The following is a 113806-nucleotide window of genomic DNA, read 5'->3' on the forward strand; positions in this document are numbered from 1 at the left end:
GATGTTCCAAGGACGCCAGTGAGACCTCGTCCGCGGTGGGATAGCGGAACGTCACCCGCTCGAACTCGATGTCCGGCGGCACGTCTTTCGCGAGCGCGACCGCATCGGGGCTCTCCTGGATCAACGGCTTCAGGTCGAGCAGTTCGAAGACCCGGGAGAAGCTCACCACGATGGCCTGCGCGATCTGCTGCATCCCGGACAGCTGGGTGATCGGCCCGAACAGTCGCTGGAGCAGGGTGGCGAGGGCGATCAGCGTGCCGAGCTGGAACGCCCCGGCGAGCACGAGCCCGCCACCGACCCCGTAGACGAGCGCCGTGGCGAGCGAGGCCATCAGCGTCATCATGACGAAGGCGCCCCGGCCCCAGACGGAGAGGTTCACCCCGATCGTGCGGATCTTCTTGGCACGATCCGCGAATTCGGCCATCTCCTCGTCCGGACGGCCGAAAAGCTTGGAGAGCATCGCCCCTTGTACGTTGAACCGCTCCTGGAGCCGTCCGCCGAGGCCGGCGTTCTCGTCCATCTGCCGTCGGGTGCGCCGCTGTATCTGCCGTCCCACGTGTACCCAGGGCACGATGAACAGCGGAACAAGGGCCAGTGTGATGAGGCCGACGAGCCACGACAGGTAGAACAGCTCGGCCAGCACCACCAGGGCCATGACCGCACTGGTGGCCGCCATCAACAAGCCGGTGAACTGCTGCTGCACCATGACCAGTTCGGTGTGCAGCCGACCGACCAGCACCCCCGTCTGGGTGCGGGTGAAGAACGCGAGCGGCTGCCGCCGGACGTGGTCGAGCGCCTGTACCCGGAGGTCGTGGGTGACCCCCTGCCCGATCCGCCCGGAGATGTAGGCGGACACCAGCGACAGCACCGCGCCCAGCACGGCGAGCCCCGCGGTCAGGCATGCCGTCGAGATGACGACCCCGCGGTCGTTCTTGACGATGCCGTTGTCGACGAGCTCCCTCAATAACAAAGGAGTGGTGGCGACGGCGAACGCCTCCAATGCGGCGACAGCGATGAAGAGCGCCACCGTGCGCAGGTGCGGGCGAAAGTAGGCGAGGACTCTGCGCACCGTCCCCGGGTGTATGTCGGTCTGCCAGGGATCGGGGTCTTCAGCACTCTTCTTCATGCCCTGGAAGCGCAACACCATCTCCACGCAGGTGCCCCTCTCATACAACGCGACGCACGAAGTCAGCGAATCCCAATCGTGCTGAATCACGTCGATGTCCACGAGTGAGTCCAACTGAGAACTTCGGGCACTTGGACACGGTTGCCGGCGTCTGTGCCGCACGGGCCAGGGCTCGTCTGCTTGCCGCCCGGTCGGGCCTCACTTCTTCGCGACGACGCAACTGGCCACGGGATAGTCCGGGTGGTATGTGCTCAATTCCAGGGCGTCGAGTTCCTCGGCCGCGATACCCATGAGCGACGCGACGACAGTCATCGGGTTGCCGTACTGATACACGGTCTGTTTGGACCAGGCGCCGAACATCGCCCGCAACGCCGCCGGGAGTGGCCGCCAGTAGTCCTCGGGCGCGCCGTGCAGTCGTTGGGCGCTGGGAACCATGCAGTACGCCTGTCCGCCCTTGCGCAGCCATTGCCGCATGTTGTCGACCACCTGCCAAGGGCGCGGGGTGTGCTCCAGAACGTTGAAGGCGATGATGGCGTCCAGGGAGTCCGCCGGGATGATTCCTGGGTCCGCCGCGTCACCGACCAGAGAGACTCCCGGGCCCTCTTTGATGTCCAGACCGCGGTATCCGGACGTGCGGGTGAAACCGTAGACGTCCTTGTTTCCGTCATTCCCGCCGATCTCGACAACGTCTCCTTGCACGAGATCACGGATGTCGGCGATGAACTGGTTCAGGTAGTGACGGTCGATGGGGGTGCCCCGGGATATTCCGAAATCCGGGCAGATCGGTGTCAGCCTGCGCAGCTGGCCCCAGTCGATCTCACCGACTGACGGTACCAGGAGGCCACGTTCCCGCAGTTCGGCGAAGAGCCCGCGAAAATCCGGGGTTTTGAGATCGTGGCTCAGGTTTCGCCGCATTCCCAGCGCCCGCAGCACCTGCCGGGTCGAACGGCTCTGTGCGGTCAGGTCCGCCGCCGGGGCCATCTTCCGGTCGTCGCGCACGATCACAGATCCACGCCGGGCCTGTATCGAGCAGGTGTTCCCGCTGTAGCTGAGCTCCTCTACGGCGGCTTGCGCGTCGGCCGCCAGCGGTGCCCTCCGCACCGCGGTGAACTGGGCTTCCGCCGCTGCTACATCATGCTCGTGGAGCATGATGTCCAGGATGAGCAGCATATCCAGGGAGAGTGGAAAGCCTTCTTCCCGGTTGGCCGCACCCGCTTTTACGCACATCCGGTCGGGCTGGGCGGACAGTGTCACGGTGGAGGTGAACAGCCCGTTCTCTGGCATAGTGCATCCGCTCCTTGCTGTTTGTCCGTGCGTCGGACGACGCACCAGGTCGATGTCCGCGAGTGAGTCCAACTGAAGAATTCCGCCACTTGGACGCGGTCGGCCCGCGGTCTTTTTTCCTTCACCCGAGGGTGTGGGCCGCCATGCCGGCGGTGAGCGTGGCGCCGTCGGCCGGGTCTATGAGGATGAACGATCCGGTGCGGCGGGAAGCGGCGTAGTCGTCGACCGGTACCGGCTCCGCGGTGCGCAGCACCACCGCACCGATGTCATTGACCACGAGTCGCCCGGGGTCCGGCTGCTGGGACAGGTCGGCCAGGGTGAGCCGGGAGCCGATGGCCTTGACCTTGGCGGTGACCGTACGCGTGCCGTGTCGCAGCAGTACCCGGTCGCCCGCGGTGAGCGGGGTGTCCGCGAGGTGGCACACCGTTGCGGTGATCTCGTCGGTCAGCGTGGGCGGCCGGTCGGACGGGGCGATCACGTCGCCGCGGGAGACGTCCAGATCGTCCGCGAGGCGCATCGTGATCGACTGCGGAGCCCAGGCGGTCTCGGCCGCCTCGCCAAGGACGTCGATCGCGGCGATCGTGGTGGTACGTCCCGAGGGCAGAACGGTGACCTGCTGTCCGACGTGGAAGAGGCCGGACGCGATCTTTCCGGCGTAGCCGCGGTAGTCCGGGTGCTCCGCGGTCTGCGGCCGGATGACGTACTGCACGGGGAAACGGGCCACTCGAGGGCGCGGGTCGTGGTCGATGTGCACGGACTCCAGGTGCTCCAGCACGGTGGGGCCGGCGAACCAGCTCATCCGGGCGCTGGGCTCGACGACGTTGTCGCCGTGGAGTGCGGAGACGGGGATGGCCGTCACCGCGGGCACCCCCAGGCGGGCGGCGTAGTCGGCGAAGTCCGCGGCGACCGCGGCGAAGACGTCCTCGTCGTACGCGACCAGGTCCATCTTGTTGACGGCGAGGACCACGTGCGGGACACGCAGGAGGCCGGCGATGGCGGCGTGCCGGCGGGTCTGCTCCACCACGCCTGTACGGGCGTCGATCAGGATGACCGCGAGTTCGGCCGTGGAGGCGCCGGTGACCATGTTGCGGGTGTACTGCACGTGGCCGGGGGTGTCGGCGAGGATGAAGCGCCGGGCAGCGGTGGCGAAGTAGCGGTAGGCGACATCAATGGTGATGCCCTGTTCGCGCTCGGCACGCAGGCCGTCCGTGAGCAGCGCCAGGTCCAGGCCCTCCTTGCCGCGGCTCCTCGACGCGCGCTCGATGGAGCTGAGTTGGTCGGCGAGGACCGACTTGGAATCGTGCAGCAGCCGGCCGACCAGCGTGGACTTGCCGTCGTCCACGCTTCCGGCGGTGGCCAGGCGCAGAAGTGAGATGCCGTTCATGGTCAGAAGTAGCCTTCGCGCTTGCGGTCTTCCATCGCGGTCTCCGAAAGGCGATCGTCGGCGCGGGTGGCTCCGCGCTCGGTCAGCCGGGAGGCGGCGATCTCGGTCACGATCTTTTCGACGGTGTCGGCACGGGAGTCGACGGCGCCGGTGCAGGACATGTCGCCGACAGTGCGGTAGCGGACGAGGCGGGTCTCGGCGGATTCGCCTCGTCTCGGGCCGCCCCAGTCGCCGGCGGCCAGCCACATTCCGTCGCGGCGGAACACCTCACGCTTGTGCGCGTAGTAGATCGACGGGAGTTCGATCCTCTCGCGGGCGATGTACTGCCAGATGTCCAGCTCGGTGAAGTTGGACAGCGGGAAGACGCGGACATGTTCGCCGGGGGCGTGGCGGCCGTTGTACAGGTGCCACAGCTCGGGACGCTGCCGGCGCGGGTCCCAGCCGCCGAACTCGTCCCGCAGGCTGAACACCCGTTCCTTCGCGCGGGCCTTCTCCTCGTCCCGTCGTCCACCGCCGAAGACGGCGTCGTACCGCGCGGTCTCGATGGCGTGCAGAAGCGGCATCGTCTGCAGCGGGTTGCGGCTGCCGTCCGGGCGCTCGCGCAGTCGGCCGCTGTCGATGAACTGCTGCACCGAGGCCACGTCCAGGCGGAGGTTGTGCTCCGCCACCACTCGGTCGCGATATCTCAGCACCTCCGGGAAGTTGTGCCCGGTGTCGACGTGCAGGAGCGCGAACGGCAGCGGGGCCGGGGCCATGGCCTTGAGTGCCAGGTGCAGCATGACGATGGAGTCCTTGCCGCCGGAGAACAGCAGCACCGGCCGTTCGAACTCCCCCGCCACTTCCCGGAATATGTGTACCGCTTCCGACTCCAGGACATCGAGGTGCTCCAGGTTGAACTCACCGTGGTCCAGCGCGGCGGTGCGGATTCGTCGTTCGGTATCGGACATGAAGACTCCCAGCCGTACGGTTCCGGGCGTATACGCCGGCCCTCGAAGCGCGAACAGAGCATATCCACGGCCGCCTCCTGGAGCTTCTTGTCCAGCGGAGCCGTACATTTCGTCGGCATATCGAAAACTGGATACGGGCTGACAACATCGCGCCCGCTCAACTGGAGGCATGAATGAATCACACATCATCCCGCTCGGGCCCCGTGACCGGCTGTTCGCCGTACTTGCCGTGGTACTCGCCGTACTCCTGCTGCCCGTCGCGTTCGTCCGCCATCCCGGCCGCGCCCGCGAATGGGCCTGCCATTGGGCATTGGGGATCCGGTTTCCGGCCGAGGACCTCACCGGGCTCACCGACGGCGCCAGGGCGGCGTTCAGCGCCGCACGCGCCGAGGCGCTCTGGCGCCACGGGCAGCTCATCGGCCTCACCTCGGGATACCGCGACCCCCTCGTCCAGCAACGGCTGTTCGACGAGGAGGTGCGCCGCGCCGGCTCACCGGCCGCGGCCCGGATGCTCGTGCTGCCACCGGAGGAATCCAGGCACGTCAAGGGCACCGCGCTGGATGTGCGCCCTTACGAAGGCGCGTGCTGGCTTGAGGAACACGGTGCCCGCTACGGCCTCTATCGCGTCTACGACAACGAGTGGTGGCACTTCGAGTACCACCCGGAGGCCGGCTCGCAGTCCACGGAGGAGGTCAGCGCTGCTCTCCCGAATCCGTACTCGGCATCGAGGTGCTGAACAGCGCCGTAAGACGCGCTTATTCCGCGGCCAGACTGGTCGCCCAGTTCGCCAGGCATTCCGCGAACCCGGTCCAGACCCGCGCGTTTTCTCTGGCGAACTCGGCGATCACGTTGTACAAGTGCGGCGGGACGCGGTGCAGAATTCTCTCCCACTCCTGCCCGTCGATGGAGTGCATGGCGAGCATGCGCAACAGAGTGCGGCCGGTCTCGCTCAGCCGCAACGCCGGATCGGCCTTGAGGCGCTCCAGCGTCACGAGGCGGTCTCGATCCACGCCGCGGCCGAAGCCCGTCTCCGTGCGCTGCAGTGGAGGCGACTCGGTTCGTAATTTCAGGCTTCCGTCCGGGACCGGGCTCTCACCGCGCTCCAGTCGGCCTCGCACGTCCCGGACCGTCTCCGGGGAGATGCCGACCTGATGGGCGACCTGCCGGAGCGAGAGGCCGGGGTCGCTGCGGATGAGCTCGGCAGCGTGTCTCCTGCGCCCCGAACCGTCGGCCGGACGGATGCGTCCATCCCTGCCGATCCTTGCCTCGGTTCCCGTGTCGCCGCCGCGTCTGCGCAGGTCGGCCACGGTGCCGGCGGAGATGCCGGTCGCCGAGGCCACCCGCCGGTCGGACCACTGCGGATGCGTCCCAATGATGTGCACAGCAGCACGCTTGCGATCAGCGAGCGAGAGCGGCAGACCGTGCCGTATGTTCGCCTCGACGGCCAGGACGAAGGCGTCCGCTTCGGTGCCGTCGACAAGCCTTGCCATGATCTTTGTATCGCCTCTGAGTCGCGCCACCTTCAACCGGTGCAGGCCGTCGACCACCCGCATCGTCGGCCGGTGGACGAGAATGGGCGGAAGCGCTACCTCTGCCGACAGCAATGTCTCGACGTGCTCCGGATCCTCTCCGGAGGTTCTGGGCGAGGATACGGAAGACAGCCGGGACAGCTCGATTTCGACGACAGGGAGAGCGACCATGTCAACGCTTGTCGGATCCACCTGAACTCTCCCTTTCGGGGTTTCATCTTCGGCGACGTTGCGGTGCGGTACGGAATGCGCCATTGCCACTACTTGGTCCGGGCCGAAGCGCGAGGGCGCGGCCGGACGGGCTGCCGGGCTGAAGCGGAGCGAGGCGTCCAGTGATGTGGGTGTCAACGCGCCTTCAGCGCCCCAGGAACGCTGGTGACAGTAACAACCCCGCGCGACGGAAGTCAACAGATATACAACTGTCAACTCCCTCTACTCTTACGTGAGTTGATGGCCCCTATGGCCGGTCCATCGATGCGGCGACGATCGGTGAACGCGCGAAGGCCCGGGCGATCTGTGACAGCCAAACTGCCTCGCTGACCAGATCGTCACCCCCGTACAGTGCGAAGGGGACGGGATGGTCGGCACCGGCGCCCGAAGCCGGCACGGGGACTCCGTTCATCTTGGCCCTGAGCGCTGCCTTCAGCTGGGCCGCCTCGACCACCGCCCGGAGGTCGTTGCCGGTGAGGCCGGCCGCTTCGCCCAGTTCCGCTGTCCGCACCGCTGTTTCAGGACTCATGTAGGGGCGCAGCGCGATCTGTCCGTCACGGATCTCGATGGTCCGGCGGTACAGCCGGTAGTTCAGATTGGCCATGACCGAAGCCGGGGAATGCAATACGATCTCGGGCAGTTCTTGATGCATCGCCAGCCACAGGGGGAAAAGGCTGCGGTAGGTGCGGTAGTTGTTCCACCAGGTGTTCAGGGGCGGCAGGCGGGGCCCCCAGGACGGCATGGTGAAACCACCGACGATGAGTGGTATGCCGATCCCTGCACCCAGCACCGTCACCAGCTCCCACTCCAGCGGGTGGAGGCCGAATTGCACACTGACCACGGCCGACGCTCGGCTGACGAAATTGACCGAATAGATCACTGCGCCCACAGCGGTCAGGCGCAGGCCGCGGCGCAGCCACGGCTCTCCCGCGACCTCGGCATATTTCCAGCACAGGCGGGCGATCTCGACGAGTGCCACCAGCAGGGCGCCCACGTAGATGAGCGAGTAGGCAGCTACCACGGGCCGGTGGATGTTCTGCAGAAGAAAGTGCGCCGAGCGTTCCTGTGACTCGGCCGAGGCCATGATCCACAGCGACAGCATGGCCAGCATCAGGATCGCGGCGATACCGAGTCGCCATTGAGCCTTCGGCCATGCCTGCTCGGGTGGGTGTGCCCAGAACAGGAGGACAACGAGCAGTGCGGCGCTGAAGGCCACGCCACCGAGGACGTGTATGCCCAGCGCCGCCACGTCGGATATGCCCAGATGCTCGTCGACGGCCTGGGAGACCGCGGGGGTCGCGAGCGCGAAGGCCGACCCCTTCAGGAAGAGAGCGGCCAGTAACGCGAGCAGCCCTGGGTCACACCGACCCGATCTCAGGGAGTGGCACTTGTAGAAGAACGCGGCCCAGCACAGTAAGGCAAGTAAGGGATATATGACACTCTTGGCTCCGGTCACAGCGACTCCGAGGCAGATAAATGAGCGACAGGTCGCCTTCAGTCCACCAACAAGCGTTGCACCCTTCGCACGGCGTCGTCGACCTCCGGCACGGCCCGGTTCGGTCCCGATGGCGACCGGTCGACACCCTGAAGAATCAGTGAGGCGATCATTTCGGCCTCCTTTTCTTCCGGGGTGTTGTAATAGGAGCGCTGCAGCACTCGCTCGATCATATGGGGGCTCAAGGTCGGCATGAGCAGGCGCGTTATATCGTTGTTCACATCATTGGGGCGGACATGGCCGCACAGGAGATGGCCGAGCTCGTGGACAATGATGTGCTCCTGGTGGAGCGGACTGGCCTGTTTCTCATAGAAGATGTAGTCGGTGCCGGCCGTGGACACCCACAGGCCACAGGGACTGCCTGCCGGCATCGCGAGGGCCATCAACTGAATGGGACGGCCCTGCCGTTGTGCGACGCTTTGAATCAGCGTGTGCACGTCGAACGGGCTCGGTATCTCCAAGTTGCGGATGAGAGCCTTGCACCGCCGCCGTAAGCCGCCCGGTTTCACGCACCCTCTCCGTTTCTCTCGTCAGGCACTGTGCCACCAGGCAACGCCCCGCCCCGGTGGCCTTGTTCCGCCGAGCGGTGATCCGGCGCGTCCTGCTGCAGGCCTTCCAGTTCACGGACCCGCTCGATCACCTCGCTGATCGAGCGCAGACTCTTGGACGACAAGCCGGCCGCTCTGAGCGCGACGCTCTGCACGCCTGCGTCCTTGAGTGCGACGAGCAGCCCCAGGTCCGCGTCGACGTCCGCTGCCACCTGGTCGTCGAAGAAGTACGCGGCAGGCACTCCGAAGAAATCCGCGATCGCCTGCAGATGCCGGATGGTGGGGTTGTCGCGCTGGCCTTTGCGCAGCAGCCAGACATAGCTGCCGGAGATGGACACCCCGCTTGCCGTGATGGCCTGGGCCACTTCCTCCGTGCCGTAAGGCTCACGTCCGGGTGGGACGACCGTCCGGAACAGGTGCTCCAGTTTGTCGGCGAGCGTGCGCCCCGCCTGACCACGCTCGCTGTCCATGGCCGTCTCCATTCTGCCCGCACCGCCGATCCTCAACTAGGGTAGGGGGAGCCGCCTTTGTGGTCCATCGTGAGTCGAACGAGCCCGGGCGGGCCGGGAGAGTCGGCGTAGCCCCGCCGAACTACGCGAGCGCGGCGGCGACCTCGTTGAGGCACGCCCCGCGGGAGGCCTTGACGAGTAGCACGTCGCCGGTGTCGAGGTGACCGCGCAGCCAGTCGACGGCCGCGTCGTTGCCGGCCAGCACCACTGACCGTTCGCCCGCGCCGTCGGCGATCGGCCGGGCGGCTTCGCCGACCGCGACCACCATGTCGGCCCGGGCGGCGGCGTACGCCCCGATGGCGCGGTGCTCCGCCTCGCTGTCGTCGCCGAGTTCGAGCATCTCGCCGAGGACGGCGATACGGCGCCCGCCCTCGATCGCCTCCAGCGCGTCCAGGGCGGCGCGGGTCGAGTCGGGGTTGGCGTTGTAGGAGTCGTTGAGCAGCGTCGCCCCGCAGGCAAGGTCGCGCAACTCCATCCGCCACCTCGACAGCGAGACCGTGCCCAGGGCCGCCACGGCCACCTCCAGCGGTACGCCGGCCGCGAGCCCCGCCGCCGCGGCGGCCGACGCGTTGAGTGCCTGGTGCGCGCCCACGAGTGGCAGCGCGACGCGCGCCGAGGCGTCGGTGGTGTGCAGGGTGAAGGACGGCCGGCCGAGCCGGTCAAGGGTCAGGTCGAGCACGCGTACGTCGGCGTGCTCGGCCCGCCCGAAGGTGAGCACCGGGCCGTCGGTGAGGGCGCGCATCGCGACCACCCGGGGATCGTCGGCGTTGAGGACGGCGGTGCCGCCGGGCGCCAGCCCCCGCACCAGTTCGCTCTTGGCCTCGGCGATGGCGGCGCGCGAGCCGAACTCGCCGAGGTGGGCCACTCCGACGTTGAGGACGACAGCGATATCGGGCGCGACGAGGCCGGTGAGGGCGGCGATGTCGCCGACATGACGGGCTCCCATCTCAAGGACGAGGAACTGGGTGCCCATCTCGGTGCGCACCATGGTGAGCGGCACACCGAGTTCGTTGTTGAGCGAGCCCGCTGTGGCAACGGTCGGCGCGGTGCTCGACAGCACGGCCGTCAGCAGGTCCTTGGTGCTGGTCTTGCCCTGCGAGCCGGTCACCCCGGCGACGGTCAGTCCGTTGCGCAGGCGGGCCACGATGTGGGCGGCGAGCCTTTGCAGCGCGGTCTGGACGTCCTCGACGATGACGGTGGGCAGCGGCGTGGGCTGGGAGCCGAGCACGGCCACCGCTCCGGCCCGGCCGGCCTGGGCGGCGTAGTCGTGGCCGTCGGCATGCTGCCCGGCCATGGCGACGAAGAGGCCGCCCGGCTCGGCCTGCCGGCCGTCGAGCACGGCCGGCGCGGTCACCGTCACGGCGCCGTCGCCGTCGCCCACGACCGTGCCGCCGACGACCGCGGCGATCTCGCTGAGGCTGAGCGGGACCATGCCCACCCGGCGCGGGAGCCCGCGGGCTGGAGCGAGGCCGGCGAGGTAGAGGTAGGAGGAGGCAGGTTCGCTGTAGGTCACACCTCCCAGTCAAGGCGGCGTCATGTTGCGGGCACGTATGCGGGTTTGGATACGCCGACGATATGTTACCCAGCGGTCACATATCGTCGGCGTATCCAAAACCGCATACGTTGTGGCAACGCCGTGCCGCCTTGACTGAAAGGCATGACCTACAGCGCATCAAGGCACGCGGCGACCCGCGAGAAAACAGCAGCCGGCATGGACAAGCTGAACGTCGGAATCCTGTTCGGGGGCTGTTCCGAAGAGCACCCGGTCTCCATCAAATCTGTGCAAGAGGTCGCCAAGAGCATCGATCTCACCAAGTACGAGCCCTTCTACATCGGGATCACGAAGAGCGGCGCCTGGAAGCTGTGTGACAGCCCCGGCCCGGACTGGGAGAGCGGCAACTGCCGTACGGCGCTGCTGTCGCCGGACAGAAGCGTAGGCGGATTGCTCGTTCTGGAGCAGGGGCGGTACAGCACGGTCGGGCTGGACGTCGTATTGCCCATCCTGCACGGAAAACTCGGCGAGGACGGCGCGATGCAGGGCCTGCTGGAGGTCGCCGGCATCCCCTACGCGGGCTGTGATGTGCAGAGTTCCGCTCTGTGCATGGACAAGTCCCTGACCTATCAGATCGTCAGGGGGGCAGGGATCGCCACACCGAACTTCTGGACGGTGGCGGCGGACGAGAATATCGATCCGGCGAAGCTGACGTATCCCGTCTTCACGAAGCCGGCCCGTTCGGGGTCGTCCTTCGGCGTGACCAAGGTGTCCCGGGAGGAGGAACTGCTGCCCGCGGTGGAGACCGCGCGACAGTACGACTCGAAGGTGCTGGTCGAAGAGGCGGTCGTCGGCAGCGAAGTCGGCTGCTCCCTCCTGGGCAACGAACTGGACCTGATCACCGGCGAGGTGGACCGAGTCGCCCTGTCGCACGGGTTCTTCAAGATCCATCAGGAGAAAAACCCGGAGAGCGGGTCCGAGAACTCGACGTTCATCGTTCCCGCTGACATTTCAGCAGAAGCGCGCTCGCTCGTTCAGGAGACGGCGAAGGTCATCTATCGCGCCCTGGGCTGCAGCGGTCTGGCACGGGTGGACCTGTTCCTGAAGGAGGACGGAAGTGTGGTCCTCAACGAGGTCAACACATTGCCGGGCCTGACCTCCTACAGCCGTTACCCGAGGATGATGGCGGCTGCGGGGTTGCCGCTGACCGAAGTGATCGACCGCATGGTGACGCTGGCACTGACGGGGAAAATCCGATGAAGGACGACTTCGTCTTCCTGGACGAAGGCGCACCCGGAATACGTTGGGATGCCAAGTACGCCACCTGGGACAACTTCACCGGCAAACCCGTGGACGGCTATCTGGCCAATCGAATCGTCGGCACCACATCTTTGTGTTCGGCTCTGGAAAGGGCGCGAGAAAAGGCCCGGTCCCATGGCTTCGGCCTGCTCATCTGGGACGGGTACCGCCCCCAGCGCGCCGTGGACTGCTTCGTGCGCTGGTCGAAGCAGCCGGAGGACGGCCGGACGAAGCAGCGGCACTATCCGAACATCGACAGAGCCGACATGTTCGAGATGGGCTATGTCGCCGAAAAGTCCGGTCACAGCCGGGGCAGCACCGTGGACCTGACGCTCTACCACCTGGCCACCGGAGAGCTGGCCGCCATGGGTGGTGGCCACGACTTGATGGATCCGATCTCACATCACGGAGCACACGGAGTCACACAGTCCGAGGCGAAGAACCGGCAGTACCTCCGCTCCATCATGGAGACATGTGGTTTCAGCGCCTACGCGTGCGAGTGGTGGCACTACACCCTGAAGGACGAGCCGTACCCGGACACGTATTTCGACTTTCCGGTCACGTGACTGGACCGGGCCCGGGACGTCGGAGCCGCCGAAGCGCGCGCGACGCACGCGAGAAAGAGAAGGTATGTCACAGCGCCATCCCGACTGGTGCCTGCGGTGCGGGTGCAACCATCACCGCGGACCGGCGGGGGATCTGAGCCGGGCGATCCCGCTGTTCGAGCGGACGCTGTCGAACTCCGCACGGGTGCTCGGAGCTGACCACCCCGACACCCTGACCGCCCGCAACAACCTCGCCTGCGCGTATCAGTCGGCCGGCGATCTGGACCGGGCCGTCCCGCTGTTCGAGCAGACCCAGGCGGACACGGCACGGGTGCTCGGAGCTGACCACCCCGACACCCTGACCGCCCGCAACAACCTCGCCTACGCGTATCAGTCGGCCGGCGATCTGGACCGGGCCGTCCCACTGCTCGAGCAGACCCTGTCGGACACCGCACGGGTGCTCGGAGCTGACCACCCCGACACCCTGACCGCCCGCAACAACCTCGCCAGTGCCTATGAGTCGGCCGGCGATCTGGACCGGGCCGTCCCGCTGCTCGAGCAGACCCTGTCGGACACCGCACAGGCGCTCGGTGAGGACCACCCCGACACCCTGACCGCCCGCAACAACCTCGCCTACGCCTACCAGTCGGCCGGCGACCTGGACCGCGCCATCCCACTGTTCGAGCAGACTGCGGACGCCCGGGTCCTGCTCCTTGGTGAGACCCACCCCTCCACCCTGGCCACCCGCAACAACCTCGCCTACGCCTACCAGTCGGCCGGGGACCTGGACCGCGCCATCCCGCTGCTCGAGCAGATCCTGTCCGACTCCGTACGGGCGCTCAGTGACAGCCATCCACTGACACAAGCAGTCCGCCGGGCTCACCTCGCGGCCTGCGCCCAGAGGACTGTCGAGGGCCCCAGGACGTTGTGAGCGCCCGCCTCGCCCCTCGGACGAGGCGGGCGCTCAGCCCCGGGTGTTCCGGCTTTCGAATGTCAGGCAGTTGGTGAGGGAGTTCTCCACGATGTCGCGCAATGCGTGGTCCGTGTAGTAGGCGGTGTGCGGGCTGATGAGGACATTGGGCAGCTCCTGCAGTCGCAACATCCCCTTGACCTCTATGGCTTTGCTTCGGCAGTCGGCGTAGAAGATGCCTTCCTCGCCTTCGACGACATCCAGCGCCGCGCCGCTCAGCCTGCCGCTCTCCAACCGCTGCACCAGTGCCTCGGTGTCGATGAGCGCACCCCGTGCGGTGTTGACGATCAGCGCGCCGTCCTTCATCTGTGCAAGGCGCTGCCGGTTCAGCAAATGGTGCGTCTGCGCGGTGAGCGGCACATGCAGCGTGACCAGGTCGCTGCGCCGCAGCAACTCATCGAGCGGAACGAGCTCGGCAGCGGCACCGGGACGGGCCGCGGGACGGTGGTCATGGGCCAGGACGCGGCAGCCGAAACCCCGCAGCCGGTCCATGACCGCCGCGCCGATACGTCCCGTCCCGACCACTCCGACGGTCAGGTCGCGCAATTCCCTCCCGCGCTCCTCGCTGAGCCGGTAATCGTGCATGTCGGTGCGGCGGATGATGGCCTTCGCGTCCCGCACCGCCATCAACATGAGCATCAGCGTGTAGTCGGCCACGCTGTCCGGCGAGTAGGAGACGTTCTCCACAACGATGCCGATGCTGTCCGCGTATGCCACATCGATGTGGTTGTAGCCGATGCTCCGCGTGGAGATGTACCCCACGCCGGCCCGGCCGAGCGCACGCAAAGCGGCGTGGGTGATGTGCGTCTTGTGGCTGACGCTGACGCACCGGCTGCCCGCGGCCAGTTCGGCATTGGCTTCGGACACCGGTGCGTCGGTGACGACCGGCCGCACACGGAGGCCGGGCGCCAGTTCGCGGAACAGAATGGCTTCGTCCGGGCCGCACCCGTACATGGTGATGCGGGTCGTTTCGCTAAGGGGCATACCTGCAGTCAAGACGGCGTGCTGTTGCCGGAACGTATGTGGTTTTCGATATGCCCGCGATACGTCGCGGGCGGGGCGATGCCCGGCCGCAGCGGCAGGTCCCACTCGCCGACGTACCGCACCGCCTGGCCGCCGGTGCCGGCCTTGAACCGGACGAGGCCGACGTGCGGATCCTGCGCCTCCAGCGTCGGCGTGATACCGCGCAGGTCATAGACGTCACAGCCGGCCGCAAGCACGTCGCGGATCATGGCCCACTGGCAGGCGTGGGAACCGCGCACCTCGCGCTTCTCGGTGGCGGAGGCACCGTAGGCGCACCACGCGTGGGCGCCGACGCGGACCAGGATGGTGGCGGCGACCAGATCGCCCTGGTGACGCGCCCCGTAGAGCCGGATCCGCTCGGGATCCTCGGCCCGCATCTCCGCGAACATGGTCTCGAAGCAGCGCAGCGGCCGGGGTGTGAAGCGGTCGCGTTCGGCGGTGTGGAGGGAGAGGTCGTGGAACGCCTTCAGGTCTTCGGGGTCCCCGTCGCCGGCCGTGACCACGACGCCCGCTCTGTCGGCCTTCTCGATGTCGCGGCGCCATTGCTGGTTCATGCCTCTGAGTACGTCGTCCTCGGCTCTGCCCGCCAGCGGAATCTCGTACCCGGCCTGCGGATGCCCCATCCCGAAACCGTCCCCGGGACTCCGCGGAAGCCAGCCGGCGGCGCTCAGCCGGGCGGCCACATGGGCGCCGACCGGGTCGGTCCACCGGCCGGACACCTCGGTGAGCCGCCTGCCGCCCGCGTCTGCGAGGCCGTCCTCGACCTGGGCGGTGCTCCAGGTGTCCGTACGCACCGGCGGGCCGAGCCGGATCGCGGCGGCGCCATGTCCCTCGAGATGCGCCACCAGCGGATCGAGCCACGCTTCGATCTCGCCGGTCCAGTCGATGACCGGCCCCTCGGGCAGGTAGGCCAGCGTGCAGCGGTCGAGCCGCGGCACGGGCGATGGAGCACGAGACCGGCCCCGACCAGCCGCCCGCCGTCGAACCAGCCGAGGGACTCACCGCCCCACTCACTGTCCACGCGGCCCCACGCCGGGGTCTGCAGAAAGCCGACCGACCGCTGGGCCCGCACGAACGCCACATGATCGGCGACGCTGATCAGCCTGACGACCGGACGCACGGATGCTGCTCGTACTGGTTCGCTGGAGGACATGCCGTCCCGTGAAGGCGCGCAGTGTCGCCCGGGCCAATGCACATCTCGATACGCCGACGACATGTCCCCGCCCCGCGGTGGGAGCGGCCTTCACCAGCTGATTCCGGCCGCCACCGGCCGGTGGTCACTGCTCGTGGCCGGCAACAGCCACGCGCTCCTCGGCTCCACACCGCGGACCAGGATCTGGTCGATCCGCGCCACCGGGAACTTCGCCGGCCAGGTGAAGCCGAAGCCGTCCCCTGCTACGTCCTGGACCGAGCGCAGCTGCGAGGAGAGGCCGTCGAGCGCACGGTCGTCCACGGTGCCGTTGAAGTCGCCCAGCACCAGTACCCGCTCGCTGCGCTCGGCGGCGACCGCCTCGGCGAGCTTCGTCGCGCCGGCGTCGCGCGAGTCCGTCCAGAAACCGCCTCTGGGCATCACCCGCACCGAACCCAGATGCGCCACGTACACCGCCAGCGGTCCCTGCCCGGTGGTCACCGTGGTGCGCAGCGCCCGGGGTGTGCCCACCGGGATGTCCTCGGGCCGCAGCTTCTCGGCCAGGGGCCCGGCCATGCCCCGCAGGACATCGACCGGCCGGGTGCCGGACAGCGGCAGCTTGCTCCACAGCCCGACCGTGCCCTGCACGGTGTGGTGCGGGTACGCCTCCGCGAGCTCCTTCTCGTACGTGCCCCTGGCCTGGTCGGTCAACTCCTCGAGCGCCAGCAGATCCGCGCCGGAGGCGGCCAGGTCACGGGCGGTGCCGACCGGATCGCGGTTCTCGGCGGCGACGTTGTGACTGACGACGGTGAGGTCGCTGCCCGTGTGGGACTTGTCGCCGAGCAGCCCGCCGAAGAGGCTCACCCACGCCACGGCCGGAAGCACCAGCGCGGTGACCGCGGAGGCGGAACGGCGCCAGAGCGCTGCGGCGAGCAGCACCGGGACGAACAGACCGAACCACGGCAGGAAGGTCTCCACCAGACTGCCCAGCCCGGCCCGGTCCGTGAGCGTCCCGTGCAGCAGCAGAAGCAGGCCGAGCAGCAGCGCGCACACCGTGGGCAGCGGGCCGCGCTTCCACGGGCCCGGCCGGGGGCCGTCCGCGGGCATCGCGGGTGGGACGGCTGCGGGTGGGACGGCCGTCGGGCCGACGGCCGGCAACCAGCGGACCCGGCGGGTCGTCGTTGCTCGTGCTGATGCTGGAGTTCGAGACATGCCGCCACTGAACGCGCTGCCGTGTTGCCAGCACGTATGTGGTTTTTGTTACGCCGACGATATGTGCCGACTCGTAGTCTTCAGAACATGCGTGTCTTGATCGTCGAGGACGAGCCCTACATGGCTGAAGCGATCCGCGATGGCCTGCGCCTGGAAGCGATTGCGGCCGACATCGCCGGTGACGGCAACACCGCCCTGGAGCTGCTGAGTATCAACACCTACGACATCGCCGTCCTTGACCGTGACATCCCCGGTCCTTCCGGCGACGAGATCGCCAAACGCATCGTCGCCTCCGGCAGCGGCATACCCGTTCTGATGCTCACCGCGGCCGACCGGCTCGACGACAAGGCGTCCGGATTCGAACTCGGCGCCGACGACTACCTCACCAAACCCTTCGAACTCCTGGAACTCGTGCTCAGGCTCAGGGCCCTCGACCGCAGGCGCGCCCACAACCGGCCGCCGGTACGGGAGATCGCGGGGCTGCGCCTCGATCCGTTCCGCCGCGAGGTCTACCGCGACGACCGCTACATCGCGCTCACCCGCAAACAGTTCGCGGTCCTCGAAGTCCTCGTCGCCGCCGAAGGCGGTGTCGTCAGCGCCGAAAAACTCCTGGAACGCGCGTGGGACGAGAACGCCGACCCGTTCACCAACGCCGTCCGCATCACGGTCTCCGCCCTGCGCAAACGCCTCGGCGAGCCATGGCTCATCGCCACCGTGCCGGGCGTCGGCTACCGCATCGACACGACGCGCGACGCCGGGCGTGAGGGGGGCGGTGGTCGTGGATAGGCAGCCCGGATGGAGCGTGCGCCTCAAACTCACCCTCAGCTACGCCGGCTTCCTCATGCTGGCCGGCGTCCTGCTGCTCGCGGCGGTGTGGGCGTACCTCCTGCGTACCTACCCCTCGGACATGCTGATCCGTTCCGTCCTCCTGCGGGGCTTCGGCCCGGCAGTCGCCGCCGTACTGGTATCCCTGCTGATTTTCGGTCTCCTGGGAGGCTGGATCCTCGCCGGACGCATGCTCGCCCCCCTGGACCGCATCACCCACGCCACGCGTACGGCCGCGGCCGGCTCGCTGTCCCACCGGATCCGGCTGCCGGGCCGCGAGGACGAGTTCCGCGAACTCGCCGACGCCTTCGACACGATGCTCGCGCAGCTCGAAGCACACGTCGCGGAACAGCAGAGATTCGCCGCCAACGCCTCCCATGAGCTGCGTACGCCGCTGGCGATCTCGAAGACGCTCATCGACGTCGCCCGCGCCGATCCGAACCACGACAGCGCCGAACTCGTCGACCGCCTCCACACCATCAACACCCGGGCCATCGACCTCACCGAGGCACTGCTCCTGCTCAGCCGCGCCAACCAGCGGTCCTTCACCCGAGAACACGTCGACCTGTCCCTCATCGCGGAGGAAGCAGCCGAAACGCTTCACCCGCTCGCGGAGAAGTACGGCGTCACCCTCGAAACCAGCGGCGACATCGCCCCCACGACCGGTTCGCCCGCGCTCCTGCTGCAGCTCACCACGAACCTCGTACACAACGCGATCGTCCACAACCTGCCGCGACAGGGCACCGTCCGGGTTCATACCCGCCTCCACTCCAAAACCGTGGTGCTCAGCGTCGAGAACACCGGCGAGCAGCTCACCCCGCAGACGGCCGCGACCCTCACCGAACCCTTCCAGCGCGGCACCGAGCGCATCCACAACGACCAGGCAGGCGTCGGCCTGGGCCTGGCCATCGTCAAGACCATCACCAAGGCACACGACGGCACCCTCACGCTCACCCCACGCCCTGCGGGCGGGCTTCGCATCACTGTGGAATTGCCCGAGGCATCACAAAAGTGAGCCCCGCACCACCACTTCACACCCGAACGGGACATCCGCGAACTGCGCGATCTCACCCACCGCCGCACCCAGCTCATCACAGCCCGCGAGATGGAAGCCCAGCCCCTGAAGGAGAAACACCTCGCCGCCATGGTCGACCGGTCGGATGTGCAGATCACCGCACTCTGACACCCGCCTGGAACCCCTGCCGTCAGTCCTGCGGCCGCTCAAATGACCATCGTCGAGACCGGCGGCGACATGGCTCAGTCCGCCACCGCCGGGCACCATGCGCGGCCGCACCCGCCCAGGCAACAGCAACCTCAAACGGCTGCCGGAGAACACCGCGATGTCAGTGAGCCACAGCAAGGACGGCGGCCTCACCATGCACTTCGAACTCATCACCGCGACCGCCTGACCAGTACTGACTCAACCTTTCGCATCTGCATCCGGAAATCCTGCATGAGCCAGGGCCCGCAGCCGACGTCAATCGCCCTGGCCGTCCACACCCTCAAGCAGCGACGCTGAAGGAGCTCAATCACCGAAATACCGCCGACTGACGCTCCGAGGCAGTCGTACACTGCCCGAACGCCGAGCTGGCCCCGCAGCGCGGCGGCGCGTCCATCTTCGTGCCCGGACATGTGCACGCGATGGCCCCCAAGCGGGGCAGGCGGCGCATCGCGTTCGGATATTCGCACAGTCCTCATGACACAACCAGACACAGGAGTACCACGTGCGCCAGCTCGCCCACGGGGACATCAAGGCCGCCGCCGACCGGATCGCCGGAAAGGTCCGCCCAGTCGTCCTGTCGTCGCTCGACGCCGGATTTATTGCCAGCGCTTGGCGCGACCCGCTCGACGACCGGCCCGAACAGGACTGTCAGGTATGGCTCGCGCTGGAGTTCATGCAGCACACCGGTAGCTTCGAGGCCCGCGGCGCGCAGAACCTCATCGCCGCCCACCGTGAGAACGGCAGCCTTCCCGTTACAGGAATCACCACGGCCTCGGGCGGCAACGCCGGGTTGGCATGTGCCTGGGCTGCACGGCAGCAAGGCATCACCGCCACCGTCTTCCTCCCCACCACCGCCCCCGCGACCGAAGTGGCCAAGCTCCGCGGTTACAACGCGGACGTGCGACTGGTAGGGGCCCACTACACCGACGCCCTCAAGGCGTGCCAGGACTTCGCCACCACTACAGGGGCGCTGCTCCCACAATCCCACGCCGACCCACTCATCAGCGCGGGCGCAGGCACGTTACTAGAAGAAATCCACAAGCAGATCCCCAGCCTGGACACCATCGTGCTCACAGCCGGCAGCAATGGGTTGCTCACCGGTATCACCGCCGCCGCCCAACATCACGGAATCACCACCGTCACAGTCGAACCCGAACATCACCATGCACTGAACGGCGCCAGCCACGGCGGAAGTTTCTTCCCGAGTGACTTCGTCGGAGCGGCCGGCTCTCGCGTCGATGGCCGAGGAGGGGCAGTTACGCCGGAGGGCGGTGGGCGCTGGGGGGGCGGGTCTCGCGCGCCTGCACCGGTACGGCCGGCGTGGCCACACGCCGGCCTGTCCGCGGATGCGGCAGAAAGCCGTCGCCCCCCCGCCTCGCTGCTCCCGTAGAGTGCGCGGGTTGTCGTGACGCGGAGGCGGTTCGGGGCGTGGAATCCAGGGGCGTGGAATCCAGGGCAGTGGCGCGGGAGCGGTTGGCGGGTGCGGCGCGGGCCGCGCTGGGGCGCGGGCGCCGGCCGGAGGCGGTTGAGCGGGTCGCCGGCGGCAGCCGGAAGGGCGTGTACCGCCTGGTGATGGACGACGCGACGACGGCGATCGCCTATCTGTGGGACGACGCCGAGAACTACTGGCCGCAGGCCGAGGGCGACAACGACCTCACCGACCCGCTCTCCCCCGGCCGTGGGCTCGACCTGTTCCAGGCCGCGCACGCCCGGCTGGACGCGCTCGGCGTCCGAGTCCCGGCGATCCGTCTCGTCGACCGCGGGGGCGAGAGCGACGCGGCCGGTCTCGCGATCGTCGAGGACCTGCCCGGCGAGAACCTTCAGCAGCTGCTCGCGCGCGACCCGAGCGCCGCCGCCCCCGTCATGGCCCGGCTCAGAGAGGCGCTGGAGGCGATGCGGGGCCATCGGGCTTGCGCGTACGGCAAAGTGGCCGTGGTCGACGCGGGCGGCACATCGCGCCAGACCTCGTGCGAGGGGGTCGTCCTGGACCGCGCGCTGCGGGCCCTCGCCGAAGCGGCGTCACGTGATCCGCGGATCGCGCGAGCCCGCGACCGGCTGGAGGAACGGCTGCTGGCTCTGGCGGCGGCGGTGCGGCCGCGCGCGCAGTACACGGTCGTGCACGGCGAGCTGGGACCCGATCATGTGCTGGTGGACACGGACGGGAACCCCGTGCCGATCGACATCGAGGACTTGATGTACTGCGACGTCGAGTGGGAGCACGTCTTTCTGCGGATCCGCCTGCACGACGCCTACCGGCCGCTTCAGGTGGCCGGACTGGACGAGGACCGCCTGGCGTTCTACCTGCTCGCGCAGCGGCTGTCGCTGACGGCGGGCCCACTGCGGCTGCTCGACGGCGACTTCCCCGACCGGGCGTTCATGGCGGCCGTCGCCGAGTACAACCTGAACCAGGCGCTCGCTCTCGTCCGCGCCTGAACGCCCCGGCGGAGGTCACGGCCGGGGCTTGTGCGCTGCGGCGAAGGCGTCGGCTGCGGGCAGGTCGAAGTCTGCGTGGTCACTGCCCAGGCCCTGGGCCACCAACGCCGCAGCCGCGCAGCCGAGGACGGCGGACTCGTACGGGGTGCGGCCCAGACCCATGCCGCGTACGAAGCCCGCGGAGAACGCGTCGCCGCAGCCGGTCGTGTCCACCACGTCGATCTCGAAGGCGGGTACCTTCTGCGTGCCCTCCGAGGTCACCAGCAGCGCGCCGTCACCGCCGCGGGTGACCGCGACCAGGCCGGCACCGGCGGCCAGCAGCTTGTTCGCGCCCGCCACCAGGTCCTCCTCGCCGGTGAACCCGAGGACCTGGTCCTCGTTGGGCAGCATGTGGTCGACGTACGGCAGTGCCGACGCTATCTGCTCGAAACTCCCCAGCACACCGGGGGCGAGCAGGTCCACCGAGGTGACCACACCGTGCTCCTTGGCGTACGACAGGATGCGCGCGGCCGCCTCGACCCCGATCAGCTCGGGCCCGCCCAGGTGGAGATGGGTGGCTTCGGCGATCGCGTCCCAGGGGACGTCGTCGGGGCCGTACGTGATGTTGGCGCCGAGCAGGTGGAGTGAGGGGCGGTCGCCGTTCGGGCGGATGGGCAGGACGCTCGCAGAGGTGGGCGTGTCGGTGCGGCGGACGAGGTACCGGGTGTCGATGCCTGCCGCGCCCAGCAACTGGACCAGCATGTCGCCGGTGGGGTCGGCTCCGATCGCCCCGGCGCTGCGGACCGAGGCGCCGAGCTTGGCGAGGGTCAGGGCGGTCCCGCCGGCCGTCCCGGCGGCCGTCATCCTGATGTCCTCCACGAGCGTCGCGCCCTGGCCCTCGGGTATCGCCTCCACCGGCCGCACCAGCACGTCCAGCACATGTACGCCCATCGTGACGACCTTCATCGGCTTTCCTCCTGCGCTGGCGGTACGGGGTGGGTGGTGCCGTAGTTCCGGGCCAGGGCGGCTTCGATCACCGCGAGCTGCTGGTGTTCGTCGAGGACGCGGGGCGTACCGAGGGCGGCCGCGTGCTGGTAGACGCCGCACGCCCACTCCAGCAGCAGCGCGTGCTCGACCGCCTTGCCGAGCGTCGGCGCGTGCGTCAGCGCGCCGTGACTGGCCATCAGCGCGGCGCTGCGGCCCTCCAACGCCGTCAGGACGGACTCGGCGAGCGCCGACGTGCCGAAGGTGGCGTACGGGGCCACGCGTACCGAGCCGCCCAGAGCCAGCAACTGGTAGTGGATGCAGGGCAGTTCATCGAGCACGCAGGACAGGGCCGTCGCCATCGGCGCGTGGGTGTGCACGACCGCTCCGGCGCCGTAGCGACGGTAGACACCCAGATGCAGATCGAGTTCCGAGGTGGGCTCGAACCCCCCGGCCACGACCTTGCCGTCGAGGTCGACCACGCTCACCTGGTCTGCCGTCAGTTCGGCGAGCACCGCACCGGTCGCCGTGATCGCGACCCGGTCCCGCACCCGCATGCTCACATTGCCGGCCGTGCCGATCAGCAGCCCCTGCGCCCCCAGACGACGGCACGCTTCGGCCACCGCGGCACGCTCCTGACCCAGCACCGCGCTTGAGTCGGTCATGTACGCGACGCTAACCTAAACCTGAAACAAAGTCACGTTCAGGTTCGGAGGCCGCACATGGGGGATGCGACGCCCCACATGGGGGATGCGAAAACCCCGGATACCGGCGGCACCCGGCACGTCCCCCTGCGCCGCACGCCCCAGCAGGCGCGCAGCAAGGCCCGTCTGGCCCGTGTCCTCCAGGCCGCCGAACGCGTCCTGGTCGGCGAAGGCGTCCAGGCGCTGACCACGACCCGTATCGCGGCGGAGGCGAAGGTCTCGGTCGGTTCGCTCTACCAGTACCTGCCCGACCGCGACGCGATCATCGACGCCCTCGCGGCCGGCTACTTCGCCCGGCTCGAGACGGCCATGGGCGACCTCGTCCGCGCCGCGGCCGACGAGCGGTGGGACGACCCCGTCGGCGAGCTCATCGACGCCTACGCCGCCATCTACCGCACCGAACACGGCTTCAGGGCCCTGTGGTTCGGCAGCAGCCTCACCGAGCGGACCCGTGCCGCGGACCGCGCGCACAAGCACCGGATGGCGGACGGCGTCCGGCGCGTCCTGCTGGCCCTCGGCGTCACCCCGGACGGCGAGGCACTCGCCCGCGCCTGCCACGCCGCCGTCCTCGCCGCCGACGCACTCGCCCAGGAAGCCTTCCGCCGTGACCCCGACGGTGATCCGGGCCTCCTCGACGAAGCCAAGATCATGCTGCGCGGATACCTCACCGCGATCACCACGCGCCATGAGGGACATGAGGGACATCAGATGACGAGCTGACGGACGGGGACTGGCACGGCTTCCGGCGCCGGATCAAGGCTCTGTCATCCTGACGTCGTGCCGAAACCCACCCCCGTCACCCCGGACGCTCCCGCTCCGATACCCACGCCCCTGCTCACCCAGCAGTGGCTCGACCTCGCCTTCATCCACTGGGCCGTCGAGCCGGACGCCGTGGCGGGGCTCTTGCCGAAGGGGACCGTTCCGGACACGCACGACGGGGTCACCTACATCGGGCTCGTCGCCTTCCGGATGCACCGGGTCGGCTGGCTGCGGCTGCCCGGCGTGCCATATCTGGGGACCTTCCCCGAGACCAACGTGCGCCTGTACTCCGTCGACGCGCACGGACGGCGCGGTGTCGTGTTCCGGTCGATGGACGCCGCGCGGCTGATCCCGGTCGTGATGGGGCGCGTGGGCTTCCGGCTGCCGTACCTGTGGTCCCGTATGAGCGTCCGCGCGGTCGGCGACACCGTCACCTACACCAGCTCCCGCCGCTGGCCGGGCCCGCGCGGCGCGTCCAGCCGCATCACCCTACGCACCGGTGGACGCATCGAGGAGCCCACCGAGCTGGAGCACTTCCTCACCGCCCGCTGGGGCATGCACAACGCCTTCTTCGGCGGGCCCGAGCCGCTGGCGTACCTGCCCAACCACCACCCCCGATGGCCGCTGTACCGCGGCGAGCTGATCACCTGTGAGGAGAACCTCGTCACCGCGGCCGGACTGCCCGCCCCCACCACCGCCCCGGCCAGCGTCCTGTACTCCCCCGGCGTCCCCGTCCGGCTCGGCCGCCCGGCACGCCCGGCCGGCATCCCCACACCGTGACCGGTGCGCCCGCCACGTCAGAACGCCAGGGGCCCGGACCGGGATGACCGGTCCGAGCCCCGAGGGAACCTGCCGGCGTCAAGCGCCGTTACGGGCCCTTGCCGTCATCCGGCGCGGCGGCGCGTACGCATGAGCAGCAGGAAACCGGCCATGAGGAGCACGGCGCCGGCCGCGGCCGGCCACAGGGTGGTGCCGGTCTCCGCGAGTCCTCCGACCGCCTGCGGCTGCGTTCCGCCGCCGTCCCCGGACTCCTCGCCGGCCGCGGCGGGCTGCGTCTGCGCGGGGGTGCTGCCCGCGTCGGCGCCGCTCTCCGCCGAGCCGCCCTGGGCCGGTGCGGTGGCGTCCTGCGTGGGCGACGGAGTTCCGTAGGACTTGGGCGCCACCGTGCTCGACATGGTGGGCTTGTCGTCGTTCGCCGGTTCCGTCCCGGGCGCCTCGGTGGCCGGTTCGTCGGTCGCGGGCGGCTGCTTCGCGGGCTCCTCGGTCGCCGGCGCCTCGGTCGGCTCGCCGTCGCCGTCGCCGGGCTCCGGCTCCTCGCCGCCGCCGGGCGGAGTGCCGGCAGACTGGGTCGGCTGCGGCTGCTGCGTCGGCTCCTCCTCGCCCGGGTCGCCGCCCTGGCCGGCTCCGGCGCCGCACTCGCGGCCCTCGTTGATGCAGTCGACCATCTGACCCATCAGATCCTCGGAGAAGACATTGATGAAGTCTCCGTGGTCGGTGACCGGCTTGTGCAGCTGCTCGGGGAAGGTGTCCAGCGCGAACAGCGGCGTCGTACGGCCGCCGTCCTGAAGACTCGGCGCATCGATGTCGTACACGATCCGCTGCACCAACTGCGGAATGGCCTTGAAGCCCGCCGGGCAGCTGCCGTCGGCGGCCGCGAACGCCACGTGGGTGCGGTGGTTGGCGGAGTCGATGTTCTGTCCGTCCCAGCAGCTCTGGAACTTGAAGGTGCGCACCACGTCGCTGCCCTGCGGGCACAGCGGGTACTTGTCCTTCAGCTGCCGGTCCTCGAAGCCCGTGCAGCTCCAGGAGGCGTTGGCGTTGGCGGTGCCGTTCACGAAGGCCTTCGCGTCGCCGGTGATGATGCGCAGCAGGCGCGGCATCCCGGTGACCTTGCCGCGCGGGCTGCCCACGAACGTCAGCGTCACTTCCTTGGGCGTGACGATCTCGCCGGCGTTGCCCTCGATGCCGCCGCCGGGGGCGTTGGCGTCCTGCTCCTGCGTTCCGTTCTGCAGGCGGATCACGGGCCAGTAGTAGGTGGACTTGTCGTCCTGGTCGACACAGGTCGTCTCGGCGTTCGCCAGGTCCTCGTCGCTCGCGAACGCGTCGTTGGCCTGGTTGCCGACGTAGTCGTGGAAGTGGTGGGCGCCGTTGGAGACGCCGGGGGCGACGATCACGTTGTCGGAGTTGAACAGGCCGTTCTCGTTCACCCCGCAGCTGGTGGCGAAAGTGCCGCGCGAGGCTTCCTTCTGGAGGGCCGGGCCGGTCACGTTCGGCTGTACGGCGGTGATGTCGGCGAAGTCCGCGGCGACGGGGCCGTTGCCGGCCTGGCCGCCGTTGCCGGGCTGCTCGCCGTTGCCCGGCTGCTCGTTGCCCTGGTCAGCGCCTTCCTGGCCCGCCTCGTCGTCACCGCCCTCGGCCTGCCCGTCCCCGCCCTGGTCGCCGTTGCCGCTGTCGGCGGCGCGCAGGGCGCAAGGTGCGAGGGGCTCCAGGCCCTGGGGCCGTTCTCCCTCGCGGTCGACGGCGATGGCGATCCGCTCGATCGTCGCGGTGCGCTTGTCCTTCAGCGGATTCATGATCGCGCTGTCGGCGAAGCCGGCGTCCTGCTGGATGGCCTGGGCCGACTCCTGCAACCGCTGGTAGGCCTCGGCGATCTGCTGGTCCAGGAGGGCGAGTTCCTTCGCTACGTCCTCCTTCGCCCCGTCCGGCACGGCCGTCAGCCGGCTGCCGACGTCCGGGCAGTCGATGGTGCCGGCCGGGGAGGACAGCGTCCGAGCCGGATCCGCTCCCCCGTCCTCGGTGGCCGAGGCGTAGACGTTGGCCGCGACCAGGCCGCCGCCGCCCAACATCAGCGCGACCGCCGCAAAGGTCGCTCGCCGTGCGCCCGTGGGGCGTCTTCGCGTGCTGCGTACCAAGGAAGTACTCCTACGCCTCGTCGTCGTTCAGGGCATGAAAATCCCCCGGCCTTATACGGAGACGAGCCGCGCAGTGTTCAAAGGGCGCACGGATTCACAGAAATTCCTTATGCCCAGGGTCAGTTCATCAGGCCGGCGGCGAGCGTGGCGCCCAGTTCCCAGCACGCCTCGATGTCGGCTTTGCCTGGTTCACCGGTCACCGTCACAGGTTGTGCCGTGCGTCGCCAGGCGAGGCCGGTGGTGATGGAGTCGATCGCCCGGACGGCGCCGGTGACGTCGCTGCCGCCGTGGACGTAGTAGCCGAAGGGGCGGCCTCGGGTCGCGTCCAGGCAGGGGTAGTAGACCTGGTCGAAGAAGTGCTTGAGGGCTCCCGAGATGTAGCCGAGGTTCGCCGGGGTGCCCAGGAGACAGGCATCGGCGTTGAGTACGTCGGACGCCGTGGCCGACAGTGCCGGTCGCCGTACGACCTCGACGTCCTCGATCTCCGGGGCTGTCGCACCGGAGATGACGGCTTCGAGCATGGCCTGGCAGTTGGGCGACGGGGTGTGATGCACGATCAGCAAGGTAGGCACACCCCGAACCCTGCCGGTGCGCCGCCGATCGACGCAACCGCGGCGGTTCAGTCGGCGGCTTGGGCGGGCTCCTGGCCCTCCGCCGCACCCCCCGTGGTTCCCACGCCGGAGTTGACCCTGGCGACCGCCGAGGACAGCTGTTCCTGCACGGCGTCCGGCAACGCGTCGCCCTTGACCGCGGTGACCAGGTCTCCGGCCAGGGAGTGCAGCTTGGTGTTGGTGTTCTGGGAGGCCGCGACGAGGACCGTCCAGGCCTCCTCGGAGCTCAGGCTGAAGGAGGCCATCAGGATGCCCCGGGCCAGGTCGATGGTCGGCCTGGTCTGCATGGCCCGTCGTAGTTGGGCGACTTCGATTCGCAGGTCGTAGTCGGCGTCCTCGGCCGTCTCCATGTCCCGCGTCTGCATGCCCTGCGTCTCCATCTCCTGCGGCTCCGTGTCCTGGACGTACTGGACCGGCGCGCCCTGGCCGTCCGGGCCCGGGCGGGCGAACAGCGGCTGCGTGCCGGTCAGGGCGAGCAGGCGATCCACTTCCGTGCTCGCGTGCTGGATGGTGATCGTCTTGGCCTGCTCCAGGGCTCGCCGACGCAGGGTGAGCAGGATGTTGAGGGCGGAGCAGTCGCAGAAGGTGACGCCCCCCAGATCCAGGTCGATGCCGTGGACCGAGCGGCTCAGGGCTTCGCGCAGGACGCCGCGGAGGCGCTCACTGGAATCCAGGTCGAGTTCTCCGCCGACCTTCACGGTGATCCGGTCACCGTCCGGGTGTATGGCGGTCACCAGCGAGCACGCCTGGGCGGCCGCCGCTGCGCCTCCGGCGTCCGCAGGGCCGGCAACGCCCCCCGCAGGGGGGTTCGCGGAGGACGCGAACTCTGCCATGACCGCCTCTCCCTCAGTTACTCCCCGTCTCGGTACCAGACTGAACCCGAACTGCGGGACACGTCAACAGATACATGAAATGCAGTGCGTGTATTTGTATACGTGAACATCCAGTCGTAGGGTTGGTACATGGATGGAGTCCCTGAGCCGCACACCGGATGGACCTTTCTGACGAACCATGCCCGTGTACTGGCTGCCATCGCCGACAACCCGAACATCCGCATCCGGAGTATCGCCGCGCACTGCCGGCTCACGGAGCGCGCCGTCCAGAAGATCATTTCCGATCTGGAGCAGGAAGGGTATCTGTCGCACACCCGCGAGGGGCGCACCAATACCTACCGGATCGCGCCGGCGAAGGTGCTGCGTCACCCCGCCGAAGCCGGGCTGACGGTGGCCGCGCTGCTTTCGCTGCTCGCCCGGGACGAGGCCCATCGCACCTCCGGCCCCGAGCAGTTGAGGACGGCGCGCCAGCGGATGCCGGTGGACGGCGGTTGAGCGTGGGCCGAACACAGCCGTCGGCGCGACGCCGACAGCTCCGGCCCCGGCTCGACTCAGTACGCGCGGCTCGTCAGTACGCGCGGCTCAGCTCAGCATGCGCGGCTCAGCTGAGTACGCGCAGCGCTCCAGGCAGGACCCTGACGGTTACCGGGAGAACCGCCTCGACCTCGCCGTCCGCGCCGTAGGGCACCTCGCGGTCCGCCTCGATGCGGATTTCCCTGCCCCGCAGGATCCGCACCTGCGGGCGGTGGACGTGGGCGCCCGTCTTGAGGTCGTTCATCAGGGCGAAGAACAGCCGTCGCGGCGCTTCCCGGATCATGACCACGTCCAGCAGGCCGTCGTCCACGCGGGCGTCGGGTGCGATGAGACGGCCCGAGCCGTAGTAGCCGGAGTTGGCGGCCACGACCGTGTAACCGGTGAGGGAGTGTTCCTGGCCGTCGACGGTGACGCGGTAGCGCGCGGGGCGCCAGGTGGTGACGGCGCGCAGGCCGCCCGCGTAGTAGGAGGCGGCGCCGCGCAGGAGTGTGGCGTTGTTGGCGTGGCGGTTGGCCAGGGCGTCGACGCCCGCGTACACGCTGCCGAGGACCACGGTGCGGTCGTGGACGGCCGACTCGACCTCGATGGTGTCGACCTCGCGGGGCTCGTGGTGGAGAAGCACCTGTGCGAGGGCCGTGGGGTCGGCGGGGAGGTTCAGTGCCCGGGCGAAGTCGTTGCCGCGGCCGGCCGGGACGAGGCCGAGCACGGCGTCCGTGCCGCTGAGGGCGCCGCCGACGCCGCCGGCGATTCCGTCGCCGCCGACGGCGAGCACCACCCTCCCGCGCTGTCCGGCGTCCCGGGCGAGGCCCTGGGCGTGGGGCAGGCTGCGGCTGTACTCGGTCTCCAGGTCGGCCCCGGCCTCCCGCAGCAGCCGGGCCACCTGCAACAGGGCGGCGGCTGAGGCGGATCCGCCCGCCGTGGGGTTGACGATGGCGGTGAACTGTCGCATCGGTGAGCCTTTCGGGCCGACGGGAGGGTGCGCCGGAGGCGGGGGCGGGTGGACGAGCGGGTGGGTGCGCGGTCAGTCGGTGGGCAGGAGGACGCCCGGATTGAGCAGGCCTGCCGGGTCCAGTCGGCGTTTGACGGCCTGCAGCGCCTCGATGCCCAGGGGGCCCGCCTCGCGGACGTACCAGTCCCGGTGGTCGGCGCCCACGCCGTGGTGGTGGGTGATCGTGCCGCCCGCGGTGAGGATCGCCTCGTTGGCGGCGTGTTTGGCCCGCTCCCAGTGCGCCACCGGGTCGTCACCCTGTGCGGAGACGACGGTGAGGTACAGGGAGGCGCCGTTCTCGTAGACGTGGGAGATGTGACACATGATCAGGGGCGGGGTGCCGGCCTCGGTGAGCGTGGTGGTGAGGGCTTCGCGGACCGAGGCGTACAGCTCGGGGACGCGCGACCAGAAGGTCGCCGTCTCCAGTGTCTCCGCGAACGCCCCCGCGTCCAGCAGCGAGTCCCGCAGGTAGGGCGCCGAGTAGCGGCCGTGCGCCCAGCGCTGTCCCGGTTCCTCGCCGAGCGGGGTTCCGCCGCACACGCGCAGGACGGCCGCGGCCCGCCCCCGGCGGTACGAGATGTCCGCCTCCGTGCCTTCGTAGCCGGTGATCGCCATGCATCCCGCGGACTGGTGCCCGGTGACGGAGGCGCCGATCGCGTCGGGCTGGGCGAGGCCGATCAGCGTCTCGGTCTCGTCGGACAGCCGCAGCACCGTGGGGCGCGGACCGTCCTGGGCGAGGCGGCGCAGCGCGGCGGCGCCTTCCTCGAAGGAGGCGAAGCGCCAGCCCTCGTACACGCGGGCCTGAGGGACGGGGCGGATCCGGACCGTGACGGACGTGATGACGCCGAAAGCGCCTTCCGAGCCGAGGAAGAGCTGGCGCAGGTCGGGTCCGGCCGCCGAGCGCGGTGCGCGGCCGGTGTCGAGGGTGCCCTCGGGGGTGGCGAGGGTCAGGCCGAGGACCATCTCGTCGAAACGGCCGTACCCGGCGGATGCCTGGCCGCTGGAGCGGGCGGCGGCGAATCCGCCGATGGTGGCCCACTCGTAGGACTGGGGGAAGTGGCCGAGGGTGAAGCCGTGCTCGGCCAGCAACGCTTCGGCCTGGGGGGCGCGCAGGCCGGGTTGCAGGGTTGCGGTGCGGGAGACCGGGTCGAGGGCGAGCAGCTGGTCCATGCGCCGCAGGTCGAGGGCGATGAAGGGGCCGCGCCGGGTGGGGGCGAGGCCGCCGACGACGGAGGTGCCGCCGCCGAACGGGACCACGGGCAGGGCGTGTTCGGAGCACGCGCGCAGTACGGCGAGTACGTCGTCGTGGTGGGCGGGGAGTACGACGGCTGCGGGGATGTCGTCGACTTCGCCCTCGCGGATCCGCAGCAGGTCGGGGGTGGACTTGCCGCGCGTGTGCCGGATACGGGTCTCGGCGTCGGTGCGGACGTGCTCCTCGCCGACGGCGTCGCACAGGGCCCGGCGCGCGGCGGGTTCGAGGCGCGGCTCGGGTACGGCGATGTCCTCCAGGGCGAGTGGCCCGGCGGTGCGCGGCTTGACGCCGAGCAGGTCGCGCAGCAGCCCGGTCACCGTCTCGGGCAGCGGCGCCGCCTTGGCCGGGTCGCCCCAGCCGCTCCACAACATGTCCATGGCGCTCGTCCTCACCGGTTCGATTCGAGCGATGCCGTGTCCCGGACGGCCTCGCAGGCGTTACACTGTGACACATGACGCCTATTCGTCACAACCACTCGGACGGCGACGCGGTGCTCGACGCGGTGCGCGACTGTGTCCTGGCCGTCGGAGTCCGCCGTACGACGCTGACCGACGTGGCCCGCCGCGCGGGTGTCTCCCGGATGACGCTGTACCGGCGATGGCCCGATGTACGCACCCTGGTGGGGGACTTGATGACCCGGGAGTGGGTCGCGGTGGCCACCGGGGCCATGCCCGAGCGGCGCCCCGGCGCCGATGCCCGCGGCCTGATCGTCGACGGGCTCGTGGCCGGGGTGGAGGCCTTCCGCGCCCATCCGCTGTTCCAGAAGATCGTCGACGTCGATCCGGAGCTGCTCCTGCCCTACGTCCTCGACCGTCGCGGCGCGAGCCAGGAGGCCCTCATCGCGCTGCTGGGCGACGCCCTGCGCGAAGGCCACGCCGACGGGTCCGTACGCACCGGCCATGCCGAACGGCAGGCACGGGCGGTGCTGCTGATCGTCCAGTCCTTCACCCTGTCCCTGCGGACCATGACCGACGAGGACGACGCCGACCTGAGCAGCGAGGCCTTCCTGGCGGAACTGCGCGGCATCCTGGAGAGGACCCTCACCCCATGAGCACTGCCACTCCCCCGGTTCCCGGATCCTCGCTGTCCGCCGCCCGGCGCTCCCGCGAGCTGACCGGGACGGTCGGCGGTCCGGTCGTGGACGTCCTGGTCGTCGGGCTGGGCGCGACCGGCGCCGGGGCCGCGCTGGACGCCGCCGCCCGGGGACTGACGGTCGCCGCCGTCGACGCACACGACCTGGCCTTCGGCACCTCCCGCTTCAGCAGCAAGCTCATCCACGGCGGGCTGCGCTATCTCGCCTCGGGGCAGTTCGACGTGGCCCACGAGAGCGCGGTCGAACGCGGGGTGCTGATGGAGCGCACGGCACCCCATCTGGTGCGGGCCCAGCCCTTCGTCCTGCCGCTCACCCCGCTGGTCTCCCGCGGCCAGTCCGCCCTGGCCCGGGCCGGATTCCGGGCGGGCGACGCCCTGCGCCTGGCGGCCCGCACGGCCCGTGCCACACTGCCCGCCCCGCGCCGGCTCTCCGCGGTGGAGACCCGGCACCTCGCCCCCGCCCTGCGCACCCAGGGTCTGCGCGGCGGCCTGCTGTCCTGGGACGGCCGGCTCACCGACGACGCCCGCCTGGTGACCGCGATCGCCCGTACCGCCGCCGCCCACGGCGCACGGATCCTGACCCGGGTCAGGGCCCTGCGGCTCACCGCCTCCGGCGCCGTGATACGCGACGAACTCACCGGCGAGGAGGGCGAGATCAGGGCCCGCGCCGTGATCAACGCATCCGGCGTCTGGGCGGGCGGCCTGGTGGACGGCATCCGGATCCGCCCCTCACGCGGCACGCATCTCGTCCTGCGCGCCGACCGCCTCGGCCCGCTGCCCGCGGGGCTCCACGTCCCCGTCCCCGGGGAGACCAACCGCTTCCTCCTCGTCCTGCCCCAGGGCGACGGCCGGGTCTACGTCGGCCTCACCGACGAGCCCGTCGACGGCGACATCCCCGACGTGCCCGAGGTACCCGAGACGGACATCGGCTTCCTCCTCGACGTCCTCGGCTCCGTCCTGGACGTCCCGGTCCAACGCGACGACGTCGTGGGCGCGTTCGCGGGACTGCGCCCCTTGCTCGACACCTCCCCCGCCCAGCAGTCCGGCGCGGCTCCCCGGACCGCCGACATCTCCCGGCGGCATGCGGTCCTCACCTCGCCGGAGGGCGTGATCACCGTGGTCGGTGGCAAGCTCACCACCTACCGGCGCATGGCCGAGGACGCCGTCGACGCCGCCGTGGCCACCCGCCGGCTCACCGCCGGCCCCTCCTCCACCGCCGCCCTCCCCCTCGTCGGCGCCGCATCACCCGACGTGCTCGGCTCGCTCCGGGCGCCGCGCCGCCTCGTCCAGCGCTACGGCACCGAGGCACCGGCCGTCCAGGCGCTCGCCGCGCAAGATCCCCGGCTCGACGACCGCGTACTGCCGGGCCATCCCGTCACCGCCGCCGAACTGCTGTGGGCCGTACGCCACGAAGGTGCGCTGGACGAGGCCGACCTGCTCGACCGGCGCACCCGCATCGGGCTGGTGCCCGACGACCGGGCGGCGGCGCTGGATGTGGTGCGCGAGGTGCTGGGAGAGGCGTTGGCCCAGCGGAGTTGAAGGCTGGTGGGCCGATGCGGGAGTGCTGCATCGCCGGGCGCGCCGAGGGTCGGCGGTTACAGAACTACCGTAATGAGAAAGGGAGTTGTGGCTGACGACACCGACCGGCCGCGGCTCGGGACGAGCACGGGCGCGGTCGAGCGCGCCGCGTCAGGCGTCGCTCCGCCGGAGCCGCCACACGTGGTCGTCCCGGAAGCCTTCCACGCCCTCGGGTGACACGTTCACACTGCGCACCGTCTCAAGCGTCTCCACGGTCCAGTCGGTCTGCGGCAGGGCGAGTTCGTCGAGGACGCCGTGCAGCGTCGGGAACTCCGCCTCGAAGGGTGGCTCGGTCTGCCACGACGGCCAGCCGGCGTGCATGACGATCAGGAGGGTTCCGCCCGCGGCGACCGCCGCCGCGGCCTGCCGCAGAACCCGCTGCTGGTCGAGTGGGACCGGCGACTGCAGGTACTGCGCGTTCACCAGATCGAAGGAGCCCTCCGGGAACGTCTCGCCCAGGACGTGACGTTCCCAGACCGTACGGTCGCTCACGCCTGCCTCGGTGGCGTGCAGGGCGGCACGTTCCAGAGCCGTGTGCGAGATGTCGACGCCGGTGACCCGCCAGCCGCGCGAGGCGAGCCACACCGCGTCGGCCCCTTCGCCGCAGCCGAGGTCGAGCGCGCTGCCTGGGCCGAGGTCGCCGGCCTCGCGCGCGAGCAGTGCGTTGGGACGGCCGCTCCACAGACGGCCGCCGTCCCGGTAGCGGGCCTCCCAGAACTCGGCGGCCGTCAGGGCTGGGGTCTCGGTCATGGCGCCTCCCGGATGCGCAGGGGTCGGGGAGGGACTCGGACGAGCGCGTGGCCGCCCTGTCCCACAGTGAAGAAGCCTGCGGGACGGGTTCGGACAGAGCCAAAGGTTCTTGCCGATTCGGCAACGACCCGGACCGATGGTGCGGGAGGGGGTGAGAGACGAGCCGACGGCGAATCGTTCGGCGCGGCCACAGGCGGGGGACCAAACGGCTACGGCCTTGGAGCCCGTCCGCCACCTGGGTTCACGCAAGCCGCAGGAGCGGACGGGCCTCGGTCTGCCTTTGGCGTCACTCCACGAGCGCCTGCCGGTACGGCACCAGCCGTACGGGTCCGACGAGCCCGTAGGCCTGTCGTGCGGTCGTGCCGAACACCGCCGGCCGGGCGACCCTGAGGCGGTTGATGAGCGGTGTCGCCACCTCCACCTCGATCAGGTTCCCGCCGGGGCGCAGCAGCGGGCCGATGTCGGCGACGGGGTGCAGGCGGTCGACCGGGGCCAGGCGTGTGCCGTTGACGGTCACCCGGAAGGTGTCGCTGATCTGGCCGAGTTCCAGGAACGCGCCGTGGGAGGAGTCCCAGTCGTCCGGGAGGGCGATGGTGGTGCGGTAGCGGCCGATGCCGGCGGAGTCGGCCAGCTCGGGGATCTGCGACCAGGGCAGGAGGGTGTCGAGGGTCAGGGCGCGGTGGACGCGTTCGGTGCGCGTCGGCCCGGATCCCGGGAACCAGTCCTCGACCTCGACGTCCCAGCGGCTCGGCGTGATCGGTTCGGGCACGGCCGGGACGGTGGTGGTGACCGTGCCGCCCTGGGACAGTCGCGTGGTGTACGTACCGGCGGTGCTCGCGCGCACGGTCAGGCCGCCCCGGGTGAACAGCACCTGGTCGGCGTCCGTGGTGACGGCGTGCGGCCGGTTGCCGTGGCGGTCCGCGAACATGCCGGGGCGGCCGAGGGCGACGATCATCGCCTGGCCAGGCTGGAGGGTGACGCGGAGGGTGAACTCGTCGCCGTCCTCGGTGTACTGGGCGAGCCGTACGGCCGCTCCCGTCCACGGGTCGAGCAGGTACGGCACCGTCGCGCCGCCGCCCGCGGTGCGGCGCAGGGTGATGTCGTGGTCGATCGGTGCCACGGGCGGCTTGACGGTCTCGGCGTGCTTGCCGTTGCACAGGTAGTAGAAGTCGGCGTCCTCGGTGACGCGGTGGGCGTTGAGCAGCGTGGACGCGGTCGCGTGGCGCACGTCCGGGGTGACGCCGAGTCCTGCGAGGGCGTCACCGACGGCCGCCTTGTCGGTGATGCGGACGACGTTGGGCAGGGCCAGCAGCCGGGTCAGGATCGCGCGCAGGCGGTCCGTCTCGTCCGGTGCCGGCACTCCCGGGGTGAGCGCCTGGTCGAAGGCGCCGAGCACGACCACGGGCAGTCCCGCCTCGGCCAGCTTCAGGATCTTGCGGGCGTCGGTCACGGCCAGTGTGGGCGTGGAGCCGTAGAAGAAGTCGCCCTCGACGAACAGCGCCTTGTACGAGGGGCCGTCCGGGGCGAGGCGGCCGCGTGACACCGTCGCGCTCGGCAGGTCCAGCAGCGGGCCGCTGAGGAACTGGTGGGTCCAGCCGAGCGGGACACCGGTCGAGGTGAACCAGGAGGCGCCGATGCCCGTGGCGGTGTAGCCGGTCTGCCGGAAGACGGCGACGTCGGCCCTCACCGTGCCGGCCTGGAGCACCCGGTGCACGCGGCCGAGGTAGCCGGCGATGTCCTCGGCGTGCCGCCAGGTGGGCTGCCGGGGTCCCCACGACTCGCCGTAACCGGCGGCGCCGTTGTACGGGCTGAAGGCCGCGAACCCGGGCCACTCGGCCGTGGGGGCGGTGGCGTAGGAGAAGCCGTGCACGACGGTCTGGTTGACGCCGGCCGCGTAGGCGCCGCCCATGGTGCGCAGGAAGCGGTCCCAGGTCGTGCTGTACGCGGAGCCGTTGTAGGCGCCCGCCTCGCAGGACAGCACGGTGTGCCCGGCCATGTCCCGGCCACCGGCCAGCGAGCGGTAGTCGTCGAGGTTCTTGAAGCCGAGGGACTCGCCCTCCGCGATGTCGAGCAGCGCGGCCGAGGCGATGGCGTCGGTCTGAAGGCCGTAGGGCTGCGCGCGCAGGGACATGCCGAGGGAGTGCGCCCAGTCGCGCAGGGCGCGTACGTGGTGGCGGTTGAACAGGCCGGACACGGTCTCCCAGAAGTCGTGTCTGATCTGCCGGGTCAGCTGCGGATCGAAGGCGAAGACCTGGTTGCTCCTGTCCAGCACGATCGCCGGGAGATACGGCAGCAGCGGGCGCCCTGTGTGCTCTTCGAAGGCCTCCGGCAGCCCCGGCGTCCAGCGCAGTCCGTCGGTCTCCAGCTCTATGGAGTCCTCGAAGAAGGCGCCGCCCGCGGCCTTCAGCAGGGTCCGCAGGGACGGCGTCAGCAGGTGGTCCTCCCAGTACCCGGTGACGGCGGCGGTGCCCGCCGCGCTGAAGTGGTCGACGACATGGGCGGCCGGTGCGCAGTGCGGGCCGGACTCGGGCTGCTGGCCCGAGCCGCGCTGCCAGTAGGAGATCAGCACCCAGTCGCCGCTTTCGGGCGCCGTCCACGACAGCGCCCCGTCGCTGACCGTCGCGGTGAGGTCGAGGACGCTGGAGAGGTCGAGTCCCGTCTCCTTGCGGGTGGAGTTGGCCGAGTCGACGCGGGCGGCCTGTACGGCGACGAGGTCCTGCCGGGCGACGCCGGGGGCCGGCGCGTGCAGGGGCCGCGGGACGGGGCCATGGTAGGTGGCGCCGCCGCTCAGCGAGGCACGGCCGAGGACGAGTTCCTTGGCCGCCGCCTCGTCGTCGGGGGCGACGCCGGGGACGGCGGCGGGCCAGCTGGGGCCGAGGGTGAGGTCGACGGTCAGGCCGCGTCTCGCCGCGCGGCGCAGGGCCGCCTCGACGCCGTCCCGCCAGGGTCTGCTCCCCCATCCGTGATGGGCGGTGTCGAGCACCGACTTGTCCTTGATGCTGTGGTGTACGGCGGCGATCTCGGCGCCGCCGAAGCCCGCGTCCGCGATCTGGTCGATCTCGCGGGCGATCTCGTCCGGGTCGACCAGGCCGTCCGGCCACCACCAGCGGAACTTGGGGCGCACGGAGCGCGGCGGACGGGCGAACCAGTCGGCGGTCGGCTCGCCGCCGCCGGTACCGGTGAGTGCGGCCACGCCCGGCGCCACGGTGCCGATGGCTGCCGCGGCTCCCGCCGTCAGTGCGGCGGCCAGGACCGTGCGCCGCGACATCCCACCGCGCTGCGAGATCGGTTCGTGCATCAGTGCGTCCCAAGGATCGTGATGGATTGAATCGTTTCAATACGCTCAAGTGCCGGAACGCTAAGCGCCTGATCCGCTGGTGGTCAAGAGGCCGTCGGCAGGTGATACGCGACGCGCGCCCCCGGCCGGACGGCTCGACCGGGGGCGCGCTCCCGTCGCCCGTGCGGGGCACGTGAAAGTCCCTGCGGGGGCCGCAGCACCGAGTGCCGTTGTGATGCCGATGAACTGACGGCGCGTCAACGAGCGTGCGAGGTCACGCCTCCAGCCAGAATCCCGTGCGGGCCAGCCAGAGGTCGAGCAGGGCCGTGTCGCCCCGCACCCGGACGGCGGGTGCGGGGCGCCGGTAGAGGAACAGGAGCAGGTCCGTGACCGGACCGCGTACGGCGACGGTGGCGTCGTAGGATCCGGGACGCCAAGCCGGACGGTCGCCGGTGAGATCGACGAGCCATGCTCCGGCGTCGGTCGCGTGGAAGGCGAGCGTGCGGTCGGACGCGAGCAGGCCGGGCAGGTCCGGGCGGGGTTCGAACGCCTCGGAGGCGGTCGAGAACTCCAGCCATTCCTCCACCGCGTCGACGGCGAGGTCGTCGTCGAGCGTGAACTTCGTGCCGGTGACGAGGGCCGCGTCGGCCCGGTGCACGACCGTCTCGTAGGCCATGCGGCGGGCCCAGAAGGAGGCGGAATCCCGGTCATCGGCCGGAGTCCACACCCGCGCGTCGGGGCCGGCGGAGCGGAGGGAGGTGCTCAGGGCCTCGGAGCCTTCGGTGAGCCAGGGAGTCAGGAAGGACTCGTTCTCGCGGGTGTAGGCGGACAGGTCCTCGGGGAACGGCCGGGCGCCCCCGGTCCGTACCACCTCCTCGGCCCATCGGTGGTCGCCGCCCACGTGCCGCAGCAGTTGGCCGAGGTTCCAGCCGGGGCAGGACGGCACCGCCGCGGTCATGTCCGCGCCCCGTATGTGAGCAGTGAGCCGTTCGGTCTGGGTGACGATCTCGTCGCAGTAACGGTCGAAGGGCAGCGAGGTCATCGCCTCAGGATGCCGCAGGGGCGGGCCCTGCGTTGTCAGTGCGCTCGGATACTGTGTGCCGCCTGAGCAAGATCGGTTGGCGGGATCGGGTGGGGAGAGAGAACGATGCTGGTGGGGGCGGGACGAGTGCGGCGCCGATTGGCCCAGGTGGCCTTGCTGGCCGGGGTGCTGACGGGCTGTTCGGGAGTTGCGGAGGACGACGGGACGAAGACGCCGGCGAGCGCCTCGGCGTCGGCCGACGCGGCGAGTGACAGCGATACGGCAGTGAAGAGCGGGGGCACCATCGGCGCCGCCGGGTCGGCCTGTGAGCTGCCCGTCACGTTCGACATCGCCGAGGACTGGGAGGCGGAGGCCATCGACACCGGGGCGGCCGAGGACAAGGGGGCCGCCGGCGGGGAGGGCTCCGGCGATTCCGAGAAGGACGAGTTGGCCCAGGAGATCGCCGACGCGCTCCTGTACCAGGGCCCGGTCGCCGCCGCCTGTGAGGTCGACGCCAAGCCGGCGGGGAACATCGGCTTCCTCCGCGTCTGGACGGGCAAGCCGGGTGACGTCGACGCACGCACCGTGCTGGAGGCCTTCGTCGCGGCGGAGAACGGCGCGAGCAAGGAGAAGTACAGCACCTTCAAGGCGGGCGGCCTCGCCGGTGTCGAGGTGAAGTACCTCTACACCAGCGAGCTCCTGGAGGAGACGAAGGAGGAGGCGGCCATAGCCGTCACCACCGAGAAGGGCCCGGTCGTCATACATCTCGGCGGGATGGACACCGACGAGCACCGGGCGATGCTGCCGGCGTACGAGCTAGCCAAGCGGACGCTGCGCGCCGTCTGAGGGAGGCGGGGTGTCCGGCGCGGGCGGCCAGCACGCCGCGCCGGACACAGGGCCGTGGCTGGTCTGGCGGGGAAGCCGGAGCCGGTCAGGACACCGTGCAGGAACCGATCGCGGGGGCCGTGCTGTTGCCGTTCTTCATGACGGTGAAGCCGAAGCTCGTCGACGCTCCGGCGGCCCGGCTGCCGTTGCCGTTCGGCTTCATCGTCATGATGTTGCCGCTGCTGTCCCAGGTGGGTGTGCCGTTCCAGGTCGCGGAGATCTTCTGCGGGGACGTCACGGTGACGGTCGTGGTCCAGCTGCCGATCGCCGAACTCCCCGCGGTGATGGTGACCTTGCCGTTGAAGCGGTCGCTCCACTCATCGGCCTTGCTGTAGGTCGCCGTGCACGCGGCGCCCGGGGTGCCGCCACCGGAGGAGCCGCCGAGCGCGGTCAGCGCCGCGTTGTACGCCGGCTTCTTGTTGTAGTTGCCGTCGAACAGCAGCGGTGTTCCGCTCGCGCGCCAGGAGTACTTGTCGGTGACGCCCCAGACGGTGATGCCGGTGCAGCGCGAGACCGCCAGGCAGGCCCGCACCACGTTGCTGTAGCTGTTGGCCTGTGCCGTGCCGGAGCCCTCGATGTCCAGCTCGGTGATCTGCACGTCGACGCCGAGGGCGGCGAAGCGCTGGAGGTTCGCCTGGTAGTCGGACGGGACCGGCGAGGCGCTGTTGAAGTGGGACTGGAAGCCGACGCAGTCGATCGGCACGCCGCGGGACTTGAAGTCCCTGACCAGGTTGTAGACGGCATTGCTCTTCGCGTTGACGCCGTCGGTGTTGTAGTCGTTGTAACAGAGCTTGGCGGCCGGGTCGGCGGCGCGTGCGGTGCGGAACGCCTCCTCGATGAAGCCGTTGCCGAGCTTGTCCTGGAAGGGCGAGCTGCGCCGGGCTCCGCTGCTGCCGTCCTGGAAGGCCTCGTTGACGACGTCCCAGGAGTGGATCTTGCCCTTGTAGCGCTGCATGAGCTGGGTGATGTGGTTGTTCATCGCCGATCTGAGGTCGGCGGTGCCGAGTCCCGCCACCCAGCTCGGCAGTTGGGAATGCCAGACCAGGGTGTGTCCGCGGACCTTCATGCCCCTGCTCTGGGCGTGGTTCACGATCTGGTCGGCGGAGCCGTAGGTGAAGGTTCCGCGGGTGCGCTCGGTTGCGTCCCACTTCATCTCGTTCTCCGGCGTCACCGAGTTGAACTCGGTGTTGAGCGTCGAGGCGTACGGGGCTTCGCCCAGGTGGTTCGCCGCGACGGCGGCGCCGAAGTAGCGGCCCTTCTCGGCGGCCGCCGCGCCGAGCGTGCTCGCGGCCTGGGGGGCCTGCGAGGGCGGTGACGCCGGCTGTGGCGAGCAGGCCCGCGACGCCGAGGGCCTGCCAGTGCGGCGCGGGTGCATGAGCGCCGGGGCCGGCACTCGGGAGGCGGGGTGATGGACGTGGGGGTTGCCATCTTGTCCCCTCCTGCTGCTTCGAAAGTTTCGGACGGATTTCCGAATTTCGCGGCAGGCCATAGGAGCGCCGCCCTGAACCGTCAACGGGTTGCACACCCCCCGACCCGAGTCGACTCAGGACACCTACGACTCGGCTCCGGTGTAGAACGCGATCGTCGCCGCCGTCGTGGTCCTCACGGTCTCCTCGTCGGCGCCCGAGGCGGCATAGGCCTCGCCCCACAGCTCGCCCGACCGCGTCGCGTACGCCTTGCCCTCGTCCGAGAGCTGCCAGGCCTCGGCCTCCTCCCTGCTCATCCCGCCCCCGGCGAGGTGCATGCCGAGGCCCAGCAACGCCCCGTCCCAGCCGACGCCCACGGCTCCCGGCCCGAATCGGCCCCAGAAGTCCGGCGGCACCACAGCCACGTGCTCCAGCTCCAGCACCGTCCGCTCGTCACCCTCCGGCGTGAGCCGCACCTCGACCTCACTGAAGCCGGGATCGGGCCCGTACAGCCAGCTGACCCGCAGCCGTGTCGGCTCCTCGCACCGCAGAATCTCCCCGCCGGCCTGGCCCTCCAACTGGTACCGCCCGCCGACCTTGAACTCCCCGCTCACCGGCAGGAACCAGCGGCCGATCCGCTCGGGCGACGTCACCGCGTCCCACACGTCGGCGATGTCGGCGTCGTAGGTGCGCCGCAGCAGCACCGTGCGGGCCTCGCCCGCCTCGACCTGCCGTACACCGACCTGCCGGTGCAGGCGGTTCAATTCGTCGACGATCTCACTCATCCCCGCTCACGTCCTTTCTCAGCCTGCGTTCGCGCTTGCCGCGCGCGAGTTCCGTTCCGAGGGCGTCGAGCCGCTGCTCCCAGAAACCGCGGAACCTCTCCAGCCATGCGTCCACCTCCCGCAGCGGCGCGGCGTCGACGGCGTACAGCCGCCGCGTGCCCTCCGCCCGCACGGACGCGAAGCCGCTCTCGCGCAGCACCCTCAGGTGCTGCGAGACAGCCGGCTGGGAGATCCCGAACTCGTCCTGGATCACGGCACTGATGTCGCCCGATGCCTGCTCGCCGCCGGCGAGCAGCTCCAATATCCGGCGCCTGACCGGATCACCCAGCACATCGAAAGCGTGCACGGGGCCCACTATGCCAGCGACCACTTATATAAGGCAAGGCTTAAATAAAGCGCCCGGTCGGGCCGGGGCGCGAGCTGGATGTCCGCCTGTCTCTCCCGCCTATCGCCGGTCGGCGAGGAAGCGGTCAAGCGCCACCGTCAGTTCCTCCGGCTTCTCCACCGGCAGTTCGTGGCCGGCGTCCAGGATGCGGATCACCGCGTCCGGGTAGGCCTTGGCCATCCGCAGCATCTGGGCGACGGGCAGTTGGATGTCGTGATAGCCGTGCACCATCAGAGTGGGGGCGGCTATCTCGCCGACTCTGTCCAGTACATCGAAGGCGCGCATGGCGCCGTAGAGCGTCATGACGACCTCGCGGGGAGTCTCGGCGGAGCCGCGGATGTACGCACGGATCTCCTCGCGCGGATAACCGGGCGCGAAGGCGCGCTGGATGTTGGCGGCGACGAACAGCTTGAAGGGGGCGAGCGTGGAGGCGGCCATCAGCAGGGCGCGGCCGCGGCTGTAGGCCATTCTGCCGATGGAGTTCACCAGCACCATGCGCTCGACTCGCTCCGGGTGGGCGAGGGCGATGGTCTGGGCGATCATGCCGCCCATGGAGTGGCCGATGACCACGAACCGCTCGATCTTCAGATGACCAAGGAGGGCCAGTACGTCCTTCGCCAGCTCGTCGATCGTGCGCACCCCCGATCCGCCGCTCTCCCCGTGCCCGCGCAGGTCGAGGCGGACGACGCGGCGCCGCTCGGCGAAGTGGGCCACCTGGTGGTCCCAGCGGTGCCGGTTCGCCGTCCAGCCATGGACGAACACCAGGGGCACACCGTCGCCGTCGCGGGGGCCCTCGTCGTCGTACGTCAGTGTCGCGCCGTCGACTTCGAGCTGCGGCATGGGTGGCCTCCTGGAGTGCGGTTCGCAGTTACTGACCGGTACGGTAACCGGCCGTCCCGGCGGCCGTCACCGGCGTTCGCCCAGGAAATCGAGGATGTGCCCGAAGTGATGGACGAGGTGACGGCCATCACGAGGCCGCCACCCGCGCCCGACGCAGACGAAAGCCCGGACACCTCCGCTTCGTCGGTGTCCGGGCCCTGCGGGAGGGCTGGGCCCTACGGAAGGGCTTGATCAGCCGCCGTTCGGGTCAGCCGCCGTTCAGACGCCTGCGCAACAGCGTCTTGCCCAGTTCGGCGCCCTTGCGGCTGTCCGCCTGAGCCTTACGGAACAGGTCGGCCACCTCGGTGTCCTTGCCGCGCTCCGCGTCCTCGATGTAGCTCTCCAGGCGCAGCGCGTTGCTCAGGCATGCCTCCACGTACCAGATCAGGTTGTAGTCCTTGTCCGGCGTACCGGTTACGTGGCCGGCTTCCGTGCCACTGGTCATTCTGGCCTCCTCCGGCGTTGTCGTTCCTGGCCTCGCCGGGTACCCGCCGCCCGAACGGGCACACACCCGCCCCCGCAGGAGGCGGGCATCCGTGCCAACTCCCGCAGGTTGTACGCCAATTCAGACAGTCGACGCAGAAGCGATCAGAGTCCCGGCACTTTCGAAGCGAAGTGTCCATCGACCGTGCGAGATCGGTCGATGACGGTGTGTACTGTGCTCCGAGCGCCTCGCCGCAAGGCCTCGGAAACAGCCCTGCCCGACTGCCCCCGACCCACCCCCTGGGAACCGATTCGATGATCGAAATACCGGACCTGGCGACCGGCGGTCTCGCCGTCGGCATGCTGTCCGCGCTCGCCCTGGGCGGCGGGCTGCTGCGCGCGCAGCGGCAACAGGCCAGGCAGCGTGCCGAGATCGCCGCGTTACGCCGACAACTCAAGGGCGTGCTGGAGGCGTGCACGGCCGAGGTCGAGCATCTCGCGGCACGGCGCGTCCCGGCCGCCGCCCGACAGCCGGCACATCCGCATGTCGCCGTGCCGGGCCCGCTGCATCCACAGACGGCGGGGGCACCGCTGGGCCGCGCGCTGGAGCAGGTGCTGGCCGGGCTGCACACCGAACTGGCCGCGCAGCGCACCCGGATCGACGCGGCCGCACAGGCCGGCATGCGCGGGGCTACGCGCGAGATCCAGGCGGGCCTGTACCGGCTGCAGGATGCGTTACGCGGGCTTCAACAGGAGTACGACGACCCGGAGTTGACGCAGACCCTGTTCCAACTGGACCACGAGAACGAGCAGTCGCTACGGCGGGCGCAGGTCACCGCCGTGGTGTGCGGAGCCTGGGTCGGGCTGGCCCGGGAGGAGTCGCACCTGGTGGACGCCGTGACCGGCGGCCAGGCCCGGCTCGCGGGCTACCACCGGGTGCGGGTCCACAATCATCTGGCGGACGGGACCGGGCTGGTGTCGCACGCCGTGGAGCCGGTCGCGATCATCGTCGCCGAGCTCCTCGACAACGCCCTGCGGCACTCCGCGCCGGACACCGATGTCGTGGTCAACCTGGAGCAGGTGCATCACGGTGCCTGCGTCACCGTCGACGACGCGGGTCTGGGTATGACCCAGGACGAACGCGCCCGCGCTCAGCGGCTGGTGGCGGGCTCCGAGCCGGTTCTCCTCACGGACCTCGGCGATCCGCCGCGCATGGGGTTCGCGGCGATCGGGCAGCTGACCCGGCAGTTCGACCTGAGTGTGGACGTGTCGTCGCCGTCGCCGTACGGCGGGGTGCGGGCGGTGCTGCGGGTCGACAGCCATCTGGTCAGCCGTATCGATCCCGACGAGCGACCGCCTGCCGCGAGCGCGCCGCGCTCCACCCGCACGGCCTCCCGGGACGCGGAGTCCGTCGACGCACGGCGCGCCGAGTCCGTCGACGCACGGCGCGCCGAGTCCGTCGACGCACGGCGCGCCGAGTCCGCCCCGGCACGGGACACGGCGTCCAGCGCCTCGCACGGATACGGGGCCGAACACGACGACGCCGCCTCCGACGCCGTATCCGGCCATCACGGTCCGCGCGACACCGGTGGTCTGCCGCAGCGTCGGCGCCGTACGAGGGTGGCCGCCGCGGCGAGTGACGAGCCGGCGCCCGCGCCGCCGCCTGCCGTCCGCCGCCCGGAGCAGGCCGCCGCCGCGCTGGGTGCGCTGCAAGCCGGTACCGCCGCCGCACGCTCCGCGGCCGACGAGAGCACCGGCGACGCCTCCACCGCCGTACCGGAAACCGCGGCGAACGACACCGATCAGACCGACCATGAAGGGGGAACGGCTCGATGACCAGCCGCGATGCGGGAGACACGGCATGGGTGCTCGAACCGATCCTGCAGGTGCCGCATGTGGTGGCCGCCGTGCTGCTCACGCGGGACGGACTGGTGACCGGGTACACGGACGCGCTCACCCGGCCCTCGGCCGAGCGGGTGGCCGCGATCACCAGCACCGTGCAGGGGGCCTGCCGTACCGCGGCCGCCGCGTTCGCCGACCGGGAGCGGGCCGAGGTACGGCAGGTCGTCATCGAGTCGGACCACGGTTACGTACTGATCGTGCCCACGGACCACGGCACGTGCGTGGCCGCGTACGGGGACCAGGAGGTGCGGCTGGATCTGCTCGCGCACCGGGTGCACTCGCAGGTGGCCCGGCTGGGCGAGAAGGCGATGGCCGCCGCGCCGCGAGGTGGCGACGGCGGCGCTCCGGCATGACCGGCCGCCGCGGCGGCCGCCCCCTGGTCCCCGCGTATCTGTCGACCGGCGGCGTGGCCCGGCCCAGCCGGCCCCATCTGGAACGGCTGTCGGTGCTCACCGGCGCCGGCGTGCCCCCACCCGCCGGTCTGCCCGCCGCCCAACTCGCCCTGCTGGACGCCTTGGACGAGGGTTCGCTGACGGTGGTGGAGGCCGCGGCGCTGCTGCGGTTGCCGGTGTCCGCGGTACGCGTCCTGGCGGCCGAACTCATCGACCGCGACCTGGTGCTGGCCCGTGCGCCGATCCCGCCCGCCGGACGTTTCGACCCCGACCTGCTGAAGAGAGTGGCCGATGGCCTTCGCGCCCTCAAGCACAACTAGCCGTACCGTCAGAGTAGTTGGTGAGACTCGTGATGCGGCCGCCGGCATCCACCTGCCCGACACCGCCCTCGACCTGGTCAAGATCCTGGTCGCCGGTCCCTTCGGCGTGGGCAAGACGACCCTGATCGACTCCGTCTCCGAGATCCGGCCCCTGCACACCGAGGAGCCGCTCAGCGAGGCGTCCGCGCAGGTGGACGATCTCGCCGGGGTGCGGGACAAGTCGACGACCACCGTCGCCGTCGACTTCGGCCGGATCAGCCTGCCGGGCGGGGTGGTGCTGTATCTGTTCGGCACGCCCGGGCAGGAGCGGTTCCGTCCGCTGTGGGACGACATCGCCTACGGCGCACTGGGCGCCCTGGTCCTGGTCGACAGCCGTCGGATCGACGCGTCGTTCGACGTGCTGGGGCTGGTGGAGGAGTCGGGGCTGCCGTACGCCGTCGCCTTCAACGCCTTTCCGGACGCGCCCCGCCACTACACCGAGGAACAGCTGCGCGCCGCCCTGGACCTGGACGCGGACACCCCGATGGTGACGTGTGACGCACGGGATGCCGACTCGTCCGTCGACGCGCTGCTCGCGCTGGCCCAGCACCTGATCGACCGTCACGCTCCGGAGGACCGGTGACCGCCCACTCCCCCGACCGGCAGGCCTTCTCCCGCTCGGCGCCCGTACGCCTGTGGGAGGACGGCTTCGCACTGGATCCGCACCCGTACTACGAGGCGCTGCGCGCCCAGGGCCCGGTCGGCTGGGGGGAGTTGGCGCCGGGCGTGCCCGCGTATGTCGTCACCGACCGGCGCGCGGCGCTGGATCTGCTGCACGACACGGACACGTTCTCGCACGACCCGCGGCCGTGGGAGTCGACGGTCGCCGACGACTCGCCGATCCTGGGCATGATGCGCTGGCGGCCCAACTCGCTGTTCGCCGACGGCGCGGCCCATGTCCGCTACCGCACCTCGCTGATCGACACCTTCGACCGGATCGAGCCGCACGACCTGCGGGCGCGGGTGCACCGGGCGGTACGGGTGCTGGTGGGCCGCATCGGGCCGAAGGGCGAGGCGGATCTGGTGGGCGAGTTCACGCGTCCGCTGATGGCGTTGGTGTTCAACAGCCTCTTCGGGCTGCCGGACAGTCACAGCGACCGGCTCCACGTGGCGCTCGGCAAGATGATGGAGGGCGGCGCCGAAGCGGCCGAGGGCGAGGCGGAGTACGGCGGTTACGTACTGGAGCTGATCGCGGCCAAGGCCGAGCGGCGGGGCGACGATCTGCCGAGCCGGCTGCTGGACCACCCCGCCGGGCTCACCCCCGAGGAGGTCACCTGGCAGGTGTTCCTCACCCTCGGCGCCGGACACGAGCCCACCGCCAACCTGGTGTCCAACGCGCTCTCCCGCATCCTCGGCAACCCGCTCTACTACTCCACCCTGACCAGCGGTGCCCGCCCCGTGACGGACGCGGTGGTGGAGGTGCTCCACCACGAGACACCGCTGGCGAACTACGGCATCCACTACGCCCGTACCCCCGTGTCCTTCCACGGCACGTGGATCAGGGCCGCGGTGCCGGTGGTCGTCTCCTACGGGGCGCTCACGTGCTTCGCCGAGCGGGAGATCACCAGCGGACGCCGCCACCCCAGGGACGCCTCGCACCTGTCCTGGTCGGCGGGCCCGCACGCCTGCCCGGTCCGGCAGCACACGCTGCTCATCGCCACCGAGGCGATCGAACGGCTCACCCAGTGGCTGCCCGACCTGGAGCCGGTCCTGCCCCGCGAGCGCCTGACCTGGCGGCCCGGCCCCTTCCACCGCTCCCTGACCGCCCTGCCCGTCCGGTTCAGCCCCCGCTCCCCCGACCAGCCAGGAGTTCCGTCGTGACCGTGACCGACCGCATCGACCGCGTCGCCATCGACCCGTTCGGCGCCGACATCCCCGGCGAGAGCGCCCGGCTGCGCGACCTCGGCCCGATCGTGCCCGTGGAGCTGCCCGGCGGCATCCCCGCCTGGGCACCCACGGGCTACGACACCCTCAAGGAGCTCATTCTCGACCCGCGGGTCAGCAAGGACCCGCGGCAGCACTGGCGACTGTGGCCCGAGATGGCCGAACACCCCTCCTGGGCCTGGATCCTGGGCTGGGTCGGCGTGGTCAACATGCTCTCCACCTACGGCGCCGACCACACGCGGCTGCGCAAGCTGGTCGCGCCGAGCTTCACACAGCGGCGTACGGAGATGATGCGGCCACGAGTGGAGGCGATCACCGCCGAGTTGCTCGACGCGCTCGAGGACGGCGGGCCGGTCATCGACCTCAAGGCCGGCCTCGCCCACCCCCTGCCCATGCGGATGATCTGCGAACTGTTCGGTGTGCCCGAGGAGTTGCGCAAGGACACCGGAGCGCTCATCGCGGCCATCATGGACACCTCCGACCCGAGCCCGGAGCACGCCGCGTTCGTGCAGCGGCAGATCGGTGCGGTGCTGGGGGCGCTGATCGCCCATCGCAGCGAGCACCCCGGGGACGATCTGACGAGCGAGCTGATCCGGGTGCGCGACGAGGACGGCGACCGGCTCAGCGACGAGGAACTGCTGTACACACTGCTGCTGGTGATCGGTGCCGGTTTCGAGACGACCGTCAATCTCATCGGCAACGCGGTCGTCGCCCTGCTGACGCACCCCGAACAGCTGGCCGCCGTACGGTCCGGCGAGATCGGCTGGGACGCGGTGATCGACGAGACGCTGCGGGTGCACCCGTCGATCGCGTCGCTCCCCCTTCGGTTCGCCGTCAGCGACATCAAGATCGGGGACGTGACCGTCGCGGCCGGGGACGCGATCATCACGACGTACGCCGCCGCTGGGCTGGATCCCGTGCGCTACGGGCCGGACGCTGACCGCTTCGACGCGTCGCGCGGGGCCGATGACCATCTGGCGTTCGGGATCGGCGTGCACCGGTGCATCGGTGCCCCGCTCGCTCGTGTGGAGGCCCTGACGGCGTTGCCCGCCCTCTTCGACCGCTTCCCGGACCTGCGGCTGGCCGTCGGGGAGGACGAGTTGCGTCAGGTGCCGTCGTTCATCGCGTTCGGCTGGCAGGAGATACCGGTGCGGTTGCGGGCCTGAACGGCCGGAAACGGGGACGCGACCGGTCCCCCGTTCCGGTCGTGCCCCCGTGGCGAGTCGAACTTACGTCTACGCGGGCAGATTGGGTACCGCATCAATGCCCGCTGCGGCGCCCGCGGGACTCACCTGTGCACAGGTGAGTCCAAAAGGCCCGGTTTCAGCCCGTGCAGGGCGGGCTGATCCAGGTCGCCCACGGCGAGATGGGCCAGGACGACCTCGTACAGGTCGCTGCCGCCGGCGAGGAGTTGCCGTTCGAGGACGGGTTCCGCGCTGCGGACGTGCTCGCGGACGGTCTGGGCGTGGACGCCGAGGCTCTGCGCGGCGCGTTCGGCGTTGCCGCCCTCGGCGATCCAGGTGCGCAGGGTGCGGCGCAGGTCCCGGGTGTCCTGTTCCAGGCGGGCGAGGAGTTCCCGCGCCCAGGTGCGCATGGCGGGCCCGGACAGCAGGTCGGGCAGCGAGGCGTGGGCAACTTCGCAGGAGCCGGTGTCGGCCGGTGCGTCCGCCAGGCTCACCTGGCTGTTGAGCGCCAGGTGGACCACCGCACGGGCGGTCAGGTCGGCGAAGTCCGTGCGCAGGAGGGCTTCCACGCGTTCCATGCGGGCTCGGACGGTGTTGCGGCTGACGCCCAGGACCTTGGCCGCGTTGACGGCGGTGAACTCCAGGCCCAGCCGGGTGGTGGCGAGCAGTTCGGCGCGGGTGTGGTGCGGCAGGGTGTCGAGCGGGTGCAGCAGCCGGGCCGTCCAGCCGCGCAGTGCCGCCGGGTCGGTCAGTCGCTCGGGGTGGGTTCGTTCGGCGTAGACCGCGGACTTGTCCGGGCGGAAGTGCGCGACGGCGAGGGCGCTCACGGCCTGCCCGTACGCGGTGGCGGTGCGGGCGAGGCTCTGGCGGGCGCTGCCGCCGAGGAAGGTGCGGGGGCGCGGGCCGATCAGCGAGCGCAGTTCCTGGGCCTCGGCCTCGCCGGGCGTCACGACGATGACGTGCTCCTCCACCGCCGGGCAGAGTACGACCAGCGCCCGTTCGCCCGTCGCCTCGATGCACTCCCCGGCCAGCCGGTCCCGGTCCTCGGCGGTGCCCTCGACCACGTGGACGCAGGCGGTGTCGGTGTCGAGCAGTCCGGGCCACAGTCCCGCGGCCACCCGGCGTGCGGAGACGGTGTCCTCCACCATCAGCAACTGCAGGATGGCCAGGCGCAGATCGGACGTCGCCCGCTCGAGCCGGCGTCCGGCGGCGGTCATCTCGCTCGCCTTGAGCAGGACTTCGATCACCTGGACGGTGTGCGTGACGATGTCGGAGGTGCGCCGGTCGAAGGGGGCCTCGCGCGCCACCGCGAGGACGCCGGCCGACGACCGGTTCGGGTACGCCACCCTGACCAGGCGCAGGTAACGGCCCTGCCCCTCCCAGGCGGCGGAGGCGATACGGCCGGCGGTGACGGCCGCGACGAGGTGCTCGTCCAGGGCCGGCCGCGTGCCGCCGAGGAGCGTTCCGGTGTCGTCCTGGAGTGAGGCGGTGCCCTGCACGGCGTCCGCGAGCCAGGCGATGACCCGAGGGATGTCCTGCCCGGTCGGCCGCAGGTGGTCCAGCAACTCCTCCGCCCACACCGACGCGTCGGCGTCCCGCACGCCCGTCTGGCGGACCCCGTCGCCCTCTCTGCCAGCCACGTCGGCCTTCACCTCGTCCTGAACTTTATTCACGACATACCGCTCGGACGTTACCTCACCCGTGCCCGGCGGTATGCCGACGAACGCATCGGGGACGGGTTCCCAGGGGCGCCACCGTCATCCCCGCGGGCTCTCGCCCCCGCCCTGACCCCACTCTTGACCCCGCCTCACATCGACGCGTAGAACATTCCCCAGCAGAAAACGTTTACCGCACTCATCCTCCGCTCGGATCGAGCCGTGCACCGCCGCGGCGCTCAAGGGAGAGGTCCCTTCCACGATGAGAACTTCACAGGACCGGGAAGAGCTCGCGCCGGACGGAGCCGGCGGCCCGGGGGCTCTCTCGCGCCGGGGGATGCTCAAGGGCACGGCCGTCACCGCCGGTCTGGCCGCGGTGGGGGCAGGCGTCGCGCAGCCGGCCCACGCGGCGGATGACGCGGCCCTCGTGCGGGACTCGGACGAGGTGACCGCGCGCATGGGCGGCAACGCCATCACGATGTCGGTGGTGGACGGAGCACTGCGGTGGTCCGCCCGGCACCACGGCAGGACGGTGATCGACACGTCCGTGCTGGGCCTCAGGCTGAGCGACGGGACCGTCCTCGGCGGCGACGTGACGGTGGTCCGGCACCGGCACCGGACCTCCCGCACCACCTGGACTCCGGTGTACGGGCGCAACGCCACCGTCACGGACCTCTACCAGGAGCAGAGCTGGGACCTGCGGGACAGCGCCTCGGGCATCGGCTTCGGCGTCCGGATCCGCGCCTACAAGACCGGTGTGGCGCTGCGCTATGTCCTGCTCGGCGAGGGCACCGCGACCGTCTCCGACGAGCTGACGACGTTCGTCTTCCCCGACGACACCACCGTCTACAGCGCCCGCGACGAGAACGCCTATCTCCCGGTGGCGCCGGGCTCCATCCCGGTCACCGGAACCTCCACCACGGACAACGGCCCCCTGACCGACCTGCCGTTGACCGCGACGCTCTCGGACGGGCTCATCGCCTGTATCTGCGAGTCCTCCCGGCTGAACTTCCCGCGCCTGATGCTCAGTTCGGTCGACGGGCAGCCGGGTGCCCTCTCCGCCTTCCTGATGGAGCACACCGCCCGCGGCACCGGAACGGTCGAGACGACCAGCACGGTCACGACCCCGTTCGCCACGCCGTGGCGCGCGCTGGTCATCGGTTCCACCCATGCCGAACTGGTGGACAACGCCGAGCTGGTGCTCAACCTGGCCCCGCCCAGCGCGCTGACCGACACCTCGTGGATCAAGCCGGGCAAGGTCTTCCGCTGCGAGCTCAGCACCGCCGCCGGCCTCGCGGGCGTCGACTTCGCCGTGGCCCGGGGCCTGGAGTACATCGAGTACGACGCCGGCTGGTACGGCCCCGAGTTCAGCACCCCCGACGCGACCGCACCGATCGCCGCCATCGACCTGCCGTCGGTCATCTCGTACGCGACGAGCAACGGCATCGGCGTCTTCCTCTACGTCAACCGGCTCGCGCTGACCGACGCGGACTCCCTCTTCGGCCGCTACAAGAGCTGGGGCGTCGCGGGCATCAAGCTCGGCTTCATCAACGACGGCACCCAGACGATGACCGACCAGATCACCGACTGGGCCCGGGTGGCCGCCAAGTACCGGCTGCTGATCGACATGCACGACGACGTCCGGCCGTTCGGCTACGAGCGCACGTTCCCGAACTACATCAGCCTGGAAGGCGTGCGGGGCAACGAGCAGTTCCCGACCGCCACGCACAACGTGACGCTGCCCTTCGCCCGCAACATCGGCGGCCCGATGGACTACACCATCTGCTACGGCCAGTCACGCGACAAGACGACCAACGCCCACCAGATGGCGATGGCCGCGGTGTACTACCAGCCCCTCAACTTCCTGTTCTGGTACGACAAGCCGTCCAAGTACGCCAACCCCGCGAACTGGCCGGGACTGCCCTGGTTCAACGCCGTCCCCACGACCTGGGACGAGAGCCGGACCCTGGCCGGGTCGATCGGCGAGTACGTGGCGGTCGCCCGCCGGGCCGGCGACACCTGGTACCTCGGGGCCATGACCAACGAGTCGTCCCGGACCCTGTCGCTCCCCCTGTCGTTCCTGGGCAGCGGAACGTATACGGCGACCGTCTACGCCGACGGCACCCCGGGCACCAGTCCGTTCCGGACCCCGGTCGTGGTCAGCACGCGGACCGTCACCTCGGAGACCACGCTGAGCGTGGCCATGGCCCCGGCGGGCGGCCAAGCGGTCGTGCTGGCGCCGAGCTGACCCGTTCCCGCCCGGGCCACGGCAAACGTTTACCCATTTCGTGGGACTCACTTCCCCGATCCGCGGACTCACGGGGCCGGGCCGGTGCAGTAACGTCGGACCCGTGACGGACGAGGAAGAAGGCCCACCGGGCGGGCCGGGAGCGAAGAAGGCGAAGCGGAAAGCGCGATCGGCCGACCGGCCGAGCACCATTCGCGATGTCGCCGCGAAGGCCGGTGTCTCGGTAGCAACCGTTTCCCGGACGCTGGCGGGCAACTATCCGGTGTCCGCGGAAACCAGGCAGCGGGTCATGGCCGCCGTCGACTCCCTCCACTACGTCGTGAACGTCCACGCCAAGGCGCTCTCCGGACGCGTCGCCGGCCCCATCGCCCTCGTCCTCCAGGACATCACCGGGCCCTCCCTGGCCCACGTGGCCGCGGGCGTGGAACAGGAGGCCGGGAGCCGGGGGCGGCTGAGCCTGGTGTGCTCCACGAAGGGCGACACGAAGCGGGAGGACGACCTGGTCCAGCTCATGCGGGAACAGCACGCGGCGGCGGTCGTCCTCGTCGGTGGCGCGGTGCCGGACGACGCCTATCACCGCCGGATGGCCGGCTACGCCAGGGCGCTGGACTCCGCGGGTTCCCGGCTGGTGCTGTGCGGCCGGCCGCCCCTTCCCGAGGGCGTGCCGGCGACGGTGGTGGACTACGACAACCGCGGCGGCGCCTTCCAGGCCACCGCGCACCTGCTGACGTCCGGTCACCGGCGCGTCCTCTACCTCGGCGGCGCTGTCGGCTTCAGCAGCGCGGAGGAACGCCACCTCGGTCACCGGGACGCCCTGCGCGCCCACGGCACGCCGTACGTCGAGGAGCTGGACACCGCCGGGGACTACACCCGGAAGTCGGGCTACCTGCGCACCCGGGACGCGTTGCGCGCGGGAGTCGGGTTCACGGCCGTCTTCGCGGGGTCCGACGTGGTCGCGCTGGGGGCGCTGGCGGCCCTACGCGAGGCCGGTCTGCGCGTCCCGCGCGATGTCTCCGTGGTGGGCTTCGACGACGTCCCGTTCGCCGCCGACCTGACCCCGGCCCTCACCACGGTCCGCGTCCCCTACGAGGAGCTGGGCCGCACCGCCGTACGCCTCGCCCTGGAACGCGAGGTGGGTTTCCCGTCCGACAACCACGTCGTGTTGAGCACGCAGCTGGTGATCCGGGATTCGGTGCGTACGGCGGGTTGAGGGCAACCGTCGGGGTGGTCACGGCAAGGCCGGTGCCCCGGGCCGCGGGCCGGTGGCGGGCGCCGAGGCACGGTCACCGCGTCGACTCGCGTCCCGCGCAGACCCCGCCGCTCGGCCGCGCTCCCCTGGTCCGACTGCCCCGGCCTGCGCGGCAGGCGGGCATCGAGGGCATAGGCTCGGTGAATGGCGAAGTACTTCGACGTGCACCCCGACAACCCCCAGCCGCGCACCATCACCCAGGTCGCCGACAGCGTCCGCTCCGGTGCGCTCATCGCGTATCCGACGGACTCCTGCTATGCGCTGGGCTGCCGACTGGGCAGCCGTGACGGCATCGACCGGATCCGGACCATTCGCCGACTGGACGACCGGCACCATTTCACCCTCGTCTGCCAGGACTTCGCGCAGCTCGGCCAGTTCGTGCTGGTCGACAAGGACGTGTTCCGCGCGATCAAGGCGTCGACGCCCGGCAGCTACACCTTCATCCTGCCCGCGACGAAGGAGGTGCCGCGCATGCTCCAGCATCCGAAGAAGAAGACGGTCGGCGTGCGTATCCCCGCCCACGTCGTCACCCAGGCGCTGCTCTCCGAGCTCGGGGAGCCGCTGCTGTCCAGCACGCTGCTGCTGCCCGACGAGGACGAGCCGATGACCCAGGGCTGGGAGATCAAGGACCGGCTGGACCATGTGCTGGACGCGGTGGTCGACTCCGGTGACTGCGGCACCGAGCCGACGACGGTGATCGACTTCTCGGGCGGCGAGGCCGAGATCGTGCGGAAGGGAGCGGGCGACACATCCCGGTTCGAGTGAGATGGGCCGAGGTGGGGGGTGGGTCGCGGCGCCCTCGGGCTCGCGTGCCACGATGATCTCGACCCGGCCCCTCCCACGGGCCGGCCCTCGCCGACGCCCCCACGCAGAGAGGCACGTCCCAGCCATGACCGCTGTACAGGGAACCAACGTCGACATCCTCACCGAGGACGGCACCGTCGACGCCTATCTGGCCCACCCTGCTGACGGGGAACCCCGCCCGGCAGTCCTGCTCTACATGGACGCATTCGGTCTGCGGCCCCGGCTCCGGCAGATGGCGGACCGTCTCGCGGAGGCCGGGTACACGGTGCTGGTGCCCAACGTGTTCTACCGTCACGGGCGCGCTCCGGTGGTCGAGTTGCCGGAGTTCATCGATCCCGGGGCCCGGCCGGAGATCTTCGAGAATATCATGCCGATCATGCGGGCGCTGACGCCCGAACTCGCGATGCGGGACGCCGGCGCCTATCTGCGCTGGCTGGCCGACTGCCCCGTGGCGGCCGACGGTCCGGTGGCACTGACCGGATACTGCATGGGCGCGCGGCTGTCCCTGCTCACCGCCGGCACCTTCCCGGACCGGGTCGCGGCGGCGGCCGGATTCCACGGCGGACGGCTGGCGACACAGGATCCGGACAGCCCGCATCTGGTGGCCGGGCACGTCACCGCCGAGCTGTACTTCGGCCATGCGGACCAGGACCCGTCCCTGCCCGTCGAGCAGATCGAGCGCCTCGAGACCGCGCTCACCGAGGCGGGGGTCCGGCACCGCTGCGAGGTCTACCCGGGGGCGGGACACGGCTTCACGCAGGCCGACACCGCCGAGTACAACGCGGAGGCGGACGAACGGCACTGGGCGGCGCTGCTCGATCTGCTGAAGCGGACCTTCTGAGCCGGTCGGGAGCCACGCGGCCCCTGACGTGCCCTCAGCCGACGGGCGCGCCGAACCACTCGGTCAGTCGGCTGAGCAGGTCCTGCTGGTCCTCGCCGACCCACGCCACGTGCCCGTCCGGACGCAGCAGCACCGCGGGCAGGTCCAGTTCCTCGCTGACGTCGACGACGTGGTCGACCCGGTCGGCCCAGCCCGACACCGAGAGCCCGCCCGTCCGGTCGAGGAGCAGTCCGCGGCCGCCGTGCATCAGCTCGTAGAGGCGACCGCGCTTGAGCGTGAGGTCCCGCATGCGCCGGCCGAGCAGTTCATGACCGTCACCGAAGTCGTAGCGAACGCCGATCGCGGTGATCTTCTCGATCAGGAAACGGTTCACGTCCTCGAAGTCCATCAGCTGCGACAGCAGCCGGCGCACCGACTGCGTTCCCGGCTCGGTGGACAGCAGCTCCATCTGCGCGCGGGTGTTGTCCAGTACGTCGGCGGCCACCGGGTGCCGTTCGGTGTGGTAGCTGTCCAGCAGTCCCTCCGGTGCCCCGCCGGCCACCTCGGCGGCGAGTTTCCACCCGAGGTTGAACGCGTCCTGGATACCGAGGTTGAGCCCCTGTCCGCCGGTCGGCGGGTGGATGTGCGCCGCGTCGCCGGCCAGCAGCACCCGGCCGACCCGGTAGCGCTCGGCCTGCCGGGTGGCGTCGCCGAACCGGGACAGCCAGCGCGGTGAGTGCACGCCGAAGTCGGTGCCGGCGACCGCACGGAGCTGCTTCCTGAACTCCTCGAGGGTCGGCGCGACGGAGCGGTCCTCGGTCACCCCTTCGGCGGGCACGACGACGCGGTACACCCCGTCCCCCATGGGTCCGAGGCCGAACCGCTTCTGGGTCTTGCGGACTTCGGTCACCACCGCGGTCACCGTCTCCGGCTCCACGCCCACCTCCATCGCGCCCAGCAGCGTCTCGACCTTGGCGGGCTCACCGGGGAAGCCGACACCGAGCAGCTTGCGCACCGTGCTGCGGCCGCCGTCGCAGCCGACGAGATAGCGCGAGCGCAGCCGCGTGCCGTCGGCCAGCTCGGCGCTCACCCCGTCCTCGTCCTGGCTCAGTCCGACCAGCTCGCAGCCGCGCCGGACATCGGCGCCGAGCTCGACGGCCCGCTCGGCCAGCAGGCGGTCGGTGACGGTCTGCGGGATGCCGAGGACGTAACCGTGCGCGGTGTCCATCCGGTCGGGCCAGGGCTTTTCGATGGCGGCGAAGAAGCCGCCGACCTTGTACTGCTGTCCGTGTGCGAGGAACCGCTCCAGCAGACCGCGCTGGTCCATCACCTCGATGCTGCGCACGTGCAGGCCGAGCGCGCGGACATTCGCGGGCGGCTCCGGTGCCTTCTCCAGTACGCGTACGTGCACGCCGTGCAGCCGCAGCTCACCGGCCAGCATCAAGCCGGTCGGGCCGCCGCCGACCACGATCACGTCGATCATGTGAACCCCCATTGGACGATGTCGAATCTCGGCCGGCCCCGTCGCGAAGCACGCATGCCTCGCGCGTGCCTGATTTCCGCCCGGTCCTGGCTTCGGCCGACGATTCTGCGGCACGACGGGGGCCTTGCCGCAAGGCCCCCTGTGCGCTATATGTTGAGAGTGGCAAGGAGTGGGTGAACTCCTTGCCTTTGCTTTTGCCGCGGCCTCACTCACCCTCGCCCGCCCTCGCCCGCCCTCGGCCGACGCGCTCACGCCCTCACGGGTACCGGCCGCCGTACCAGGTAGACGGCCGCGGTCGAGACGAGGACGGCCATGCAGGCGATGAACACGAGTCCCGCGCCCTCCAGGCCGATCGGGGCCGTGAGCAGCCCCACGCCGATGACCGGTACCGAGATGCCCGTGTAGGCCACCACGAACAGCGTCGAGATCACCGCCGCGCGCCGGTCCGCCGGGGACGCCTCGGCCACGGCGGCCAGCGCCCCGCGAAACGCCAGTCCCTGCCCGCCCCCGCCGACGAGCGCGCTCGCCACCACCAGCGCCATCAGGTCCCATCGCAGCGCCCCCGCGAGCAGCGCCAGCCCGGCGAGGAGCCCGGCGCACCCCAGCGGCAGCGATCGCCCCACCCCGACCCGGCCGACGGCCAGTTGTCCGGCGGTGGAGGCGAAGAAGGCCAGCGCCACGACCAGCCCGCTCACCGCGTGGCTGTCCACGTCCAGGGACTCCGCGAGGAACGCCGGGCTGACCGATGTGAACACCCCGAACAGCGCGAACCCCACGAACGAGGCGATCGCCGCGGGCCCGAACACCACCCGCACCCGCGCGGGCAGACCCGGCCGTTGAGGCCGTACGGTGCTCAACGGCGACCGCTGCCGCACCGTCTCGGTGAGCCGCAGCAGGACGGCGGCGGACCCTGCCACCAGGGCGAGGTGCACGACGAACGGCAGGTACAGCGGCCAGGCGGCGTACTGCGCGAGCACCCCGGCGAGCAGCGGGCCGCAGCCCAGTCCGCCCATGTTGGCCGCCGTCGCCACGAACGTGGCCCGCGCGGCGCCACCGTGGGGCGCCAGCTCCATCACGTACGCCGTGGCGGCCCCGGTGAACAGACCCGCGGACAGTCCCGACAGCAGCCGTCCCGCGAAGAGCCAGCCCAGCCCTGTGGCGCACAGGAAGCAGACGGCACTGGCGGCCGCGCACCCCAGGCCGCAGAGCAGGACCGCACGTCGTCCCACGGCGTCCGAGGCGTTGCCCACCAGCAGCAGCACGCCGATGACCGCGAAGGCGTACACGGCGTACACGACGGTCACCGTCAGCTCGGAGAAGTCGAACTTCTCCCGGTAGAGGGGGTAGAGCGGGGTCGGCAGCGTGGTGCCGGCCATGCACACGGCGAACACCGCCCCGCTGAGCAGACACTCGCGCCACCCTCGGCGATCGCCGTCCATGCCGCCGACGGTAACCCCGTACGCCGTGTCGGCCCGGCCCGGCACGCCACCCGTACGGACTGTCACGCGGTTACCGGTGTGCCGGTGATTTGGCCAGGTGTGCGGCCACGGCCATGACGGCGAGGGAGGCCAGGACGATGGCGGCGCCGACGTGGAGCGGCGCCGTGTAGCCGAGGCCCGCGGTGATGGCGAGGCCTCCGAGCCAGGCGCCGAGGGCGTTGCCGAGGTTGGACGCTGACACGTTGGCGCTCGCGGCCAGTGCCGCCCCGTGGGCGAAGTCGGTGACGCGCGTGATCATGCCGGGCACGCCGGCGAACCCGAAGAGCCCCATCAGGAACGTAAGGATCACCGATGCCACGGCGCTGTCAGCCAGCAGGCCGAACAGGGTCAGGGTGAGGGTGAGTCCGAGCAGGGCGAGGACCAGGGTGCGGTCACGGGCGCGGTCGGCCGCTCGTCCGCCGATCAGGTTCCCTACGACGAGGCCGACGCCGTACACCATCAGCAGCCAGGAGACGTCCGCCGGTGAGAATCCGCCGACCTCGGTGAACGTGTAGGCGATGTAGCTGAACGCGCCGAACATACCGCCGTAGCTCAGCGCGGTGGCTGTCAGTGTCAGCCAGACCTGCCAGGACCGGAACGCGCGGAGCTGGTCGCGCAGGCCGCTGGGCGGTGTCGGGTGTGAGGGGTTCGTCGTCGCTGTCGGCGGCTGCGTCGGGCCGGCGCCCGCCCGGGCGGGAACGAAGGCGGCGATCCCGGCCAGCGCCAGTACGCCGATCGCTGTGACCGCCCAGAAGGCCGCCCGCCAGCCCCAACGCTCACCGACCCACGCCCCGAACGGCACGCCCAGCACGTTCGCGACTGTCAGGCCGGCGAACATGACCGCCACCGCGCGGGACTTCCGCTCCGGCGCGACCAGACCGCGGGCGACCAGCGAGCCGATGCCGAAGAACGAGCCGTGGCACAGCGCCGCGACGATCCGTCCGAGCAGCATCACCGGATAGCTCGGAGCGACGGCCGACAGCAGGTTGCCGATGACGAACAGCGCCACCAGGCCGACCAGGACCGGCTTGCGGGGCAGGCGGGCCGTCGCCGCGGTCAGGGCGATCGCGCCGACCGCCACACTCAGCGCGTACCCGGAGATCAGCCGGCCCGCCGCCGCCTCGGAGACCGCGAAGCTCGACGCCACCTGTGGCAGCAGCCCGGCGATCAGGAACTCGGTCAGCCCGATGCCGAATCCGCCCAGTGCCAGCGCGATCAGTCCTCTCGGCGTCCGTCGCCGTTCGGTGGTGCGCTCGCGCGAGAGGGTGTCCGTCTCCCTGGTGCCGAATTCGCTCATGGCCCCACCCTCGCCCCCGTCGGCGGATACGCCCATGGACAAAGATCGGTGACGCTTGGACGAACGGCCGCGCAGACCCGGATCGGCTCGTCGGGGCGGGTCAGTCACGCACGTGATCGGGCCTTGCCCGCAATGCCCGGCGCAGGCACGCGGCGAGGCGGGCGGCGATGCTGCCGTCCGGGTCGAGGCGAGGGTTGAAGATCGTGACGTCGAGCCCCACGGCTCCCGGGTCGCTCAGCGCCGTATGCAGTACGCCCTCCAGTTCCTCCCAACTCAGCCCGCCCGGCTGCCGGTAGTCGACGGCCGGCATGAGTGTGTCGTCCAGGACGTCGACGTCGAGGTGGACCCAGAACCGGGCGCCGGTGCGTGCGGTGAGCCGGCCGACCGCCCGGCGCGCTGCCGTGGTGGCGCCGGTCGCGCGCACGGCGTCGAGGTCGATCGCGTGCAGGTGGGGTGGGAGGGGCTGCATTCCGGCCTCGGTTGACTCGGCGGTGTCGCGGAAGCCGAAGGCGACGACGTCCTCGTCCCGCAGCAGGGGGCCGCGGCCTTCGAGGTCGGTGAGGAGGCGAGGGCCGCGGCCGGTGGCCAGGGCGAGTTCCATCGAGGCCGCCTCGCCCGTCGGCTCGGCCGAGGGCTGGTAGAAGTCGGTGTGGCCGTCGAGGAACAGCAGTCCGTGGCGGCCGCGGCGGCGCAGGGCGAGGAGGTTGCCGAGCAGGATGGTGCAGTCTCCGCCGAGGACGACGGGAAAGCGGCCGGTGTCGAGCACGTCGCCGACCAGGTCGGCCAGCCGGACGGAGTACTCCGCGATGCCGTGGGGGTTGAGGATCCTGGTGTCGGCGTCGCGCGTCGGGTCGTAGGCCGTCGGTTCGACGCGGCCGGCCCGTACCGCGTCGAGCCCGGCCGTCAGACCGGCGTCGAACAGCGCCTCCGGCAGGTCCTGGACGCCGGACGGGCGCAGGCCCAGCACGGACGGTGCCTCGATGATCGCCAGGTTCCGCATGTCCCGACCCTTCGGCTGCCGGCCCGCGCCTCACACCCACCATCTGTGCCACATTCCGGGGCCCGGCACCACTTGGGGCCCGCCGCCGGGGCAGGAGCAGCTGTTGCCGGGCCCGGCTCTCGCCTGGCCGAATCTCGCCCCCATGTGACCGAAGTCGACTCATGGTGATACGGAGTTCAACGGCTACCGGCGGTAAAGGCTTGCTTTGCGCATCCTTGACCCGTACACCTTGCCTTTCACAACCAGCCATGGCTCTGGGGGGAGTTGGCGTATGCAAGGCACGGTTGACGGGTTCCGCTATGGTGCGGTGACGCCGGTGGCGGCCTATCTGATGGCCTGTCTGGGTGGGGCGTTGGGGCTGCGGTGCATTGTCCGGTCCCTGTTCGACGGACAGACGTGGAAGCCCGGCTGGCTCGCGCTCGGTGCCGCGTCGATCGGCTGCGGCATCTGGACGATGCACTTCATCGGCATGATCGGCTTCGATGTCGAGGAGAGCGGGATCCGTTACGACACCGGCCTGACCGTCCTCAGCCTCGCCGTGGCGATCGTGGTCGTCGGCATCGGCGTGTTCATCGTGGGCTATCTGGGCGCGGGCAAGGGGGCGCTGGCCGGTGCGGGCGTCATCACCGGGCTCGGCGTGGCCGCCATGCACTACCTGGGCATGGCGGCGCTGCGCCTCGACGGCACCATCCGGTACGACGCGGTCACCGTGGGGCTCTCCGTTCTGATCGCGATAGTCGCCGCGACCGCGGCGCTGTGGGCGGCCGTCACCATCCGCGGTTTCCTGACGAGCCTCGGGGCCAGCCTGATCATGGGTGTGGCCGTCTGCGGGATGCACTACACGGGGATGGCCGCCGTCAGTGTGCATCTGCACGGGCCGACCGGCGGGTCGTGGGCCGGTGACTCGCCCACCTCGCTGCTGTTGCCGATGCTCCTGGGGCCGATCATCTTCCTCGTGCTGGCCGGAGTGGTGGTGATGTTCGACCCGCTCCTGGTTCTCGGCGAGGGTCAGCGGGGCCGGGCCGCGGCGCCCCGGGGTACCGGGCCGAGCCGCGTCTTGGAGCAACGGTCCGGCAGCGGCGGCGAGTCGACCGCGCCGGTCGGCGTCCCGCGGCCGCGCCGGAGCCGGGAGCCGTACGCCCACAAGTGGTGACCCGGAGGGGGCGGGAGGCTCGGCGACTCACCGGGCCCCACCTCCCCTGCTCGGCATCCACTCGATCATTGTTACGGTGCACCGGTGTCTGACTCCTCACGCGATACCGCCGAAGGCGCCGGCTGGGGCGCCGCCGAACTCGGTGAGTACAAGCGGCTGATGCCGCACAAGGTCGAGAAAATCTCCTGGCTCAACCCCAAGACGCTGTGGGCGGCCCGCAACGGCGTGCTCGCGTCCTGGTTCGGGGACCCCACGGGGCGTACCCGTAGTCGCTGGGTGGCGCAGCGCGCCGCTGCCGGGGTGCCCGCCGACAAGGTGATCCGGCGCGACGACCCGGACAGGTTCTCCTTCCTCGTCATCGGTGACACCGGCGAGGGCGACGACTCCCAATACGCCGTCGTGCCAGGGCTTTTGAAGGTGGGTCAGGACACCCGGTTCGCGGTCGTGGCCAGTGATGTGATCTACCCGGTGGGCAGCGCCGACGACTACGACACCAAGTTCTTCCGGCCGTACCAGGACTACCGGGCGCCCATGTACGCGATACCGGGCAACCACGACTGGTACGAGGACCTCGGCGCGTTCATGCGCGTCTTCTGCGACGACGCCCCGCCCCTCGGCCCCGAGGCCGCCCCGCGTCCGCTCAGCAGGGCATGGCTGCGGTCGCTGCTGTGGCACCGGCCACGCAAGGGGGACGGCCAAAGCCTTCCCTCGGCACGGAAGTTGAGGTCGGACGCGGCCCAACAAGCCGTCCAGCCGGGGCCGTACTGGGCGATCGACGCCGGGCCGGTGCGGATCATCGGTATCGACACCGGGCTGTTGGGCACCATCGACGCCGAACAGGGCGCGTGGCTGCGCGAGGTGTCCCAGGATCCCCGGCCGAAGATCCTCATCACGGGCCAGCCCCTGTACGTGGACGGTGAGCACCACCCGTGCGCCATCGAAGGGGGCGGCACCGTCGACGAGATCGTCCGCGACCCGGCGCACCGCTATGTCGCGGCGATCGGCGGCGACATCCACAACTACCAGCGCTATCCGGTGCGGGTGGACGGCCGCACCATCCAGTACGTGGTCGCGGGCGGCGGCGGTGCGTTCATGCACGCCACGCACACGATTCCGCGGGTCGACGTCGCGGACGTCACCGAGAAGGAGTTCCGCTGCTACCCGCTGCGCGGCGACTCCCTGGCCTTCTACAGCAGGCTCTACGGACGCCGGCTGCGCATGCGCCGCTTCTTCACTCTCACCGAGGCGGAGGCGACGGCCGTCATCGCCGAGCGGCTGGAGATCCAGCCGGGTCGCGCACCGGCCCAGGACGCCCGCGTCACCTGGCGGACACGGCTGGTCGCGGGCCTGCTGGGCACCGGACGCCGACCCGACCGGGCCAAGCGGTTCCGCCTCCCCGTGCGCAAGATCTACACCCAGCTGTTCTCGCCGAGTTCGGCGACGTACAGTCCGCCGTTCTTCAAGTGCTTCCTGCGGCTGGACGTCACCCCGGAGACCGTCCGGCTGCGCTGCTACGCCGCGACCGGCAACCGCGCCCAGGAGATCGATCCGCCGGTCGAGGACGAGGTCACCATTTCCCTGGCCTGACCGCCTGGTCCGACCTCCTGCTCTCCTGCTCTGACCTGGGGACACGGGAACATCATCGGCCGCGGGCCGGTTGGCACTGCCGTACCACTCGATCAGTGATTGATGGAGGGGCCCGTGCCGCCGACCTCACGACCGCTCAGCAAGCTGGGATTCCTCACCATCGGCCTGTTCGACGAGGCGGATCCGCGCCGGGGACACGAGTCCACGCTCCAGATCATCGAGCTGGGCGAACGGCTCGGCTTCGACAGCGCGTGGGTCCGCCACCGTCATCTGCAGTACGGCATCTCCTCCCCCGTCGCGGTCCTGGCGGCGGCCTCCCAGCGCACCCGCTGTATCGAACTCGGCACCGCGGTCATCCCGCTCGGCTGGGAGAACCCGCTGCGGCTGGCCGAGGACCTGGCGACGGTCGACCTCCTGTCGGGCGGCCGCCTCAACCCGGGCGTCAGCGTGGGGCCGCCGATGCACTACGACCGTGTCAAGGAGGCCCTCTACCCCGACACGGCGGACGTCGAGGACTTCGGTTACGAACGGGTGCGGCGGCTGCTGGACTTCGTGCGGGGTGAGCGGGTCACCGACTTCAGCGGGGTGGAGGGCTTTGAGGCCGCGCGGCGGCAGCCGCACATCGAATACAGCTCCGACCGAGTGCAGCCGCAGTCCCCCGGTCTCGGCAGCCGTATGTGGTACGGCGGCGGCAGCCTGCGTTCGGCGCAGTGGGCCGGAGAGCACGGCATGAACTTCCTGACGAGCAGCGTCGTCAAGGCGGAGGGCTCCGAGGGCGCCGAAGACGCGCAGGGGTCACCGGACTTCGCAGAGATCCAGCTCGCTCAGATACGCGCCTTCCGCGCCCACCACCCCGACGGTGACAGCGCCCGTGTCTCTCAGGGGCTCGTCGTCATCCCCACCGACTCCGCGACGCCCGAACAGCGCGCGAAATACGAGGAGTACGTCGCGAAGCGCACTCCACGGACCCTGTCGCCCCAGGGTCAGGCACGGCTGTTGTTCGCGCCGGACCTCGTCGGCACCTCGGAGGAGATCGCCGAACGCCTCCAGGCCCACGCCGCGTTCCGCGAGGTGGACGAGGTCGCGTTCGCGCTGCCGTTCACCTTCGAGCACGAGGATTATGTGCAGATCCTCACCGATGTCGCCGCCCGGCTCGGGCCTGCGCTGGGATGGCGTCCGGGGCGATGACCCGGTCGAGGAGATGCAGCGGTGCGGCCCGCACTCCGGCGGCCTCGGCCGCGTCCCAGTGTGCGAGGGCGCGGGGCAGGTCGACGAGCCCGTGGATCAAGGGGAGGTCGCTCGGGGCCCGGCCGGCTTCCCTGCGGTGGGCGTGGAGCAGTGACTCCAGTCGGCATGAGGCCAACGTGCCCGGAAGCGCAGGGCGCACGGCGAAGCCCGCGCTCGCCGCGCTCGGCAGGTCCTCGCTGAGCTGCGTCCGCGTGGAGTCGAGAGCCAGCAGCCCGCCTCCGACGAGGAGGACGTCCTGCTCCCGGCTCATACGGTCCAGTGCGCTCGCGGTGTCGAAGCAGTGCGGGAAGGAGTCGTCGACCACGATGGTGCCGGGGCGCAGCCGGCCGACGTCCAGGAGGGCCGTCGCGCCGCTGACGGCGGTGATGATGACGTCGGCTTCGTAGACCGGGCCCGGCAGTGTCCGTCCCGATTCGACGACCTGGACCGGCATCGCCGGATGTGCCGACGACAGCTCCGCGGCCGGCCGTTCGAGTCGCGTGGTACTGCCGGGCAGGTCGCACAGCAGCAGCCGGGCCGGTGGGCCCGGTGCCGTCGCCAGCAGCAGTCGGAGGGACGAGAGGCCGATCGAGCCGCATCCGACGACGGCGAGGGAGAGTTCGTCGAGGCGGCGGCCGGTCGCCGCGAGGGCGCTGTGGACGGTCTTGGCCACGGCAACGGTCGTCGACCCGTGTCCGGTGGTGATCGCCGCGCTCGTCGTGGTCTCCCGCAGGACGTCGTAGCCGTAGCCGGTGAGGGACGGGATCATGCCCGCGAGTGAGACACAGCGGGCGCCGAGTGAGGCGGCCTGCTCCACGGCGCGGGCCGTGCGGGCGCCCAGACCGGCGGCGGCCGGGGCCAGTTCGTCGGCGAAGAGCGGGAGGGCGACGAACCCGGAGTTCCCCAGCGGGGTCCCGGTCTCCTCCAGCAACCTGGCGCGACCGTCCGGGAAGAGCAGCGCCCTGATCTCCTCGCGGCCGAGGCCGGGGCTGTCGTGCGGCAGTCCGGCGAGGGCGGCGAGATGGGCGGGGGCGGGCAGGTATCCGACGAGCGCGGCATCGAGGTGGGGGCGTCGGCTGCGGCTGCTGCGGACGGGGCCGGGGTCGGGGGCGGAACCGGCTTCGCTCAGCGCGTCCTGCAGCTGTCGCCGCATCCTCTCCGCGAACCCGGCGGCCTCCCCGGCCGTGAGGGCCGCCGCCGAAGCCCGCACGGTGACCCGCAGACCCTCACCGTCCGCCACCGGCCGTACGGCCAGGAACACGTCGGTGCCGAGCGGTGGCGGGGCGAGGGCCGTGTCGGACTCGTCCGCGTGCAGGGTGAGGCCGCCGCCGGTCTCGGTGCCGAGGGAGGTGAAGTCGAGGAAGGTGAAGAAGAACTGGGCGTGGCGGGGCAGTCCCGCAGCCGTGCGCACCTCGCTGGGGCCTTCGGCGCGGGCCAGGTCGGCCTCGGCGGCGAGTCGCCTCAAGTCCTCGCCGAATGGCGGCGGTTGGTGCTGGTCGCGTCCGCCGCCGGGCAGGGACGGGCGCAGCGCCACCGCTTCCGCGAACGGGCCGAACACCCGGTGTGCGTCCGGCGTGGACTCCTCGCGTCCGGTGACGGCGAGCCCGAGCAGCAGGTCGCGTCGGCCGGTGAGTTCCGCGAGGGCGCGGTAGTAGGCGGTGAGCAGTGGGGTGTACAGGGTGCGGTGGGCGGCTCGGGCGAGTCGGCGCAATCCCTGTGTCGTGGTGGCGCCCAGGGTGAACCCCGTGGTGTGGAACGCCGGTTGGCCGTCAGCGGCATCGGCGGTCGGGCGGCGCAGCACGGGCGGCGTGTAGGGGGCGCACAGACGGGCGCGGTACTCCTCGGCCTCGGGTCCGTGCGGGTGCGCGCGTACTGCGGACCGGGTGACGTGGTCGCGGAAAGTGCTGTCGAGCGGCGGCAGGCCGTGCGGCCGGCCCTGATCGAGGCGGTCGTATGCGGTGAGCAGTTCCCGGGCGAGCAGGGCGGCGCTGTAGCCGTCGCCGATGAGGTGGTGCGCGTGGACGAGGAGCACATGCTCGCCGGGCGCCACGGTGAGCAGCCGCAGACGCAGCAACGGCCAGGCCCAGGGCTCGAGTCGGCGCCGTGCCTCCTCGGCGATCCGCTGCTCCAGCAGGTCCGGGTGCGCGAGGGTCTCCGTCTCCACGGGCAGGCGCAACGAGTCCGGCAGTTCCTGCTGCACGGGCGGCCGGGCACCTGCCGGGAAGACGGTGCGCAGCATCGGATGCCGGGCCACCAGAACGTCCACGGCGCGCTGGAAGACGTCGTGGCGCAGCGGCCCGTCGAGCCGGAACCGGGCGAGCCAGCCGGAGCCCGCCCCGGGCTTGAGGGTCTCGGCGAGCAGGAATCCCCGCTGGGAGGGGGTGAGGGGGTAAGGACCGGCCGGTTGCGCGGGGGCGGCTTCCGGGGTCGGATCGGGTGAGGGGCCTGTGCCGGCGGTGGTGGTGGCAGTGGCGGCGGTGTCGAGGGCCGACGCGAGTGCGCTCAGCGTGCGGCGGGTGTAGACGGTGGTCGGCCGTGGGACGGCCGGCAGCTCCTGGCGCAGGCGGGCGAAGAGTTCGAGCACCATGATGGAGTCGCCGCCGAGGGCGAAGAAGTCGTCCTCGCGGGTGACGTCCGGTACGTCCAGCAGCGTCGACCAGATGCGTGCCACGGTGTGCTCGGTCGGGGTGGCGGGCGGGGTTCCGGGCCCGGAGGGAGTGCCGGGCCCGGGCGCCCGCCGGCTGTCCTCGGGTGCGCTCGCCAGCGAGTTGCGGTCGATCTTGCCGGTGCCGGTCAGGGGCATCGCCGGGATCGAGCGGATGCGCCCGGGCAGCATGTACGGGGGCAGCACCCGGGACAGGAAGGCGCGCACCTCGCGTGCGTCGGGCTCGTCCGAGCCGGGGCGGGGTTCGACGTACGCCAGCAGCCGTCCGTCGACGAGCAGCGCGGCGGCTCGGGCGACGTCCGGGTGGGTGAGCAGGGCGGCCTCCACCTCGCCGGGTTCCACCCGGTGGCCACGGACCTTGACCTGGTCGTCGAGGCGGCCGAGGAACTCCAGTACGCCGTCGGCGGTGCGGCGGACCCGGTCGCCGCTGCGGTACCAGCGGCGTCCGTCGCGTTCGACGAAGGCCTCCGCGGTGAGCCGGGGCTCGCCGAGGTAACCGGGTGTCAGTCCGGTTCCGGCGATGAGCAGTTCACCGGATTCGCCGGGGGCGCAGGGGCGTCCGTCCTCGGTGACGACGGCCAGTTCGGTTCCGGCGACCGGCCGGCCGATGGGCAACTGGCGTACGTCGTCGGCCGGTCGGCTGTCGATGATGTGGCAGGTGGCGTTGATGGTGGCCTCGGTGGGCCCGTACAGGTTGGCGACCCTGTGCTCCGGCCCGCCGCAGACGTCCAGCAGGTCGAACCAGCGGCGTACGTGTGCGGCGGGCAGTGCCTCGCCGCCGACGTGGACCCAGCGCAGCGCCGACAGGTCCGGGGGTGTTGCGTCCCGGCGCGCCCGGGTCTCGGCGGCGGTCAGCAGGCGCTCCCACAAGGTCGGTACCGAACTCCACACCGTGATCCGGTCGTTGACGATCCGGTCGAGCAGTGCTTCGGGGTCGCGCCGGTCGTCCCGGCCGAGGGTGTGGACGGTGGCGCCGGCCAGCAGCGGGGCCAGCAACTGCCGTACGGAGGCGTCGAAGCAGACGGACGCCGTCTGTACGAGGTGGTCCCCGGGGCGGTACCCGAAGGTGGCCAGCGACCAGTCGAGGTAGTTGAGCATCGAGCGGTGGGTGATCGGGACCGCCTTGGGGCGGCCCGTGGAACCCGAGGTGAAGATGACGTAGGCGAAGGCGTCCGGGGCGGCGGGCGGTGGCTCGGCCGGGGGCGCGGTGGCCGCGCACCCTGCATCGGCGGTGCCCGGCGTGATGCCGTCGACTGTGACCGGCGTGATGCCCTCCAGCGCGGCGGCGGCTTCGCGCGTCGCCGCATGGCAGACCACCACGCCGACTCCGGTGCGTGTCACCTGGTCCCGCAGCCGGGCCACGGGATGGGTCGCGTCCAGGGGCACCCAGCCGGCGCCCGCCCGAAGGATGCCCACCACGCCGAGGACGGTGTCCGCGTCCGGTTCGGTGAGGAGGCCGACCAGGTCCCCGGGGCGTACACCGTTCGCTCGGAGCCGGGCCGCGAGAGCGCCGGAGGCGGCGTCGAGTTCGGCGTAGGTGAGCGTGGTACGGCCGGTGTCCACCGCGACGGCTCGCGGTGTCGCGCGGAAACGGGCGCACAGGCGGGCGACGATCCCCCGGTCGGCGTCGTACCCCTCGGCGTCGAGGGTCCGCCCGGCCGCGGCGTGCAGTTGCGCCACGTACTCCGCGGCGAGCCGCTCGACGGTCTCGGGCCGGAAGAGGTGGGCGGGGTGGTTCCAGGAGAAGCGGAGTGTCGCATCCGATTCCCAGCACAGCAGTCCGAGCCGGGTCGCGGCGGAGGCGGTGGCCGCCGCGGTCGGGGTCACGGTGACCGGCCAGTCGCGCCCGTGGCGCACGGGGAAGCGGGCGAAGCTGAACCCGGCCGGGGCGACCGTGCGCGGGGCGGGGCCGGTGGCGGGCAGCAGTGCGGCGATGTCGGGGCTGCCGAGGGCGGCGTGGGACTCCGCCTCCTGCCAGATCCGCTGGAGCCGCCCGGCCAGTACGGCCTCGGGTTCGGCGGGGTCGACGCGGGCGAACACCGGCAGGGTGTCGGCGAGCGGCCCCACGAGGCGGTCGACGCCGGGCAGGGGCGCCTCACGGCGGGCACGGGCCACGTTCACGGCGACCGCCCGCTGTCCGCTCCAGCGGGCCAGGCAGCGGGCGTACACCGCGAGCAGCAGATGGAAGAGGGTGACTTCGTGCCGGGCCGCCACCTCGCGCAGCGCCGCCGTGAGCGAGGCGTCGATGCCCGTCTGATGGTGGGTGAGCGGCGGGGCGGGAAGCGCGTCCGGGTCGCCGTCGTACGGCAGTGCCTCGGCCGTGGCCGACGCGGTGTGCTCGGCGATGCGGTCGCGCCAGTACTGCTGGTCGCGGGCGAAGGCGGGTGACTGGCGTTCCGCGGTGACAAGGGCGGCGTAGTCGGCGAACTCCGCTTCGGGTACGGCGAGTTCGAGGGCGCTGCGATCCTCTGCGAGTGCGGTGTAGAGCGACCAGAGCTCCTCGCACAGGACCTTGAGGCTGAAGCCGTCCGCGGCGCTGTGGTGGACGACCAGCAGGAGGTCGGCGAGGTGTGGGTCTCGGCGGTCGCGGACCAGGAGCGCGCGCGCCGGGGCCTCGGTGGTCAGGTCGAACGAGCGGTTGTACAGCCGCTGTTCGAGGTCCGGGAGCTGCGGCGCGGTGTCGTTCGGCTCATGCACCTCGTACCAGCGTGGAGCGCGGTCGGTGGGGTCGGCCGGCACCGTGTACTGGCGTGGCGGTGTGCCGTCCGTGGTAATGCGCAGCCGCAGCATGGCATGGCGTGCGGCCAGGTGGGCCAGGGCACGGCCGAGGAGGTCGGGGTCGAGGGGGCCGCGGATGGTCTGGCGTATGTAGCCGTAGGCGGTGACGCCCTCGTACAGCGCCTCGGTGGTGAGGAAGGCGAGTTGGAGCGGAGTGAGGGGGCGCGGGGGGAGAAGGGGCGGGGTGTCCCGCTTGCCGCGGGTCGCGGTGGCGGGGGCGTGGAGGCCGGTGGGCTTCTGTCCGCTGAGGTGGGCGGCCAGTTCGCCGACCGTGCGGTATTCGAAGAGCAGCGTGGCGGGCAAGGGCAGTCCGAGTTCCGTCTCCAGGCGGCGCGCGAGGTCGACGGCGGACAGGGAGTCGAGCCCGAGTCCGAGGAACTGCTCGTCGTCGCCGATGTCCTCGGGGGCGCGGTGCAGTGACTCGGCCAGCAGTCGGCGTATCAGGCCGGTGATGCGGGCGGGGTCGGTCGCGGCACCATCGGCGTCACTGTCGCCTTCGCCGACCGGCAGGTTGCGGGCTGTGGTTGGCGTGCTCGCCGGCGGGGCGTCCGTGCGGTCCGGAGTGGTGGCGATCCGGCCGGGTGGGGAGGTCGGCGAGGATGCCACGAGCAGGTGAGTGGCGTCGGTGGCGACGGCCGTCCGCAGCGCCGCGACCGCCGCCCGCGTGGTCATGGGGCCGAGTCCGCGGTCGCGCAGCCGTTGCTGCCGAGCAGGCGCCCCGGCGGCAAGTCCCGCGTCGGTGACGGGCCCGAACCCGATCGACCGCCAGGGTCGGCCCGCGGCGCGCTCGGCTGCGGCGAAGGCATCGAGGAAGGCGTTGGCCGCCGCGTAGTCGCCGAGCGCGCCCGCCAGGCCGGGCAGCACCGAGGAAACGGAGGAGAAGGCGACGCATACGGCCGGTTCCTGACCGTGCCCGCGCAGTGCCTGGGCGAGCAGCATCGTGCCGCGCACCTTCGCGGCGAGCACCTGCTCGATCTCGCCGTCGGTCTTGGCGCGCAGGGTGCCGGGCCGGACCGTACCGGCGGCGTGGAACACCCCGTCCAGCGGGGGCAGTTCGGCGAACAGGGCGTGGACGGCGGCTTCGTCGGACACGTCGGCCGTGCGGTACCGGGCGCGGGCGCCGTGGGCGCGCAGGGCGGTGAGCAGTTCGTCGGGAGCGGTCTGCGAGCGGCCGGTCAGGATCAGCTCGGATGCGCCGCGTTCCGCCAGGTCCCGCGCGAGTGCGGAACCGAGCCCGCCGGCTCCCCCGGTGATCAGGTAGGTGCCGTCGGGAGGCAGGGCGTCGGGCGCCGTCGGGGCGTCCGTCACGTCGGCCGGGGTGCGGCTGAGCCTGCGCCCGGCGCGCCACGCGACCGCGTCCTGCGCGCCCGGTTCGTGGGCCGAGCAGAGCTCCCGTTCCAGGGCGTCGAGCCGGGCGTCGAGGGTGTCGTGGGAGGACAGGTCCACGCTTCGGGCGGCGAGCCCTGGGTGCTCCTCCGGAAGGGCGAGTGCGAAGCCGTGCAGGAGTGCCTGGGCCGGGCGCGCCCGTTCCGTCGTGGTGCCGGTGACGTACGCGTCCTCGGTGACCACCAGCAGGCGGGAACAACCGGCGTGAAGCACATCGAGCACAGGGCGCAACGCGGTGATCGCGTCCGGGGCGTGAGGGTCTCCGTCTCCGGCGCCCTCCTCGCCTCCCCACCACACCACGGTGTCCGCAGACGCGCCGCCCAGTCCGTGAGCGAGATCGTCTCCCAGTACCGCCGTTCCACGGCCGGCAAGCCGCTCGGCCAGAGCCCGGCCGAGCGCCTGCCCGCCGCCGATCAGCCGCACGACGCGGGGCCCGGCCGATGGCGTGAGCGGGGCGTCCCGCCAGTCGAGGCGGCGCACCACGGGAGCCGCACTGGGCTTGCGCGGCCAGTAGGGGGTGCGCTGGAAGGGATACGTCGGTACGGGCATCCTCGGCGGCCGCCCGGCGGCCCCGGTCGTCCGGTCCGGAGCCGTCCGGTCCAGAGCCGTACCGCGCGCCCACAGTCGGCCCGCCACCTCCAACAGCACCCGTGCCCCGCAGGCGCTGCCTTCACGGTCCACAGTCGAGGTCGCCCCCGTCGTGAACACCGCCACGTCCGAGGCGCCGTGCGCACCGGCGACCGCGCGGACCGCCCCTCCCAGGGTGTTCCCCGGGCCGAGCTCGACGAAGGTGTCATAGCCCTCCTCCAGGAGCCTCGCCACAGCCGGCCCGAACCGCACCGGCTCGACGGCATGCCCCTGCCAGTAGGCGGGCGTGAGGCGGGGCCGCCACTCGCCGGTGACCGTGCTCAGCATCGGTATGTCCGCCGTTTTGACCGTGAGCGCCTTCGCGGCCTCCCGCAGCGGATCGAGGGCCGGCTCCAGCAGCGGCGAGTGGAAGGCATGGGAGACACGGAGCCTTCGCGTGGCCACGCCACGTCCGGTCAGCTCGGCGACGGCGCGCTCGACCGCCTCCTCGGAACCCGAAATGACCACCTGCTCGGGCCCGTTGACGGCGGCCACGCTCAGCGCGCCGCCCGATGCGCGCACGAGCCCGGCGACCGTGTCCTCGTCACCCCTGACGGCGGCCATGGCTCCCGGGAGGGCCAGTTCGCCCACCAGGCGTCCGCGCTCCGCGGCGAATCCGACCGCCTCGGGCAGGCTCAGCGCACCGGTGACACACGCGGCCGCGATCTCGCCCACGCTGTGTCCGGCGACGGCGTCCGCCGACACGCCCCACGCCACCAGTTGCCGGGCCAGACCCACACCGAACGCGACGAGCAGCGGCTGGACCACCTCGGTCCTGGCCAACTCGTCAGGATCCGTACGGGGATCGAGGCACCACTCGGCCAGTGAGCGCCCGAGTACGGGTCCCGTCAGCGCGGAGGCCTCGTCCAGGACCTCCCGGAACACCGGGGCCGAACGGTACAGGGCGCGCCCTTGGCCGGGCCGCTGGGCTCCCTGGCCCGGCAGCAGGAACACCGTCCTCGGCCGGGAGGAGCGGGCGGGCGTGATGTCCGCCGTACGGGCGGCTTCGAGTCGGTCCGCCAGGTCACCGTCGGCGACCACGGCGAGGCGGCAAGGGCGGTCGTCGCGCGCGGAGTTGACGGTGGCGCAGATGTCGGCCTCGGGGCGTTCCGGGTGTGCCCGCGCATACGCGGCCAGGTCGGCGGCGGCTGCCCGCAGTGCGTCGGCGCTCTGGGCCGACAGCGTGAGCAGGCGCGGGCCGTCCGCGACGGGGGTCACGGGCGTCGTCCGGCCGGGTGCCTCCTCCAGGACGGCGTGCGCGTTGGTGCCGCCGAAGCCGAAGGCGTTGACGCCCGCGATCAGGGGCCCGGCGGCTTGCCATTCCCGCTGTTCGGTGACGAGTTCGAAGCCGGGCGCGACGCGCCGCAGGTACGGCGCGGGCGGGGTGGAGTGCGGGGCGGGCGGAAGCCGGCGGTGCTGGAGCGCCAGGACCGTCTTGACCAGGCCGGGCAGGCCGGCGGCGTTGAGCAGGTGCCCGATGTTCGCCTTGACCGAGCCGAGCAGCCGCGGGAGCCCGTCGGTGCGGGGCGGGAAGGCGTGCCCGAGCGACTGCGCCTCGACGGGGTCGCCGACGGGGGTGCCGGTTCCATGCGCCTCGACGTACGACACCGTTTCGGGGTCGACGCCGCACTCGCCGTACGCCCGGGTGATGACCTCGTGCTGGTTGCGCGGGTTGGGGGCGAGCAGGCTGAGGGAGCGGCCGTCGTTGTTGACGGCCGTGCCGCGGACCAGGGCGAGTACCGGGTCGCCGTCGCGCAGCGCGTCGTCCAGGCGGGCGAGGACGAGGGCTGCTCCGCCCTCCCCGGGCACGATTCCGTCGGCGTCGGCGGAGAAGGGGCGGCTGCTGCCCGTCGGGGACAGTGCGCCCGCGCGTGCGAGCAGCCGGTGGCCGGTCGGGGTGAGGGCGAGCTGGACGCCGCCGACCACGGCGACGTCGCACTCGCCGCTTTCGAGGCTGCGCCGCGCCAGGTGCAGCGCCACGAGCGCGGAGGAGCATGCGGTGTCCACCGCGAGGGCGGGGCCGTCGAGGTCGAGTGCCTGGGAGAGGCGGGCGGCGATGAGGTTGGGCAGGTTGCCGGTGAGCGCGCCGGGGTGGGCGGCGAGGTCGCCGTCCGTGGCGGCGGCCAGGATCTCGCGGTATCCGCTGTCACCGACGGCGGCGAACACGCCGATCCGGCGGCCGGTGCGTCGCGGCCCCGCGTAGCCGGAGCGCTCCATGGCTTCGTGGGCCAGCTCCAGGAAGATCCGCGCCTGGGGGTCGGTCGCGCGGGCCTCGTCGTCGTCCATGCCGAAGCAGGCGGCGTCGAAGTCGGCGGGTTCGGGGAGGAAGGACCCGAAGAGGCCGGGCACCCCCGGCGCGCTCCCCAAGCCCGGCAAGCCCTCCGCCCCCTGCCAGTCCTCCCAGCGGCCCTCGGGTACCCCCGTCACCGTGTCCCGGCCGGACACCAGCAACTCCCAGAAGGCTTCGGGTGTTTCGGCGCCGGGGAACCGGCACGCCATGCCGAGAACCGCGACCGGTCCACGGCTCTCCGCACGCTCGGCGGACGTCAGCGACGCACGCCCGGCATCCGCGCCCGCGCCGGGACCGGCAGCCGACTCTCCCTCAAGTGCCCTGCCGGAGTCGGCGAGGAGGGCCAGCACATGCCCGGCCAGCGCGGCCACGGTGTCATGGTCGCGCAGCACGCGCGGCTCCACCGTGACGGAGAAGGCGTCCTCGATCCCCGCGAGTACCGCCATCGCCTTCAGCGAGGAGCCCCCGAGGGCGAAGAACCTCTCCTCCCGGTCGATGTCCGCCGGCCCGAGGTCCAGCGTCCGGGCCCAGATGCCCCGGACCGCGTCCTCGACGTCACGCCGCGAACGCGGCACGAGGCCCTGCGGGCCGCGCTCTTCACGCCGGGCGGGTGCGAGCTCGGTCCGCGCGGCCGACAACCGCGCCTCGACCGCCGTATAGGCACCTGCCTCGAACCGGACGCGCATCAGAGCGCGCCGCAGCTTGCCGCTCGTCGTCCGGGGAAACGCGCCGGGCGGCAGGGGCAGCACCCGTACGTCGTCATGGCCCAGCGCCTCGCGCACGCGGGCCGCCGCCGTGTCGAGCACCGGAAGGGCCTCGGCCGGGGCGGGCCGCGCCCACTGCACGAACACCACGACCCGGTCGCCCCCGGTGTCGGGGTCGGGGGAGCCGATCGCCGCCACCGTTCCGCCGGGCAGTCCCGGCGTGGCCGCGACCGTTTCTTCGAGGTCGGGTGCGTGGAAGGTGCGGCCGCCGACGAAGACGACGTCCTTGTGCCTGCCGGTGACGCACACCCGGCCCTCGGCCAGGAAGCCGAGGTCGCCGGTGCGCAGCCAGCCACCGCGGAACGCGGCCGCGCTCGCCTCGGGGGCGCGGTGGTAGCCACGGGCGACCTGAGGTCCGCGTACCTCGAGGTGACCGACCCGCCGGTCGGCGAGCGGCTTGCCGGAATCGTCGGTGACACGGATCTCGCAGTCCGGGACGGGACGGCCCAGGTCCATCAACTCCACGGCGTCCGGGCCGGGTTCCACAGGGACGGCCCGGCCACGGCTGAGCGCCTTCCGGTCCAGTCGCAGGGGCTCGGCGATCTCCCCGAGCGGGGGCACGGTCACGGCGAGTGTGGCCTCGGCCAGTCCGTACACGGGGAGCATCGCCCTGGCGTCCAGCCCCGCCGCACCCGCCTTGGCCGCGAACTCCCGCCACACGCGCGGCGCGATGGGCTCGGCGCCCACGAGCATCAGGCGTACGGAGGTCAGGTCCAGGCCGGCCCAGGTGGGGTCCGGCACCCGCCGCGTCGCCAGCGCCAGCGCGAAGTTCGCCGCCGACAGCAGGGTCGCCCGGTGCCGCGCCACCGCCTCCAGCCAGCGGGTGGGGCGCTTGGCGAAGGTCAGGGGTTCCAGGCGCACCTGCTTCAGGCGGGCCGCCATGGGGACGAGGTGGGTGCCTATCAGGCCCATGTCGTGGAAGTACGGCATCCAGGTGGCCACCACGTCGTCCGGTGTGATCGCCATGGCGGCGTGGATCTGCCGGAGGTTGGCGAGCACGGCCTCGTGGGTGAGTTCGACGCCCTTCGGGGTGCCGGTGCTGCCGGAGGAGAACTGCAGGAAGGCGAGGTCCTGTGGGGCGCGGCGGGGCAGCGAGCGCAGCGGGCGGGCCTCGCGCAGCGCGTCCAGCCGCAGGACGCGCACCGGGCCCGGGATCTCGGCGCACAGGGCTTCGGTGCCGGCGTCCACCATGACGGCGGGCCTGCCGAGGAACTCCCAGACCGGTCCCACCCGGCGGGCCTCCGGGGCGAGCGGCACGGGCACGAGCCCCGCCACCAGCGCTCCCCAGAACATCGGCTGGAAGTCCTCGCCGAGCTCCGCGACGAGCGGAACGGGGGTGCCGGGCTCCAGTCCCGCGGCGCGCAGGCCCCCCGCCACGCGCAGTGCGTCGTCGTGGAGCTCGGCGAAGGTGACGGTGCGTTCGCCGCCGTCGCCACGGACATGGACGACGACCTGGCCGGGGGCCTCCTCGGCGGCGTGCAGCAGCAGATCGAGGAGTGTGACGGCGGTACGGCGCCCGGGAGTCGACATGCGGTTCCTTCCTCATCGCACGGGGTCAGCGCCCGCGGACGCGCCGTGCCGGAGTCCGGTATACCGGGCTGGAGCGTTGTCGATCATTCACCTGTACGACGACGAGTTTCGTCAAACCGTTCAGGTGTACGACCAAGCGCGTCGCCGGCCGAACGAGGTCACCCCGCTGAGGACGGTGAGCTCACCGGCGGTTACCAGCGCCCCGGTTCGGTCCCGGTGATCGGCTCCGACGGTGTGCCGTCCACACCGACCGGGACGTCACCGGCGAGCATCACCCGGTGCATGGTCCGGGGGAAGTCCAGGTGGGCGCTGTCGCTGGGGGCGAGGTGGATGGTGGCCCGGTTGTCCCAGAAGGCGACGCTGCCGGGCTCCCAGCGGAAGCGGACGGTGTACTCGGGCCGTACCGCCTGCTCCAGCAGCATGTCGAGGATCGCCCGGCTCTCGGCGCGGGAGAGGCGGGCGATCTGCTCGACGTAGTAGCCGTTGACGTACAGCACCCGCTCCCCCGTCTCCGGGTGGACGCGCACCAGCGGATGCAGCGAGGCCACCTGATGGTCCAGCAGATGGCGGACGTAGGCGTCGTCGCCGGGTCGCGGCTGGTAGCCGACGCCGAGGCGGTGCTCGGCGCGCAGCCCGTCCACGAACTCCCGCACCGGGCCGGACAGTCCGGCGTAGGCGGAGGCGAGGTTGGACCAGGTCGTGTCGCCGCCGTACGGCGGTACGGTCTCGGCGCGCAGGATCGTCGCGGCGGGCGGGTCGATGCGGGCGCCGTGGTCGCAGTGCCAGCCGCGCAGCAGGGTGTGGCGGCGGCGTCGCAGCCACTCGTCGTGCTCCATGCCGAACTTCCCGCCCAGTTCCAGCCGGTCGGCGGTCGTCTCGACCTCGGGGAAGTCCGCCGGGGAGGCGCTCCCCCGCTTGCGCAGGACGACCGGTTCGCCGAAGCGGCGCGCGAACGCCACATGCCGGGCGTGGTCCAGCCGCTGTCCGCGGAAGAACACCACCTTCCAGCGCAGTACCGCCGCCCGGATCGCGGCGACCGCGGTGTCGTCGAGCTCTCCGGCCAGGTCGACGCCCGTGATCTCCGCCCCGATGTGTCCGGCGACCGGTTTCACCTCGATCCCGGTGGCCTGCTCCGTCCCGTCCGCCGTGGCCCTGTCCGTCGTCATGCGCGCTCCGTAGGTCCGTCCGCCCGGCTCCGGTCCGAGCCGGTTCCCCGAAGATCGTGACAGTGTTTCGCGGCACTGGCGACAGGGCCCGTTCGCTGCCCGCTCGCCTACGCGGCGCGCACGTCGACGGCCGCCAGGACCAGGTCCGCCACTTCGGCCGCCGAGCGCCCTGCCGTGTCGATCCGCACCAGGCCGTGCCGGTCGACGGCCTGCGCCATCAGCTCCTGGTAGCGCTCGGTGCGGGCGAGGAACTTGTCCACCAAGCACCGCTCCCGGTCGGCCAGTTGGCCGTAGCGGGCCGACGCCCGCATGCGCTCGCGCAGGACCGTGCCGTCCGCCGTGAGCCATACGGCCCGGGTGTGCGGCATGGTCAGCCGGGCCACGCGGGCGGGCCAGAGCGCGGAGCCCTCCAGGACCAGGCCCGGCCCGCGCCCGGTCGTGCGGTCGGTGATCAGTCCCTCGATGCGCGGCCACAGGCGTGCGTAGTGGTCGAGCACCGAGCGGATCAGCTCGTCGACGTCGAGGGTGGCGTAGTGCTCGGCCACATGCGGCGGCGGCTCCCACTCGGGCGTCCGCCAGGGCCGCCCCGGGTGACGGGCCAGCAGGTCGGTGGAGCGGCAGTCGAACCCGAGCCGCCGCGCGACGGCCCGGGCCGCGGTCGACTTGCCGGTGTGGGACGTTCCCCCGATGAGCACCACGCGCACGTCCTGCATGCCGGCGACCCTACTCAACCCACCGTGAACTCCCGTATCACCGTGTTCCGGAACACCGCCGTCCCGTCGATCGTGAACAGCGCGAGCCCGGTGTCGGCCGGATCCGGGAAGGCCTCGGTCGAGTGCACGTACCGGCCGTCGTCCACGAACATCTCCACGGACGTACGGTCGATCAGGATGCGCAGTCGCACCGTGCGCGCGGACGGGTCGAAGGGGCTCCGGCTCTCCTGCCATCGGCCGGAGGTGTCGGGGCTCACGGTGTATCCGCGGTTGACGAAGGCGTAGTTGCCGTAGATGCCGGCGTCGATGTGGCGGCCGCCGTCGGAGGATCGCCGCAACTGGAGTCCTGCGCCGGTGAGTTGATCCCAGGTGATCTCGGTCGTCAACTCGTAGGCCGTGCCGGTGTAGTCGAGCAGCAGGGTCCCGTCGACCTCCAGGTCGCCGAGATCCACCCTGCGGGAGACGTGGCCGTCGAGGCCGGCGACCGGCTGAGAGGCCAGGTAGTACGTGCCGTCCGCCGCCCGCTTCAGCGTGACCTCGCGGACGATCGAGTCGGTGCCGTTGAAGCCGTCGCATTCGATCGTGGGCGTGGTGTTGGCGTAGTCCCAGTGGTTCATCCAGCCGATCGCGTAACGGATGGCCGGGTCCAGCGTGCCGTTCTCGTCCCGTTTGTCGAAGGTGACGGCCGCGTACCAGTCCCAACCATGGTCGAGCCACTGCGGGTCGGAGGCGTCGGCGGTGAAGGAGGTGCCGTCGAAGGCGCCCGTCCAGTAGGCGTACGTGCTCGGCAGCCCGGATCCCTTGCCGTTGGCACTCACGCCCAGCACCCACTTCCAGGTGCCGTCCTCGGCCCGGATGCGGAAGAGGTCCGGACACTCCAGGACGCCGATGCCACCCTTGATGAAGCCGCCGACGTACGTCCACGACTTCAGGTCGGCGGAGTGGTAGAAGCCCACCTTGTCGTTCTCGGCGAGCGTCATCACCCACCGGCCGCGTTCCTCGTCGCGGATCACCTTGGGGTCGCGGAAGTCCCGGACGCCGGGGTTGGGCAGGACCGGGTCGGTGCCGTGGGGGGTGAACGTACGGCCGCCGTCGGTCGAGTAGTACAGGTACTGCGCCTGCGTGACCTCGTCGGGCGCCATGGTGGCGAGGACGATCACCGCGCCCGCGCCGAAGCCCGCGGTGTTGCCGGTGTCGATCACCGCCGAGCCGGACCAGACGTCGCCGTTGGGGGTGGTGTTCTTCGGTACGGCGATCCCGCGGTCGGTGAAGGAGACCAGGTCGGTGCTGGTGGCCAGGCGCCAAGCGGTGCCGGCCGTCGTGCCGCCCGTCGAGTAGTCGGGGTTGTAGAGGTAGTAGTAGTGGTACTCGCCGTCGATCCACACCGGCCGCTGCGGGTCGTTCATCCACTGGTCAGGGACGGTGAAGTGGTATGCGGCGCGGTAGCTGCCCGGGCACGCCGCGGCGGCCTCCGACGCGGCCGCCGCGGGCCTCGAACCGGTCGGCAGTAACGCGCCGGCCGCACCCACGGCCGAGGCGACGAAAAGCGACCTTCTGGATATTCCAGGCATACCGGATGCACCATGCACAGCACGGCTCCCTTCCCTGACAACGCCGTCAGAGTTTGCGGCTCATGTGAGATCAGGACTGTGGGACCTAACTCGTTAAAGGTCAAGTGGTCCGCAAGTATTGACAGGGCCGTAACACGCTTCCCATCATCTGGGGCATCACTTCTCGACTAACACGAGTTAGGCCCTTGCATGACTGACTCGCACCTCAACCGCCGCACCCTGCTGCGGTACGGCGCCTACGGCGCGGGTGCCGCCGCGCTCGCCGGTACCGCCGCCAGCTGGGACCGGCTCACCGGAGCCGACATACCCGGCCGGGACGACGGCTCGCTCGTCGTCGCCACCCTCGGCCCCGCCTACGGGCCGGAGGCCATCCGCACGCTCACCGAGGGCTTCAAGCGGGTCCACCCCGACATCAAGCTCCGCATCAACGCCGTGCAGGCCGTCGACTGGTCGGACTTCTTCGCGAAGATCCTCACCCAGATCGCGGCGGGCACCGCTCCCGACCTCGTGTACGTCGCCACGGAGGGCGTCCAGCTGTTCGCGCAGCGCCTCGGGGTCCCGCTGGACGACTGGGTGAAGCGGGACGCCGAGGAGCTGCGCGAGTACTTCGCCGACGTCCATCCGTCGCTGGTGGAGTCGATGATGTACGAGGGGAGCCTCTACCAGCTGCCGGTCGAGTTCAACGCGGCCGACATGTACCTCAACAACCAGGTGCTGAAGCGGGCGGGAGCGGACTTCCCGGCGGCCGACTGGACCCGCGACGACTTCACCGGCCTGCTGCGGGACATGAAGAAGTCCAGCGGCTCCCAGTTCACGCCGTACTTCTGGACCAACCGGCTGTGGGGCGGCGTGGTGCCGTGGCTGTTCGCCAACGACACCAACCTGCTCTCCGAGTCCAAGGCGCCGGGCGGCGCCTGGCTGTGGGACTCCTTCTACCCGGCTACCCAGCGGCAGGGCCGCGGGGGCGGCTTCCGGTGGACGAGGCCGCAGGCCACCGACGCGCGCGTGGAGGAGGCGTACGACTATCTCGCCTCCCTCGTCCAGGAGGGCCTGTGCACCCGGCCCGAGGGCGGCAACGGCCAGAACCTCATCGGCGTGTTCTCCACCGGCCGGGTCGGCGTCACGCCCGCGGGCGGCTTCTGGGCGGGCGGTCTGCATCTGGCCGGCATGAAGGCCGGCGGCTTCGACGTGCAGTACTTCCCGCGCTGGCGCACCCAGCGCATGCAGTACGGAGCCGCCGGCTACGCGCTGCTGCGGACGTCGAAGCGGCAGGAGGAGGCCTGGGAGTTCATCAAGTACGCCGCCCGCAAGGACACCCTGACGCGGCTGTTCGAGACCAACCAGACCACCCCGGCGCGCCGCTCGATGCTGACCGCCGACCGCTACCGCGAGACCGGCCCGGACCACTGGCAGGTCTTCTACGACACCCTCGACAAGTTCCCCGACACCGGGCCGATCCCCGCGCCGCCGCAGGTCGCCGAGGTCGAGCAGGTGCTGCTCAAGCACACCGGTACCGCCCTGGCCTCCCGGCGTGCGGTGGCCCCCGCGCTGCGGCGGATGCAGAGCGATCTGGAGAAGGCCATGGAGCGTGACGTATGACGAACACCCAGATCCCGGCCGCACGGCCGAAGCAGCCGGCCGCGCCGCCGACCGCCGCCCCCCGTGCCTCCGCCCGCGACCGCGGTACCCGGCTGCTGGCCACGTTGTTCCTGACGCCCACGATCGTCGGCATCGTCGTCTTCACGGTCGTGCCGATCGTCGGCTCGGTGGTGCTGAGTCTCTTCCACTGGAACGTGATCGACGACCCGAGCTTCGCCGGGGCCGCCAACTACCGTGAGGTCTTCACCGATTCGACGGTGCTGGTCTCCTTCGGCAACACGCTGGTGTTCATGGTGTTCGCGGTCGCGCTGCAACTGCTGATCGCCCTGGTGCTGGCGCTGGCGGTGAACGGGCGGATGCCGGTGTGGCTGCGCTCGGTGTTCCGGTCGGCGTTCTTCTTCCCGCTGGTGCTGTCCGCCGCGTCGATCTCGGTGGTGATGAAGTACCTGTTCAACCAGGACTTCGGGGTCGTTAACTGGCTGCTCGGGCTGGTCGGGGTCGCGCCGGTGCCGTGGCTGACGTCCGAGAACGCGGCCATGGCCACGGTGATCCTGGTCTATGTCTGGCAGCAGTTCGGGTTCTCGTTCCTGCTGTTCGTCGGCGGGCTGAACAACATCCCCAAGGAGATCCACGAGGCCGCCTCCCTCGACGGCGCGACGGGGCTGCGCAAGCACCTCAACATCACGCTCCCCCTGCTGTCGCCCACGCTGCTGGTCGCGTCGGTGGTCGGCATCATCAACGCGCTGCAGGTCTTCGAGCAGCCGTACGTCCTCACCAACGGCGGCCCCGGTGACGCCACCCGGACCGTGGTGATGGTCATCTACGAGAGCGCCTTCGAGCAGCTGCGCTTCGGTGAGGCCTCGGCGGTGGGTGTGCTGCTGTTCGTGCTGATCATGGCGGTGACCGCCCTCCAGTTCCGGCTCAGCCGGCGTTTCGTCCACTACCAGTGAGCCGGGTGAGTCCCTTGAGCCAAGCAACAATGTCCCTGAGCCGCACCCGGCACTCCCTCGCGCCGTGGGCCCGGATCGCCGCGCTGGCCGTGTGCGCGCTGCTGACGCTGGGCCCGGTCATCTGGACCGTCTCCACCTCGCTGCGCACCCCCGCCGAGGCCTTCGACCTGCCGCCGAAGCTGATCCCGACGGATCCGTCCACCGAGGCGTACAGCGGGGTCTTCGACCAGATCGACGTCTGGCTGCTCGCCCTCAACTCGACGCTGGTGACCGCGCTGATCGCGGTGGGCCAGATGATCACGGCCGGGCTCGCCGGATACGCCTTCGCGCGCCTCGAATTCCGGTTCAAGAAGCCGCTGTTCGGGCTGGTCCTGGCGACGATGATGGTGCCGTTGCAGGTCACGATCGTGCCGGTGTTCCTGGTGCTGAAGTCGATGGGCCTGACCGACACGCTGCTCGGTCTGATCATCCCGGCCTTCCCGACCGCGTTCGGGACCTTCCTGATGCGCCAGTACTTCCTGGGCATGCCCAAGGACCTGGGCGAGGCGGCGATGCTGGACGGCTGCGGGCCCTGGCGGATCTTCCGGTCCGTGTACGCGCCGCTGGCCGCGCCCGGTCTCGCGATCGTCGGGGTGCTGGCCTTCAACTACCACTGGAACGAGTTCTTCCGCCCGCTGATCCTGGAGACCTCCGGGCAGAACTACACGCTGCCGCTGGGTCTGGTCTCCCTCCAGGGCAACCTGGGTACCGGCTCCATCTCGGTGGTGCTCGCCGGTGTCGTCCTCTCCATGATCCCCGCCGTCGCCGTGTTCGTCGTCGGCCAGCGCCCTCTGCGTGAGGGCATCACGTCCGCAGGAGTCAACCGTTGAGCCTCACCGCTCAGTCCACGGACCCCGGCGCCCCGCGCTTCAGGGTCCGTCCCCCCGCCAACTGGATCAACGACCCGAACGGGCCTTTCCGTTGGCGGGACCGGTACCACCTCTTCTACCAGCACAACCCCGACGCCCCGGTGCACGCGAACGTGCATTGGGGGCATGTCTCCAGCCACGACCTCGTCCACTGGGAGCACCATCCGATCGCGCTCACCCCGACGCCCGGCGGCCCGGACGAGGCGGGCTGCTGGTCGGGCTGTGTGGTCGACGACGACGGTGTGCCTACGGCCGTGTACACGGGCGTCGACCGGCACCACATCGGGCTCGGCTCGATCTGCCTGGCGCGGGCGCTCGTACCGGAGGACGAGACGCTGACGGACTGGCGGCCCCTGCCCACGCCCGTCGTGCCCGGCCCGCCCGCCGGCCTGGACGTGGTGATGTTCCGCGACCCGTTCGTGTTCCGGAGCCATGACCGACGGTGGGCCCTGGTCGGCGCGGGGCACGCCGACGGGACCGCGTCGGTGCTGCTGTACGACTGCGAGGACCTGACCGACTGGCGGTTCGCCGGGGTGCTGCTCGACGGCGACGACCCTGTCGCGCTGGACGTGTTCGGCGACAAGGCGGTCGGCTGGGAGTGCCCGCAGCTGTACGCGACGGCGGGCGGGGAGTGGGTGCTGGTCGTGTCGCTGTGGGACGGCGAGCCGTGCTCCACCGGATACCTGACGGGCCGTCTCCAGCCCTATGGGGACGGCGAGTTGCGCTTCGAGGCCCGCACCGGCGGACGGCTGGACCACGGACGCGACTTCTACGCGCCCGCCGTGCTCCAGCAGCCGGACCGGGCGTTGCTGTGGGGCTGGTCCTGGGAGGCCCGCGAGCAGGGCGAGGTCGACCGCGCGGGCTGGGCCGGGGTGCTGACCGCGCCGCGGGTCGTGGACGTCCATCCCGACGGGGCCCTGCGTGTCGTACCGGCACCGGAGCTCGAACTCCTGCGTGCGCCCGAGCCGTTCGTCCGTGAGACGGGACGCCGTACTCCGCTCCCGGAGGCGTACGACCTGACCGTCACCGCATCCGCCCGCACCACTGTGAGTCTGCTGCGGTCCGCTTCGGGCGCGGAGATGACGGTCGTGCTGGACCCGGCCGAGGGCACGGTGACGCTCGACCGGGGGGACTGGCCGCGCACCCGGCCCGGCGGATCGGAGCCGATCGTGGTGCGGGCACCGGCCGGTGAGGTGCGGATCCTCGTCGACGGGTCGCTGCTGGAGCTGTTCGTCGGCGACCGGGCCACGGTCACCGAACGGGTCTACCGGCGCCCCGACGACGTGCCCGAGCTCCTCGTCACCGGCCCCGGAGCCACCGTCACCGGCTGGCAGCAGACCCCACCGACGCACGGCTGATCACCGGACACGCCAGACGCCGCACCGTCGCGGGCGGCGTCCGGCCCGTGTCGATGGCATCCAGGAGCAGCCGGGCGGCCACCTCACCCATCGCCCGGTGGGGCAGGGCGACGGTGGTGAGGGGTGGGGTGAGGAACTCGGCCATGTGTTCCTGGTCGTCGTAGCCGACCACCGACAGTTCGGCGGGGACGGTGATGCCGAGGCGGGTCGCGGCGTGCAGGGCGCCCGCCGCGACGCGGTCGTTGTAGCAGAACAGGCCGGTGGGGCGCCGGTCGGCGGGGGCGCCGTCGAGGACGCGCATCGCGCCCTCGTAGCCGCCGGCGATCTCGCCGCCGGTGCGGACGACCCACTCCTTGGGGACCGTGATCCCCTCGGCGCGCAGCGCGTCGCGGAAGCCGCGCAGGCGGTCGACGGAGGCGATGTCCTCCTGGCCGCCCACCATGGCGACCCTGCGGTGCCCCTCGTCCAGCAGCAGCCGGGCCGCGGTGCGGCCTCCCGCGCGCTCGGCGGGGATGACGGCGGGCAGGGAGTCGTCCTCGGGCAGGCAGTTGGCGAGGACGGAGTGGGCGCGGTGCAGGCCCTCGGGGACGCGGACGCGGCGCAGCGACATGGCGGCGTAGATGATGCCGTCCACGCGTCGGTCGAGGAGTTCGGCGACGGCCGCGTCCTCCTTGGCCGGGTCGCCGCCGGAGTCGATGGTCAGGACGAGGTGCTCGCTGCCCCAGGCGGTCTCCATGGCACCGCGCAGCAGCCGCCCGGCGAACGGCGAGGAGGCGATCTCGTCGGTGACCAGGCCGATCACGGCCGTACGGCGGCGACGCAGGCCGCGTGCGACGGGGTCGGGGCGGTACCCGAGCTCGGCGGCGGCCCGGCGGATGCGCTCCTGCGTGGCGGGCGAGAGGTTGCCCTCGGCGCGGCCGTTGAAGACGAAGGAGACGGCCGTGTGCGACACCCCGGCGAGCCGGGCGACGTCCCGTGACGTGGGACGCCCCGATCCCGTCGGGTGCTTCTCCTCGGTGCCGCCCATGCCGTCCGCCGCCCTCATGCCCCACCCGTCCGGTTGATCAATCCTCACCCTATCCGTGACGCTGGATGCACGACACAGTCAAGGGAAGGTCCGGCAGTGATCAGCATCCCGACCCACACGCTCAACGACGGTACGACCCTCCCCGCCCTGGGCCTCGGCACCTGGCCGATGGACGACGCGCAGGCCGAGCAGGCGGTTCACGACGCGCTGGAACTGGGGTACCGCCTCGTGGACACGGCGACGAACTACCGCAACGAGACCGGCGTGGGCCGTGGCGTCGCGGGCAGCGGCGTGCCCCGCGAGGAGATCGTCGTGACGACCAAGCTCCCCGGCCGGCACCACGGCTACGAGGAGACCCTCACCTCCTTCGAGGAGTCCCGCGCCCGCCTCGGCCTGGACTACGTGGACCTGTACCTCATCCACTGGCCACTCCCCCGCGTCGACCAGTACGTCGACTCCTGGAAGGCCATGATCAAACTGCGTGAGGACGGACTCGTCCGGTCGATCGGCGTCTCCAACTTCACGGCCGAGCACATCGAACGGCTGGAGAAGGAGACCGGGGTCCTGCCGTCCGTCAACCAGATCGAGCTGCACCCCTTGTTCCCGCAGGCGGAGCTGCGCGCCTTCCACACCGGCAAGGGCGTCCTGACCGAGAGCTGGAGCCCGCTGGGCCGCGGCACCGACCTGCTGGACGATCCCGTCATCATCCGGATCGCCGAGGCGCACGGTGTGACACCGGGCCAGGTCGTCCTGCGCTGGCACGTCCAGCTGGGCGCCGTCCCCATCCCGAAGTCTGCCGATCCCGGGCGGCAGCGCGCGAACCTCGATGTCTTCGGATTCGAACTGGACCCCGCTCAGATGACGGCGGTCGCGGACCGCGCCCACCGGCGCCTCGGCGGGGATCCCGAGGTGCACGAGGAGTTCTGAGCGGGCCGAGCGCGCGTCGCGCACGGGGTGGCGAGCGGGCGTCGGCGGCGCCTCGCAGGGTACTCGGGACGCTCGGAAAGGAGGCCCTCGTGGGTGAGAAGGACCGGCTGCGGGACTATCACGGCAAGCGGGACTTCGGGCGGACCGGAGAGCCACAGGGGCGTGCGGCGGCCTCCGGCGAGGAGCCGCGGTTCGTGGTGCAGATCCATGACGCCCGTACCCTGCACTTCGACTTCCGGCTCCAGGTGGACGACGTGCTGAAGTCCTGGTCGGTGCCGAAAGGGCCCTCCGACGATCCGCACGACAAGCGGCTCGCCATGCCCACCGAGGACCATCCGCTGGAGTACGAGGAGTTCGAGGGCGTGATCCCGAAGGGCGAGTACGGCGGCGGCACGGTGATCGTCTGGGACAACGGCACGTACGAGCCGATGAGTCATGACCGCAAGGGGCGGCCCGTCGACTTCGGCGAGTCGCTCGCGCGCGGTCATGCCACGTTCCGGCTGAGCGGCTCGAAGCTGCACGGCGAGTACGCGCTCACCCGGATCCGCGACGGCCAGGACGGCGACCGGGAGGCGTGGCTGCTGGTGAAAGCCCGCAAGGGCGGCTCCCGCGGGCACGGCACGCCCGACCCGTACCGGGCCCGTTCGGTGCGGACGGGGCGCACGCTCGCCCAGGTCGCCGCGGACGCCGGAAATTCCGGCGGATGATGCGGTTCCGGCCTCAACTACCGCTCTCTGCCTCTATGTTCACGGCGACATCCGCTCTCGCCGCCGCAGGAGGCTCCTCGTATGCGCACCGCGCTCCGCACCGCCGTCACCGGCGCCGTGGCCGCCGCCACCGTCCTCGTCGCCGGGCCCGCCCAGGCGACTCCGCCCGGGCCCGGCGTCACCGCACGGACGATCAGTCAGAAAACCGTCGGCGACACCGACTACATCCTTCGGGAGATCACCATTCCGCCGGGTCAGGCCACCGGCTGGCACTACCACGACGGGCCCCTGTACGCCTTCACGCAGCAGGGCACGCTCAGCCACCACGACTCCACCTGCGCCTCCGACGGCGTCTACCCGCAGGGCAGTTTCATCCAGGAACCGGCCGGTCCCGGGAACGTCCACATAGGCCGCAACCTGGGGGACACGGCGGTCGTCCTCGACGTGCTCTATGTACTCCCGCACGGCGCGCCGTTCTCCCAGGACGCGCCGAACCCAGGCTGCCCGTTCCAGTGAGCGCGGCAGGGGGTGATCACACCGGCGGCAGCGGCTGCTCGGCCCAGATCGTCTTGCCGCTGCCGGTCTGCCGGCTCCCCCAGCGCTGGGTGAGCTGGGCGACCAGCAGCAGTCCGCGGCCGCCCTCGTCGTAGGCGTGGGCCCGGCGCAGATGCGGGGAGGTGGAACTGCCGTCGGAGACCTCGCAGATGAGGGTGCGGTCGCGGATCAGGCGGAGCTGGATGGGCGGTGCGCCGTACCGGATGGCGTTGGTGACGAGTTCGCTGACGACGAGTTCGGTGACGAAGGCGGCCTCGTCCAGTCCCCAGGCGGTCAGTTGCTCCGTGGCCGCCTGCCGGGTGGCCGCCACGTGCTCCGGGTCCGGCAGGACGTCCCAGGTGGCGATGCGGTCCGCGCCCAGGGCCCGGGTGCGGGCCAGCAGCAGGGCCACGTCGTCGCTGGGATCCTCCGGCAGGACCGCCTTCAGCACGGTGTCGCACAGGGCGTCGAGGGTGTCGGCGGGCGCGGTCAGCGCGCGGCACAGCTCGTCGATGGCGTGGTCGATGTCGCGGTCCCGGTCCTCGATGAGGCCGTCCGTGTACAGGGCGACCAGGGAGCCCTCGGGCAGCTCCACCTCCACCGCCTCGAAGGGAAGACCGCCGACCCCGAGCGGGGGTCCGGCGCTCATCTCGACGACCTGCGTGGTGCCGTCGGGCAGGACGAGGGCCGGCGGCGGATGGCCTGCGGCGGCCAGGGTGAGGTGGCGGGAGACGGGGTCGTAGACGGAGTACAGGCAGGTGGCGCCCAGTTCTGCGACCTCGTCGCTGTCCTCCCCGGCCAGGTGGGTGACCAGGTCGTCCAGGTGGGTGAGGAGTTCGTCGGGCGGCAGGTCGACGTCGGCGAGGGTGCGTACGGCCGTGCACAGGCGGCCCATGGTGGCCGACGAAGGGATGCCGTGTCCGACGACGTCGCCGACGACGAGGGCGACACGGCCGCCGGACAGCGGGATCACGTCGAACCAGTCGCCGCCGATGCCGGCCTGCGATCCGGACGGACGGTAGCGGTGAGCCACCTCGACGGCCGCCTGCCCGGGCAGTCCCCGGGGCAGCAGGTTGTGCTGCAGGGCCAGCGCGGTGGTGCGTTCCCGGGCGAAGCGGCGGGCGTTGTCGATGCAGACGGCGGCCCGGCTGGCGAGTTCCTCGGCGAAGACGGCGTCGTCGGCGACGTAGTCGTCCGGCTGTCTGATGCGCACGGCCACCATGACGCCGAGCGTGGTGCCGCGGGCCCGTAGCGGCGCCGCCATCATGGAGTGGGCGCCGACGCGGTGGCGCCGGCCGGCCGGAGCACGCGCGTTGCGCTCCGCCACCCAGCGCATGAACGCCGGCTCACCCGCCTGGCTGCGGATCACCTGGCCGTCCAGGATGGCCCGCGCGGGCGGCGAGAACGGCGGGTAGAAGTCCACCTCGCCCAGGTGCACGGCGGCTTCCGGGGTGCCTTCGGTGCCGGAGCCGTGGGCGACCCGGCGCAGCGCGATCTCGGTGCCGGCCAGCACCGGCGCCTCCTCCGCGCCCAGGACCCAGTCGAACAGGTCCACGCTGGCGAAGTCGGCGAACCGGGGCACCATGATCCCGATCAGCTCCTCCGCCGTGCGCACCAGGTCCAGGGTGGTGCCGATCGCGGCCGCCGCCTCGTTCAGCAGGGCCAGCCGCTGCCGCGCCCAGTACTGCTCGGTGCTGTCGAACGCGGCCAGCGCGGTCCCGACCAGCCGGCCCGAGGGGTCCCGCACCGGCCACATGTCGGTGGTCCAGGCATGTTCCCGGTTCAGGGCCGGGGCGCCGGTGAAGCTCTCGTAGCGCAGCGGACGGCCCGTCTCGGCGACCTCGCGCAGATGCCACAGGAAGCCGCGGCTGTGTACCTCGTCCTCCACGGTCTCCGGGAAGGGCCGGCCGAGCAGGGCCTCCTCGGGTACGCCCATGACCTTGCAGGCGGCTTCGTTGAGCCGCAGGTAGCGCTGGTCGGTGTCGAAGACGGACATGGACATGGACGCCTGCTGGAAGGCCTGCTCCGCGAGGGTGGGCTCGGCCCGGCCGGACGGCACGGTGGTGATCACGTATCCGCCCGGGCCGCCGTCGTCGCCGAGCAGAGCGCATGCCGTCACGTTCAGGGCGACGTGCGAGCCGTCCCGGTGGCGCACCACGGCGGTGCCGGCCAGCGCGGCCACGGCTTCGGGCGGCGGCTGCTCGGCGAGCAGCTCGCGCACCGGCCGTCCCAGGGCTTCCTCGGCCGTCAGCCCCGTCAGCCGCCGGGCGCCCTCGCTCCACCCGGTGACGACACCGTGGGCATCGATGATCGCCGCAGCGGAGACGTGCTCCATGTCGTCCAGGATGAGTCCTGAGCCCCACCGCATCAACCGCGATGCCCGATCCGTCGGTGACTGACTGCTGCGTACCGGTCGCCGTGCGGTCGTCAGTCGGGCGTGGTGGACGAGTTCGTGAGGGTGTCGAGCTCGGCGGCGAGGTCGGGGTGGGCGGGTGTCAGGTGGGGACGGGTGGCGTCGAGGGGGCGGAGAAGGGCGGCGGGGTCGTCCTGGGCGAGGGCCGCGTGGAGTTGGCCGACCGGGTGACGGGCGGCGGCGGGGAGGTCGGGGAGGGCGGTGATCCGACCGGCGATACGGCGGAGGTCGGCGGCGTTGCGGCGGGCCCAGGTGGCGATGTTGCGGTCGGCGGCGCGACGCTCGCGGGTGGCCTGGACGCGTTGTTCGCCGGTGGTGCCGGCGGGGCCGGGCCGGTTGCGCAGATAGCGGCGCTCGGCGGCCTGGCGGCTGGCGACGCCGAGGGGGTGGGCGAGGTCGGCCCAGCTGGCGCCGGCGTCGCGGGCGGTTTCGATCAGCCCGGTCTCCCATCCGGCGAGCTGCTCGCGGATCCGCCGTAGCAGCAGGAGGGAGGCCAGGGCCTGCTCGGGGCCGGTGTGTTCGGCGTCGGTGGGGCCGGGAGGCTCGTGCTGGGCGGCGTGCAGAGCGTTCCCGATGGCTTCCAGGGCCGCCGCGGCGGCGAGAAACGAGGCCGGGGTCTGGCTGCCGGCGCTGGACGAGGCCGGCTGGTCGGCTGCTGCCATGGGCACCTCCCTGGAGGTTGTCATCCCGTTGTCATCCTTTCGACGACATCGTGTTTGTCATCCATTGGATGACATGTTACAACGGTTTCAGCGAGGCGCATTGGCAGCAGGTACTGCCCGAACCTTTTGGAGGTGTTTCGCGATGTTGATGCGCACCGACCCCTTCCGCGAACTCGACCGGCTGACTCAGCAGCTGATGAGCCCGGGCACCTGGACGCGGCCGTCCACGATGGCGATGGACGCCTACCGCGAGGGTGACGAGTACGTGGTGGCCTTCGACCTTCCAGGCGTCAGCACGGAAGCGATCGACATCGACGTCGAGCGGAACATGCTGACCGTCAGGGCCGAGCGGCGACCCGTGACGAAGGCCGACGACGTCCAGATGGAACTGTCGGAGCGGCCCCTGGGCGTCTTCTCCCGCCAGATCGTGCTGGCCGACACGCTGGACACCGAGCACATCAAGGCCGACTACGACGCCGGGGTGCTGACGCTGCGCATCCCGATCGCCGAGCGCGCCAAGCCCCGCAAGATCGCCATCGGCGGGGACTCCTCCCGCAAGGAAATCTCCGGCTGACCCGGGGCGACCCGGGCCGATCAGCGGCGGAGGACGGGCACCCGATCCGGGACTCCCCCGTCCTCCGCGCCCGCCGGGCTCGAGAAGGGTGGCGGCCGACGTGACCTTGCGATGGGACGCGTTCCTCGACCGTGTGAGGGAACGCGGCGAGTACGACAGCCGGCAGGAAGCGGAACGCGCGGCCCGCGTGGTGCTCGCCCTGCTCGGCGCACACCTGGTCGGCGAGGTGCGAGCCCAGCTGGCGGCGCGGCTGCCGGAGGACTTCGCCCTGATCCTGCTCAACCCGCTGCAGAGCGCCGAACCGCTGTCCCCGGAGCGGTTCGTGCGGGCGACGGCGGCCTGGATCGAGGGGGCCACCGACCGGACCGCGGCCTGGGACGTCGGCGCCGTTCTCAGCACGGTCGCCGACGCGGCCGGCGACGACCTGCTCAACCAGATCCTGCTCCAGCTCCCGGCAGGCTACGACCTGCTCTTCGGCCGACCCCAGCCCACCTGACCGGCCGCGTGTCCGCGCAGCCCGGCGGGCACCGGCAACCTCAACTACAGAAAGGCGAACACCGCAGTGATGTCCGACCGGCGTGCCCCGCTCCAGCACTCCTGCGCGATGACGTTCGAGCACATGCTGGAGAAGGTCCGTTACGAAGGCGCCTACCCCACCCGGGAACGGGCCGAGGAAGCCGTCCGCCTGGTCGTGGCGGGGCTCGGGCGCCGGCTGACGGGCGACGAACGCGTCGAACTGGCCGCCCGCCTGCCCCTCGAGGCCGCCCGCATCCTCACCGAACAGATCCCCGACACCCAGCCCCTCACCGGCTGGGCCTTCGTCAAGGACCTCGCCGCCCGGACCGGCGCCTCCCTGGCCACCACCCGCTGGGACACCGGCTCGGTCCTCACCACCGTCGCCACACTGGCCGGCCCCGAACTGCTCACCCGGATCCTGCACCAGCTCCCCCCGGGCTACGCGCTGCTGTTCGGCCGCGCCGAACTGACCCAGGCCGCCTGAGCCTGCGGCTCCCGGACCCGCGAGGGGCGGGGGTAGTCGGCGTCCGAGGGGGCGTCCTTGCTCCGGTCCGGTCCGGCGGTACATGACTCCCGTCCCCGCCCGGCGCCGGGGCTGCGAGCCCAGGCATGCCGGGCGGTACGCCGAACGCGTCGGCCGGGCGGGCCCCAGGCCGGGCCCGGCACTTCGCACCGGCGTGCGGCCGCCCGCCGCCGAGCGTCGCGGTCACCGTGGCGCCGCCGAGCGGGAAGGTCGCGACGCCCCCGTGGCAGGCGTCGGCCGCAGAGGACGGTGGCGAGCCCGGTCGGCGTCGGCCACCGGCCGGGGTTCGGGGCCGGCCCGGCGCCGGCCACCTCGCGGGCCCCGCACCGTTCCCGGCGCCCGCGCGCTCACTTGCGCAGTGCGGCCAGGGCCCGGTCGGCGTGGGTGTTCATGCGCAGTTCGCTGCGGACGATCTCCAGGACCGTGCGGTCCTGTCCTATGACGAAGGTGACCCGCTTGGTGGGGGCAAGCGAGAAGCCGCGTGTCACGCCGAAGCGGTCCCGGACCGTCCCGTCCGCGTCGGAGAGCAGCGGGATGCCGAGCGTGTGCCGGTCGGCGAACTCCTGCTGCCGTTCCACCGCGTCACCGCTGATGCCGACGGGCCGGGCGCCGACGGCGGCGAACTCGGCGGCGAGATCGCGGAAGTGGCAGGCCTCGGCGGTGCAGCCCGGGGTGAGGGCGGCGGGGTAGAAGAAGAGCACCACCGGCCCTTCGGCGAGCAGCCCGGTGAGGCTGCGGGTGGTGCCGGTCTCGTCCGGCAGCGCGAAGTCCTCGACCTTGTCGCCGACCTTCAGCTGTGCGCTCATGCCTGGGCCTCCGCACTCTTCGCGACCCCGCGGGCCCACAGCACGAGGGGGATCTGCAAGGGCAGCCGACCGATCGCGGCGGCCTTCTGCGGGGCGGGGCGGTGGCGCCAGTCGACGGCCATCTTCACGTTCGCGGGGAACACGCCGACGAAGAAGGCCGCCGTGGCCAGGGCGGCGGCCTTGCGGGTGCGCGGCAGCGCCACCCCGGCCGCCAGCGCGAGTTCGGCGACGCCACTGGCGTACGTCCAGGCCCGGGGCGTCCCCGGCAGGGCGCGCGGCACGGTCGCGTCGAACTGCCGTGGGGAGGTGAAGTGGGCGACGCCCGCGGTGGCCAGCAGGCCGGCGAGCAGCAGGGGTGAGCGTTCGGACCGGGGCACGGATCCTCCTAGGGTGATCTGCCGCCGGATGCTACCGGAGGGTAGATCACGGTCCGGCAGCCGCCCCGGGCGTCACCGGCCCTGCTCGGTGCGGCGGTTGTGGGTTCCGGGCGTGTACCCGAAGGACCGGCGGAAGACGTCGATGAAGGCGCTGGCGGAGGACCAGCCGCAGCGGTGGGCGACGGTCGTGACGGGCGTGTCCTCGGCGAGCAGCCGCAGCGCGTGGTAGAGGCGCGACTGGGTGCGCCACTGCGGGAAGGTCATGCCGAACTCGTGGCGGAAGAGCCGGCTGAGGGTGCGCTCGCCGGCCCCGGTCGCGGCGCCGAGCGCGGCGAGGGTGCGCGGGTCGGCGGGGTCGGCGTGGACGAGCGCGCAGACCGCCGCCAGGCGGGGGTCGGTCGGGGTGGGCAGACGCAGGGGCTGCTGCGGGGAGGCGCGCAGCTGGTCGCGCAGGACGGCGAGCAGTCGGCGGCGCTCGGGGCTGTCGTCGGCGGGGTCGCGGGTGTAGGCGAGGATCAGCTCGCGCAGCAGGGGGCTGACGGCGAGGACGGTGGGGGCGGCCAGGCCGAGCGAAGCGAGATGGGGGTGCCCCCGGACGGAGTCTGGGGGAGGGTTGTCGTCGGCGGGGAGGCCGACCAGGTGCAGGTCGAGGTGGCCGTGGGCGCGGTGCGCGTGGACGGTGCCCGCGGGGACCCAGATGGCGCGGTTGCCGGGCGCGAACCAGGTGCCGGCGTCGGTGGTGACGGCGAGGACACCGGAGCCGGCGTAGACGATCTGGTGGTCGTCGTGCCGGTGCGCGTCGATGCGTTCCCCGGCGGCGAGGACCTGGGCGCGGGTCGGGGCGGTCGGGTCGTGGCGGATGTTCGACACGAGAAGGCAGATTATCGAAAGCGGGCAATGGTCCGGCCCGGCGACGATCGCAGGGTGTCCACGAAACGCAACCGAGCCATCACCCTGCTGTCCTTGGGCCACGCCTGTGTCGACGTGTACCAGGGCGCCGTGGCGGCCCTTGTCCCGTTCTTCGTCGCCGAGCGCGCCTACGGTTACGCCGCCGCCTCGGGCATCGTGCTCGCGGCCTCCTTGCTGTCGTCGGTGGTGCAGCCGCTGTTCGGGGCGCTCACCGACCGGTGGGCGATGCCGTGGCTGCTGCCGCTCAGCGCGCTGACGGGCGGGGCCGGGGTCGCGCTGAGCGGGGTCATGGGTTCCTACGCGCTCACGCTGGCGGTGGTGGCCGTGTCGGGCATCGGGGTGGCCGCCTATCACCCGGAGGCCGCCCGCGCGGCCCGCGATGCCGCATCCGGCAGCCATACGGCGATGGGGTGGTTCTCCCTCGGCGGGAACGTCGGTTTCGCGCTGGCCCCGCTGCTGGTGGCGGCGGTGGTCGCCACCGGTGGTCTGGGCGCCACTCCCCTGCTGGTGGTGCCGGCCGTCGTGGGAGCGGCCCTGTGCGCGGCAGCGGTCCGCTCGGCCGGAAGCCGTGGGGTCGTCGCGGGCAAGGTCGGGGAGGCCGGCGCGGACGACTGGGGGTCGTTCCTGCGGTTGTCCGGCGCGGTCGTGTGCCGGTCGATCGTGTTCGCCGGACTGAGCGCGTTCGTCTCGCTGTACGTCCGCCAGCGCACCGGTGGCGGTGCCGTGGCCGGTACGGCCGCGCTGTGCGTGCTCTACGTGGGCGGCGCGGTGGGCACCGTGGCCGGGGGACGGCTCGCCGACCGGTACGGGCGGCTGGCGGTCGTACGCCGGGCCTACGTGCTGACGGTGCTCGCGGTGGCCGGAGTGGTCCTCGTTCCCGGTCCGGGCGTGTATCTGTTCGTCGCGTTGACGTCGGCCGGGCTGTACGTTCCGTTCTCCCTGCATGTCACGCTCGGTCAGGACTACCTGCCCCGGCGGGTGGGCACCGCGAGCGGTGTGACGCTGGGGCTGACGGTGAGCGTGGGCGGTCTGTTCGCTCCGGCCGTCGGAGCGCTGGCCGACGCCACGTCTTTGCGGACCGCGCTCGCCACGCTCATCGCCCTGCCCGCGCTGGGGCGGCTGCTGCTGTGCGGGCTGCGGGAGCCGGCGCCGCCCGGAAGGGCCGCCCCGGCGGCGGGACCGTCCGGGCACCGCCCACGCACGGCATCGGCGTGACCGGTGCCCGTGCGGTTCGGTCAGGCGGAGCCGGCCGGTGCCGACGGCTGTGGCTCGGTGTCCTCGTCGATGGCGTGGGCGAGGAAGTCGTCGACCATGCGGTGGAAGAGGGTGGCCAGTTGGCCCAGCTCCTCGGAGGACCAGTCGGCCAGGGCGAGTTGCATGCCGCGGGCGCCGGCCTCACGCACGCGGGCGATGGCCTGCCGGCCGGCCTCGGTGAGTTCGATGCGCTGGGCGCGGCGGTCCCGGGGGTCGGGGACGCGGGTGACGTAGCCGGACTTCTGCAGCTGCTGCACCGTACGCGTGACGTGCGAGGCCTCCACACCGAGCCGGGCGGCCAGCTCCCCGGGGCGCAGCGATTCCGAGTCGGCGACCTGGCGCAGCAGCGCCACGGCGGCCCGGTCCAGCGGCACACCGGCCAGGGCCATGAGCCGCTCGTGCTGCCGGGCGCGCGTGCTCAGGTAGGTGATCCGGGTGAGCGCACGCTCTATCTCGATCACTTCCGGGGATGCGGGCGTGTCGGGGAGTTCGGGGAGAGGTGGTGTGGCCATGGGGAACCACGTTACCCTCTCGTTGCGTAACTCAACTAATTTGGGAATGGGGTTCACACGGCGCCCGCCCTGCGCTCCTTTCCCAGCAGCCAGGCCAGATACGCGCCACCGGCCACGCCCGTCACCACGCCGACCGGCAGGAGGGCCGAGCCGGTGACGCGCTGTGTGGCCAGGTCGGCGGCGGACACCAGGAGCGCGCCCATCCATGCGGCGGGCAGGACGTTGGGGCCGGCGGCCCGGGTGACGCGGCGGGCGAGCTGGGGTGCGGCCATCGCGACGAACGGCACCGGTCCCGCGGCGGCGACCGCCATGGCCGTGAGACCGGTCCCCGCGCACAGCAGGACCAGTCGGCTGCGCTCGGGCGGGACGCCGAGCGCGCCGGCCGTGTCGTCGCCCATCTCGAGCAGGGTCAGGCGCCTGGCGTACCCGAGGACGACCGGCATCAGTGCCACCAGGCCGAGCGCGGCGATGCGGACGTCGCCCCAGTCGCGGGCGTTGAGCGAGCCGATCATCCAGCTCGCCGCCTGGGCCGCCTTGCCGATGTCGGCCCGGACGTACAGGAAGCTGGTGGCCGAACCCAGCACCGCGGAGGCACCGATGCCGACGAGGACCAGCCGGTATCCGTGCACGCCCCGCCGCCAGGCCAGCAGATACACGCCGGCGGCGGTGGCGAGGCCGCCGCACACCGCGCCGATCGCGGTCTGGGCGTCCCCCGCGTCGAAGAGGATGATCGCGACGAGGGCCCCGGCGGAGGCGCCGTTGCCGAAGCCGGTGATGTCGGGGCTGCCGAGCGGGTTGCGGGTCAGCGACTGGAACACCGCCCCCGCCGCGCCCATCCCGAAGCCGACCAGGACCGCCACGAGGGCGCGGGGCAGGCGCAGGTCCCGCACGATGAACCCGGCGCCCGGCGGGCCGTTCCCGGCGAGGGTGCGTACCACCTCCGGCGGGGACAGCTCGTAGGTTCCGGTGCCGATGGCGAGCACCATGGCGCACGCGGCCAGTACGGCGATCACCGCGCAGACCAGCAGGGCGCGTGTGTCGTAGCGCAGGGACCAGCGGCCGGTGCGCAGCAGGCCGCGCCGCGGCACCGGGCCCGCGTTCCGGGTGAGCGTCACAGGTGGGCCGCCTTCCGCTGCCGGACCAGATGGATGAAGACGACTCCGCCCAGGAAGGCGGTGACCGTGCCGGCCTCGATCTCCGAGGGCGGTACGACGACTCGTCCGACCACGTCCGAGACGAGCAGCAGCGTCGGCGCGTACAGCGCGCAGTACGGGAAGAGACGGCGCGGGTCGGGGCCGCAGAACGCGCGGGCGGCGTGCGGGATCATCAGGCCGACGAAGCCGATCGGCCCGCACACGGCGGTCGCTCCCCCGCACAGCAGCGTGATGGCGAGGACCGACAGCAGGCGGGTGCGCCGGATGTGGGTGCCCAGGGCACGGGCGTGGTCCTCGCCGAGCGCCACGGCGCCGAGCGGGCGGGCCAGGGCGAGGGCGAGGAGGGCGCCGGCCGCGAGCAGCGGCGCCACCGTGACCAGCAGCGCGGGGTCCCGTTTGGCGAGGGTGCCCACCGACCAGTACCGCATCTCGTCGAGGGTGTCGAGGTTCCACAGCTGCAGGCCGTTGACATAGCCGAACAGGGCCGCGTTGACGGCGGTTCCGGCGAGGGCGAGGCGGACCGGGGTGGCGAGGCGTCCGCCGCCCAGGGCACTGACGGCGGTGGCCGCGAGGGCGGCGCCGGCCAGGGCGAACCACAGATGGCCCGTGAACGAGGTGATGCCCAGCAGGCTGATCGCGGTGACGACGGCGGCGGACGCGCCCGCGTTCACCCCGAGCAGCCCGGGATCGGCGAGCGGATTGCGGGTCAGCGTCTGCATGACGGCGCCACCGACGCCGAGCGCCGCGCCGACGGCGGCCCCGATGAGGGTGCGGGGCAGCCTGAGGTCCCGCACGATCTCGTCGTTCGCGGTGCCGGAGGGCGATACGAGCGCCGACCAGACCTGGTCGAGCGGTATCCGCTGGGCACCCACGGCCAGCGACAGCGCGGCCGCCACGAGCAGCAGAACCAGGCCGAGCAGCAGGCCCGCCGCCCAAGTGGAGGCCCGAGTGCGGGGTTTCCCTGTGGAGTCGGCCGGGTCCGGACGGTCTAGTCCCTTTGGAGGATGCGTTCCCGAGAACATGTGCTTAGCTTAGGCTAACCTAAGTCGAGTTGTTGACGATTTCATTGACAGTTCTACGACGTGCGTGCCCGCATCCCCGCGATGCGCGCCCGGTTCGCCCGCAGTCGGCGACGAGAAGAGGAGAGATGCCCGTCCTGGAAACCACTCAGCCGCAGGCCGAACCCCCCGGTACCGGCACACGCCCGGTCCGCGTCACCGGTCCGCGCGTCGCCCGCCTGGCGGACTGCCTGAGCGCGGCCGACGACGCCCGGCGCGCGGCGCTGACGGCGGAGTTCTGGAGCGAGGTGGAACGTCTCGGTACCCCGCTCGTCGAGGAGCTGGAGGGCGAGCCGGATCACCTGGCCGTCACGTTCCTGTGGCGAGGGCACCGCGCGACGCGGCAGGTGCTGCTGCTGGCCAACCGCATCATCGACCGCGACCGTCTCGCCGGCGCCCTCCTGGAGCACCTGCCGGGTACGGACGTATGGCACCTGGGTCTTCGGCTGCGCGCCGACCACCGCGGCTCCTACCGGCTGGCCGCCGACATCTCGCCCAAGGCACCGCCCACGGACCCGGACGCCCTGCAGCAGCGGCTGCGCTCACTCTCCGCGCACGCCGCCCGGGACCCCCTCAACCCGCGTACCGTACCCACCCGTTGGAGCCCCCTGCCCAGCTCCGTCTTCGCACTGCCGCAGGCCCCGGCACCATCCTGGAGCGGGCGGCGCGGCGGCGTTCCGGCCGGTCGGGTGGAGCGCCACCGGGTGGCCTCCGCGACACTGGGCGGCCACCGGGACACCTGGGTCTATCTGCCGCCGGGCCACGACCCGGTGAGAGACGCCCCGTTGCCAGTCGTGGCACTGTGCGACGGCGACATGTGGTTCGGCCGGCTCGGGTTCCAGCACACGCTGGACGCGCTGGTCGCGGACGGGGCGCTGCCGCCGCTCGCGGTGCTGGCGCCGGACGCCGTGGACCGCCGTACCCGCTCGCGTGAACTCGGCGCCCGCGAGGAGTTCGTGTCGTTCCTCGCCGACGAGCTGCTGCCCTGGGCGGCGGGGCGCTGGTCGCTCGGCACCGACCCGGGGCGGACCGTGGTGGCGGGGCAGAGCCTCGGCGCGATGACCGCGCTGTACGCCGGCCATCTGCGGCCCGACCGGTTCGGCAACGTGCTCGCCCAGTCGGCGTCGCTGTGGTGGCGGCCCGGGCTGCCGCCGGGCAACGGCCCCCAACCGCCGGTCTTCGGCACCCCCTGGCTCGTCACCCGCTTCGCCGCCGCCGGACCGCGCCCCGTCACGGTCCATCTGGACGTCGGGCTGCACGAGGGCTCGATGATCGAGCACAGCCGGGCCCTGTACGACGTGCTGCGCTCGGTCGGCTATCGGGTCACCTACGACGAGTTCAACGGCGGCCACGACTACGTGTGCTGGCACGGCGCGCTGGCCGACGGCCTGGTGCGCCTGCTGGGCGGCGCCTGAGCCCGGCCCTTCTCCCTCACCCTCTGCCTCACCCTTCTTTCTCTCGCTTTCAAGGAGCTGTTCCGCCATGTCCTCTGCACGTGCCTCTCGCAGGACGGTCCTGACGTCCGCCGCCGCCGTCGTGACGGGAGCGATGCTCCTGACCGGCTGCGGCAACGACGACGGGAGCGACACCGCCTCCGGCAAACAGGCGAGCACGCGTCAGGTCACCGACGCCACCGGGCGCGAGGTGGAGGTGCCGTCGGCGCCGCGGAAGGTCGTCACGCTGAGCGAACCGACGCTGGACGCGGCCCTCGCCCTCGGGGTCGAACCCGTCGGCGCCACCGCGGGCCGCGGTCAGCAGGGCGTGTCCTCGTATCTGGCCGACAAGGCGAAGAACGCCCAGGTCGTGGCGACCGTCGCGGAGGCCGACATGGAGAAGGTGGCCGCGCTCCAGCCCGACCTGATCCTGCTCGACGAGACGACCGCGGTGAAGAGCGAGGTCACCAAGTTGCAGGCGATCGCGCCGACCGTGGTCACCGCAAAGCTCAACCAGGACTGGAAGAAGGCGTTCACCGCCACCGCCGAGGCGCTCAACAAGGCGGCTCAGGGCGAGAAGATCCTCGCGGACTTCGACACCGACGTCGCCGCCACGAGGAAGAAGCTGGGCGCGAACGCCGGCGCGGTGGTGAGTGTGGTGCGCTGGCAGAACGGGGCCCCGTCCGTGGTGGGCAAGGGAGTCGGGCACGTGGGCTCCACGCTCTCCACGCTGGGGCTCGCCCGGCCGAAGGACCAGCAGGGCGCCAGTGCCGGGCACAGTGAGCCGGTCAGCCTGGAGAAGCTGTCCACCATCGACGGCGACTGGCTGTTCTTCGGGGCCCTCGGTGACCGGGCCGCCGGTGAGAAGGCGTACGCCGAGGCGAAGAAGGTTGCGGGCTTCGGCAGGCTGAAGGCCGAGAACGAGGGGCACGTCGTCGTCATCGACGGGTCCGCGTGGAACAGCGCGGGCGGCCCGCTGGCGGCTCGCGGCGTCCTCGACGACCTCACCAAGGCACTCGCCTCGTGAGCGCGGAACTCGCCGGCCGCCTCGCCCTGGTGACCGGGGCGGGCCGGGGCATCGGCGAGGCGGTGGTCGCCGCGCTCGTCGAGCAGGGCGCCCGGGTCCTCGCCACCGACCTGCTGCCGGACGGTGTCGAGGCGCTCGCCGCCCAGCACGGCGACCGGGTCACCGCCCGCACCCTCGACGTCAGCGACGCCGTCGCCGTCGAGGCCCTGACCGACCACGCCGAGCGCGCCCTCGGCCCGCTGGACATGGCCGTCAACGTCGCCGGAATCATGCGCAGTTCACACGTCGTGGACCTCACCGACGAGGACTGGGCGGCCACCTTCGCGGTCAACGCGGGCGGCGTCTTCCATGTCTCACGCGCGGCCGCCCGCCGGATGGCCGAGCGCGGCCACGGCAGCATCGTCACCGTCGCCTCGAACGCGGCCGGCGTCCCCCGCTCGGGCATGGCCGCCTACGCCGCCTCGAAGGCCGCCGCCGTCATGTTCACCAAGTGCCTGGGCCTGGAGGTGGCCGCCAGCGGCGTGCGCTGCAACACGGTCTCCCCCGGCTCCACCCTCACCGACATGCAGCGCGCCCTGTGGACGACCGCCGACGAGACGGCCGCCACCCGGCACGTCATCGAGGGCGACCTGGCCACGTACCGCACCGGCATCCCGCTCGGCCGGATCGCCGATCCCGCCGACATCGCCGACGCGGTCGTCTTCCTGGCCTCCGACCGGGCCCGCCACATCACCATGCACGACCTGTACGTCGACGGGGGCGCCACCCTGCGGGCCTGACCGGCCCCTCGCCCCTGCCGCCGTGCTCTCCTCCACTCGAGCACTGGAGACACTCATGTCCATCACTGTGCACGCCCCCTTCGCCCCACCGGTCACCCCCGGCGCGGCCACCTCCCTCCTCGACGCCTACCGCCTCACCACGGACCGGTTCCTGGCCACGCCCCACCGCACCCTGCTGGGCCGCGGCACCAGCGCCGAAATACCCGACGGCACCGGCCCGTTGACGCACCGGGTACGGGACGCGCTCGACGCGCTGCGCCGCCCGGGCGCCCCCGCGCCGGTCGTCGTCGGCTCGCTGCCCTTCGCGCCGGACGCCCCGCCCGCGCTGGCGGTCCCGGACATGGTGCACTGGGCGCCGCCCCTGCGCGAGGACCCGCTCATCGCGCTGCCCGTCGCCCCCGACGGGGCCCGGCCCGACTGGCGGGTCACGGAAGTACCGACGCCCGAGCGGTACGGCGAGACCGTGGCCGCCGCCGTCGAGCGTATGCGCGCCGGGGAGTTCGACAAGGTCGTGCTCGCCCGGACCCTGGAACTGACCTCCGCGCGTGAGCCCGACCTCCGCGCCATGCTGCGCCGCCTGGCCCACCGCGACCCGGCCGGCTACACCTTCGCCGTACCGAGCGGTCCGGACCGCACCCTGATCGGCGCCAGCCCCGAGCTCCTGGTCGCCCGGCAGGACGGCCGCCTGACCGCCAACCCGCTGGCCGGGTCCGCGCCGCGCAGCACCGACCTCGCCGAGGACGTGCGCCGGGCGGTGGCGCTGCTGGAGTCGCCGAAGGACCTGCACGAGCACGCCGTGGTCGTGGCCGCCGTACGCGAGGCGCTCGCGCCGTACTGCTCCCGTCTGGAGGTGCCCGAGCGGCCGACGCTGGTGCGCACCGCGGCGATGTGGCATCTGTCGACCACGGTCACCGGAGAGCTGACCGACCCGGACACGACCGCGCTGGACCTGGCGGCCGCGCTGCACCCCACACCGGCGGTGTGCGGCACGCCGACCGATGTGGCCCGTGCCGTGATCGCCGAGTCGGAGCCCTTCGACCGGGGCCCGTACACGGGCATGGTCGGCTGGCAGGACGCGGACGGTGACGGCGAGTGGGTGGTGACGATCCGCTGCGCCGAGGCCGAAGGGCGGACGCTCCGGCTGTTCGCGGGCGCCGGGGTGGTCGCCGAGTCGGCGCCTGAGGCGGAGACGGCGGAGACCGCCGCCAAGTTCCGCACGTTCCTGCACGCGGTGGGGGCGGCGCTGTGACCGTCACCCCGGGCGTGGACGCGCCCACCTGGCCCGAGGAGTTCGCCGCGCGCTACCGGGCGGCCGGCTACTGGCGGGGGGAGACGTTCGGCGGCATGCTGCGCGAGCGCGCCGCCGACCACCCCCACCGCCTCGCCCTGATCGACCCCGCTCCCGGGCGCCGTACCTGGACGTACGGCGAACTCGACGCGCGCGCCGACCGGCTGGCCGCCGGATTCGCGGCCCGCGGGATCGCCAAGGGCGACCGGGTCGTCGTACAGCTCCCCAACGTCGGCGAGTTCGTGGAGGTGGTCTTCGCACTCTTCCGCATCGGCGCGCTGCCCGTGTACGCGCTGCCCGCCCACCGCGACACCGAGATCGGCCACTTCTGCTCCTTCACCGAGGCGGTCGCGTACGTCGTGCCCGACGTGCACGCCGGCTACGACCACCGCGACCTCGCGGCGCGGGTGCGGGGGGAGTCGCCGAGCCTGAAGCACGTCTTCGTGGTGGGCGATCCGGGCGAGCACACGGCGCTGTCCGAGGTGCCGTGCGACCCGGCGGGGCCGTTCGACGGGCCCGAGCCGCACGAGCTGGCGTTCCTCCAGCTGTCGGGCGGCACGACGGGGGTCTCCAAGCTCATCCCGCGCACCCACGACGACTACCTGTACTCGGTGTGGGGCTCCAACGAGATCTGCGGCGTCGACGCGGACACCCGGTTCCTCGTCGCGCTGCCCGCCGCGCACAACTTCCCGATGAGCTCGCCCGGTTGGCTGGGCGTGCTGTACGCCGGGGGCACGGTGGTGCTGTGCCCGAAGCCCGATCCGGCGACGGCGTTCCCGCTGATCGAGCGGGAGCGGATCACCATGACGGGGCTGGTTCCGCCGCTCGCCCTGGTGTGGACGGAGGCGGGTGCGACGACGCCGTACGACCTGTCCAGCCTGCGGGTGGTGCTGGTCGGCGGTGCCAAGTACAGCGAGGAGGCGGCGCGGCGACTGCAGCCCGCGCTGGGCTGCCGGCTGATGCAGGTGTTCGGGATGGCCGAGGGGCTGGTCAACTACACGCGGCTGGACGACGACGTCGAGACCGTCGTCACCACGCAGGGCCGGCCCATCTCCCCCGACGACGAGGTCCGGGTCGTCGACGACGCCGGGAACGACGTCCCCGACGGTGAGCCGGGACACCTGCTGACCCGGGGGCCGTACACGATCCGCGGCTACTGGCGGGCGCCCGAGCACAACGTCCGCGCCTTCACCGAGGACGGCTTCTACCGCACCGGGGACCTGGTGCGCCGCACCCCGACCGGTCATCTGATCGTCGTGGGGCGGGCCAAGGACCAGATCAACCGGGGCGGCGAGAAGATCGCGCCGGAGGAGATCGAGAACATCATCCTCGCCCATCCGTCCGTGCACGACGTGTCCGTGGTCGCGGTGCCCGACCCGTACCTCGGGGAACGCTCCCTGGCCTATGTGATCCCGCGCCGGGGCGCCGAGCCGCTGAAGCCGGTCGCCGTCAAACGGTTCGTGCGCGAGCGGGGCGTCGCCGCCTACAAGGTCCCCGACCTCGTCGAGTTCGTCGACGCCTTCCCGCAGACGGGCGTCGGCAAGGTCAGCAAGAAGCACCTGCGGTCCGCCGCCGAGCAGTCCTGAGAGTTCCGAGCGTTCCGAGAGCCCCGAGCGTTCCGAGGTTCCGAAGTTCCGAAAGGCCCCTGTTTCCATGGCACTTCCCGCCATTTCCCCCTACCCGCTCCCCGTCGCGGACGAGTTGCCCGTCAACCGCGTGTCGTGGACCGTGGACCCGGCGCGCGCCTTACTGCTCGTCCACGACCTCCAGCACCACTTCCTGTCCGCGTTCCCGGCCGGCGCCCAGCCCCTGACCGGCCTGCTCCGCAACACCGCCCGCCTGCTGAAGGAGGCCCGCCGACTCGGTGTGCCGGTCGCCTACTCGGCCCAGCGAGGCGGGCAGACGCCCGAGGAACGCGGGCTCCAGCTGGACTTCTGGGGGCCCGGCGTCGCGGACGACGCCGACGCCCTGGCCATGCCCGCGCAGGTCGCCCCGAGGCCCGGTGACACCGTGCTGACCAAGTGGAAGTACAGCGCGTTCGTCCGCACCGAACTCGACGCGCTGCTGCGGGAGTCGGGCCGCGACCAGCTGGTGATCGTGGGCGTGTACGCGCACATCGGCGTCCTGATGACGGCCGCCGACGCGTGGAGCCGGGACATCCAGGCGTTCGTCGTCGCCGACGCCGTCGCCGACTTCTCCCGCGCCGACCACGACATGGCCCTGCGCTGGGCCGCCGGCCGCTGCGCGGTCGTGACCACCACCGACGTGCTCTTCAAGGAGGCCCGAGCCATGGCGCTCACCCTGGATCAGATCCGCCAGGACGTCGCCGAATGCCTCGGCGAGGACCCCGCGGACATCCCCGTCGACGAGAACCTCGTCGACCACGGCCTCGACTCGGTCCGCATCATGACCCTGCTGGAGCGCTGGCGCCTCGTGCACGACGTGGAGGCGGACTTCGCGGACCTCGCCGAACAGCCGGCCATCTCGGCCTGGGCGTCACGGCTGGGGGTGGCATGACCGTCACGCTCGCACCCGAGACCGTACTGCCGCTGACGGCGGCGCAGTCGGGGATGTGGTACGCGCAGGCCCTCGATCCGCTCAGCCCCGCGCAGAACACGGCGGAGTGCCTGGAGATCGACGGCCCGCTGGACGCGGACCTCTTCGCCGCGGCCCTGCGCCGGGTGACGGCGGAGGCCGAGGCCCTGCGCGTGGTGGTCGAGGACTCCCCCGACGGTCCCGTTCAACGCGTCCTTCCCGACATCGAGTTGCCGCTCACCGTGCACGACCTGCGCTCCACGGCCGACGCCGAGGAGCGGGCCGAGGCGTGGATGCGCGCCGACCTGGCCGAGCCGTGCGACCCGAGCACCGGCCCGCTCTTCCGGCACGCCCTGTTCCGTGTCGGTGAGGAGCGCTGGCTGTGGTACCAGCGCATCCATCACCTCGTCATGGACGGCTACGGCTACTCGCTGCTCGTGCGGCGCACCGCCGAGGTGTACTCGGCGCTCGCCCGCGGTGAGGAGCCCGCGCCCCGCACGTTCGGCCATCTGGCCGACCTCGTCGAGGACGATGCCGCCTACCGTGCCTCGCCGGCCTTCGCGGCGGACCGCGACCACTGGCGGGAGGCGTTCGCCGACCGTCCGGAGGCACCCCGGCTCGCCGGCCGCGGCGCGCTGCCCTCGCGGACGTTCCTGCGCCGTACGGCCCACGTGGGACCGGCGGCCACCGAGCGGTTGCGCGAGCTCGCGACCCGGCTGCGGGCCACCTGGCCGGACGTGCTGATCGCCGCTCAGGCCCTGTACACCTCCCGCGCGAGCGACCGCTCGGACGTGGTGCTGGGCCTGCCGATGATGGGCCGCATGGGCTCGGTGGCGCTGCGTGTGCCGGGCATGGTCATGAACGTGCTGCCGCTGCGGCTGACGGTCTCGCCGGAGGCGAGCTTCGCCGAGCTGGTCCGCCAGGTGGTCCTCGGCATCCGCGAGGTGCGCCGCCACCAGCGGTACCGCTACGAGGACATCCGCCGCGACCTCGGACTGCTCGGCGAGACGCGCGGGCTGGTCGGCCCGCTGGTCAACGTCATGCCGTTCGACTACGGCGTCACGTTCGCGGGTGCGTCCGCCCGGGCCCGGAACCTGTCCGCGGGCCCCGTCGACGACCTGACGGTCAACGTCTACGACCGCGCCGACGGCCGCGGCCTGCGCGTCGACCACGACGGCAACCCGGCCCTGTACGGCGACACCGAACTGGCCGCGCACCAGGAACGGTTCGTGCGTCTGCTGGAGCGGCTCGCCGAGGCGGACCCGCATCTGCCGCTCGCCGCCCACGGCATCGCGACGCTCGACGAACGGGCCTTGGTCCTCGACGAGTTCAACCGCACGGATCGCGCGCTGCCGCTGACCACCCTGATCGGTCCGATCGAGTCGCGGGCCGCGCGGAGCCCGGACGCACCGGCCCTGGTGTACGGGGACACCACCCTCACCTATGCAGAACTCGACGTACGCGCCAACCAGTTGGCCCATCACCTGCGGTCGCTGGGCGCCGGGCCGGGCGCGGTGGTGGCGGTCTCGGTGCCGCGTTCGGCGGAGCTGGTGGTCGCGCTGCTGGCCGTGCTGAAGGCGGGGGCCGCGTATCTTCCGCTGGACCCGGACTATCCGGCCCAGCGGCTGGCGTTCATGCTCCAGGACGCGGAGCCGGTGTGTGCGATCACCGACCGGGCGGGCCGTCTCCCGGAGGGCACCGGGGCTCCGTCGGTGGTGCTGGACGGGCTGGATGTGTCGGCGTACCCCTGGGTGACTCCGGGGCGCGCGCTGACGCCCGCCCATCCCGCCTACGTCATCTACACCTCGGGCTCCACGGGCCGCCCGAAGGGCGTCGTCGTTCCGCACGGGGCGATCGACAACCGGCTGCGCTGGATGCAGCACCAGTACCGGCTGACCGCCGGGGACCGGGTGTTGCAGAAGACACCGTCGTCGTTCGACGTGTCGGTGTGGGAGTTCTTCTGGCCGCTGCGTGAAGGGGCGGCGCTGGTCGTCGCCGAGCCCGGCGGGCACAAGGACCCCGTCCACCTGGCCCGGCTGATCCGCGAACAGGCGGTCACCACCTGCCACTTCGTGCCGTCGATGCTCCAGGTCTTCCTGACGGGGCCGGACGCGGCGGGCTGTGCGGGCGTCCTGCGCCGGGTGTTCTGCAGCGGTGAGGCCCTGCCCCGCGAGACCGCGAACGCCTTCGCGCGCCTGCTGCCGGACGTCGAGCTGCACAACCTGTACGGGCCGACCGAGGCCGCCGTCGACGTCACGTACCACGCCTGCGATCCGCAGGACCGCGGCCCGGTGCCGATCGGGCGGCCGGTGTGGAACACCCGGCTGTACGTCCTCGACGCCGGCCTGCAACCGTGCCCGCCCGGCGTGCCGGGCGAACTGTACCTGTCGGGCGCGCAGTTGGCCGACGGATATCTCAACCGTGCCGAGCTCACGGCGACCCGCTTCGTGGCCGACCCGTTCGGTCCCGCGGGCAGCCGGATGTACCGGACCGGCGACCTGGCCCGCTGGACGCAGCGGGGCGAGGTGGAGTACCTCGGCCGGACCGACCACCAGGTGAAGCTGCGCGGCCAGCGCATCGAACTCGGCGAGATCGAGGCCGCGTTGGCGGCACAGCCGGGGGTGGAGGGCGCCTGTGCCCTGGTGCTCGACGACCGGCTCGTCGGCTATGTGACGGGAGGGGCGGACCCCGCCGCCGTACGCGCCGCGCTGGCACGCGAACTGCCCGAGCACATGGTCCCGGCCGCCGTCGTCGCCCTCGACGCGTTCCCCTTGAGCCCCAACGGGAAGCTGGACCGCCGTGAGCTGCCCGCGCCGGTCTTCGCCGGCGGCGAGGGCGGGCGGCGCCCGGTCACCGCGCGCGAGGAAGCGCTGACGCTGCTGTTCGCGCAGGTGCTCGGCGTCGAACAGGCCGGGCCCGACGACGCGTTCTTCGACCTGGGCGGCACCTCGCTGCTCGCGGTGCGGCTGGTGGCCCGGGTACGGGAGGAGTTCGGCGTCGAGCTGACCATCGGCTCACTGTTCGAGGCTCCTACGCCGGCCGCGCTCGCCGCCCGGCTGGCGGACACGGGACCGGCGTCCGGGGACGCGCTGGACGTCGTCCTGCCGCTGCGCCCCGAGGGAGACCGGCCGCCGCTCTTCGCCATCCACCCGGCGGGGGGTATCGCCTGGTGCTACGCGGGGCTGTCGGCCCGGCTGGGTTCCGGGCAGCCGGTGTACGGCATCCAGGCCCGCGGCCTGGCCGACGACGAGCCGTTGCCGCGCACCCTGCGGGAGGAGGCCGAGGACTACGTCCGGCGGATCCGCGAGGTCCGGCCGCATGGGCCGTACCGGCTGCTGGGCTGGTCGGTCGGCGGGGTCCTCGCGCACACCGTGGCCGTCCTGCTCCAGGACGCCGGGGAGCGGGTGGAGCTCCTCGCCCTGCTCGACGCGTTCCCGGCCGAGCAGTGGCGGGAACGGCCCGTGCCCGAGGAGGGCGACGCGCTGACCGCGGTGCTGCGCATGGCCGGGTTCGACCGCACGCACGAGCGCACCCGCGACGACGTGCTGGCCACCCTGCGCCGGGCGGGCAGTCCGCTGGCGGGTCTGTCCGAGCACACCCTCGCGCGGATCGTCGACATCGTGCCGAACCACGCCCGCATGATGCGCGAGCACCACCACCGCCGCTACGAGGGTGACGTGCTGTTCTTCACGGCCGCCGCCCCGCGCCCCGAGGACTGGCTGACCCGCCGGGCCTGGCGCCCGCATGTGAGCGGCGCGATCGAGAACCACGACCTGGACTGCACGCACCCGCAGCTGCTGCGGGACCGGCACCTCGACGAGATCGCGGCGCACCTCACCGCCCGGCTGAAGGAGCTCGGCACATGACCCGCGAGTGCGGCCCGTTCGATTCCGGTCACCAGCAGCTGGTGCTGGAGGACGGCGAAGGACGGCTGTCCCTGTGGCCGGCCTGGCGGGCTGTCCCGTCCGGCTGGGCGGTCCGTTTCGGTCCGGCCCCGCACGAGGCGTGTGTGCGCCGGGTGGAGGCGGGCCGGGGATGACGGCGGCCGGGCGGCGGTCCGTCGGGTCAGCGGCCCAGCAGTTCGACGAGTCCGTCGGCCAGTTCCGTGCGCCAGCACAGGTAGTCGTGTCCACCGTTGAACTCCCGGTAGGAGGAGTCGTGATAGCCGAGAGCGGCGAGGGTGTCACGCAGCCGCCGGGCCGCGGGCAGGGCCACCCACTCCTGCTCGCCGAAGGAGAGCCGGAAGCGCACCGGAAGCCGGGGCAGTCCGGCGAGGGTGCGGGTGAACCACTCCGCTTGCGGGCCGACGGGCCACCAGAAGGAGCCCGACTGCACGAGCGCGTTGCCGAACCGGTGCGGGGCGACGACGGCGGCGTAGGCGGCGGTGAGTCCGCCGAGGCTCTGTCCGGCGACCACCGTGCGCGCCGGGTCGTCGGTGAGGGGCAGCCGCCCGGCCGCCCAGGGCAGCAGTTCTCCGGTGAGGAAGTCGACGTACTCGGGTCGGCAGGACAGCTCCGCCCAGCGGGTGGCCTCGTCCCCGGCGTCCGGCAGGACCGCGGCGACGGGCGGGATACGGCCGTCGGCGATGAGGGCGTCCAGGAGCCGGGAGAGCCCGAGCCTGGGCTGCCAGTGCTCGCCGTCGAACAGCACCAGGACCGGCAGCTTCTCCGACTGCGCTGCGGTGAGCGGTGGTCGGTACAGCCAGACGCGTCGGCGCGCGCCCAGGTGCTCGCTGTCCACCTCGTGCTCGGTGACGGTGCCGTGGGCGAGGTCCGGCCGGGGCTCCCGGTCCGCAGTGCGCGGAGCGGCCGGGAGTTCGGCGAAGGACACGGCACCGCCGTCCCAACGGTGGGGCAGCGTACGGGTGTTGAAGGGGTCGGTGCGGCGGCGGGTGCGCAGCCAGGACCAGTAGGCCGGGGTGCCCGGGGCGGGGCCGTCGCCCTCGTCGACGTAGAGGTCGTAGGTGCCGCGCCAGTCGTGGCGCAGGCGCAGGGTCCAGTGCCAGACGTCGGTGCCGGGGACGCGCTCCATGAGGTTGCCCTCGGGGTCACGCGGGTCGCCGAGCTTGTTCGGCAGGACCTGCACGGCACGGGTGGCGGGGGTGCCGCGCCACAGGAACGTCACGGCGTGGTGCTCGGCGCTGCCCTGCGGGTCGGGGCCCGTGCACGGAGTGCCCCGGCGGCGGACGTCGGCCCAGAATTCCGCGACGCCGTCCGGCCCGGGCAGCGCCGCGGCCGGGGTCCGCAGCCGGGGCACCGGGCGGGGCCGCGCCATACGGGGCGGGTGGCGCGGGGCTTCGCCGGGGGGAGGGGGCACGAGCATGGGCGGCGGACTCCGGACGACGGGGCGGTTCTTGCGGTTAGGCCACCCTAACCTCCCGTTGCCGGCCAGGAGTGGCCCCCGTGACCCGCCACACACAGCTCCGGCCCAGTGGGCACCGACCGGCCCGAACAGGCCTTGCTCCTCCAACTGTTCTCTCATCCACAGCAGTTGACTCAGCATGACCTCATCCGTCCGCACCACCCGCCGTACGGCCCTCGCCGCGGCCGTCGCCGTCGCCCTCACCGCCGGGAGCACCGTGGCCCTGTCGGGCACCGCCGCGGCCGGGACCACCGAGTCGGCCGTGACCACCGCGCCCCTGGTGCGGGGCCTGTACCAGTCGGCGTACTCCGAGCGCAATGACGCGCTCTGGGTCACCGTCTCCGTGGGCCGCCCGCCGGTCACCGACGCCACGACCGGCGCCCGGGAGGCGGTGTACGGCGTCGCGGTCGACGACGAGCACAACACGGTCTGGGTGACCAACACCCGCGACGACACGGTCGCCGTCTACAGCCAGCGGACCGGCGCGCACCTGGCCACCCTGCCGGACGTGGCGCACGCCCGCGAGATCGTCGTCGACGAGCGGCACGACACCGTGTGGGCGAGCGGGTTCGGCGACGGCAGCGTCGTCGCCTTCGACTCCAAGACCTTCGAGGAGAAGCGGCGCATCACCGTCGAGGGCGCCGGCCCGGCGGGCCTCGCCGTGAACGAGTCCACCGGCACGGTCTACGCCTCCGACCTCAACGGCGACCGGATCATCGAGGTGTCCGCGAAGTCGGACACGCCGAGGTTCGTCCCCGCCGGTGACGGCCCGATCTCCCTCGCGCTGTCCGCCGACGGCCGTACCGCGTACACGGCCGACCAGAGCGCCGGGACCGTCTCGGTCGTCGACCTCGCCGCAGGCGCCGTCGCGAAGTCGGTGGCCACGGGCGCGGGCGCGCTGTCCGTCGCCGCCGTCGACCGCGGCGGCAACGTCCTGGTGGTCAACCGCACGGCCGCGAACGTCACGGTCGTCGCCCCCCGGGCGGCCTCGGTCGTCGGGACCGTCGCCACGGGCGCGAACCCCAACCATGTCGAGGTGGCGGGCCGCACGGCGTACGTCGTCGACAAGTCCGGCGCCGGTGCGGGCGGAGAGGACCAGGTCACACGCATCCGCGTCGGCGGCTGAAAGGCGCCGGGGCCCGGCGGACATCTGTGGTCCGCCGGGCCCCGGTCAGGTACGGCACGTCAGGCGGATGTTCCGCCCGCCAAGGCCTCGGCCCGCGGCTGGGACGGCACGGTCCCGCCCCAGTCCGCGCCCGTCGCGATCGCCTGCCGCCACCGCCGGATCGCCTTCGGCGGCATCCCAACGGCCAGCGCCCCGGTCACCTTCTCGCCCCTGCGGTAGGCGGCCACGAACCGGCCCTGCGCCAACTCGCCCTCCACGACGGCGACTTCGTCATGCCCGCGGAGATACCCGTACGCCTGGATCTTCATGTCGTACTGGTCGGACCAGAAGTACGGCACCGGCCCGAACGATGTGCGCGCGTCGGGGTCGAGCAGGTTGCGGGCCGCGGCCATGCCCTGCTCGGCGGCATGAGTGCGGTGCTCGATCCGCATCGGCAGCCCGAACAGCCGGTTGTACCAGCGGGCGACGTCCCCGGCGGCGTACACGTTCCGCGCGGCCTCGCAGTACTCGTCGCACACCACGCCGTCGCCGACGGTGAGCCCGCTGCCGTCGAGCCACTCGGTGTTGGGCACCGAGCCGACCGCGATCAGCACCTCGTCCGCCTCGACCAGTTCGCCGTCGGCGAGCCGCACGCCGTCCCCGGTCACCTCGGTCACGGTGGCCCCGCAGCGCAGGTCCACGCCCCGGTCCCGATGGGCGCGCGTCAGCACCTCGCCGACCTGAGCGCCGACGGCGTGGGCCAGCGGCACCGGGGCCGGTTCGAGGAGCGTCACCTCGCAGCCCAGCCGCCAGGCGACGGCGGCGGCCTCGGCCCCGAGGAACCCGGCGCCGACCACGACCAGTCGCCTGCCCGGCGCCAGCCGGTCCCGCAACCGCACCGCGTCGTCCAGGGTGCGCAGCACATGCCCACCCGCACCGGGCAGCCGTCGTGGCCGCACTCCGGTGGCCAGGATCAGCCCGTCGTACGGCACCGTCGAGCCGTCGGCCAGCTCCACCGTCCTGTCGGCGAGTCGCAGTCCGGACGCCGGCACGCCGAGGCGCAGGTCGAGGTCGAGGCC

At 71.7% G+C, this 113806-nt stretch carries 93 protein-coding genes and 4 pseudogenes (2 of these 97 cut by a window edge); 49 read left to right on the forward strand and 48 right to left on the reverse strand.

Annotated features, from left to right (window positions below; genetic code table 11):
• The 4 genes from ACIREI_RS26965 to cysD all read right to left on the reverse strand — a co-directional run.
• Positions 1 to 1147 carry the 5' portion of an ABC transporter ATP-binding protein gene (locus ACIREI_RS26965; RefSeq protein WP_403338018.1) on the reverse strand. Its footprint begins 812 nt before the window's first position, so the window shows 1147 of its 1959 coding nt (coding positions 1-1147); its start codon is at positions 1145 to 1147; its stop codon lies off the left edge, out of view.
• Positions 1148 to 1324: 177 nt separating this feature from the next.
• Entirely contained in the window at positions 1325 to 2410 is a 1086-nt protein-coding gene (locus ACIREI_RS26970) for a methyltransferase domain-containing protein (RefSeq protein ID WP_403337718.1), read from the reverse strand.
• A 121-nt stretch (positions 2411 to 2531) separates the two neighbouring features.
• Positions 2532 to 3794 carry a sulfate adenylyltransferase subunit 1 gene (locus ACIREI_RS26975; protein WP_403337720.1) on the reverse strand — a complete coding sequence of 421 codons (1263 nt, stop codon included), beginning with the start codon at positions 3792 to 3794 and terminating at the stop codon, positions 2532 to 2534.
• A gap of 2 nt (positions 3795 to 3796) precedes the next feature.
• A complete protein-coding gene (gene cysD / locus ACIREI_RS26980; protein WP_403337723.1) occupies positions 3797 to 4741 on the reverse strand; it encodes a sulfate adenylyltransferase subunit CysD in 945 nt (314 codons plus the stop codon).
• A 166-nt stretch (positions 4742 to 4907) separates the two neighbouring features.
• On the opposite strand from cysD, the pseudogene vanY-N reads away from it, so the two are divergent.
• Positions 4908 to 5477 (forward strand): annotated as a pseudogene (vanY-N, locus tag ACIREI_RS26985) (D,D-peptidase/D,D-carboxypeptidase VanY-N); the annotation flags it as partial.
• A 19-nt stretch (positions 5478 to 5496) separates the two neighbouring features.
• Here the strand turns inward: vanY-N and ACIREI_RS26990 are convergent.
• The 5 genes from ACIREI_RS26990 to murF form a co-directional block, all read right to left on the reverse strand.
• Complete coding sequence (locus ACIREI_RS26990) at positions 5497 to 6525, reverse strand: streptomycin biosynthesis protein (RefSeq protein WP_403337725.1); 1029 nt, start codon at positions 6523 to 6525, stop codon at positions 5497 to 5499.
• A gap of 202 nt (positions 6526 to 6727) precedes the next feature.
• Entirely contained in the window at positions 6728 to 7936 is a 1209-nt protein-coding gene (locus tag ACIREI_RS26995) for an MAB_1171c family putative transporter (RefSeq protein ID WP_403337728.1), read from the reverse strand.
• Positions 7937 to 7974: 38 nt separating this feature from the next.
• Complete coding sequence (locus ACIREI_RS27000; protein WP_403337731.1) at positions 7975 to 8436, reverse strand: ParH-like protein; 462 nt, start codon at positions 8434 to 8436, stop codon at positions 7975 to 7977.
• A 44-nt stretch (positions 8437 to 8480) separates the two neighbouring features.
• Entirely contained in the window at positions 8481 to 8993 is a 513-nt protein-coding gene (locus ACIREI_RS27005) for a helix-turn-helix domain-containing protein (RefSeq protein WP_403337734.1), read from the reverse strand.
• A 121-nt stretch (positions 8994 to 9114) separates the two neighbouring features.
• Entirely contained in the window at positions 9115 to 10464 is a 1350-nt protein-coding gene (gene murF / locus ACIREI_RS27010) for a UDP-N-acetylmuramoyl-tripeptide--D-alanyl-D-alanine ligase (protein ID WP_403338019.1), read from the reverse strand.
• 279 nt (positions 10465 to 10743) lie between these two features.
• Here murF and vanA point away from each other — a divergent pair, with 279 nt between their 5' ends.
• The 3 genes from vanA (at position 10744) to ACIREI_RS27025 (ending at position 13299) form a co-directional block, all read left to right on the forward strand.
• Complete coding sequence (gene vanA, locus ACIREI_RS27015) at positions 10744 to 11784, forward strand: D-alanine--(R)-lactate ligase (RefSeq protein ID WP_403338022.1); 1041 nt, start codon at positions 10744 to 10746, stop codon at positions 11782 to 11784.
• Positions 11781 to 12389 (forward strand): D-Ala-D-Ala dipeptidase VanX, encoded by a 609-nt coding sequence (gene vanX, locus ACIREI_RS27020; protein WP_403337737.1) that lies wholly within the window; start codon positions 11781 to 11783, stop codon positions 12387 to 12389. Before vanA ends, vanX begins: the two co-directional genes overlap by 4 nt.
• Before the next feature lie 64 nt (positions 12390 to 12453).
• Positions 12454 to 13299 (forward strand): tetratricopeptide repeat protein, encoded by an 846-nt coding sequence (locus ACIREI_RS27025; protein ID WP_403337740.1) that lies wholly within the window; start codon positions 12454 to 12456, stop codon positions 13297 to 13299.
• Positions 13300 to 13332: 33 nt separating this feature from the next.
• Here ACIREI_RS27025 and ACIREI_RS27030 read toward each other — a convergent pair whose 3' ends face one another.
• The 3 genes and pseudogenes from ACIREI_RS27030 to ACIREI_RS27040 form a co-directional block, all read right to left on the reverse strand.
• Positions 13333 to 14322, reverse strand: a complete 990-nt coding sequence (locus tag ACIREI_RS27030) for a D-isomer specific 2-hydroxyacid dehydrogenase family protein (RefSeq protein WP_403337743.1) — start codon at positions 14320 to 14322, stop codon at positions 13333 to 13335.
• 8 nt (positions 14323 to 14330) lie between these two features.
• Positions 14331 to 15514 (reverse strand): annotated as a pseudogene (locus tag ACIREI_RS27035) (lipid II:glycine glycyltransferase FemX).
• A 90-nt stretch (positions 15515 to 15604) separates the two neighbouring features.
• Positions 15605 to 16597: an endonuclease/exonuclease/phosphatase family protein gene (locus ACIREI_RS27040; protein ID WP_403337746.1), complete on the reverse strand. Its 993-nt coding sequence runs from the start codon at positions 16595 to 16597 to the stop codon at positions 15605 to 15607.
• A 192-nt stretch (positions 16598 to 16789) separates the two neighbouring features.
• Between ACIREI_RS27040 and ACIREI_RS27045 the strand changes: the two genes are divergently transcribed.
• On the forward strand, positions 16790 to 17488 hold the full coding sequence (locus ACIREI_RS27045; protein ID WP_403337749.1) for a response regulator transcription factor: 699 nt from the start codon (positions 16790 to 16792) through the stop codon (positions 17486 to 17488).
• Positions 17481 to 18542, forward strand: coding sequence for a sensor histidine kinase (locus ACIREI_RS27050; RefSeq protein WP_403337752.1), 1062 nt, complete (start codon positions 17481 to 17483; stop codon positions 18540 to 18542). The genes ACIREI_RS27045 and ACIREI_RS27050 overlap by 8 nt, the downstream gene beginning before the upstream one ends.
• On the opposite strand, the gene ACIREI_RS27055 is transcribed toward ACIREI_RS27050, so the two are convergent.
• The gene (locus ACIREI_RS27055; RefSeq protein WP_403337755.1) at positions 18531 to 18809 is read right to left on the reverse strand and encodes a hypothetical protein; all 279 of its coding nucleotides are present in this window, start codon (positions 18807 to 18809) and stop codon (positions 18531 to 18533) included. The two genes, ACIREI_RS27050 and ACIREI_RS27055, sit on opposite strands and share 12 nt — an antisense overlap.
• On the opposite strand from ACIREI_RS27055, the gene ACIREI_RS27060 reads away from it, so the two are divergent.
• The 3 genes from ACIREI_RS27060 to ACIREI_RS27070 all read left to right on the forward strand — a co-directional run bounded on the left by ACIREI_RS27060 (position 18808) and on the right by ACIREI_RS27070 (position 21182).
• On the forward strand, positions 18808 to 18936 hold the full coding sequence (locus ACIREI_RS27060) for a hypothetical protein (protein WP_403337758.1): 129 nt from the start codon (positions 18808 to 18810) through the stop codon (positions 18934 to 18936). The two genes, ACIREI_RS27055 and ACIREI_RS27060, sit on opposite strands and share 2 nt — an antisense overlap.
• A 315-nt stretch (positions 18937 to 19251) precedes the next feature.
• Positions 19252 to 20139: a pyridoxal-phosphate dependent enzyme gene (locus ACIREI_RS27065; protein ID WP_403337760.1), complete on the forward strand. Its 888-nt coding sequence runs from the start codon at positions 19252 to 19254 to the stop codon at positions 20137 to 20139.
• Between the two features lie 68 nt (positions 20140 to 20207).
• The gene (locus tag ACIREI_RS27070; RefSeq protein ID WP_403338024.1) at positions 20208 to 21182 is read left to right on the forward strand and encodes a phosphotransferase; all 975 of its coding nucleotides are present in this window, start codon (positions 20208 to 20210) and stop codon (positions 21180 to 21182) included.
• Positions 21183 to 21197: 15 nt separating this feature from the next.
• Here ACIREI_RS27070 and ACIREI_RS27075 read toward each other — a convergent pair whose 3' ends face one another.
• Positions 21198 to 22127: a carbohydrate kinase family protein gene (locus tag ACIREI_RS27075; RefSeq protein WP_403337763.1), complete on the reverse strand. Its 930-nt coding sequence runs from the start codon at positions 22125 to 22127 to the stop codon at positions 21198 to 21200.
• Positions 22124 to 22810 (reverse strand): class II aldolase/adducin family protein, encoded by a 687-nt coding sequence (locus ACIREI_RS27080; protein ID WP_403337766.1) that lies wholly within the window; start codon positions 22808 to 22810, stop codon positions 22124 to 22126. The genes ACIREI_RS27075 and ACIREI_RS27080 overlap by 4 nt, the downstream gene beginning before the upstream one ends.
• 78 nt (positions 22811 to 22888) lie before the next feature.
• Here ACIREI_RS27080 and ACIREI_RS27085 point away from each other — a divergent pair, with 78 nt between their 5' ends.
• Positions 22889 to 23569 (forward strand): TetR family transcriptional regulator, encoded by a 681-nt coding sequence (locus ACIREI_RS27085; RefSeq protein WP_403337768.1) that lies wholly within the window; start codon positions 22889 to 22891, stop codon positions 23567 to 23569.
• A 57-nt stretch (positions 23570 to 23626) separates the two neighbouring features.
• Positions 23627 to 24388 (forward strand): YqjF family protein, encoded by a 762-nt coding sequence (locus ACIREI_RS27090; RefSeq protein ID WP_403337771.1) that lies wholly within the window; start codon positions 23627 to 23629, stop codon positions 24386 to 24388.
• Positions 24389 to 24492: 104 nt separating this feature from the next.
• On the opposite strand, the gene ACIREI_RS27095 is transcribed toward ACIREI_RS27090, so the two are convergent.
• From ACIREI_RS27095 to ACIREI_RS27105, 3 genes are all read right to left on the reverse strand, one after another.
• Complete coding sequence (locus tag ACIREI_RS27095; protein ID WP_403338027.1) at positions 24493 to 26454, reverse strand: DUF1996 domain-containing protein; 1962 nt, start codon at positions 26452 to 26454, stop codon at positions 24493 to 24495.
• A gap of 185 nt (positions 26455 to 26639) precedes the next feature.
• Positions 26640 to 27092 (reverse strand): flavodoxin family protein, encoded by a 453-nt coding sequence (locus ACIREI_RS27100; protein WP_403337773.1) that lies wholly within the window; start codon positions 27090 to 27092, stop codon positions 26640 to 26642.
• Between the two features lie 47 nt (positions 27093 to 27139).
• Entirely contained in the window at positions 27140 to 27865 is a 726-nt protein-coding gene (locus ACIREI_RS27105; RefSeq protein ID WP_403337776.1) for an ANTAR domain-containing protein, read from the reverse strand.
• A gap of 228 nt (positions 27866 to 28093) precedes the next feature.
• On the opposite strand from ACIREI_RS27105, the gene ACIREI_RS27110 reads away from it, so the two are divergent.
• Positions 28094 to 28459 (forward strand): helix-turn-helix transcriptional regulator, encoded by a 366-nt coding sequence (locus ACIREI_RS27110; RefSeq protein WP_403337778.1) that lies wholly within the window; start codon positions 28094 to 28096, stop codon positions 28457 to 28459.
• 106 nt (positions 28460 to 28565) lie between these two features.
• On the opposite strand, the gene ACIREI_RS27115 is transcribed toward ACIREI_RS27110, so the two are convergent.
• Both ACIREI_RS27115 and ACIREI_RS27120 read right to left on the reverse strand, forming a co-directional pair.
• Positions 28566 to 29447: a YegS/Rv2252/BmrU family lipid kinase gene (locus ACIREI_RS27115; RefSeq protein ID WP_403337780.1), complete on the reverse strand. Its 882-nt coding sequence runs from the start codon at positions 29445 to 29447 to the stop codon at positions 28566 to 28568.
• A 72-nt stretch (positions 29448 to 29519) separates the two neighbouring features.
• On the reverse strand, positions 29520 to 31115 hold the full coding sequence (locus tag ACIREI_RS27120) for an FAD-binding oxidoreductase (protein WP_403337783.1): 1596 nt from the start codon (positions 31113 to 31115) through the stop codon (positions 29520 to 29522).
• Between the two features lie 74 nt (positions 31116 to 31189).
• On the opposite strand from ACIREI_RS27120, the gene ACIREI_RS27125 reads away from it, so the two are divergent.
• Entirely contained in the window at positions 31190 to 31789 is a 600-nt protein-coding gene (locus tag ACIREI_RS27125; RefSeq protein WP_403337786.1) for a TetR/AcrR family transcriptional regulator, read from the forward strand.
• On the forward strand, positions 31786 to 33369 hold the full coding sequence (locus ACIREI_RS27130; protein WP_403337789.1) for a glycerol-3-phosphate dehydrogenase/oxidase: 1584 nt from the start codon (positions 31786 to 31788) through the stop codon (positions 33367 to 33369). The genes ACIREI_RS27125 and ACIREI_RS27130 overlap by 4 nt, the downstream gene beginning before the upstream one ends.
• A 150-nt stretch (positions 33370 to 33519) precedes the next feature.
• Here ACIREI_RS27130 and ACIREI_RS27135 read toward each other — a convergent pair whose 3' ends face one another.
• The 3 genes from ACIREI_RS27135 to ACIREI_RS27145 all read right to left on the reverse strand — a co-directional run bounded on the left by ACIREI_RS27135 (position 33520) and on the right by ACIREI_RS27145 (position 38477).
• A complete protein-coding gene (locus tag ACIREI_RS27135; RefSeq protein WP_403337792.1) occupies positions 33520 to 34158 on the reverse strand; it encodes a class I SAM-dependent methyltransferase in 639 nt (212 codons plus the stop codon).
• A 286-nt stretch (positions 34159 to 34444) separates the two neighbouring features.
• A complete protein-coding gene (locus tag ACIREI_RS27140) occupies positions 34445 to 37456 on the reverse strand; it encodes a glycosyl hydrolase (RefSeq protein ID WP_403337795.1) in 3012 nt (1003 codons plus the stop codon).
• Positions 37457 to 37709: 253 nt separating this feature from the next.
• Positions 37710 to 38477, reverse strand: coding sequence for a maleylpyruvate isomerase family mycothiol-dependent enzyme (locus ACIREI_RS27145; protein WP_403337798.1), 768 nt, complete (start codon positions 38475 to 38477; stop codon positions 37710 to 37712).
• A 105-nt stretch (positions 38478 to 38582) separates the two neighbouring features.
• On the opposite strand from ACIREI_RS27145, the gene ACIREI_RS27150 reads away from it, so the two are divergent.
• Complete coding sequence (locus ACIREI_RS27150; RefSeq protein WP_403337801.1) at positions 38583 to 39302, forward strand: lipoprotein; 720 nt, start codon at positions 38583 to 38585, stop codon at positions 39300 to 39302.
• 85 nt (positions 39303 to 39387) lie between these two features.
• On the opposite strand, the pseudogene ACIREI_RS27155 reads toward ACIREI_RS27150, so the two are convergent.
• From ACIREI_RS27155 to ACIREI_RS27175, 5 genes and pseudogenes are all read right to left on the reverse strand, one after another.
• Positions 39388 to 40675 (reverse strand): annotated as a pseudogene (locus ACIREI_RS27155) (endo-1,4-beta-xylanase).
• A gap of 218 nt (positions 40676 to 40893) precedes the next feature.
• Positions 40894 to 41532: an SRPBCC family protein gene (locus ACIREI_RS27160; RefSeq protein WP_403337802.1), complete on the reverse strand. Its 639-nt coding sequence runs from the start codon at positions 41530 to 41532 to the stop codon at positions 40894 to 40896.
• The gene (locus ACIREI_RS27165; RefSeq protein WP_403338029.1) at positions 41525 to 41887 is read right to left on the reverse strand and encodes an ArsR/SmtB family transcription factor; all 363 of its coding nucleotides are present in this window, start codon (positions 41885 to 41887) and stop codon (positions 41525 to 41527) included. Before ACIREI_RS27165 ends, ACIREI_RS27160 begins: the two co-directional genes overlap by 8 nt.
• A gap of 90 nt (positions 41888 to 41977) precedes the next feature.
• Complete coding sequence (locus tag ACIREI_RS27170) at positions 41978 to 42757, reverse strand: alpha/beta fold hydrolase (protein WP_403337805.1); 780 nt, start codon at positions 42755 to 42757, stop codon at positions 41978 to 41980.
• Positions 42758 to 43004: 247 nt separating this feature from the next.
• Positions 43005 to 43241, reverse strand: a complete 237-nt coding sequence (locus ACIREI_RS27175) for a hypothetical protein (RefSeq protein ID WP_403337808.1) — start codon at positions 43239 to 43241, stop codon at positions 43005 to 43007.
• Positions 43242 to 43534: 293 nt separating this feature from the next.
• On the opposite strand from ACIREI_RS27175, the gene ACIREI_RS27180 reads away from it, so the two are divergent.
• Genes ACIREI_RS27180 through ACIREI_RS27205 form a run of 6 tightly spaced genes read left to right on the forward strand, consistent with a single transcriptional unit; the run spans position 43535 to position 48922 of the window.
• Positions 43535 to 45055 (forward strand): sensor histidine kinase, encoded by a 1521-nt coding sequence (locus tag ACIREI_RS27180; protein ID WP_403337811.1) that lies wholly within the window; start codon positions 43535 to 43537, stop codon positions 45053 to 45055.
• Complete coding sequence (locus ACIREI_RS27185; protein WP_403337813.1) at positions 45052 to 45474, forward strand: roadblock/LC7 domain-containing protein; 423 nt, start codon at positions 45052 to 45054, stop codon at positions 45472 to 45474. The genes ACIREI_RS27180 and ACIREI_RS27185 overlap by 4 nt, the downstream gene beginning before the upstream one ends.
• Positions 45471 to 45833, forward strand: a complete 363-nt coding sequence (locus tag ACIREI_RS27190) for a DUF742 domain-containing protein (protein ID WP_403337816.1) — start codon at positions 45471 to 45473, stop codon at positions 45831 to 45833. Before ACIREI_RS27185 ends, ACIREI_RS27190 begins: the two co-directional genes overlap by 4 nt.
• Positions 45805 to 46455, forward strand: a complete 651-nt coding sequence (locus ACIREI_RS27195; protein ID WP_403337818.1) for a GTP-binding protein — start codon at positions 45805 to 45807, stop codon at positions 46453 to 46455. Before ACIREI_RS27190 ends, ACIREI_RS27195 begins: the two co-directional genes overlap by 29 nt.
• Entirely contained in the window at positions 46452 to 47693 is a 1242-nt protein-coding gene (locus ACIREI_RS27200) for a cytochrome P450 (RefSeq protein WP_403337821.1), read from the forward strand. Before ACIREI_RS27195 ends, ACIREI_RS27200 begins: the two co-directional genes overlap by 4 nt.
• Positions 47690 to 48922, forward strand: coding sequence for a cytochrome P450 (locus tag ACIREI_RS27205; RefSeq protein ID WP_403337824.1), 1233 nt, complete (start codon positions 47690 to 47692; stop codon positions 48920 to 48922). Before ACIREI_RS27200 ends, ACIREI_RS27205 begins: the two co-directional genes overlap by 4 nt.
• Positions 48923 to 49044: 122 nt before the next feature.
• Here the strand turns inward: ACIREI_RS27205 and ACIREI_RS27210 are convergent, their stop codons facing one another.
• Entirely contained in the window at positions 49045 to 50580 is a 1536-nt protein-coding gene (locus ACIREI_RS27210; protein WP_403337826.1) for a helix-turn-helix domain-containing protein, read from the reverse strand.
• A 277-nt stretch (positions 50581 to 50857) separates the two neighbouring features.
• Here ACIREI_RS27210 and ACIREI_RS27215 point away from each other — a divergent pair, with 277 nt between their 5' ends.
• The 4 genes from ACIREI_RS27215 to ACIREI_RS27230 all read left to right on the forward strand — a co-directional run bounded on the left by ACIREI_RS27215 (position 50858) and on the right by ACIREI_RS27230 (position 55737).
• Complete coding sequence (locus tag ACIREI_RS27215) at positions 50858 to 52843, forward strand: glycoside hydrolase family 97 catalytic domain-containing protein (protein WP_403337829.1); 1986 nt, start codon at positions 50858 to 50860, stop codon at positions 52841 to 52843.
• Positions 52844 to 53033: 190 nt separating this feature from the next.
• Positions 53034 to 54053: a LacI family DNA-binding transcriptional regulator gene (locus ACIREI_RS27220; RefSeq protein ID WP_403338032.1), complete on the forward strand. Its 1020-nt coding sequence runs from the start codon at positions 53034 to 53036 to the stop codon at positions 54051 to 54053.
• Between the two features lie 183 nt (positions 54054 to 54236).
• Positions 54237 to 54857 carry an L-threonylcarbamoyladenylate synthase gene (locus tag ACIREI_RS27225; RefSeq protein ID WP_403337832.1) on the forward strand — a complete coding sequence of 207 codons (621 nt, stop codon included), beginning with the start codon at positions 54237 to 54239 and terminating at the stop codon, positions 54855 to 54857.
• Positions 54858 to 54981: 124 nt separating this feature from the next.
• Positions 54982 to 55737, forward strand: a complete 756-nt coding sequence (locus tag ACIREI_RS27230; RefSeq protein WP_403337835.1) for a dienelactone hydrolase family protein — start codon at positions 54982 to 54984, stop codon at positions 55735 to 55737.
• Between the two features lie 34 nt (positions 55738 to 55771).
• On the opposite strand, the gene rox is transcribed toward ACIREI_RS27230, so the two are convergent.
• From rox to ACIREI_RS27250, 4 genes are all read right to left on the reverse strand, one after another.
• The gene (gene rox / locus ACIREI_RS27235) at positions 55772 to 57199 is read right to left on the reverse strand and encodes a rifampin monooxygenase (protein WP_403337838.1); all 1428 of its coding nucleotides are present in this window, start codon (positions 57197 to 57199) and stop codon (positions 55772 to 55774) included.
• A gap of 248 nt (positions 57200 to 57447) precedes the next feature.
• A complete protein-coding gene (locus ACIREI_RS27240; protein ID WP_403337840.1) occupies positions 57448 to 58638 on the reverse strand; it encodes an MFS transporter in 1191 nt (396 codons plus the stop codon).
• A 70-nt stretch (positions 58639 to 58708) separates the two neighbouring features.
• On the reverse strand, positions 58709 to 59974 hold the full coding sequence (locus ACIREI_RS27245; protein WP_403337843.1) for an MFS transporter: 1266 nt from the start codon (positions 59972 to 59974) through the stop codon (positions 58709 to 58711).
• Between the two features lie 100 nt (positions 59975 to 60074).
• Positions 60075 to 60974, reverse strand: coding sequence for an arginase family protein (locus ACIREI_RS27250; RefSeq protein WP_403337845.1), 900 nt, complete (start codon positions 60972 to 60974; stop codon positions 60075 to 60077).
• Positions 60975 to 61245: 271 nt separating this feature from the next.
• Here ACIREI_RS27250 and ACIREI_RS27255 point away from each other — a divergent pair, with 271 nt between their 5' ends.
• The 3 genes from ACIREI_RS27255 (at position 61246) to ACIREI_RS27265 (ending at position 64902) form a co-directional block, all read left to right on the forward strand.
• A complete protein-coding gene (locus ACIREI_RS27255) occupies positions 61246 to 62127 on the forward strand; it encodes an MHYT domain-containing protein (protein WP_403337848.1) in 882 nt (293 codons plus the stop codon).
• A gap of 84 nt (positions 62128 to 62211) precedes the next feature.
• Complete coding sequence (locus ACIREI_RS27260) at positions 62212 to 63714, forward strand: metallophosphoesterase family protein (RefSeq protein WP_403337850.1); 1503 nt, start codon at positions 62212 to 62214, stop codon at positions 63712 to 63714.
• A 114-nt stretch (positions 63715 to 63828) separates the two neighbouring features.
• Positions 63829 to 64902: an LLM class flavin-dependent oxidoreductase gene (locus tag ACIREI_RS27265; protein WP_403337852.1), complete on the forward strand. Its 1074-nt coding sequence runs from the start codon at positions 63829 to 63831 to the stop codon at positions 64900 to 64902.
• Here ACIREI_RS27265 and ACIREI_RS27270 read toward each other — a convergent pair.
• From ACIREI_RS27270 to ACIREI_RS27285, 4 genes are all read right to left on the reverse strand, one after another.
• Positions 64847 to 76981 (reverse strand): amino acid adenylation domain-containing protein, encoded by a 12135-nt coding sequence (locus ACIREI_RS27270; protein ID WP_403337855.1) that lies wholly within the window; start codon positions 76979 to 76981, stop codon positions 64847 to 64849. The genes ACIREI_RS27265 and ACIREI_RS27270 overlap by 56 nt on opposite strands.
• Positions 76982 to 77172: 191 nt before the next feature.
• Positions 77173 to 78147: a TauD/TfdA dioxygenase family protein gene (locus ACIREI_RS27275; protein ID WP_403337858.1), complete on the reverse strand. Its 975-nt coding sequence runs from the start codon at positions 78145 to 78147 to the stop codon at positions 77173 to 77175.
• A gap of 107 nt (positions 78148 to 78254) precedes the next feature.
• Positions 78255 to 78860 carry an AAA family ATPase gene (locus ACIREI_RS27280; protein WP_403337861.1) on the reverse strand — a complete coding sequence of 202 codons (606 nt, stop codon included), beginning with the start codon at positions 78858 to 78860 and terminating at the stop codon, positions 78255 to 78257.
• Positions 78861 to 78874: 14 nt separating this feature from the next.
• On the reverse strand, positions 78875 to 80431 hold the full coding sequence (locus tag ACIREI_RS27285) for a glycoside hydrolase family 32 protein (protein WP_403337864.1): 1557 nt from the start codon (positions 80429 to 80431) through the stop codon (positions 78875 to 78877).
• Between the two features lie 189 nt (positions 80432 to 80620).
• Between ACIREI_RS27285 and ACIREI_RS27290 the strand changes: the two genes are divergently transcribed.
• The 4 genes from ACIREI_RS27290 to ACIREI_RS27305 are packed head-to-tail and all read left to right on the forward strand — an operon-like array spanning position 80621 to position 85246.
• Entirely contained in the window at positions 80621 to 82030 is a 1410-nt protein-coding gene (locus ACIREI_RS27290) for an extracellular solute-binding protein (RefSeq protein ID WP_403337867.1), read from the forward strand.
• The gene (locus tag ACIREI_RS27295) at positions 82027 to 82980 is read left to right on the forward strand and encodes a carbohydrate ABC transporter permease (RefSeq protein WP_403337870.1); all 954 of its coding nucleotides are present in this window, start codon (positions 82027 to 82029) and stop codon (positions 82978 to 82980) included. Before ACIREI_RS27290 ends, ACIREI_RS27295 begins: the two co-directional genes overlap by 4 nt.
• 14 nt (positions 82981 to 82994) lie before the next feature.
• Positions 82995 to 83849, forward strand: a complete 855-nt coding sequence (locus ACIREI_RS27300) for a carbohydrate ABC transporter permease (protein WP_403337872.1) — start codon at positions 82995 to 82997, stop codon at positions 83847 to 83849.
• Positions 83846 to 85246 carry a glycoside hydrolase family 32 protein gene (locus ACIREI_RS27305; RefSeq protein ID WP_403337875.1) on the forward strand — a complete coding sequence of 467 codons (1401 nt, stop codon included), beginning with the start codon at positions 83846 to 83848 and terminating at the stop codon, positions 85244 to 85246. Before ACIREI_RS27300 ends, ACIREI_RS27305 begins: the two co-directional genes overlap by 4 nt.
• Here the strand turns inward: ACIREI_RS27305 and ACIREI_RS27310 are convergent.
• Entirely contained in the window at positions 85209 to 86273 is a 1065-nt protein-coding gene (locus ACIREI_RS27310) for a LacI family DNA-binding transcriptional regulator (protein ID WP_403338035.1), read from the reverse strand. The two genes, ACIREI_RS27305 and ACIREI_RS27310, sit on opposite strands and share 38 nt — an antisense overlap.
• Before the next feature lie 96 nt (positions 86274 to 86369).
• On the opposite strand from ACIREI_RS27310, the gene ACIREI_RS27315 reads away from it, so the two are divergent.
• The 3 genes from ACIREI_RS27315 (at position 86370) to ACIREI_RS27325 (ending at position 88423) form a co-directional block, all read left to right on the forward strand.
• A complete protein-coding gene (locus tag ACIREI_RS27315; RefSeq protein WP_403337877.1) occupies positions 86370 to 87200 on the forward strand; it encodes an aldo/keto reductase in 831 nt (276 codons plus the stop codon).
• An 89-nt stretch (positions 87201 to 87289) separates the two neighbouring features.
• Positions 87290 to 87907: a DNA polymerase ligase N-terminal domain-containing protein gene (locus tag ACIREI_RS27320; protein WP_403337880.1), complete on the forward strand. Its 618-nt coding sequence runs from the start codon at positions 87290 to 87292 to the stop codon at positions 87905 to 87907.
• An 81-nt stretch (positions 87908 to 87988) separates the two neighbouring features.
• A complete protein-coding gene (locus ACIREI_RS27325) occupies positions 87989 to 88423 on the forward strand; it encodes a cupin domain-containing protein (protein ID WP_403337883.1) in 435 nt (144 codons plus the stop codon).
• A gap of 16 nt (positions 88424 to 88439) precedes the next feature.
• Here the strand turns inward: ACIREI_RS27325 and ACIREI_RS27330 are convergent, their stop codons facing one another.
• Positions 88440 to 90776, reverse strand: a complete 2337-nt coding sequence (locus ACIREI_RS27330; RefSeq protein ID WP_403337886.1) for a SpoIIE family protein phosphatase — start codon at positions 90774 to 90776, stop codon at positions 88440 to 88442.
• Between the two features lie 92 nt (positions 90777 to 90868).
• A complete protein-coding gene (locus ACIREI_RS27335) occupies positions 90869 to 91516 on the reverse strand; it encodes a type III effector protein (RefSeq protein ID WP_403337888.1) in 648 nt (215 codons plus the stop codon).
• 142 nt (positions 91517 to 91658) lie between these two features.
• On the opposite strand from ACIREI_RS27335, the gene ACIREI_RS27340 reads away from it, so the two are divergent.
• The 3 genes from ACIREI_RS27340 to ACIREI_RS27350 all read left to right on the forward strand — a co-directional run bounded on the left by ACIREI_RS27340 (position 91659) and on the right by ACIREI_RS27350 (position 93090).
• Positions 91659 to 92090, forward strand: coding sequence for an Hsp20/alpha crystallin family protein (locus ACIREI_RS27340; RefSeq protein WP_403337891.1), 432 nt, complete (start codon positions 91659 to 91661; stop codon positions 92088 to 92090).
• Between the two features lie 100 nt (positions 92091 to 92190).
• Positions 92191 to 92586, forward strand: coding sequence for a DUF2267 domain-containing protein (locus ACIREI_RS27345; RefSeq protein ID WP_403337893.1), 396 nt, complete (start codon positions 92191 to 92193; stop codon positions 92584 to 92586).
• Between the two features lie 69 nt (positions 92587 to 92655).
• Positions 92656 to 93090, forward strand: coding sequence for a DUF2267 domain-containing protein (locus ACIREI_RS27350; RefSeq protein ID WP_403337895.1), 435 nt, complete (start codon positions 92656 to 92658; stop codon positions 93088 to 93090).
• 386 nt (positions 93091 to 93476) lie between these two features.
• Here the strand turns inward: ACIREI_RS27350 and ACIREI_RS27355 are convergent, their stop codons facing one another.
• The 3 genes from ACIREI_RS27355 to ACIREI_RS27365 all read right to left on the reverse strand — a co-directional run bounded on the left by ACIREI_RS27355 (position 93477) and on the right by ACIREI_RS27365 (position 95182).
• Entirely contained in the window at positions 93477 to 93935 is a 459-nt protein-coding gene (locus ACIREI_RS27355) for a peroxiredoxin (protein ID WP_403337897.1), read from the reverse strand.
• Entirely contained in the window at positions 93932 to 94312 is a 381-nt protein-coding gene (locus ACIREI_RS27360) for a DoxX family protein (protein ID WP_403337900.1), read from the reverse strand. Before ACIREI_RS27360 ends, ACIREI_RS27355 begins: the two co-directional genes overlap by 4 nt.
• A 72-nt stretch (positions 94313 to 94384) precedes the next feature.
• A complete protein-coding gene (locus tag ACIREI_RS27365; protein ID WP_403337903.1) occupies positions 94385 to 95182 on the reverse strand; it encodes a helix-turn-helix domain-containing protein in 798 nt (265 codons plus the stop codon).
• A gap of 27 nt (positions 95183 to 95209) precedes the next feature.
• Here ACIREI_RS27365 and ACIREI_RS27370 point away from each other — a divergent pair, with 27 nt between their 5' ends.
• Entirely contained in the window at positions 95210 to 96436 is a 1227-nt protein-coding gene (locus ACIREI_RS27370) for an MFS transporter (protein WP_403337906.1), read from the forward strand.
• Positions 96437 to 96456: 20 nt separating this feature from the next.
• Here the strand turns inward: ACIREI_RS27370 and ACIREI_RS27375 are convergent, their stop codons facing one another.
• Genes ACIREI_RS27375 through ACIREI_RS27385 form a run of 3 tightly spaced genes read right to left on the reverse strand, consistent with a single transcriptional unit; the run spans position 96457 to position 99163 of the window.
• Complete coding sequence (locus tag ACIREI_RS27375; protein ID WP_403337908.1) at positions 96457 to 96987, reverse strand: MarR family winged helix-turn-helix transcriptional regulator; 531 nt, start codon at positions 96985 to 96987, stop codon at positions 96457 to 96459.
• A gap of 53 nt (positions 96988 to 97040) precedes the next feature.
• Positions 97041 to 98102: a FecCD family ABC transporter permease gene (locus ACIREI_RS27380; protein ID WP_403337911.1), complete on the reverse strand. Its 1062-nt coding sequence runs from the start codon at positions 98100 to 98102 to the stop codon at positions 97041 to 97043.
• On the reverse strand, positions 98099 to 99163 hold the full coding sequence (locus ACIREI_RS27385) for a FecCD family ABC transporter permease (protein ID WP_403337914.1): 1065 nt from the start codon (positions 99161 to 99163) through the stop codon (positions 98099 to 98101). The genes ACIREI_RS27380 and ACIREI_RS27385 overlap by 4 nt, the downstream gene beginning before the upstream one ends.
• Positions 99164 to 99288: 125 nt before the next feature.
• Here ACIREI_RS27385 and fes (ACIREI_RS27390) point away from each other — a divergent pair, with 125 nt between their 5' ends.
• From fes (ACIREI_RS27390) to ACIREI_RS27430, 9 genes and pseudogenes are all read left to right on the forward strand, one after another.
• Positions 99289 to 100614 (forward strand): enterochelin esterase, encoded by a 1326-nt coding sequence (gene fes, locus ACIREI_RS27390; protein WP_403337916.1) that lies wholly within the window; start codon positions 99289 to 99291, stop codon positions 100612 to 100614.
• A 67-nt stretch (positions 100615 to 100681) separates the two neighbouring features.
• Positions 100682 to 101659, forward strand: coding sequence for an ABC transporter substrate-binding protein (locus ACIREI_RS27395; RefSeq protein WP_403337919.1), 978 nt, complete (start codon positions 100682 to 100684; stop codon positions 101657 to 101659).
• Positions 101656 to 102438 carry a 2,3-dihydro-2,3-dihydroxybenzoate dehydrogenase gene (locus tag ACIREI_RS27400; protein WP_403337921.1) on the forward strand — a complete coding sequence of 261 codons (783 nt, stop codon included), beginning with the start codon at positions 101656 to 101658 and terminating at the stop codon, positions 102436 to 102438. Before ACIREI_RS27395 ends, ACIREI_RS27400 begins: the two co-directional genes overlap by 4 nt.
• A gap of 55 nt (positions 102439 to 102493) precedes the next feature.
• The gene (locus ACIREI_RS27405; protein WP_403337923.1) at positions 102494 to 103687 is read left to right on the forward strand and encodes an isochorismate synthase; all 1194 of its coding nucleotides are present in this window, start codon (positions 102494 to 102496) and stop codon (positions 103685 to 103687) included.
• Positions 103684 to 105312: a (2,3-dihydroxybenzoyl)adenylate synthase gene (locus ACIREI_RS27410; protein ID WP_403337926.1), complete on the forward strand. Its 1629-nt coding sequence runs from the start codon at positions 103684 to 103686 to the stop codon at positions 105310 to 105312. Before ACIREI_RS27405 ends, ACIREI_RS27410 begins: the two co-directional genes overlap by 4 nt.
• Before the next feature lie 67 nt (positions 105313 to 105379).
• Positions 105380 to 106006 (forward strand): annotated as a pseudogene (locus ACIREI_RS27415) (isochorismatase family protein); the annotation flags it as partial.
• A 9-nt stretch (positions 106007 to 106015) separates the two neighbouring features.
• Entirely contained in the window at positions 106016 to 106243 is a 228-nt protein-coding gene (locus ACIREI_RS27420) for a phosphopantetheine-binding protein (protein ID WP_403338038.1), read from the forward strand.
• Positions 106240 to 110127, forward strand: coding sequence for an amino acid adenylation domain-containing protein (locus ACIREI_RS27425; RefSeq protein ID WP_403337928.1), 3888 nt, complete (start codon positions 106240 to 106242; stop codon positions 110125 to 110127). The genes ACIREI_RS27420 and ACIREI_RS27425 overlap by 4 nt, the downstream gene beginning before the upstream one ends.
• Complete coding sequence (locus tag ACIREI_RS27430) at positions 110124 to 110300, forward strand: MbtH family NRPS accessory protein (protein WP_403337931.1); 177 nt, start codon at positions 110124 to 110126, stop codon at positions 110298 to 110300. Before ACIREI_RS27425 ends, ACIREI_RS27430 begins: the two co-directional genes overlap by 4 nt.
• 26 nt (positions 110301 to 110326) lie before the next feature.
• On the opposite strand, the gene fes (ACIREI_RS27435) is transcribed toward ACIREI_RS27430, so the two are convergent.
• The gene (fes, locus tag ACIREI_RS27435) at positions 110327 to 111583 is read right to left on the reverse strand and encodes an enterochelin esterase (RefSeq protein ID WP_403337934.1); all 1257 of its coding nucleotides are present in this window, start codon (positions 111581 to 111583) and stop codon (positions 110327 to 110329) included.
• 178 nt (positions 111584 to 111761) lie between these two features.
• Between fes (ACIREI_RS27435) and ACIREI_RS27440 the strand changes: the two genes are divergently transcribed.
• A complete protein-coding gene (locus tag ACIREI_RS27440; RefSeq protein ID WP_403337937.1) occupies positions 111762 to 112748 on the forward strand; it encodes a YncE family protein in 987 nt (328 codons plus the stop codon).
• 59 nt (positions 112749 to 112807) lie between these two features.
• On the opposite strand, the gene ACIREI_RS27445 is transcribed toward ACIREI_RS27440, so the two are convergent.
• Positions 112808 to 113806, reverse strand: the 3' portion of a protein-coding gene (locus tag ACIREI_RS27445) for an NAD(P)/FAD-dependent oxidoreductase (protein WP_403337940.1). 204 nt of this gene lie beyond the right edge of the window; the window shows 999 of its 1203 coding nt (coding positions 205-1203); the start codon falls outside the window, past its right edge; its stop codon occupies positions 112808 to 112810.

Origin of the sequence: Streptomyces sp. NPDC093591 (genome assembly GCF_044764885.1) — a bacterium.
Classification (GTDB): Bacteria; Actinomycetota; Actinomycetes; order Streptomycetales; family Streptomycetaceae; genus Streptomyces.

Excerpts from the sequence above, each read along its gene's own strand:
- ACIREI_RS26970 (WP_403337718.1), bottom strand. The coding sequence starts at position 2,410 with ATGCCAGAGAACGGGCTGTTCACCTCCACCGTGACACTGTCCGCCCAG.
- ACIREI_RS26975 (WP_403337720.1), bottom strand. The coding sequence starts at position 3,794 with ATGAACGGCATCTCACTTCTGCGCCTGGCCACCGCCGGAAGCGTGGAC.
- cysD (WP_403337723.1), bottom strand. The coding sequence starts at position 4,741 with ATGTCCGATACCGAACGACGAATCCGCACCGCCGCGCTGGACCACGGT.
- ACIREI_RS26990 (WP_403337725.1), bottom strand. The coding sequence starts at position 6,525 with ATGGCGCATTCCGTACCGCACCGCAACGTCGCCGAAGATGAAACCCCG.
- ACIREI_RS27005 (WP_403337734.1), bottom strand. The coding sequence starts at position 8,993 with ATGGACAGCGAGCGTGGTCAGGCGGGGCGCACGCTCGCCGACAAACTG.
- murF (WP_403338019.1), bottom strand. The coding sequence starts at position 10,464 with ATGGTCCCGCTCAGCCTCAGCGAGATCGCCGCGGTCGTCGGCGGCACG.
- vanA (WP_403338022.1), top strand. The coding sequence starts at position 10,744 with ATGGACAAGCTGAACGTCGGAATCCTGTTCGGGGGCTGTTCCGAAGAG.
- vanX (WP_403337737.1), top strand. The coding sequence starts at position 11,781 with ATGAAGGACGACTTCGTCTTCCTGGACGAAGGCGCACCCGGAATACGT.
- ACIREI_RS27025 (WP_403337740.1), top strand. The coding sequence starts at position 12,454 with ATGTCACAGCGCCATCCCGACTGGTGCCTGCGGTGCGGGTGCAACCAT.
- ACIREI_RS27030 (WP_403337743.1), bottom strand. The coding sequence starts at position 14,322 with ATGCCCCTTAGCGAAACGACCCGCATCACCATGTACGGGTGCGGCCCG.
- ACIREI_RS27040 (WP_403337746.1), bottom strand. The coding sequence starts at position 16,597 with ATGCCCGCGGACGGCCCCCGGCCGGGCCCGTGGAAGCGCGGCCCGCTG.
- ACIREI_RS27045 (WP_403337749.1), top strand. The coding sequence starts at position 16,790 with ATGCGTGTCTTGATCGTCGAGGACGAGCCCTACATGGCTGAAGCGATC.
- ACIREI_RS27060 (WP_403337758.1), top strand. The coding sequence starts at position 18,808 with ATGCGCGGCCGCACCCGCCCAGGCAACAGCAACCTCAAACGGCTGCCG.
- ACIREI_RS27055 (WP_403337755.1), bottom strand. The coding sequence starts at position 18,809 with ATGGTGCCCGGCGGTGGCGGACTGAGCCATGTCGCCGCCGGTCTCGAC.
- ACIREI_RS27075 (WP_403337763.1), bottom strand. The coding sequence starts at position 22,127 with ATGAAGGTCGTCACGATGGGCGTACATGTGCTGGACGTGCTGGTGCGG.
- ACIREI_RS27080 (WP_403337766.1), bottom strand. The coding sequence starts at position 22,810 with ATGACCGACTCAAGCGCGGTGCTGGGTCAGGAGCGTGCCGCGGTGGCC.
- ACIREI_RS27085 (WP_403337768.1), top strand. The coding sequence starts at position 22,889 with ATGGGGGATGCGAAAACCCCGGATACCGGCGGCACCCGGCACGTCCCC.
- ACIREI_RS27095 (WP_403338027.1), bottom strand. The coding sequence starts at position 26,454 with ATGTTGGGCGGCGGCGGCCTGGTCGCGGCCAACGTCTACGCCTCGGCC.
- ACIREI_RS27110 (WP_403337778.1), top strand. The coding sequence starts at position 28,094 with ATGGATGGAGTCCCTGAGCCGCACACCGGATGGACCTTTCTGACGAAC.
- ACIREI_RS27115 (WP_403337780.1), bottom strand. The coding sequence starts at position 29,447 with ATGCGACAGTTCACCGCCATCGTCAACCCCACGGCGGGCGGATCCGCC.
- ACIREI_RS27120 (WP_403337783.1), bottom strand. The coding sequence starts at position 31,115 with ATGGACATGTTGTGGAGCGGCTGGGGCGACCCGGCCAAGGCGGCGCCG.
- ACIREI_RS27125 (WP_403337786.1), top strand. The coding sequence starts at position 31,190 with ATGACGCCTATTCGTCACAACCACTCGGACGGCGACGCGGTGCTCGAC.
- ACIREI_RS27130 (WP_403337789.1), top strand. The coding sequence starts at position 31,786 with ATGAGCACTGCCACTCCCCCGGTTCCCGGATCCTCGCTGTCCGCCGCC.
- ACIREI_RS27135 (WP_403337792.1), bottom strand. The coding sequence starts at position 34,158 with ATGACCGAGACCCCAGCCCTGACGGCCGCCGAGTTCTGGGAGGCCCGC.
- ACIREI_RS27140 (WP_403337795.1), bottom strand. The coding sequence starts at position 37,456 with ATGCACGAACCGATCTCGCAGCGCGGTGGGATGTCGCGGCGCACGGTC.
- ACIREI_RS27145 (WP_403337798.1), bottom strand. The coding sequence starts at position 38,477 with ATGACCTCGCTGCCCTTCGACCGTTACTGCGACGAGATCGTCACCCAG.
- ACIREI_RS27150 (WP_403337801.1), top strand. The coding sequence starts at position 38,583 with ATGCTGGTGGGGGCGGGACGAGTGCGGCGCCGATTGGCCCAGGTGGCC.
- ACIREI_RS27160 (WP_403337802.1), bottom strand. The coding sequence starts at position 41,532 with ATGAGTGAGATCGTCGACGAATTGAACCGCCTGCACCGGCAGGTCGGT.
- ACIREI_RS27170 (WP_403337805.1), bottom strand. The coding sequence starts at position 42,757 with ATGCCGCAGCTCGAAGTCGACGGCGCGACACTGACGTACGACGACGAG.
- ACIREI_RS27175 (WP_403337808.1), bottom strand. The coding sequence starts at position 43,241 with ATGACCAGTGGCACGGAAGCCGGCCACGTAACCGGTACGCCGGACAAG.
- ACIREI_RS27180 (WP_403337811.1), top strand. The coding sequence starts at position 43,535 with ATGATCGAAATACCGGACCTGGCGACCGGCGGTCTCGCCGTCGGCATG.
- ACIREI_RS27185 (WP_403337813.1), top strand. The coding sequence starts at position 45,052 with ATGACCAGCCGCGATGCGGGAGACACGGCATGGGTGCTCGAACCGATC.
- ACIREI_RS27190 (WP_403337816.1), top strand. The coding sequence starts at position 45,471 with ATGACCGGCCGCCGCGGCGGCCGCCCCCTGGTCCCCGCGTATCTGTCG.
- ACIREI_RS27195 (WP_403337818.1), top strand. The coding sequence starts at position 45,805 with ATGGCCTTCGCGCCCTCAAGCACAACTAGCCGTACCGTCAGAGTAGTT.
- ACIREI_RS27215 (WP_403337829.1), top strand. The coding sequence starts at position 50,858 with ATGAGAACTTCACAGGACCGGGAAGAGCTCGCGCCGGACGGAGCCGGC.
- ACIREI_RS27225 (WP_403337832.1), top strand. The coding sequence starts at position 54,237 with ATGGCGAAGTACTTCGACGTGCACCCCGACAACCCCCAGCCGCGCACC.
- ACIREI_RS27230 (WP_403337835.1), top strand. The coding sequence starts at position 54,982 with ATGACCGCTGTACAGGGAACCAACGTCGACATCCTCACCGAGGACGGC.
- rox (WP_403337838.1), bottom strand. The coding sequence starts at position 57,199 with ATGATCGACGTGATCGTGGTCGGCGGCGGCCCGACCGGCTTGATGCTG.
- ACIREI_RS27240 (WP_403337840.1), bottom strand. The coding sequence starts at position 58,638 with ATGGACGGCGATCGCCGAGGGTGGCGCGAGTGTCTGCTCAGCGGGGCG.
- ACIREI_RS27245 (WP_403337843.1), bottom strand. The coding sequence starts at position 59,974 with ATGAGCGAATTCGGCACCAGGGAGACGGACACCCTCTCGCGCGAGCGC.
- ACIREI_RS27250 (WP_403337845.1), bottom strand. The coding sequence starts at position 60,974 with ATGCGGAACCTGGCGATCATCGAGGCACCGTCCGTGCTGGGCCTGCGC.
- ACIREI_RS27255 (WP_403337848.1), top strand. The coding sequence starts at position 61,246 with ATGCAAGGCACGGTTGACGGGTTCCGCTATGGTGCGGTGACGCCGGTG.
- ACIREI_RS27270 (WP_403337855.1), bottom strand. The coding sequence starts at position 76,981 with ATGTCGACTCCCGGGCGCCGTACCGCCGTCACACTCCTCGATCTGCTG.
- ACIREI_RS27275 (WP_403337858.1), bottom strand. The coding sequence starts at position 78,147 with ATGACGACGGACAGGGCCACGGCGGACGGGACGGAGCAGGCCACCGGG.
- ACIREI_RS27280 (WP_403337861.1), bottom strand. The coding sequence starts at position 78,860 with ATGCAGGACGTGCGCGTGGTGCTCATCGGGGGAACGTCCCACACCGGC.
- ACIREI_RS27285 (WP_403337864.1), bottom strand. The coding sequence starts at position 80,431 with ATGCCTGGAATATCCAGAAGGTCGCTTTTCGTCGCCTCGGCCGTGGGT.
- ACIREI_RS27290 (WP_403337867.1), top strand. The coding sequence starts at position 80,621 with ATGACTGACTCGCACCTCAACCGCCGCACCCTGCTGCGGTACGGCGCC.
- ACIREI_RS27295 (WP_403337870.1), top strand. The coding sequence starts at position 82,027 with ATGACGAACACCCAGATCCCGGCCGCACGGCCGAAGCAGCCGGCCGCG.
- ACIREI_RS27310 (WP_403338035.1), bottom strand. The coding sequence starts at position 86,273 with ATGGGCGGCACCGAGGAGAAGCACCCGACGGGATCGGGGCGTCCCACG.
- ACIREI_RS27325 (WP_403337883.1), top strand. The coding sequence starts at position 87,989 with ATGCGCACCGCGCTCCGCACCGCCGTCACCGGCGCCGTGGCCGCCGCC.
- ACIREI_RS27330 (WP_403337886.1), bottom strand. The coding sequence starts at position 90,776 with ATGGAGCACGTCTCCGCTGCGGCGATCATCGATGCCCACGGTGTCGTC.
- ACIREI_RS27335 (WP_403337888.1), bottom strand. The coding sequence starts at position 91,516 with ATGGCAGCAGCCGACCAGCCGGCCTCGTCCAGCGCCGGCAGCCAGACC.
- ACIREI_RS27340 (WP_403337891.1), top strand. The coding sequence starts at position 91,659 with ATGTTGATGCGCACCGACCCCTTCCGCGAACTCGACCGGCTGACTCAG.
- ACIREI_RS27350 (WP_403337895.1), top strand. The coding sequence starts at position 92,656 with ATGTCCGACCGGCGTGCCCCGCTCCAGCACTCCTGCGCGATGACGTTC.
- ACIREI_RS27355 (WP_403337897.1), bottom strand. The coding sequence starts at position 93,935 with ATGAGCGCACAGCTGAAGGTCGGCGACAAGGTCGAGGACTTCGCGCTG.
- ACIREI_RS27370 (WP_403337906.1), top strand. The coding sequence starts at position 95,210 with ATGGTCCGGCCCGGCGACGATCGCAGGGTGTCCACGAAACGCAACCGA.
- ACIREI_RS27375 (WP_403337908.1), bottom strand. The coding sequence starts at position 96,987 with ATGGCCACACCACCTCTCCCCGAACTCCCCGACACGCCCGCATCCCCG.
- ACIREI_RS27385 (WP_403337914.1), bottom strand. The coding sequence starts at position 99,163 with ATGTTCTCGGGAACGCATCCTCCAAAGGGACTAGACCGTCCGGACCCG.
- fes (WP_403337916.1), top strand. The coding sequence starts at position 99,289 with ATGCCCGTCCTGGAAACCACTCAGCCGCAGGCCGAACCCCCCGGTACC.
- ACIREI_RS27395 (WP_403337919.1), top strand. The coding sequence starts at position 100,682 with ATGTCCTCTGCACGTGCCTCTCGCAGGACGGTCCTGACGTCCGCCGCC.
- ACIREI_RS27405 (WP_403337923.1), top strand. The coding sequence starts at position 102,494 with ATGTCCATCACTGTGCACGCCCCCTTCGCCCCACCGGTCACCCCCGGC.
- ACIREI_RS27420 (WP_403338038.1), top strand. The coding sequence starts at position 106,016 with ATGGCGCTCACCCTGGATCAGATCCGCCAGGACGTCGCCGAATGCCTC.
- ACIREI_RS27425 (WP_403337928.1), top strand. The coding sequence starts at position 106,240 with ATGACCGTCACGCTCGCACCCGAGACCGTACTGCCGCTGACGGCGGCG.
- ACIREI_RS27430 (WP_403337931.1), top strand. The coding sequence starts at position 110,124 with ATGACCCGCGAGTGCGGCCCGTTCGATTCCGGTCACCAGCAGCTGGTG.
- fes (WP_403337934.1), bottom strand. The coding sequence starts at position 111,583 with ATGCTCGTGCCCCCTCCCCCCGGCGAAGCCCCGCGCCACCCGCCCCGT.
- ACIREI_RS27440 (WP_403337937.1), top strand. The coding sequence starts at position 111,762 with ATGACCTCATCCGTCCGCACCACCCGCCGTACGGCCCTCGCCGCGGCC.